Below are 115,343 nucleotides of genomic sequence, written 5' to 3'. Positions count from 1 at the left end.
ACTGGCTGGAGATCACCGGCAGCCTGCAACGCGAGGCCGATGGTCGGCCGCGCATGTTCGGCGTGATCCGCGACATCACTGCCCAGCAGGAGCGTGCCGAAGCCCTGCGCGCCTCCGAGGAACGCTTCGCCAGCCTGTTCCGCCTGAGCCCCGACATCATGATGCTGGTGCGCTACGACAACAGCGAGATCGTCGAGGTCAACCAGCACTTCACCCACGCCTTCGGCTGGAACGCCAGCGACATTCTTGGCCGCCCCACCCATGAGCTGAATCTCTGGGTTCACGCCAGCCAGCGCGATCAGTTGCGCCAGCAAGCGCCGCTGAGCCGCGAGCCAGTGATTCAGGAAGTACAACTGCGCACCCGTGGTGGCGATATTCTCGATGGCGTACTGTCGAGCCAGTACATCGAGCTACAGGGCGAGCGCCTGATGCTCTGCACCTTCCTCGATACCAGCGAACGCAAGCGCGCAGAAAACGCCCTGCGCGCCAGTGAGGAAAAGTTCGCCAAGGCCTTCATGCATACGCCAGACGCAGTGGCCATCACTGACCGGGCAACAGGCCGCTTCATCGAGGTCAACCCGAGTTTCGAGCAGCAATTTGGCTGGAGCAGCGCCGAAGCAGTGGGCCGCACCTCACTGGAGCTGGGCATCTGGGCTGACCCCAGCGACCGCCAGCGTATGCTCGACGCCGCGCAGACCGGATGCCTGAACAACCTCGAGGTACGGCTGTTCAGCCGCGACGGCAGCGTCACCAGCAACTTGCTGTTCGGTGGCGAAATCGAACTCAACGGCACCAACTGCCTGGTCCTCACCGTGCGCAACATCACCGAGCAGCGCGTGCAGGAGCAGGCACTCAACGAAAGCAGGCAGCGCCTGCGCCTGGCCCTGGAGTCGGCCGATCTGGGCACCTGGGACTGGCACATACCCAGTAGTCGGCTGTTTGCCAGCGCCCGGGCGTCCCAGTTGCAAGGCCTGGAGCCGTTACCGTTCGAAGGCGCCTTCCTCGACTTCTTCCGTCAGGTACCGATGGAGGATCGACACAGCCTGCGCCAGAGCTACCAGAGCCTGGTCGAAGAACGACGCAGCCACTATCAGGTCACCTATCGTGTGCAGCTGGAAAATGGCGGCCTGCGCTTTCTCGAAAGCACCGCCAAACTGCAGCTCGACGATACCGGCCAACCGCAGCGCATGGTCGGCACGCTGGTCGATATCAGCGAGCGGCTGCTGCGCGAGCAACGCCTGCAAGCCTCGGAAGAGAAATTCGCCAAAGCCTTCCACTCCAGTCCGGACGCCATCACCATCACCGAACGTGACAGCGGGCGCTATATCGAGGTCAACGAAGGCTTCACCCGCATCACCGGCTATCTGCCGGACGAAGTAGTCGGTCGCACGGCCTTCGAGCTGGACATCTGGGCCTACCCCGAAGAGCGCGTGCGCATGATCGAGCACCTGGCCCAGCAGGGCCAGGTGCTGCACATGGAAATGCACGGCCGGCATCGTGACGGCGAGGTGCGTCTGGTCGACGTTTCCGTGCAACCCATAGAGCTCAATGGCGTGCCCTGCCTGCTGCTCACCGCGCGCGACATCAGCGAACTGAAGCAGGCGCAGGCGCAGGTACAGCACCTGGCCTACCACGATGCGCTGACCAACCTGCCCAACCGCGCCCTGCTGATGGACCGCCTGACCCAGCAGATCGCCCTGCTCAAGCGCCATGATCTGCGCGGCGCCCTGCTGTTCCTCGACCTGGACCACTTCAAGCACATCAACGACTCACTCGGCCATCCTGTCGGCGACTCCGTGCTGCGCCTGGTCACTGCGCGCCTGGAAGCCAGCGTGCGTCTGGAGGACACCGTGGCCCGCCTCGGCGGCGACGAATTCGTGGTGCTGCTCTCCGGTCTGGAGGGCAAACGTTCGGAGGTCACCCGCCACGTCCGCCAGGTCGCCGACAAGCTGCGTCAGCTACTGGCCGAACCGATGCTGCTGGACGGTCACCGCCTGCAGGTGACGCCGAGCATCGGCGTCGCCCTGATTCCCGATCACGGCAACACCCCGGCGGATCTGCTCAAACGCGCCGATATCGCCCTCTACCGCGCCAAGGACTCCGGGCGTAACGCCATCCAGCTGTTTCGCACCACCATGCAGGACGCCGCCAGCGCACGCCTGCGCCTGGAGAACGATCTGCGCCTGGCCCTGGCACGTGGCGAGTTCGAACTGCACTTCCAGCCCCAGGTCGATGCCCGTGATGGCAAGGTGGTCGGTGCCGAGGCGCTGCTGCGCTGGCAGCATCCACAGCTGGGTCCACAGTCGCCCGCACAGTTCATTCAGGTGCTGGAAGAGAGCGGGCTGATCGTCGAGGTCGGTGGCTGGGTGTTGGCCGAGGCCTGCCATTTCTGCGCTCAACTGCTGGCTGACAGCCTGGTCGACAGCGAGCGTTTCAGCCTGTGCGTCAACATCAGCCCGCGGCAGTTCCGCCAGCACGACTTCGTTGAACGAGTCGCCAGTAGCCTGCGCGACAGCCAACTGCCCAACGCCATGCTCAAGCTGGAGATCACCGAAGGCATCGTCATTCAGAATATCGATGACACCGTCGGCAAGATGCTGCGCCTGAAAAAGCACGGTGTCAGCTTCGCCATGGACGACTTCGGCACGGGTTACAGCTCGCTGACCTATCTCAAGCGCCTGCCGGTGGACATGCTGAAGATCGATCAGTCCTTCGTGCGTGACGCCACCCACGATCCCAACGATGCCGAGATCATCCGCGCCATCGTCGCCATGGCGCGCAGCCTGGGCCTGGCGCTGATCGCCGAGGGGGTCGAGCAGCAGGACCAACTGGACTTCCTGCAGTCACAGGACTGCCATCTCTACCAGGGTTATCTGTTCAGCAAACCGCTGCCGCAGGAGGCCTTTCGTCAACTACTGGAAAGGCAGCGAGCGTAACCTGTCAGCACCCTCGGTGCGCACGGCGCACCTTGCCGAGGCAGACTGTCGCTTGAAACGAAGAAGGCGCCCCGTGGGGCGCCTTCTTTCATGCATCAGCGGCTCAGTTTTCCAGCGCAGGACGCTGGCTACCGATAGGAATGCGCTTGGCCTTGGCCTCTTCCGGCACAATGCGCTCCAGCTCGACATGCAGCAGACCATTGACCAGATTGGCACCCTTGACCTCGATATGGTCAGCCAGGCGGAAGGACAGCTTGAACGCGCGCTGGGCGATACCCTGATGCAGGTAGCTGATGCTTTCGGCGCTGCGATCACGCTTGTTGCCGACCACGGTCAGCACGTCACGCTCGACCTGCAACTCCAGGTCGTCTTCCTCGAAACCGGCAGCCGCGACCACGATGCGGTAGTGGTCCTCGCCGTGCTTCTCGACGTTGTAAGGCGGGTAGGAACTGCCAGCGTCATTGCTACGCAGGGCAGATTCGAAAAGATCATTGAAACGGTCGAAACCGACAGACTGGCGAAACAGTGGGGCCAGGGACAGTACGTTGCTCATGAGTATTCTCCTGAAAACTTCAGCAAGGTTCATATCGCGGAACCCGACTTCGGCATCCCGCAGTCACTTATCTGAGGTCAGGTGGAGAATTTTCAAGCATCTGAAAAACGCGTTTACACAACACGGCATTGCACGTCCATTGCGCAACGCCCCCAGGTAGACGGCACCACTCATGTAGGAGCCGCGCCCCGCGGCGAAGCGACATACCTTCAAAGCAAGCGCTTCGCCCCGAGACGGGGCTCCTACGGAGATGGCGCAAGCAGGCGATCGATACGCTCGCAATCCTGCTCGCGGCGCACGTCGGCGAACAGCACCACCGCCTCCGGGTAGGTACGCGTGAGCATCGCCAGCCACTGCTTCAGGCGCCCTGGCGCGTAGCGCGGCGCCAGCTTGCGCCGCGCCTGCTGCCAGAAATCGAGCAACAACGGCTGCAGCTCGACCCAGCTCATGTCCTCGGGCTCTTCGCCTGCTCTGACCGCCGCGATCTGCCGCGCCAACCCCGGACGGGACACCAGGCCACGGCCCAACATGATGTCATCCACGCCGCTGATCTCACGGCAGCGACGCCAATCGTCCAGTGTCCACACCTCGCCGTTGGCGAACACCGGTACGCCGACCACCTCCTGCACCCGCGCCACCCACTCCCAGTGCGCCGGCGGCTTGTAACCCTCGACCTTGGTCCGCGCATGCACGACGATCTGGCTCGCCCCGCCCTCGGCCAGTGCACGCGCACAATCCAACGCCCCCTCCTTGCCCTCGAAGCCCAGGCGCATCTTCGCCGTCACCGGAATCTCGGCCGGCACCGTGCGCCGCACTTCACGGACAATGGCGTGCAGCAGCTCCGGCTCCTTGAGCAGCACCGCGCCGCCGCGCGACTTGTTCACCGTCTTGGCCGGGCAACCGAAATTGAGATCGATCACCGGGGCGCCGAGCGTGCAGGCGAAGGCAGCGTTATCCGCCAGGCACAGCGGATCGGAGCCGAGAAACTGTACGCGCATCGGCGTACCGGCCCGGGTGCGTGAGCCGTTGAACAACTCGGGAGCCAGCTTGTGATAGGTGGCCGCGGGCAACAGCCGCTCGCTGACACGAATGAACTCGGTGACACACCAGTCGATACCACCGATGCGGGTCAGTACGTCGCGCAGAATCTCGTCGACCAGCCCCTCCATGGGCGCCAGGGCGATTTGCATGAGGTTGTCCGGAAAATGGGGCGCACAGTCTAACAGGCCGTTGAGAAACGTAGGCGACGACTGCATGGATGCAGGAGGTAGAGCGAAGCAGGAAGCCCGAGCCGAGGCAGCCAGTGCAATACCGGTGGCGGCCCCGCAAAAACAGGCGAAAAACGACCGGGGTCGCGCCCGACTTTACGTGTTGTAAATGAGCATTTTGGGCGGGGGCGCCTAGCCTGGGCTCGCACGCGAGGCTGTTTTTAACGCAGCAATGGCAATGCAGGTAGTTTTTCAATGGCCTGTTAAGGGGTCGCACGCGCCGCGCAAGATGGGCGACACTGCCGCTGACGCCAAACGGAGGCTTTACCATGCGCCTGATCGCACCCGTCGTGCTCGGCCTGTTCTGCATGGCTGCCCAAGCCAGCGAGAACCCGCCCACTGCGACCGAGCCGGCCCCCACCGCCCCAGTGGCCGATGCACCGGCCCGACTCATTTTCAGTCGCGACAACAACGCGCCGAATGCCTGCGATGTGGAGCTCTACGTCAACCAGCAGGTAGTGGCAAAACTCGGCCCCGGCGAGCAAACCAGTCTTGACCTGCCCAACGGCGAACTGAGCGTCGCCGTGGCCATGTCGCCAGATGGCTATTGCGCTGGCCGTGGGCCGGATGTGGCGCAGTCCGTCATCCTGCGCCCCGGTGAAACCCGCCAGTTCGCCGTCGTGGTCGAGCCGGAGCAGGTATTTCTCGCGCCGGTGATCGACTGAGCGGCCTTACAGCTCCAGCGGATAGGGCTGCATCAGCGCCTTGCCATACCCTTCGACGAATTCCGCCGGCATGCGCTTCGGGCGCCCGCTGGACAGTTCGATGCAGACAAAGGTGGTCTTGGCGCGCAACAAGGTGGCGCCATCTTCCGGGCGCACCAGCTGGAAGCGCCGATCCATCTTCAGACGCTGGTCGGACTCGACGATCCAGGTCGCCATCTGCAGATGCTGCCCTTCGTAGGCGCTGGCTAGATAGTCGATCTCGTGACGCACCACCGCCATGGCCCGATCTAGACGGCGATACTCGACCAGGTCCAGCCCCAGGAACTGCGAATGCCGCCAAGCGCAGCGCTCCAGCCAACTGACGTACACCGCGTTGTTGGCATGGCCAAGGCCGTCGATGTCCTCTGCGCTCACTTCGATATCGATGACGAAGGGGCTTGGTAGCTCCCAGTTCATGACTGTACCTCCAGGTGTGCAGCCAGCGCGCGGCAAGCTGATCGATCCGATTCAAGAACATGGCCGCCAGCATCCTCGACGACCGTTCGGCCAGGTGCCGCATGATACGCCGCGCAGCCTTTCCATGCAGTGCCGAGCTTTCATCGCGCCATCGCCGCGCGCCATAATGCGGCGCACTCGCCCGAGAGCCAGAGAACGAGCAATTGACTGCCATCCTGCGCCTATTGATGCTTCTGCTGCTGCCAGCGTTGAGCTGGGCAGAAAGCCTGCCACTGCCGATTGGTCAGGCGCAGACACTGCCCGGTCCCTATATGCATGTCTGGGAGGACCCGGAGGGCCAGGCCGATTTCGTCGATGTCCGCGCACTACCCGACTCTGCCTGGCGGGCCGTCGCCCGGCGCGATGCCAGCTTCGGCTACAGCGGCAGCACCTATTGGCTGCGCCTGGATGTACACAATCCGCATAATCGCTCGCTTGGCTGGGTTCTACTGATCGGCAATCCCTTGCTGGATCAACTCGACGCCTACGGCCTGGACGGCAAGCGCATCTACCGCGCCGGTGACCAGCGCCCCTTTGACTGGCGCTGGGTCGAACACCGGCAACTGGTACTCCCCCTCGACCTGGAGTCCGGCGAGCAGCAGCGCATCTGGCTGCGTATGCAAACCGATGGCTCGGCGAACCTCAGCGCCAGCCTGATGACACGCGATGCCTTCGACCACCAGGAACAGCGCAGCCTGTTGCTACAGGGCCTGTTCTTCGGCGCCCTGATCGCGATGCTGATCTACAACCTGAGCATTTTCTGCATCACGCGCGACCGCAACTATCTCTGGTACAGCCTGTTCGTCGCCAGCTTCGGCCTCTATCAGTTCATCCAGCTCGGCTTCGCCCTGCAATGGCTATGGCCAAACGCCCTGACCTGGCATCAACTGAGCTTCCCGCTAAGCTCGGCGCTGGCGACATTGTTCGGCATTCACTTCACCTACGGTGTGCTGGAACTGGACAAGGCCGCGAAGCCTTACCGCTGGGTCGCCAACACACTCAAGGTCTGCGCCTGGCTGGTGCTGGGGATGGCGTTGTTTGGCCCCTACGCACCGGCCCTGATCGGCAGCTTCGTGCTGGTGGTCGCCTGTGCCATAGCCGCCTTCGTCATCACCCTGCTGCGCTGGCGGGGCGGTTACGCAGCCGCACGCCTGTTCGCCCTGGGCTGGTTCGTGCTGATTGCTGCCAGCCTTGCCAGCATCCTCACCGGTACTGGTCTGTTGCCCTACTCACTGCTGACCCTGCATGCCCAGCAGATCGGCGGCCTGATCGAGATGACGGTGTTCTCCATCGCCCTGGCCTCACGTATCCGCCACGTGCAGGAAGCCGAACGCCTGGCCCAGGCCAAACTGATCGATCAGGAGCGCCGCCTGCGCACCGAGCAGACCAAGCACCTGGAACTGCAGACGCAGATCAGCGAAAGCCTGGAACAGCGCGTACAGGAGCGTACCGCGACCCTGCAGGACACCCTGCAGCAACTGTCCAACGCCAACATGCGCCTGGCGGAATTGAATCGCCGTGACGGACTCACCGGCCTATTCAATCGCCAGACACTCAGCGAAGAACTGGCGCGCGCCTGTGTCCGCGCCGAGCGCAGCCGACAATCGCTGGCGGTATTGATGCTGGATCTGGATCACTTCAAGCAGGTCAATGATCGCTACGGTCACCTGGCGGGCGATGCCTGCCTGCGTCATGCAGCCCAGCGCATTCAACAACGCCTGCGCAGCAGCGATCTGCTGGCACGCTTCGGCGGCGAAGAGTTCGCCGCCCTGCTCGACAACACAGACCTGACCGGCGCACTCGACCTGGCCGAGCAATTGCGCGAAGACCTCGCGCAGCACCCCTGCCTCTACCAACAGCAGTCTATAGCGCTGAGCCTGAGCATCGGCCTACACGCCGGCGTACCGAGTGACCCCGGCTGCGGTGAGCAATGGCTGGAACTGGCAGACCGTGCCCTGTATCGCGCCAAGGCAAGCGGTCGCAACCGCGTGGTCAGTTACGAAGCCAACGCCTTCAACGACGCCTGAGGCATTTGCTCCAGCAGCTCGAGTACGGCCTGCAGAAGCAACGGATCGCTCAGCAAACGCTGATGCCCACCCGCTGGCAGACGCAGCAGCTGACTGTCGAACCAGGCCTTGTGGATCAGATCGGCTTCGCCCACCGGTACCACCGGATCGTCCTCGGCATGCACGATCAGGCCCGGCAGTTCCAGCTGATAACGCTGCACATCGAGATGCGCAGCCGGGATACCGGCAGTCTTTTCCACCTGCCGCACGAAATGCGCACGCGCTTCGGCAGGCAACCCCATGAACCGGGCAAAGCCACGCAACAGACCGAGAATCCGACTCGGCGCAGCGATGGTCACCAGGGTCTCGCTGCGCAAGCCCATTTGCGTGGCAAGCAGCGCGCTGGCGCCGCCCATCGAGTGGCCGATCACGGCGCGTAGCGGCGGCAGCTCACTGGCCGCCTCGAGCAACGCACGTGCGAACAGCACCACATTGGCCTCACGCCCCGGCGATCGACCATGGGCGGGCGCATCCAGTGCGACAACACCATAACCCGCATCGACCAGAGCGCGAATCAACAGCGCGAACTGGGTCGGGCGCCCCTCCCAGCCATGCATCAGCAGCACTGTAGGGCCGCTGCCCCAACGCAGCGCAGAGAGACCGAAACGCAGGGTAATGCGCTCTGAACTTGCCAGCAGCGGCAGTTCCCAATCCCGCGGCGACGTAGTGCGCGGCGTCATGAAACGTTCGCGTAAACGACTGGCGATCAGTTGCGGCGCCACTCTACCCAGCGTTGCATTGACACCACGGACCCAGGTCATCTGGTTCATCACCTTCTCCTTCACGCTTGATTTCACACAACTGCCGACTTGGCAGCACGCAACACCCGGTCGGACAACTCGCCTGGCCCCAAGGCCCGCGCCAGTGCCAGACCACCGATCATCAGCGCCAGGTCAGCCAGCGCCACATCGCCCTCTTCCGGCGTCCCGCTCATTTGCGCCGTGATCAGCTCAATGTGTTCAGCCAAGGTCTGGCGAAAGCCATCCGGTAACCGCGCAATTTCCGCCAGCGAACTCGGCAGCGGGCAGCGCTCGTCAGCATCGTCACGGTGCCTGCGCGAAAGGTAGAAAGCGGCCAAGAGCACTCGGCGCTCTCTGCCTGTCAGGCTCTGGTCGACCTGCGCAAGGCGATCACGCCGCACCCGAAGCAACTGACGAAATGCCTCGAGCATCAGCGCATCCTTGCTGGCGAAGTGCGCGTAGAAGCCGCCGACCGTCAGCCCCGCTTCAGCCATGACCTCAGCTACCGCCGGGTCACCAGGCCCACGCTCTGCGAGTACACGCCCCGCCGCAGCGAGAATGCGCTTACGGGTTTCACTTTTGCGTCCACTCATGACTGCGCCCTTAATATGATGAATACAATATTACGATCATCATATTATTTTGCAAGTCACCGGATCGACCGCTGGTCAGCATTGCAAGACAGGTGCACCAGCATCAGAAAAAGAAGGGGAAAAACAAAAAGGGGCCACTTCCGAAGAAGTGACCCCTGGGTCCCGCAAATGCGGCAAGAAAAATGGCGTCCCCTAGGGGACTCGAACCCCTGTTACCGCCGTGAAAGGGCGGTGTCCTAGGCCACTAGACGAAGGGGACAAAACCTTCGAAGAACAAGGCCAGCACTAAGCTGGCCTTGTCAGTGTTTGGTGGAGCTAAACGGGATCGAACCGTTGACCTCTTGCATGCCATGCAAGCGCTCTCCCAGCTGAGCTATAGCCCCGAAACCTTTCGGTCTGGCTGCAGCGCCTGAGCGCTACGGCTGGAATAAATGGCGTCCCCTAGGGGACTCGAACCCCTGTTACCGCCGTGAAAGGGCGGTGTCCTAGGCCACTAGACGAAGGGGACGAAACCTTCGAACGACAAGGCCAGCACTAGGCTGGCCTTGAGTGTGATTGGTGGAGCTAAACGGGATCGAACCGTTGACCTCTTGCATGCCATGCAAGCGCTCTCCCAGCTGAGCTATAGCCCCATCTCGAGGACGGGGCGCATGTTAAGAGCGCCCCGATTGGCTGTCAACAACATTTTTCCTGCCAGCCCAAAGTTTTTGCCACTAGAACAATTACTTAGAGCCAACCCGACAATTAAACGCCGGCCTAACCGTAGGGTGCGCCACGCACACCGCCGCAACCGAGGATACCCCGGTGCGCGCGGCGCACCCTACATCAGGCGATGCTCGCCAGCAGCTTCTCCCACTCCTTGGTCTCTTTCTTCGAGGTGCCGCCGAGCAGCTCTAGCGCCTGGCGCAGGCGGAAGCGGGTCAGGTCCGGGCCGAGGATTTCCATGGCATCGAGTACCGATACCGAGCTGGCTTGGCCGGTGATGGCCGCGAACATCAGCGGCATGGCGTCACGCAGCTTCAGCTCCAGATGCTCGACCACCGCTTGGATGCAGCCGGTGATGCGCTCCTTTTCCCACTGACGCAGCGACTCGAGCTTCCACAGGATCAGCTGCATCAGCTGACGCACCTGGTCGGGCGACAGCTTCTTGTGCTCGAACAGCTTGGCGTCCAGATTCAGCCCACCAGAGAAGAAGAAGCCGGCCAGCGGTGCGATCTGGCTGAAGGTCTCCACCCTACCCTGCACGTGCGGTGCGATCTTCATCAGGTATTCGGGATTGAGCGCCCACTTCTGCACTTCGGCAGCGAAGGTTTCCACCGGCAGCTCGCGCAGCCATTGACCGTTGAGCCAGGACAGCTTCTCCAGATCGAAGATCGGCCCGCCCAGCGACACACGGTTGATGTCGAAGTGTTCGATCATCTCGCTCAGGGAGAATTTCTCGCGCTCGTCCGGCATCGACCAGCCCATGCGTCCCAGGTAGTTGAGCATGGCCTGCGGCAGGTAGCCCATGCGCTCGTAGAAAGTGATGCTGGTGGGGTTCTTGCGCTTGGACAGCTTGCTCTTGTCCGGGTTACGCAGCAGCGGCATGTAGCACAGCGCTGGCTGTTCCCAACCGAAGTACTCGTAGAGCTTGATCAGCTTGGGTGCCGACGGCAGCCATTCCTCGCCACGCAACACGTGGGTGATGCCCATCAGGTGGTCATCGACCACGTTGGCCAGGAAGTAGGTGGGCAGGCCATCGGCCTTCATCAGCACCTGCATGTCCATGCGATCCCATGGGATCTCGACATCGCCACGCAGCATGTCCGGCACCACGCAGACGCCTTCGCTCGGCACCTTCATGCGCACCACATGCGACTCGCCTGCGGCGATGCGGCGCTGCGCCTCGGCCGGCTCCAGATGCATGCAGTGACCGTCGTAGCGCGGCGTTTCCTTGTTGGCCATCTGCTGCGCACGCACTTCGTCGAGGCGCTCGGCGGAGCAGAAGCATGGGAAGGCATGGCCCTTGGCGACCAGTTCGTCCGAATACTTCTTGTAGATCTCGCCACGCTCGCTCTGCCGGTACGGGCCATGCGGGCCGCCGACATCCGGGCCTTCGTCCCACTCGATACCCAGCCAGCGCAGGGCATCGAAAATCTGCTGTTCGGACTCACGAGTCGAGCGAACCTGGTCGGTGTCTTCGATGCGCAGGATGAACTGGCCACCGTGCTGACGGGCGAAGCACAGGTTGAACAGCGCGATATAGGCAGTGCCGACGTGGGGGTCACCAGTGGGCGATGGCGCGATACGGGTACGGACGGTGGTCATGAATGCTCTCGGAAGGAAGACACGAGGTTTGAATCAAGCGGGCGATGTTAGCAGGCCGACGGCCCCTGGCTCCAGCAACCCGCCGCGGGTGATGGGCAAGCTGGCGATGAGAAAGTCGAGAAAGGTCTTGACCTTCATCGCCTGGAAGCGCCGCGACGGGTAGATGGCGTACACCTCCCCCACCGGCAGGCGCGCCTCGGGCAGCAGCTCGATCAGACGCCCGCTGCGCACCGCCTCCTCGCTGATCATCACCGGCAGCCCGCAAATCCCGGCGCCTGCCAGCGTCGCCTCACGGGCGAAGGTGATGTTGTTGCAGGTCATCACCCGCTGGCACGGCAGATGTTCGCCCAATAGCGGCCAGTAACGCGGGGCGTCATGCTGCAGCAGGATCGCCCGATGCCCCTCCAGCCCGGCAACGCTGCGCGGCGTGCCGTGCGCCGCCAGGTAAGCAGGGCTGGCGCACAGACGTCGGCCACTTTCGAACAACTTGCGCGCGATCAGCGTGGAATCCTGCGGCTGGCCGACCTGGATGGCGATGTCCACGCCCTCTTCCAGCGGGTCCACGGATCGCGAGGTCAGCTCCACCTCGGCGTCGATCTGCGGGTACTGACGCATGAACTCGCCCAGCACGCGCCCGAGAAACAACTGGCCGAATTCGATCGGTGAAGTGATGCGTAACAGTCCGGACGGCTCGCGCTGCAGCTGCATCACTGCCTGCTCGGCCTCGGCGAAGTCGAGCATGATCTGCCGGCAACGCTCGTAGTAAGCCTGCCCCACCTCGGTCAGGCGCAACTTACGCGTGGTGCGGTTGAGCAGACGCACACCAAGGCGCTCTTCGAGCAACGCGATGCGCCGGCTCACCGTCGATTTCTGCATGCCCAGGCTGGTCGCAGCCTGGGTGAAGCTGTGGCATTCCACCACTCGGGTAAAGATCAGTGCGTCATCCAGCCCCATGATTGTTCCTCATACGCAACAAAGCATGCCAAGCCGAGAGTCTACTAGCGAAAAGGGAACGCTGTTAAATTTACTTACACTTCTCCGCCGCCCCCCCCCGAGCCTCAAGCATGCCCGCCAAACTGCAACGTCGCCTTCTCGTATTCGTGATCCTGCTGGTGTTGATCGCCGGCGCCCTGCTCGCCCAGTGGCTGCTGATCGGTCGCTACCACGAGAGCACCGACAATGCTTACGTGCAGGGCGAGATCACTCGCGTCTCCAGCCAGTTGAATGCACGTATCGAAAAGGTCCTGGTGCGCGACAACCAACACGTGGAGGCCGGCCAACTCCTGGCCGTGCTGGAAGACGCCGATTTCCGCCTGGCTCGCCAGCGCGCCCTCGCCGCCCTGGAAACTCACCAGGCCGAGCGCGCCCAGGCGCAGAGCAAGCTCGACCAGCAGGCCAGCCTGATTGCCGCCAGCCAGGCCGACGTCGCCGCCAGCCAGGCGACCCTCGATCGCGCCAAGCTCGATCTCGGCCGCGCACAGACCCTGCGCAAGCCGGGTTACGTCTCCGAAGAACGCGTCACCACCCTGGCCGCCGACAACCGCGTGGCCCGCTCGCAAGTGGCCAAGGCCCAGGCCGATCTGCAGGCTCAGCGTCAGCAGGTCGCCAGCCTGGAAGCCGAGCTCAAACGCCTGGACGCGCTGATTCTCTCGGCGCAGGCCGACCTGGAACAGGCCGACCTCAATCTCTCGCGTACGCAAATTCACGCGCCGATCAGCGGCATGGTCGGCCAGCGCTCGGCCCGCGAAGGCCAGGTGGTGCAAAGCGGCGCCTACCTGCTGTCGCTGGTACCGGATCAGGACATCTGGATCCAGGCCAACTTCAAGGAAACCCAGATCGGCCACATGCGCCCGGGGCAGAAAGCCGAACTGCTGTTCGACAGCTATCCCGACACCCCCATCGAAGGCCGCATCGACAGCCTGTTCGCCGCCTCCGGCGCGCAATTCAGCCTGCTGCCGCCAGACAACGCCACCGGCAACTTCACCAAGGTGGTGCAGCGCATCCCGGTCAAGCTGACCTTCGCCGCCGACAACCCGCTGCATGGACTGATCCGCCCCGGCATGTCGGTGGAAGTCACGGTCGATCTGCGCAGCGACGAAAGCCATGGCGGGTGATGCGCTGATCCGCCCCACGGCGGAGCCCAGCCGCCGCGACTGGATTGCGGTGATGAGTGCCATGCTCGGCGCCTTCATGGCGGTGCTGGATATCCAGATCACCAACTCATCGCTCAAGGACATCCAGGGTGCGCTGTCCGCCACCCTGGAGGAAGGTTCGTGGATTTCCACGTCCTACCTGGTGGCCGAGATCATCATGATCCCGCTGACCGCCTGGCTGGTGCAGTTGCTCTCGGCGCGCCGCCTGGCGGTATGGGTGTCGGTGGGCTTTCTGATCGCCTCGCTGCTGTGCTCCCTGGCCTGGAGCCTGGAGAGCATGATCGTGTTCCGCGCCCTGCAGGGCTTCACCGGCGGCGCGCTGATTCCGCTGGCGTTCACCATGACGCTGATCAAGCTACCCGAGCACCACCGCGCCAAGGGCATGGCCCTGTTCGCCATCACCGCCACCTTCGCCCCCTCCATCGGCCCGACCCTCGGCGGCTGGCTGACGGAGAACTGGGGCTGGGAATACATCTTCTACATCAACGTGCCGCCCGGCCTGATCATGATCGCCGGGCTGCTCTATGGCCTGGAGAAGAAGGCGCCACACTGGGAGCTGCTGAAGACCACCGACTACGCTGGCATCATCACCCTCGGCCTGGGCCTGGGCTGCCTGCAGGTATTTCTCGAGGAAGGCCACCGCAAGGACTGGCTGGAGTCGCAACTGATCGTCGGCCTCGGCAGCGTGGCATTGGTTAGCCTTATCCTGTTCGTCATCCTGCAGATCTCCCGCCCCAACCCGCTGATCAACCTGGGCGTGCTACGCGAGCGCAACTTCGGCCTGGCCAGTATTTCCAGCCTGGGGCTCGGCGTGGGGCTGTACGGCTCGATCTACGTGCTGCCGCTGTATCTGGCGCAGATCCAGGGCTACAACGCCATGCAGATCGGCGAAGTGATCATGTGGATGGGCGTGCCGCAGTTGTTCCTGATTCCGCTGGTGCCCAAGCTGATGAAGATCATTTCGCCGAAATGGCTGTGCGCCCTGGGCTTTGCCCTGTTCGGCGCGGCGAGCTTCTTCTCCGGCGTGCTCAACCTGGACTTCGCCGGCGAACAGTTCCAGCACATCCAGATCATCCGCGCGCTTGGCCAGCCGCTGGTGATGGTCACCGTGTCGCTGATTGCCACCGCCTACATCCTGCCGCAGGACGCCGGCTCGGCCTCCAGCCTGTTCAACATCCTGCGCAACCTCGGCGGCGCCATCGGCATCGCCCTGCTCGCCACCCTGCTCGATGCCCGCGCCAAGGTCTATTTCGACTACCTGCGCGAATCCATCGTGCCGACCAATCCGCAGGTGGAGGAGCGTCTGCAGCTGCTGACGCAGACATTGGGCAGCGAGCAGGCGGCCTTGGCCAGGCTCAGCCAGATCGTCCATGAACAGGCGATCATCATGGCCTACAACGATGCCTTCCATTTCATCGGCATCGCCCTGGGCGTGAGCATGCTGGCGATCCTGTTGACACGGAAATTGCCGCAGAACATGGCAGGCGGTGGCGCCGCGCATTAACGCCAACACCGCCCGATCCGTAGGAGCGGCGCCCCGCCGCGAATCGTTCGCCAAAGCACCGCAAAGCCAACAGCTTCGCCCCGGGGCGGGGCTCCTACACAGATTCCGCAGACACCGCCAGCCCCGTGGGAGGGGCTTCAGCCGCGACCATCGCCGCTACGACTGCATGGATGCAGGAGGTAGAACGAAGCAGGATGCCAGAGTCGAAGCGCCTCCCACACTCACTGACACATCACACCTGCAACAACCGATCCCGCAGCTTCTGAATCTCGTCGCGCATCTGCGCTGCGGCCTCGAACTCCAGGTCGCGCGCCAGGGCATACATCTTCTCTTCCAGCTGACGAATACGCTTGGTGATCTCGCTCGGCGAACGCAGCTCGTTCTCGTAACGCGCACTCTCCTCCGCCGCCTTGGCCATGCCCTTGCGCTTGTTACTGCGCGCCCCCGGCACCACGGCGCCTTCGAGGATGTCCTTGACCTCCTTCTGCACGCCCTTGGGCACGATGCCGTTGGCTTCGTTGAAGGCGATCTGCTTGGCGCGGCGCCGCTCGGTCTCGCCAATGGCGCGCTGCATCGAGCCGGTCATGTTGTCGGCGTACAGAATCGCTCGGCCGTTGAGGTTACGTGCGGCGCGACCAATGGTCTGGATCAGCGAGCGCTCGCTACGCAGGAAGCCTTCCTTGTCCGCATCGAGAATCGCCACCAGCGACACCTCTGGCATATCCAGGCCCTCACGCAGCAGGTTGATGCCCACCAGCACGTCGAAGGCGCCCAGGCGCAGGTCGCGAATGATCTCCACCCGTTCAACGGTATCGATGTCCGAGTGCAGGTAACGCACCTTGACGTCATGGTCGCCCAGGTAGTCGGTCAAATCCTCGGCCATACGCTTGGTCAGGGTGGTGACCAACACGCGGTCACCCGCTGCCACACGCAAACGGATCTCCGAGAGCAGATCATCGACCTGAGTGCGCGCCGGACGCACCTCGATCTGCGGGTCGACCAGGCCGGTCGGCCGCACCAACTGCTCCACCACGCGCCCGGCATGCTCGCCCTCGTAAGGCCCAGGCGTAGCGGAAACGAAAATGGTCTGCGGGCTGGCCGCCTCCCACTCCTCGAAACGCATCGGTCGGTTATCCAGCGCAGAAGGCAGACGGAAGCCGTATTCCACCAGGGTTTCCTTGCGCGACCGGTCGCCCTTGTACATAGCGCCAACCTGCGGCACCGAGACGTGGGACTCGTCGATCACCAGCAGCGCTTCGTCCGGCAGGTAGTCATAGAGAGTGGGGGGCGGCGCGCCGGACGGGCGGCCCGACAGGTAGCGCGAGTAGTTCTCGATGCCGTTGCAATAGCCCAGCTCGAGGATCATCTCCAGATCGAAGCGCGTGCGCTGCTCCAGGCGCTGCGCCTCCACCAGCTTGTTCGCCCCACGCAGGTACTCCAGACGCTGCTGCAGCTCGACCTTGATCTGCTCAACCGCCTCCAGCAAGGTTTCACGCGGGGTGACGTAGTGGCTCTTGGGGTAGAAGGTGAAGCGCGGCAGCTTCTGGATCACTTCGCCGGTCAGCGGATCGAAGGCGCTGATGCTCTCCACCTCGTCATCGAACAGCTCGACGCGAATGGCTTCGAGATCCGATTCCGCCGGGAAGATATCGATCACGTCGCCGCGCACGCGGAAGGTGGCGCGGGCGAAATCCATGTCGTTGCGCGTGTACTGCAGCTCGGCCAGGCGGCGCAGTAGCGCACGTTGGTCCATTTTGTCGCCACGGTCGAGGTGCAGCACCATTTTCAGGTACTCCTCGGGACTGCCCAGGCCATAGATCGACGACACGGTGCAGACCACGATGACGTCCTTGCGCTCGATCAGCGCCTTGGTCGCCGACAGACGCATCTGCTCGATATGGTCGTTGATCGAGGCATCCTTCTCGATGAAGGTGTCCGACGATGGCACATAGGCTTCCGGCTGGTAGTAGTCGTAGTAGGAGACGAAGTACTCCACCGCGTTGTTCGGGAAGAACGCCTTGAACTCACCATAGAGCTGCGCCGCCAGGGTCTTGTTCGGCGCCAGCACCAGGGTCGGGCGCTGCACCTGAGCGATCACGTTGGCGATGGAGAAGGTCTTGCCCGAGCCGGTCACACCCAGCAGGGTCTGGTGCGAAAGACCGGCCTCCAGCCCCTCGACCATCTGCCGGATCGCCTCAGGCTGATCGCCGGCAGGTTTGAAGCGGGTCACCAACTGAAACTCGGACATGCAGTACCTCGACAAATGGCTGTGACGCATCCTGTCGGACCGCGTCAAACGCCATGAATTGCGGGGCGATTCGGCGATAGGTCCAGGTAGAGTCGAATTACCTGGCAAAAGGCCTTAATTCAGGGCTTTGCGCTGTCGCCCCCTGGATTCAGGGTCGTTATACTAACGCCCCGTTTACGCGCCCCCTAGCGCTTTTGTCGGGGACGCCTGGCCACCCACCCCTCACTCGAGTTGCCGCACCCATCATGAGTCTCTTCTCTGCCGTCGAAATGGCTCCGCGCGATCCCATCCTGGGCCTCAACGAAGCATTCAACGCCGACACCCGCACCACCAAGGTCAACCTTGGCGTGGGCGTCTACTACAACGAGGAGGGGCGAATTCCGCTGCTGCGCGCCGTCGCAGAAGCTGAAAAGGCACGTATCGAGGCCCACGCACCTCGTGGCTACCTGCCGATCGAAGGCATTGCCGCTTACGACAAAGCCGTGCAGGAACTGCTGTTCGGCAAGGGCGCAGCGCTGATCGAAGCCGGCCGTGTGATCACCACCCAGGCCTTGGGCGGCACCGGCGCACTGAAGATCGGCGCCGACTTCCTCAAGCGCCTGCTGCCGGACGCCACCGTGGCCATCAGCGACCCGAGCTGGGAAAACCACCGCGCCCTGTTCGAATCCGCCGGCTTCCCGGTGCACAACTACCGCTACTACGATCCGTTCAGCAACGGCGTGAACCGCGGTGGCATGCTCGAAGACCTGCGTAACCTGCCGGCCCGCTCCATCGTCGTGCTGCACGCCTGCTGCCACAACCCGACAGGCGTCGACCTGCAGCTGGAAGACTGGAAAGCCGTACTGGACGTGCTGCGCGAGCGCGAGCACGTGCCCTTCCTCGACATCGCCTATCAGGGCTTCGGTGACGGCATCGAGCAAGACGCCGAAGCCGTACGCCTGTTCGCCGAGTCGGGCCTGGAATTCTTCGTCTCCAGCTCCTTCTCCAAGTCGTTCTCACTGTACGGCGAACGCGTCGGCGCCCTGTCGCTGGTCACCAGCAGCCGTGAAGAGTCGACTCGCGTCCTGTCGCAGCTCAAACGCGTGATCCGCACCAACTACTCCAACCCGCCGACCCACGGCGCCACCGTGGTCGCCAGCGTGCTCAACAGCCCCGAACTGCGCGCCATGTGGGAAGCCGAACTGGGCGAAATGCGTGACCGCATCCGCAGCATGCGCTTGGCCATGGTCGAACAGTTGGCCGCACTGGGCGCCAAGCGTGACTTCGGCTTCGTCGCCGAGCAACGCGGCATGTTCTCCTACTCCGGCCTCACCGTGGAGCAAGTGGAACGCCTGAAGGAAGAGTTCGGCATCTACGCCGTCGGCACCGGCCGCATCTGCGTCGCCGCGCTGAACAAGGGCAACCTGGACAGCGTCACCCGTGCGATCCACGCCGTGCTATAAGCCCTAGTGATAAACAAAAACGCCGGCCCATAAGCCGGCGTTTTTGTATGCGCCAACAGTCACTGTAGGAGCGGCCTCAGCCGCGAATCGTTCGACAGAGCACCGCAAAAGCCAAAGCTTCGACCCGGGGCGGGGCTCCTACACAGACCCCGCAGGTACCGCCCAACCTGTAGGAGCGGCGCCCCGCCGCGAACCTCGCCGGACTGGCAGCCATCGCGGCTAAAGCCCCTCCCACAACACCATCGCTGAAAACCCGAATTCTAACCACATAGATATCGCGGTGAAGTGTTGACTTCTCTTTTTTAATCAGTAACATACGCGCCGTTGTTCCGCGATAGCTCAGTCGGTAGAGCAAATGACTGTTAATCATTGGGTCCCTGGTTCGAGTCCAGGTCGCGGAGCCAAATTTAAAGCCTCGGTTCATACCGGGGCTTTTTCGTTTTCGGCAGACTCTCACCAGAAACTAAGTCTCAGGTTACTCATCTCCCTGAAGGAACCCGCTGCACCTGTAGGAGCCGCGCCCCGCGGCGAATCGAAAGAACACCGCAACGCCAAGAGCTTGGCCCCGAGGCGGGGCGCCTACAAAACACAAATCGCGTAACCCAGCACCCTCGCCCTATAAAAACGAAAAAGGCCGGTCAAAGACCGACCCAGACAACAGCGCTGCTGTAGTGGTTAAATCACAGCCTCAACGCTCCCGGTTTCTGAGATGAATCCAGTCAACGATCTCACCTTCCGGCACATAACCATGCACCGTTTCGCGCAGCAGCACGCGTACGCGAGCGTAATCATCCTCACTCACTGCAACCAGCAGCGCCTGCAAGCGAGCCTTGAGATCGTCCCAGGGCAGCATGTCCTCTTCCGCGCGCATGATCATCGGATGCTCCGTAGGCTTCACATCCTCGCCGATCAGCAACTCCTCGTAGAGTTTCTCACCCGGGCGCAACCCGGTGAACTCGATACCGATATCGCCATGCGGAGTGCGCTCATCGCGCACAGTCAAGCCGGACAAACGAATCATCTTTTCGGCAAGATCGGCGATCTTCACTGGCTCACCCATATCCAGCACGAACACATCACCGCCCTGCCCCAACGAACCTGCCTGAATGACGAGCTGCGCCGCCTCGGGGATCGTCATGAAATAGCGTGTGATGTTCGGATGCGTCACCGTCACCGGCCCACCCTGCTTGATCTGCTCCCTGAACAACGGAATCACCGACCCGGAAGAGCCCAGCACATTGCCAAAACGTACCATGGTGAACCGGGTCTTGTTGACGTGATGAACACCTGAGTCATCACCGAACAGCAACGGCGCAGACTCACGACTCAGCGCCTGCAGCACCATCTCGGCCAGGCGCTTGGTGCTGCCCATGACATTAGTGGGTCGCACCGCCTTGTCGGTTGAGATCAGCACAAAATTGGCAACACCCGCCTTGATCGACGCCTGCGCGGCATTGAGCGTACCGACCAGGTTGTTCAGCACACCCTCAGCGACGTTATGCTCGACCATCGGCACATGCTTGTACGCAGCGGCGTGATAGACAGTGTTGACGCGCCAGGTCTGCAGAATGTCGAACAACCGCTCGAAGTTACGGATAGACCCGAGAATCGGCACCAGCTTGATCGGCAGCGACTCCCGCTCGATTCGCTGCTGCAATTCGCCATGGATACTGTAGAGATTGAACTCGCTGTGCTCGAAAAGCAGCAAGGTCCGCGCGCCGCTAGCGAGAATCTGCCGGCATAACTCCGAACCGATAGAGCCACCAGCGCCGGTCACCAGAACCACCTGACTCTTGATACAGCGCTCAAATAAGTCTTGCCGAGGTGGCACCGCATCACGCCCGAGAAGGTCAGCGATATCCACTTCCTGGATGTCCTCGACCTTCACCCTTCCACTGGCCAGGTCGGTGAACCCTGGCACGCTGCGAACATGCAATGCATAAGGCTCTAACGCATCGAGGATCTCGCGACGTCGCGCTCGAGAAATAGACGGCATCGCAAGAAGGATCTCGTCAGCCCCCGTCTCGTCGATCATCTGCTGAATATGCTTGGGTGTATAAACTCGCAATCCGGCAATAACACGATTGGCGACTCCAGCATCGTCGTCCACGAATGCTACCGCCCGCATCGCACGCCCTAAACGCAAAGCCGCAACCAACTGATTACCAGCCGTTCCCGCGCCGTAAATAGCAACCCGGGATGTGCCTGCTACAGCGTCACGTTGCCGGGCAACAGGCTCGAGCCAATCACCGATGAAGAATTGGCGCATCCCAAGACGCAGACCGCCCAATAGCAACAGACTGAGCCACCAGTAGTTGAAAACCATAGAGCGCGGCACAACCGCCGTGGGGCCCCTGTACCAATAAACGGCAAGCGCCAACACCAGCGCCGAGAGAGATACGGCCTTTGCGATGGTAATGAGCGCATCACTACCCACATAACGCATCACTGCCCGATACATGCCCAACCGGATGAAAATAGGCAGCGCAATCAACGGAGCGACAATGAACAACCAGCCATGCCCAGAAAAGGGCTTGGCTGCATCGATTTCCCCCAAACGAACGGCAAACGACAGCCAAAGCGCAACCCAGACGAGGATGGTATCGGCCAATAACTGCAACAAACGCTTCTGGCGCCTGGGCAAACTCACCAGAAACTGGCGCAAACCGTTCATCTTCATCCCTCTGGCTGCCTCGTTACCATTCAAATGGAGCTGCCTGCTCCAGACACGTCAAACATCAACCCTCCTGCCGCAATAGACACGCCAGGTTCAATGCACCACTCGGTCGCCAGCACCTTTTCCCAAGGCTGTTTGCAGAATCAGGCTGAAATAGAGAGAGATCGACATCGACCGGATCATCTGCTGGTCAGTCTCGGCAAGCAAAGCCGGCGTAGACATATCGATCCCCTGCACTTGGGCCAGACCCGTAATGCCAGGGCGAACATCATACACTGCACGTAATTCCCGCTCGGCGATCAGCTCTTCCTGATTGAACAGATTAGGCCGAGGCCCAACCAGACTCATTTCCCCCCTGAGCACATTCCATAACTGCGGTAGCTCGTCCAGCTTGGTCTTGCGCAGAAAAGCGCCCAAGCGCGTGATCGAGGCGCTGGAGGCCAAGTGGCTCGCCACAGATGCGGTATCAACCGCCATCGTCCGAAACTTGACTAACGTAAACGGCTGCTTACCACGCCCCACACGCGTCTGACGAAACAGGGGCGCGCCTGTATCCAACAAGCCAAGAACATAGATCAAGATCAATACTGGAAAGCCGAAGAGCAACCCCAGCAAGGACAGAACAACATCAAAAACACGTATCACAGACCCAACCTCTGAAAGCCAGTCAATCCGAAGACAGGAAACAACGCCTTAACCCCTCTTCAACCGTGAAAGGTGGCTGCCAATCCAGTGTCTCGCAAGTCTGCGAGATATCTACCTGCAAAGACCCCAGCAAGCGCTGCGCCATAGCCTTTCGCCCCAACAATGCCGCGCTAAGCTTCAGAACGCCAGCAGGCACAGGAATCAGCCGTGCAGGCCGCCCCATTGCATCTCCCACTAAACGCAACAGCTCCGTAGTCGATAGATCGCGACCATCACCCGCCAGAAAGACTTGGTTGGCAGCGGCAGGATGATCGATGCAGCGAACGATCAAATCGACAAGATTGTCGATGCCAACCAGCGAACGGCGATTGTGGATAGCCCCGAGCGGTAGTGGAATCCCTTTACCAATCCAGCGAACCAGACTCCCAAAGTTACCCGGAGCCTCTGGGCCATACACCAAGGGAGGACGAATGATCACCAGCTCCATCCCTGTCTCCTGCTGGATGCGCCAAAGCCCCTGCTCAGCTTCCCATTTGGACTGGGCATAGGGCTCCATGGGGTGCGGGATATCAAGGGCAGTAAACGGGCGAACATTGACATTCCCGTTAACGCCGATAGAACTGATGAAAACGAAACGTTTCACCCCCGCTGCAGCGGCTTGGCGGGCAAGTTCCAGCGTACCGTCAACATTAACGCGGCGATATTCGGTAAGCGGATCGCCTACTCCAACATTGGTAACATGGGCCCGAGCAGCTGCATGAATAACTATTTGCTGACCAGTAACAGCCTTTCTCCAGTCGGTAGTACCAGATAGATCACCAACGACATAAGAAGGCACCTCAATTGGCGCATTCTGCGAGCGTGTGGTTACGGTCAAGTGCCCTCCCTTTTGAAGGACCAAGCGCTTGGCCAGACTTCGCCCGAGAAAACCGGATGCCCCCGTCAGCAAAAAATTCAAAAGAAAACCTGTCTGAAAAATTTAATAGGTAGCCGAAGCAAAAGCATAGGCGTACACGAGAAGATTCCGTTTTCACGGAGAGAACGCAACATCTCGCGAGTAGATATCAGATTACTCTGCCAACCGGCAGTACTCGCCCCTCCCGTACGCATCCTTACCCAATACTTATTAATGATCCGATACTTAGCGCCGTCAATAAGCAGCAAACGCACCAGGAAATCAAAGTCTGCCGCAATTTTATAACCTAGCTTGTAAAAGCCTACACGTTCGTAGGCTGAACGCCTTATAAAAACGGCGGGGTGTGGAGGCATTAAACCAAAGCGCAGCATCCAAGGCCTGAAGCCTCCAGCACGATACTGTCTAACAGGCTTACCCAAGTCGCGGTCAGAGACAAAATCCACATCGCCCAATACAACATCCAACGCTGGATCAGCAGAAAATATAGCCTCTACCTCGCTGAGGACATTTGGGTGCAGATAGAAATCGTCCGAATTAAGGATACCCACGATCTCACCTGTTGCCCGCAGCAGTCCCTTATTCATGGCATCATAGATACCTTCATCCGACTCCGAGATAGCCTCACTCACTAAATCAGGAAAACTAGCGACATGGCTCATGGTGGCATCGGTAGAACCACCATCTACGATAATATATTCAAGCTCTGAAAACCGCTGAGCAGCAACGGAATCGAGAGTTGCCAGGATAGTTCGGCCACTATTAAAAGAAACCGTAATGAGAGTAACCTTCAAAGCAGAGCCTCTATCAAACCCATTTTTTAAACAGTCAAACACCTTTACGTTCGTAAAGCATCCCAAACTTCCTTATAAAAATCTGTAGTTTCTTTAAAGCATTTATCCCAGGAAAATTTACTAGCCTGAACGTATCCCTTTTGCCGAAGAGCCTCATATAGTTCGGTACTCATAAGCGCATTGAGTTGATCAACAAAAGCATCTACTGACACAGAATCCACCAAAAGTGCAGCCTCACCAGCCACTTCAGGTATCGATGAGCATCGCGTCGAGATGACCGGGCATCCGGCCTTCATTGCCTCAAGAACAGGAATACCAAACCCCTCATAAGAGGATGGATAAATCAAGCAAAAAGCAGAGCCGTACAGAATATTGAGACTTTCTGAGGATAACCCTCGAAAATGTTTAACTCGCGAAGAAATAGAGGAGAGCTTGTTTTTTTCCTCCGTGCTGAAGGCTTGCCCACCAACCACAACCAGATCAAACTCTAGAAAAATCTTACCTAACTGTAGAAAAATGTCAAAATTCTTATATAAACTTCGATCTCCAACAAACAACAGAAAAGGCCTTTTTGAAAAATAACCTAATTCAGACGTCAGTAACGCCTTCGCATCGTTTAGAGGAAAGAAATTACGCCCCACTCCATTATAAATAACACGTACGCGCCTCTCATCCACCCAAGGGTAAAAATTCAATAAATCAGCCTTAGTATTCTCAGAAACACAAATAACTCCAGCAGACTGCTTAACCGCAAGCCGTTTCTGCAAACCATGAACGAAGCCTTTCAACCCGTGAATATAGCGCTCATAAGTAAAATCATGAACCGTACTAACATTTAACGCTGCCGAGTCGCTAGAAAATCTCAAATAGCTGCTATGAAAGATATGCGATTTACCCACCCCTCCCTTCATCCAAAACGGAAGGTAACGCCTAGGCAAAAATGATGGATATGATTCTTCCACAAACGCGATATTAGGGGAAAAAATATTATCATTAGGCTTACCACAAAAAATCGAGGACAAAGGGTCTGCCCTGGATATTAACTCAGACCAATAGAGCGATATCCCTCCAGCACGCTGCAACTCGTAAATAATACTATCAAAGACAACTCGCATGAATGCCTCGATTCAGCAGTAAAAATCACAAGAAAGAGGAAAGCGCACCAGAAAAATTTTTAATCATAGACGCCTCACTATGCAATGACACGACATCAACTCCTTTACCCTTAGAATCAAAAAGACCAGCCTTTAGTCTATCCGCCAAAGCCTCAACAGATCCAACCGAAAAAAGTGAACACTTATCAAGATACATATCAGCACCAGGTAACGCACTCATTAAAACTGGCTTATTCATATACAACGCCTCCAGCAGGACCATCGGCGTCCCCTCTCCCGCCTCAAAACGAGAGGGAATAACAACAACATCGGCTCGACGATAAAACATAGCGATATTGTCCACATGCTCATAGAAAAATATATTACTCTTAAACTCTATGAGTCGTTTGAATAGATCAGCATCCTTACCACTACCACAAAAAACGAAATCCGCCTCCCTAAAAGCGTCCGGATATCGTGACAGACACTCCAGGATCAAATCCTGGCCTTTATTATAAATCTCCATCCTGCCAACGATCAAATACACGCGCCGCCCATTGCGACCAAATGGAACCTCTAGCTCAAGACCAGAACTCTCATCTAATCGCTTGAAATCTATCCCGTTATTTACCACTACAATTCTAGCCGTGGCCGAGCGACGCCGAATCAGATCCCTGTTATATCCATTGATTGTTATATAATTTCCACAAAGCCTATAATTTAAAATATTTATAAAATCTTTAACCCGCCCCCAGAATCGACTCTTTGAAACATCCACAAGAAAGTGAGCAGACGGAATATATGAAATGCATTTAACTTTTGCCAGACGAGCCGCTATAACAGCAACCCCTCCCTTCTCCACATTCCCTTGAGCAACTAACAAAGCCTCTGGACGCCACACTTTCAGAAATAAAAAAACACGCAACACCTTCAAAAACCGGAAAAATCTCAAAAAAAATTCAAATCGACCCACCGAGCAGGAGCAAGGGCTCACCGAAAGTCCTAGTTCGCGCACCCTAGATATAAACGCCTTATTCTCCTTGTTGATCAAGAGCACTATCTCATACTGATTCTTTATCCCCTTGAGAGCACTCAGCAACTGAATTTCATGACCACCCAAATGCTCGGCATCACTGTACACAGCTAAACGCCTCAACCTCGCCTCCTAATTTTTTTAATCAGTACGACCAAGAGATATAGGGCATAAGGCAAAACCTCTTTCCTCACGGATCGCTCCTCTTGCTTAGTCAGTTGTTCATGCTTAATACTCAGACCGCCATCCCTCATTACAGCAAGGCAAGCAGACACATTACAAAACCGAACCTTCGAAACAAAAGCCGTTAGGAAAAACTTATAATCAGCAGCAATCCTCAACGAAGAATCGTAGGAGGCCACACTCCTATAAACAGCAGATCTAACAAAACTAGCAGGATGATTAACATACATACCAAAAGGGAGCTTCAAATAATTAGCGGATCGACGAGCAATAAACGCCCCCTCCTGCCGACTCACAATATCCAGATCGCCGCACACAATATCAGCAGCACCATCCTTCGCGACACCCGCAACTATCTCTATCGCATCCTTCGTATAGCGGTCATCCGAATTAATGAGCCCGATCCAACTGCCGCTCGCAAGACTTATACCTTTATTCATAGCAGCATAAACGCCACCATCTGGCTCACTCACCCAGTAATCGATAGCGTGTTCGTATTTTCTTATGATCGACAACGTTGCATCGGTAGAACCGCCATCAATAACAATGTATTCCACATTCGAGTATTTTTGCCCAAGCACACTATTTATTGTGTCCTCAAGAAACTCAGCCCCATTATATACTGCCGTAATAACACTTACTAAAGGCTGACCTTCTGCATCAACTTTATACTTACCCTGAAGACGAATACCCCCCTCAGCTATTTTCCCAACACTGTTAGGCGTTTTCATACAAACCGCACGACCGCCCTCTTGCCTTACAAAGCAGTCAGGCATTTCAGGCACGATTCGACGAAGGGTAGAATGATTTACACAAGACATTTAACTACTCGAAATACGCCAAAGTATAATGATGGACGTTAAGCGCGCGCATGTCCTGCGGCTTTACCCATAGCATATTTTTATGCTGACGAGAATCCAGAGCAATGGGGTATTGCTCTGCCAGCTTTAATCGATAAGCCAAAACTATATAGTGTGTTGAAATGTGCTCACCAGCTATAGAGTTCTCATAAAAGTGCTCATATACACCCCTGAAATCTTCTTTATGACGTTCATACTCTCGCCCTAATTCTATGTACGTAAGTCTCCTAAACGCCTCATCCAGAGCTTCTCCTTTGAGTACTCGCCCACCGGGAACAAACCACCAATCTTGGGCTGGAGCATTTTTTCGCAGCCCTAGAAGATACTCACCACAATCGTTTTCCACCAAAAGGTCTATTGCTATCAAGGGTGCTGCAGCAAGCACCGTGGCAAAATTACGCGCGTCAAGCCAACCAGGTACTGACTTATCCACGCAGCAAACCATAATTTTGAAGAAACCACTGATATGTCCGCTGTAAACCGTTATCAAGCGAGATTGTTGCCTTCCAGCCTAAAGATTCAAGACGAGAAACGTCCATCAGTTTGCGAGGTGCACCGTCGGGTTTGTTAGCGTCAAAAACCAACTCCCCCTCAAAGCCAACAACGCGCTTCATGGTTTCTGCCAACTCACGGATGGTGCAATCCACTCCGGTACCCACGTTTACATGAGAAAGCATTGGTTGAGTGTTTTTCCTGTAGACCATGTCTTCCAGTTCCATCACGTGCACACTGGCAGCAGCCATGTCATCGACATGGAGAAATTCGCGCATCGGTTTACCACTACCCCAAACGACAACCTCGGAGAGATTCGCAAGCTTGGCCTCATGAAAACGCCGCATCATCGCAGGGATAACATGACTGTTTTCTGGATGAAAATTATCATTCTGCCCATAGAGATTGGTAGGCATCACGCTCCGATAATCTCGGCCATGTTGTCGATTATAACTTTCGCACAGCTTGATACCTGCAATCTTGGCGATAGCATAAGGCTCATTGGTCGGCTCCAATGGCCCAGTCAATAGCGCCTCCTCCTTCATCGGCTGTTCGGCATGCTTGGGATATATACAGGAAGACCCCAAGAACAATAGCTTCTGCACACCAGCGGCATGCGACGCCTGAATGATATTGGCCTCAACCATCAGGTTCTCGTAAATGAAATCAGCCGGATAAGTGTTATTGGCATGTATGCCACCGACCCGGGCAGCCGCCAGATACACCTGATCGATACGATTGGCTAAAAAATAGCGCCGTACGGCGTTCTGATCGAGCAAATCCAACTCTTCACGAGAAGCAGTCAGAAGATTCTGATGTCCCAAGGCCTTGAGGCAACGGACAATAGCAGAACCGACCATACCTCGATGGCCGGCAACGAAAATCGCCTGGCTCAGATCCTGTGTCACACTCAATTCTCCACAGAAACAGGCACATCATGACCATGCTGTTTGAGCAAAGCATGCCGCTGAGCAACCTTCAAATCTTCACGAACCATCTCGGCACACATATCCTGCACCGTAATTTCAGGTACCCAGCCCAGCTTTTGCTTGGCTTTTGCAGGATCACCTAACAAAGTTTCCACTTCGGCTGGGCGGAAATAGCGAGGGTCAACACGCACCACGACATCGCCTATGCTGAGAGCCGGTGCCTTATCGCCTTCTCTAGACTCGATAATTGCTACCTCATCCACGCCTTGCCCCTCAAAGCGCAATGTAATACCGAGTTCAGCCGCAGACCACTGAATGAACTGACGCACGGAATACTGCACGCCTGTGGCAATAACAAAATCCTCCGGCTGCTCCTGCTGAAGCATCATCCACTGCATACGGACGTAGTCCTTCGCATGCCCCCAGTCACGCAGTGCATCCATATTGCCCATGTATAGACACTTCTCTAGCCCTTGAGCGATATTCGCCAAACCTCGGGTGATCTTGCGTGTCACAAAGGTCTCACCACGACGTGGCGATTCGTGGTTGAACAGAATTCCGTTGCAGGCATACATGCCGTATGCCTCACGATAGTTCACGGTAATCCAGTAAGCATAAAGCTTGGCCACGGCATAGGGTGAACGCGGGTAGAAAGGCGTCGTTTCCTTTTGAGGAATCTCTTGCACCAAGCCATATAGCTCAGAGGTGGAAGCCTGATAGAAACGAGTTTTTTTCTCCAGCCCCAATAAACGAATAGCCTCGAGAATACGCAAGGTACCCATAGCATCTACATCGGCAGTGTACTCAGGCGACTCGAAGCTGACGGCTACGTGCGACTGCGCGCCTAAGTTGTAGACTTCATCTGGTTGAACCTCTTGCAGTATTCGGGTGAGGTTAGATGAATCGGTTAAATCACCGTAGTGTAAAACGAAATTCTGATGTTCAACGTGTGGATCTTGATAGATATGATCTACTCGCTGAGTATTGAATGATGAAGCACGGCGTTTGATACCATGAACTTGATAACCTTTATCCAGCAATAGCTCAGCGAGGTAAGAACCGTCCTGACCAGTAATACCAGTAATAAGGGCTTTCTTTTGCATTATACCTTTCCCCAGCAAGCTTTTCGGCAGTTAAATATTTCAAGCACTTCTAAGAGCTTATTCTCGGAATCTATGCGCATAGAATCAAACTCCTTGAGCCGTCTCTTTCCAGCCAAAACTAGTTCCGCCACAAGATCATCATCACTATAAATACGCTCAACTGCAGTAGCAAGTTCAACTGCAGAATCCGGATCAATACATAAAGCGGCACAGCCCACCTGGGCTTTTAAAGGCTCAGAGTACACAACAGGTTTTTCCGCTAACCATGCCTCTAGAGGAGGAAGATTAGTAGGACCAAAATAAGTTGGCATCACCAATACCTTGGAAAGAGCATAGAGCCCAGACATGTCGCGCTCACTTACGAAGCCTGTAAACACTATCTGTCGTGAAAGCCCCAAACTCTCCGCAAGAACTTGTATAGTCTTTTTGTTCTCTTGGTCACCGCCACAAAAAACAGCCGAATAGCACTTACCTTTACTACGAAGAATCGCAAGCGCCTGCAAAATGCGCACGTGATTTTTATGAGGCCAAAATTGAGCGGGGTAGAAAATATAATCAGCAGGCAAGTTGAATTTTGACTCAATCTCTTTGAGATCGTGACAGTTAAATAGATTAGAAAAAGGAGCAGGCTGAAATGGCATTGAAAGTAATCGCTGCTCATCCGCACCATAAATATTACAAAGCTTACGCTTCAATTCTTCAGAGTCCGTCAATGTCAAATATGAGCGATTTATCGCGTTACGATAGAGCGCTTCACGGCGAAAAAACTCACCTTTACTAGAGACCTCGGGAAACTCTGGATGATCGCGATGACACACATCCCATACTGTAAATATATATGGAAGATAACGAAGTGATAGCGCATAGTTAGATGGACCAACAAAATAAACAATCTCCACACCCTGAGCGAGCATCTTGCTCTCGAGCCGTGTAGTTAAGTTCATTTTCGCTGTAAGCGGGGCGGAAGCTAAAAACTCATTTGCTAGCAGGAGGCTCGTTATACGCTCCAAGAAGCCAGAACGCACATATTGAACTGAAACATTACGCAAAGAATCATGCTTAACATTTTCAGCTACAGTTGTATAAATATTTATCGAAACCCATGAAGGGCAAATTTTAATAAATTGAATTATTGCATTAAGCGCCTGCTGAAAACCACCGCCACTGTGCAGTCGTTGCTCCAATACGATACCGACCTTCATTTTTTCCTCAAAATCGAAAAGCTCGCCCACGACTCAATCGAAGGTTCCGAATCGCTAAGCCATGCACGATGAGCAACAGGTTCAAAGCCATGCAACTCCGCCAACAATTCAATCTCCGGCAAAAACAAATAGCGCATACAGTGCTTTTCTCGAATCAAGTCGGCAGCGTCAGCAGTTCTGATATATGTTTCATAATTAACCTCAACAACATTCCGTTGCTCATACACTAAAGACTCAGCGATCCGCAAAACAGATAACTCTCCGTCATCCAGCCGCTTAACCCTTGTTTCAGGACGCTGAGCAAGTACAGCAGGGCCATACCAGTAGTCAAAAATGAATATACCGCCAGCATCTAAATGCGTCGCAGCAGTGGAGAAAGCAGCTTGTAGATCAGCATTCTCATTTTGATAACTGAATACGTGAAAGAGCGACAGCACCACATCAAACTTGCGCCCGGAACGATAGCTACGCACATCACCAGGAGAAAACGCCAAACGTTCACGCATATCTGGCACAAGCGCTTCACGGCGAAGTATTGCAGCCTTCAACATTGTGTCGCTTAAATCGATACCATGAACACTATGGCCTGCCTCGACAAACATTTTGGCATGAATACCTGTCCCACATCCCATCTCAAAGATTGCCTTACTGCCAGGAGCATATCTGCGCAGTAAGGAAAGTATAAAATCAGCCTCGCCATGATAATCTTTATCTCGATACAACAGATCATAATAACGGGCATATTGATCAAAAACCTTCATCACATCAGCTATCCATAATTGTACGTACAGCGTCGATAACAGTTTCCTGTTGTTCTTGAGTCAATCCCAGTCCACTAGGAACATAAAATCCACGTCGGGACATATTCTCCGAAACAGGGTGGCGCTCACCACAAAACAATCCCATTTTCTGAAAGACAGGCTGCTCATGCATTGACCAAAAAAATGGTCGAGTTCCAATCCCCATCTTACCAAGGCGCCTCATTGCTTCTTCTGCATCAAACGGAACACTAGCATCCAATATCACGCCAAAGACCCAGTAAATATTTTCAGCGTAGGAGGTGCTCGCCAGTGGTAACTGCAAACCAGATACGCCAGCTAAACCAGATTGATAAAGAGCTCCCATCTGACGCTTACGCTGTACAAACTCGGGTAACCGTTCTAGCTGGGCAACACCTAACGCAGCTTGCAAATTTGTCATGCGTAGATTCCACCCCAATCGCTCATGAACAAAGCGTTTATGGGGTTGGAAACAAAGATTACGCAAACTCCGACATTCGCTAGCCAGATGGTCATCATTCGTGACAATCATCCCGCCTTCGCCGGTAGTAATATGCTTATTCGGATAAAAACTAAATATACTAATATCACCGAAACTACCACAGGGGCGACCATGATAGGTCTGCCCGTGCATTTCGGCTGCATCTTCAATAACTTTCAGTCCATAACGACGAGCAATATCTAGCAGTGGAGCCATGTCGATAGGCAAGCCATATATATGGACAGCCATAATTGCCTTCGTGCGAGGGGAAATTTTTGCCTCGACTTGGGTCACATCCATATTCCAGGTTACTGGATCACTATCTACTAATACTGGCACTAACCCTGCACGAACAATCTGACTGATACAGGAGATAATAGTAAACGTCGGTAGGATAACCTCGTCGCCAGGCGCCAATCCAAGCGCCTCCACCGCTGCATCCAAAGCTGCAGTACCATTAGAGACGGCAATGGCGTATTTACGCCCCACGCTCTCAGCAAATTCCTTCTCAAAACGCTGAATGAAAGGGCCTTCAGAGGAGATCCAGCCAGTATCAATACACTCGGCTAAGTATTTCTTCTCGTTACCGTTTAAGAGTGGTTCGTTAACAGGAATAAAGCTCATAGTTATTTCAATCTCACCTGTTCGGTCGCAAGGGGCTCAAACCTTGTTTTATCTGCCTCTCCAGCGTAGGGGCCTTGTTTGACCTCAATGATCTCACTCGCCTCCAGCATTTTAAAACCATGCCCCCCAAAAGCCAGCAGGATTACATCGCCTTCACTGAGCGCCCGGCTCTCCAAGTAATTTTGATTTTCATCATAAAAATCAACTCTTACCTTGCCTGACTTTATGAACAGCACCTCTTTCGTATACTGAACTTCTCGCGGCACTGGATTGTGTACATGCGGAGGAATCACATAACCCTCAGGGCGGTTCATATAGCCCAGCTGCTGCGAAAAATCATCTGGGGTAAAAAATTGTATGCCATCTTCGTGATAGTTTGCTCGCAATATCAATGCAAGCATCTTTCCGTCCCAGACAATTTTCTCAATCATGGGAAATCCTCCTCAATAATAAACCGAGCGATGAACCCACTCACGAACTTCCAGATCATCACGATAGACCTGTTGGTGATAGTCAAAACCGTCCTTATGACCTTTACGCAAAGCCTCTAAGGCCAGTCTCAATTCTCTTCCCTCAAAAAAACGGGCTACTTTACCAACAGCTGAAACGATAATACCTCGCAAGCGATTATTCTCTATCGTTTCTTTAGTATTTTGCGCTTCCCGCAGAGAGGTATAGGAGTCAGAGATCCCTTGATTGAACCCTCGCTGGTAGAAATACCTCATCGTCATTCGCTCTGGCGTGACCTTATGATAAACCGACGCCCCTGGGTGAAATACGCATTTCATCTTAGAGCCCTCGACAAATCGTGAAACATGAGTTTCACCATCACCACGAAAGCGAATAAGTTCCTGCGGCATTCCGTCAGGGTGAAATCCTCCAGCCTGGAGCAAAACATCTTTACGAATTGAAAAATTACAGCCCCATACTAAATAAGGCGAAATATTCCTGGGTGAATGGGTGAACTCAATAACACTTAACGACGGAATAAAATGATAGCCTTGAGTATCAGAGCGCTTCCAAAGTTTTCTTAGCCAATGAGGTGGTTCTTCGAGAAATTTCGGGTAATTATTCCCTCCAACCATTGCCACATCGGAATCTTGAAAAGCCTCAGCAATACTTTCCAGCCAAGTAGGCAGCGCCTCGATATCATCATCAGCGAAGACGAGTATCTCTCCCTTGGCAGCCATCATGCCAGCATGACGGCCATTGTGCAGGCCTGGATCTGGCGCATAGATACCAATCAAATTAGGAATACTGCCGCGGTACTCCTCAATTACATCTGACGTAGTATCTGTTGACCCATTATCAACTACAACAACCTCGAACGCTGAACTGTCCATGCATTGAGAGGCGATAGAGTCCAGCGCTTGAGCCAACAGGTCAGCGCGATTTCGCGTAGGGATGATAACGGAGATCATAGTGACTTAAGCCTAGCCTTAACAAAAATACGCTGGCATCGTTTCTCATCACATTCAAATAAATATTTTTTCTGTATCTTATATATAAAACCAGACAGCCTTCGATTGTTCAGCACAAAGAACCTATTACACAGAATCACTTCTAAAAATTTCCGAATCAACCCCGAGCGCTCAAAAGGCCTTACCTCAATGACATCAAAATGCTTAGAAAAAATCTCAGAAATACAATCACATGAAAAGTGCCTGTAATGCTTATACTCAACTGGCTTGTTCGAATGAGGAACCGTAAGTAATAAAATCCCATCAGGAGTTAACAATGAACACAACCCTTCTAGAAATCTTGCAGAGTCTTCAGGGGGAATATGTTCGAAAACCTCCATCAATACGGCAACATCATACTTACGCTCATGAGACTCGCTAGTTATATCCAGCGAATGAAATACCACTCCCTTTAGATCTTGATTCATGGCCCTAGCAAGAGCAATTGCACGCGAAGAATAATCGATACCAGCTATGTACTTATCTGGAAAATTAAGCGCCATCTCTCTTGCAAGACGCCCGTCACCACAACCGACATCAACTATCGATGATGAGTCAACCTCTTGCAAGCGCTCCAACACATACTCAATAGTTGATATGTAGTTCATACCCCACGTATCGACAAAATGTTGAACAAACCCGCCTTTCCTAGGCATTTCACTTACGTAGTGATAGGGGAAGCAATATTCTTCATCTTGAAAATCTTGTACCTTATCACTCATTTTTTCTTCCCCATAACCGAGATCGAACAAATAATCAATAAAAATTCTTTCTTATTTAACATCATCAGGCCCGCGACGAAAACCAATAAAACAGAAACCTCTATTATAAAAAGCTTAATCATCCCATCCTCGATATAGTCATTAAGGATGACTCCAACCAAAAAACCGAAAAAAGCAACAATACTTGTGATTAAAAAATTTCTTCCGAGCCGAGAAAAATCCACCGAAAGAACCTTTGATATAAATAATAAATGAACCAATATACCGATAAACACCAAAAAGAATCTTGCATACAAAAACTCTTGCAGACCGATAGCTGCAAAATATACATAACAAGCCAGATACAATGGCATGGAAACGACTAACGCAAGCGTTTCTAGATGAGGCATTCCCGCAGCGCGATAATACTCTCCATTGAACCCGACAATCCACGCAAAACCATGGATTAATCCAAACATAGCAGCAATAACACCAACACCTTTCCAGCTATCGCCCAAAATAAATTCCGCCCCCCCTAGAAAAGCAACGCAAACAAGAACACCAAGGACAATACCAACTTGAACCAGCTTATTAATTAAATCATTATAAGCGATGCCATAGTTATTTTTATCAAATCCAGAAGAAGCCAATACACTATAAATCACAGGAAGTATTGGCACGATCAGCAAAGCGAACACGAAGCCTACCAACTGATTGCCCATTCGATACAATCCTAGCTCATGCCCTCCCAAATAAAACCCCACAACAAATGCGTCAGCCCATTGATAAAACCACACTAGAAGCCCTGTTATACCTACCCAAGCGCCAAATCGGGACAACTCTATAGCGACTTTCCCGTCAAAACCAAAGCATGGTTTCCATTTGCTCATCCGCCAAAGCATAAATACTTGAACTAACTGACCAAACAAGGTTCCAACGACTAGAGCCCAATATCCTAAGCCATGCCATGCCAGAGGAACAGAAGCAAGCCCAGGTAAACTAACTGTTGAAAAGCGAATCCAAAATAGCTTTTTGAATCCCATATCTTTTTGTAGCAGGGCACTCTGTACAGATCCTAACGCACCTAGTATTACCTGAAGAGTCATAACTTTCAGCACAGCGGTGACACGCTCATCTTGGAAAAGATTTCTAGCTACAGATGAGGCTGACATATAGAGAAGCGCTACAATGAATACTGCAAGAGTAATATTAATCCAAAAAGCGGCATTAGCTGCCGCATCAAGCTCTGTCTGACGTTGAATTAAAGCCTTTCCCATCCCCGCTTCCCAGAATATCTGGGAAAAAGCGATAACCATGAGAGCGGCTGTCATTACCCCAAAATCCTCTGGAGTAAGAAACCAAGCCAAAATTAAAAAAACAAATGGCTGAATTAACTTAGTAGAAAGCTCGGCTAAAAAAGACCATTTAAGCGCACTAGTAAAACTCATGATGCTATATGAGCCTTATACCACTTTACCCAAGCCCATATGCCATCGGACAAATTGGTTCGAGGCTCAAACCCTACTGCCGAACTAATAGCATCTATATCTGCATAGGTAGCGGGTACATCTCCGTTTTGCATCGGCAGGTAATTTTTTACTGCCTCAATACCAAGCGCATTCTCAAGGCATTTTATAAACTCCATAAGCTCAACTGGCATATGGTTTCCGATATTATAAATACGATAAGGTGCATGACTTACCGATGGATCCACTCCATCAGCAAGATACTGAGGGTTAGACAGTGGAATCTGATCAAGCACACGCACGGTGCCGTCGACTATATCATCGATATAAGTAAAATCTCGAAGCATCTTGCCATGATTAAACACATCAATAGAGCGCCCCTCAAGGATGGCCGAGGTAAATAACCAAGGAGCCATATCTGGTCTTCCCCAAGGGCCATATACTGTAAAATAGCGCAAGCCTGTCGTTGGCAATTTATATAAATGACTATAGCTATGCGCCATCAACTCGTTCGACTTCTTGGTTGCTGCGTATAGGGATACCGGATGATCCACATTATCGAGTACCGAGAAAGGCATTTTCGTATTAGCGCCGTATACACTTGAAGAGCTCGCGTACACCAAATGCTCAACCTCATTCCGCCGGCAACCTTCCAATATATTGGCAAAGCCTACTAGATTACTTTGAATATATGCACCCGGATTTTGCAGCGAATAACGGACACCGGCCTGCGCTGCCAAATTAACCACACGCTCCGGCCTTACTTCAGAGAAAATATTCGCAATGGCAGCACTATCAGAAATATCTTCTCGAAAGAACCTAAAGTTAGTATAGGGGCTTAATTGCTCCAGGCGCTTTAATTTTAGGGACGGATCATAATAGTCATTTAAACTATCAATACCAAAGACCTCGTCGCCGCGCTCAAGCAGTCGCTTGGCGACATGCATACCTATAAATCCAGCAACCCCAGTCACCAGGACTTTCATTAATCACCCCCAAAAAGATCACGTGTATATACCTTATCAGTGACATCTGCCAAGGTTTCACTCAAGCGGTTTGCGACGATGATATCCGCCTCCTTCTTGAATGACGCCAAGTCTCTGACTACACGCGAGCGATAGAACTGCGATTCTGAAAGTGCCGGTTCAAAAACAATTACATCTAATCCCTTCGCTTTTAATCGTTTCATGATGCCCTGAACTGCTGAAGCGCGGAAATTGTCGCTGCCAGCCTTCATAACCAATCTATATATCCCTACTGTTTTAGGGTTTCTCCGTAAAATATCTTCTGCGATAAAGTCCTTGCGTGTGGTATTGGCCTCGACAATCGCATGAATAATATTTTGAGGTACATTTTGGTAATTTGCCAGAAGTTGCTTGGTGTCCTTTGGCAGGCAATAGCCGCCATAACCAAAACTGGGATTGTTATAATGCGACCCGATACGATCATCCAGGCATACGCCTTCGATAATTTGACGAGTATCCAAATCATGTGTAAGCGCGTAAGTATCTAGCTCGTTAAAGAATGCGACACGCATTGCAAGGTAGGTGTTGGCAAACAGCTTGATGGCCTCAGCCTCGGTGCTATCAGTGAATAGCACCGGCACGTCCTGCTTAACCGCCCCTTGCTGCAGAAGCCCTGCAAACACTTCAGCCCTGGCCGATCGCTCGCCCACAACGATTCGGCTTGGATAGAGGTTGTCGTAGAGCGCCTTCCCCTCACGCAGAAACTCGGGAGAGAAGATGAGGTTTTCCGTGTTGAACTCCTGTCGAGTCCTTGCTGTATACCCCACCGGCACTGTCGACTTGATGACCATCAGCGCATCGGGATTGATGTCAACGACATCTCGGATGACCGCCTCAATGGACTGCGTATTGAAGTAATTAGTCTCAGGGTCATAGTCTGTCGGCGTCGCTATGATGACGAAGTCAGCGCCTTCATAGGCTTCGTTCTTATTAAGCGTCGCTCGGAAGTTGAGTGATTTGTTATCCAGAAACTCCTGGATCTCCGGGTCTTGGATGGGCGCTTGGCGGCGGTTCAGTAGATCAACCTTTTCAGGGACAAGATCCACAGCCACGACCTCGTTGTGCTGCGCCAGCAGAACGGCATTGGCCAGGCCGACGTAACCAAGGCCAGCGATGGCGATTTTCAATGGCTTCTCCCGTACTGATCATCAAAACGTACGATGTCGTCCTCGCCCAGGTAGCTGCCAGACTGCACTTCAATGATCTCCAACGGGATGCTGCCAGGATTCGCCAGACGATGAACCTCACCAAGGGGGATATAGGTACTCTGGTTCTCGCTGAGCAACAGTGTTTCACTACCTCTCGTAATTTCTGCTGTCCCCTGCACTACGATCCAGTGTTCGGCTCGATGGTGGTGTTTCTGAAGGCTCAGGCTCGCTTTGGGGTTGACCTGTATACGCTTGACCTTGAAGCGTCCACCCTCATCGATACTGTCATACCAGCCCCACGGACGGTGTACCTTGCGGTGAAGGGTGTGCTCCTCGCGAGACTGCTGGTTAAGCAGGCTGACAATCTGCTTAACGTCCTGGCAGCGGCTTCTGTCTGCAACCAGAACAGCATCTGCTGTTTCAATCACCACAAGGTTCTCAACGCCGGCCAGTGCTACAAGGCGGCTGCTGGCATGTACAAGCGAATTACTGCTTTCGGTTATCAGCACATCTCCGTGAAGGGCATTACCCTTGTCATCCTTGGGCGACACGCTCCATACGGCATCCCAGGCACCCAGGTCACTCCAGCCAGCATCCAGCGGTAGCATCTTGATGGGTAAGGCACTTCCTGGGCACTTCTCCATGACGGCGTAATCGATCGATTCGCTAGGAATCGCCGTAAAAGCCTCTTTATCGGGTCGAATAAAAACACCATCAATTCGCTTGCCCGCCCAGCTCTTAACGCTAGCCTGAAGAATATCGGGTCTAAAGCTCTCCAGAGCCGCTAGCCATACCGAGGCCTTGAGTACGAATAAGCCCGCATTCCAGTAGTAGCCGCCCTCATCCAGATAGGCTTGAGCGGTGTCCCGATCGGGCTTCTCGACAAAACGCTCAACGGTAGCAACTACCTCTTTGTCAGAAGTCACCTTGATATAGCCATAGCCCGTTTCAGGCCTGTCAGGCGTAATGCCGAGGATGACAATGTTGCCTTCAACCGCAGATTCAACCGCCCGATACATCGCAACGCGGAAAGCCTCGTCGTCAGTGATGGCCTGATCCGCAGGGGTAACTACAAGGACTGGATCTGCTCCCGATTCGCGCGCAGCGAGGGCAGCCAGAGTCAGCGCTGGTGCGGTATTACGCCCTACCGGCTCTAGCAGGAATGTTGCATTGTCGACCCCAAGCTCCCTGAGTTGCTCTTGTGCCAAAAAGCGGTGTTCTTCATTGCATACGATGTAGGGCGAAGAAGGCGCATCATTTGACTCACTACCACCCAGAAGACGCTTGATGGACTGCTGGAACAAACTGTCGTTGCCTACCAGGCAAAGGAACTGCTTTGGAAAGCCTGACCGCGATAGCGGCCACAGTCGCGTACCTGATCCGCCGCACAGTACTACTGGTTGAATAGGGTTAGTTGACGTCATGAAACATTGAACCTGTGTGGTGGGTACTGATCAAGGTAATGGCAGGCCGGTTTTCCGGCCCAACCAAACTCTAGATAGAGCGACAAAGCCGCAGATTTACTGGGCGTGTCCGCAAAGGAATGGCAACGGCTCACCCCATCCCTGTCTCCTCATCAATGCCCGGTAACAGGATGTCCACATCACTGCTCTGGTCAACATAGCGTTCTCGCAATGCATCAGCCAAAGCACGTCTAGCCGGCTTGTCGCCGTGCACCAGACGAATTTCATTTGGCCACGCGCTCATGCGGGTGACAAACCTTACCAGCCCTAACTGATCGGCATGAGCTGAATAACCGCCTATGGTATGCACCTGAGCACGAATGTCATAGCGCTGCCCGTCAAATTCCACATAGCCACTACGCGGGCCAAAGCGCTGGATTTGCCTTCCTGGCGTGCCATCCGCCTGGTAGCCGACGAAGAGCACGTCATGCCGTGCATCTCCGAGCATGGCTTTCAGGTAGTTGACGATGCGCCCACTGGAGCACATACCGTTGCCTGCGATGACGATAGCCGGCTGAGCGGTTTGCGTCAGGCGGTTGACCATCGCCAGGTGGGCCTGGTGGCTATCGACCGTTAGCAGGTTGCGGAAAGCCAGTGGGTTACGGCCTTTGGCCAATCGCGCCCTCGCCTCTGCATCCCAAAACTGATCAAGCTCGCGATAAACCGAAGTGAAGCGGCTGGCCAACGGAGAGTCGAGGATGATGGGCAAACTTGCCCACTCGAGGGCTGGCGCTTTACTGGTGTTCGGCCCGGAAGCACTCGACTGAGCCTTCGCTGACTCTTTCAGCGCTCTGCGATGGATGATGTCCTCAAGTTCGTAGAGCAGCTCTTGAGTGCGACCAATACTGAAGGCAGGGATCAGAACCGTGCCCTGGTTGCTCAGCGCATGTTCGAGCACTTTTTCCAGTCGCGCGCGACGACTGCGACGATCCTCATGCAGGCGGTCGCCGTAGGTGCTTTCGATGACCAGAATATCGGCTTTGTATGGGGCTTTAGGCGCCGGGAGGATTGGCGCATGAGGTGCGCCCAGGTCGCCAGAGAACACGATGCGTTTCTTCTCGCCCGTCTCGGGGTAGTGCAGATCAACCTCGACGTAGGCCGAGCCGAGGATGTGGCCAGCACGCTGCAAACGAATGCGAGCGTTGAGCTGCGGCGTGTCGATTAAGCTGAACCACTGCTTGTAGGGCAAGGCGGCGATGCGCTGCTCGATCAGTTTGAGGTAGCGCTCGACTTGTTTCTGGTCGCGGCTGAAACCGAGCTTGAAGGCATCCTCGAGGACGATGGGTAACAACTTGGCCGACGGTTCGCTGCAGAGAATCGGTCCTTTGAAGCCAGCCGCTAACAAATAGGGTATGCGGCCCACGTGGTCGATATGAACATGAGTCGCGACCAGAGCCTTGATGCCGTCCAGAGAGAAGTCGATTGCGAGCCTGCCCGCGCCTGCCCGACCTTCAGGGGAAGTTTCAGCGCCTTGAAAGAGGCCGCAGTCAATCAGCAGTGCGTGCTCATCATCCATCTGTAGCTGATGGCATGAGCCAGTCACACCTGTTACGGCGCCGTGATGAACAATCGAGGGGTGCCGCACGAGTCAATCCCTTAACGCTGGCAAAATTTAAAGGGACTCGGCCCAGTAGTGCGGATGACCGCTCAGAGAATGGTAATTAACTGAACCAGCTGGAAATTTGGCAACAGCGTGCCCTGTGAAAGCCCGCTCATTTTGCCGGTTTTCCATGATTTCGCAAGCATGACAAAGCGCAGTCACTCGTCCTCGTTGACCCGGTCGCGCAACTCCTTGCCTGGCTTGAAATGCGGCACGAACTTGCCGTCCAGACGTACCGACTGACCGGTTTTCGGGTTACGTCCCACACGCGGTGCGCGGTAGTGCAGCGAGAAGCTGCCAAAGCCGCGAATTTCGATGCGATCCCCCGTGGCCAATGCCTGGGACATTTGCTCCAGCATGGTCTTGATGGCCAACTCAACATCCTTGGAGGACAGCTGACCCTGATGAGTGACAATTCTTTCGATCAACTCCGACTTGGTCATGGTTTTCCCTTCTTTTTCAAGCGGCTAGAAGACTCGACGGTTCGGTTGTAGCACGCGGGTCAGCTTTTGAACAGCCCAAAAAACAAGGTGTTAGCGAGTTTTGCGGTTAGTTGTGAAAACGAGGGCTTTACGTAGGCGATCTACCTCGAGGTGAAGCTTTTGGGTATGGGCTCGATATTGCGGGATCGCCGCCATTCGCCGCGGGGCGCGGCTCCTACAGGGGGGAGCGTTGTTTTGCGGTTTGGTGTGGGAGCCCCGTCTCGGGGCGAAGCTTTCTCTGGCCCCTGGCTCGGTAAGCTAAGCTGAACTGGCGAACGCTAACGGAAGGGAATCCGATGACTGAGAAACGCTACGCCGCGCATAAGCTTCGTGATGGACGCTGGTCCAGTAGCGGGCAAATCTATCTTGTCACTACCGTAACCAATGGTCGCATCCCTGTCTTTGCTGATTTCTCAGCGGCGCGCACGCTCATACAAATCATTCGCCAGGATGAGCTGCTTGGATCGCACCAAACGCTCTGCTTTGTCGTGATGCCTGATCATCTGCATTGGCTGTTGCAACTGCAGAGTGAGGACCTGACCCGCTTGGTGGGCAGGGTCAAATCCATTTCCGCCAAGCGCCTGGGTAGGCCGATATGGCAAAAGGGATTCCATGATCATGCGTTGCGCCGGGAGGAGGATGTTCGGAGTGTGGCGAGATATGTGGTGGCAAATCCTTTAAGAGCTGGACTTGTGGAGCGAGCGGGTGATTATCCGCATTGGGATGCGGTGTGGATATGAGGGCGGTTGGGCGACGTTTTTGGGCATAGGCTTGGCATTGCTGGATGGCTACCATTCGCCGCGAGGCGCGACTCCTACAGGGCAGCGTCGTTTGGTGGATTAGCGTAGGAGCCCCGCCTCGGGGCGAAGCTTTTTTTGGGCCGGGCGAAGATTGCGGGGCTGATGTTCGCGGCGGGGCGCCGCTCCTACAAGGGCGGTGTCACTGAGGATGCAGAAATGAAAAAGGCGACCCGAGGGCCGCCTTTTTCTTGGATGAATTACCCGAACTTAGTTCTGGTTTTCCATCTGGGCACGGATCAGATCACCAATGGTGGTCGGGCCGGTGCTTTCAACGTCTTGCTTGTTACGCAGTTCCTTCATCGCGTCCTTCTCGTCTTCAACGTCTTTCGACTTGACGGACAGGCTGATGACGCGGGACTTGCGGTCGACGCTGATGATCTTGGCTTCTACTTCGTCGCCTTCTTTCAGGACGTTGCGCGCGTCTTCAACGCGGTCACGGCTGATTTCGGAGGCTTTCAGAGTAGCTTCGATCTCGTTGCCCAGGTCGATGATGGCGCCCTTGGCGTCTACTTCTTTCACAACGCCACGGACGATGGTGCCCTTGTCGTTGATCGAGACGTAGTTGCTGAACGGATCGTCTTCCAGCTGCTTGATGCCCAGGGAGATGCGCTCGCGCTCCGGGTCAACCGACAGGATGACGGTTTCCAGCTCGTCGCCCTTCTTGAAGCGACGCACGGCTTCTTCGCCGGCTTCGTTCCAGGAGATGTCGGACAGGTGAACCAGGCCGTCGATGCCGCCGTCCAGACCAATGAAGATACCGAAATCGGTGATCGACTTGATGGTGCCGGAGATCTTGTCACCCTTGTTGAACTGACCGGAGAAGTCTTCCCACGGGTTGGTCTTGCACTGCTTGATACCCAGGGAGATACGACGACGCTCTTCGTCGATGTCCAGAACCATGACTTCCACTTCGTCGCCGACGTTGACGACTTTCGACGGGTGGATGTTCTTGTTGGTCCAGTCCATTTCGGAAACGTGTACCAGGCCTTCCACGCCCTCTTCCAGCTCGGCGAAGCAGCCGTAGTCGGTGAGGTTGGTGACGCGGGCAACAACGCGGGTGTTTTCCGGGTAACGAGCCTTGATGGCAACCCATGGGTCTTCGCCCAGTTGCTTCAGGCCCAGGGATACGCGGTTACGCTCGCGATCATACTTCAGAACCTTGACGTCGATCTCGTCGCCAACGTTGACGATCTCGGACGGGTGCTTGATGCGCTTCCAAGCCATGTCGGTGATGTGCAGCAGACCATCTACGCCGCCCAGGTCAACGAACGCACCGTAGTCGGTGAGGTTCTTGACGATACCTTTGACTTGCTGGCCTTCCTGCAGGGATTCCAGCAGAGCTTCGCGCTCGGCGCTGTTCTCGGCTTCCAGGACGCTGCGACGGGAAACGACAACGTTGTTGCGCTTCTGGTCCAGCTTGATGACCTTGAATTCCAGCTCTTTGCCTTCCAGGTGAGTGGTATCACGCACCGGACGGACGTCAACCAGGGAACCCGGCAGGAACGCGCGGATGCCGTTGACGTCAACAGTGAAGCCGCCTTTGACCTTACCGTTGATAACGCCCTTGACCACTTCTTCAGCGTTGAACGCAGCTTCCAGAACCAGCCAGGACTCAGCGCGCTTGGCTTTCTCGCGGGACAGCTTGGTTTCACCGAAGCCATCTTCAACCGCGTCCAGCGCAACGTGGACTTCGTCACCGACCTTGATGGTCAGCTCGCCTTGTTCGTTGAAGAACTGGTCGAGCGGGATGACGCCCTCGGACTTCAGGCCGGCGTGAACGGTAACCCAGTCACCGTCGATGTCGACCACGATACCGGTGATGATGGCGCCCGGCTGCATGTCGAGGGATTTCAGGCTTTCTTCAAATAGTTCTGCAAAGCTTTCGCTCATGTTGATTCCTGTTGATCAAGGGCGGGGATTCGCCCAAACCACACTCCAGACAATGTGGGTTCGTTCATGTGAAAAGAGGCCTGCAGGACTAGGACTGGTCTCCCGCATGCCTCCTGGCGGATTCAGCGATTTAAGGCAATCGAGAATCCTTAACCGGCGAGATCGCGATCAGCGACCTCGCGCAGAATTCGTTCAAGCACCTGCTCGATGGAAAGTTCGGTGGAATCCAGCACGATTGCGTCGGCTGCCGGCTTGAGCGGAGCCACCGCGCGCTGGGTATCGCGCTCGTCGCGCGCCCGTATCTCGTCGAGAAGACTCGCGAGATTAACATCATCGCCCTTGGCCTTCAACTGCAAGTAGCGGCGACGGGCACGTTCCTCGGCGCTGGCGGTGAGGAAAATCTTCAGCGGCGCGTCGGCGAACACCACGGTGCCCATGTCGCGACCGTCTGCCACCAGGCCTGGCATCTCCTGAAACGCGCGCTGACGCTGCAGCAGCGCTTCGCGTACGGCAGGCAGCGAGGCAACCATGGAAGCGCCCGCCCCTATCTGCTCGTTACGGATGGCGTCGGTCACCTCCTCGCCTTCGAGGATGATGCGCTTGTCGATGAACTGCACATCCAGATGCGCGGCCAGCTGCTTGAGCGACTCTTCGTTGGTCAGGTCGATGCCGTGGTTGCCAGCGGCGAAGGCCAGCAGGCGATAGAGCGCACCGGAGTCGAGCAGATTCCAGCCCAGTTGCTTGGCCAGCAGAGCGCAAAGCGTGCCCTTGCCCGACCCGCTCGGCCCGTCGACGGTGATTACCGGGGCGTTCATGCGTTGCCCTCTACGGCCACGTTGATACCGACTTCAGCTGCCAGGGCAAGGAAGTTGGGGAAGGAGGTGGCGACGTTGGCGCAGTCGTGAATACGGATTGGCGCACTGGCGCGCAGCGAGGCGACGCTGAAGGACATGGCGATACGGTGATCGCCATGCGCCCAGACTTCGCCACCGCCAATGGCGCCGCCTTCGATGATGATGCCGTCCGGGGTCGGCTCGGCCTTCACGCCCAGCGCGATCAGGCCGTCGGCCATGACCTGGATACGGTCGGACTCTTTCACGCGCAGCTCTTCGGCGCCGCGCAACACGGTGCGACCTTCGGCACAGGCAGCGGCGACGAACAGTACCGGGAATTCATCGATGGCCAGCGGCACCAGGTCTTCCGGGATATCGATGCCTTTCAGCTTGGCCGCACGCACGCGAATGTCGGCCACGGGCTCGCCGCCGACTTCACGCTGGTTTTCCAGGGTGATGTCGCCGCCCATCAGCTTGAGAATGTCGATCACGCCAGTGCGGGTCGGGTTGATGCCGACGTGCTCCAGCACCAGTTCGGAGCCTTCAGCGATGCTGGCAGCGACCAGGAAGAAAGCAGCCGAGGAAATATCCGCCGGCACTTCGATGCGCGTGGCGGTCAGCTTGTGGCCGGACTCGACGCTGGCAGTGCTGCCCTCGACGCTGACCGGGTAGCCGAAGCCGCGCAGCATGCGCTCGGTGTGATCACGGGTCGGCGCCGGCTCGGTCACCGAGGTGTTGCCAGCGGCGTACAAGCCGGCCAGCAGCAGGCAGGATTTGACCTGGGCGCTGGCCATGGGCATTTCGTAGGCCATGCCGGTCAGGCGCTGACCGCCCTTGATGGTGAGCGGCGGACGGCCTTCCGGGCCAGTCTCGATCACCGCACCCATTTCACGCAGCGGCTTGGCCACGCGATTCATCGGGCGCTTGGACAGCGAAGCATCACCGGTCAAGGTGGTGTCGAACGGCTGCGCGGCCAACAAGCCGGAGAGCAAGCGCATGGAGGTGCCGGAGTTACCCATGTACAGCGGGCCGGCCGGTGCTTTCAGGCCATGCAGACCAACGCCATGAATGGTCACGCGGCCGTGGTGCGGGCCTTCGATGACCACGCCCATATCGCGGAATGCCTGCAGCGTGGCCAGGGCGTCTTCACCCTCGAGGAAGCCTTCGACCTCGGTGGTGCCTTCGGCCAGCGAACCCAGCATGATCGAGCGGTGCGAAATGGATTTGTCACCGGGTACGCGGATACGTCCAGCCAGCGAGCTACCAGGTTTTGCCAGGAAAATCAGATCGGTCGAGTGCATAGCGTCCACATAGGCCCTGCGGGCCAGAATTTTGCTGAAATGTTCGCGGGCCACGCGGGCGCGGGTGAACACGCCCAGCAGTTGATGCCCATCCCCGGCGTCGACCGCATCGCGCAAGGCGTCGAGGTCGTCGCGAAAAGCATCCAATGTGCGCAGCACGGCCTCGCGGTTGGCGAGGAAGATATCGTGCCACATCACCGGATCACTGCCGGCGATCCGCGTGAAGTCGCGGAAACCGCCAGCGGCATAGCGGAAAATTTCCAGGTTCTCGCTGCGCTTGGCCAGCGAGTCGACCAGGGTAAAGGCCAGCAGGTGCGGCAGATGGCTGGTGGCGGCGAGCACCTGGTCGTGATGTTCGACCTCCATCGCCTCGACATCCGCCCCCAGCTCGCGCCACAGCCCTTCGACCAGCGCCAGAGCCGCCTCGTCGCTGTGCTCGCAGGGCGTCAGGATGACCTTGTGGCGCCGGAACAACTCGGCGTTGGCCGCCTCCACCCCGCTCTGCTCGGACCCCGCAATGGGATGACCAGGAACCAGACGCACAGCCTTGCCGGAAAATGCCAGACGCGCCGCGCGCACGACATTACCCTTGGCGCTACCGACGTCGGTCAGCACGGCATTGCCGAGGTCCAGCGCGGCCAGTTGAGCGAGCACCTTCTCCATGGCCAGGATAGGCACTGCCAGCTGGATGACATCAGCCCCCTGACAGGCGGCAGCAAGGTCGCTCTCGCAACGATCGACAACGCCCAACTGCACCGCCAGACGACGCGATTCGGCATCCAGATCGACCCCCACCACCTCCCGGCACAGACCACGCTCACGCAGGCCCTTGGCGAAGGAGCCACCGATCAGGCCGAGGCCGACCACCACCAGGCGGCCGATCTTAGGAGCATTGGATTGCACTGCAGTGACAGTCACGCCGACAGCACCTTGGCCAGCGCCTCGAGGAAGCGTGCGTTCTCTCTCGGCAGGCCGATGGAGACGCGCAGGAAATTCGGCATGCGATAACCGGCCATTGGCCGCACGATCACCCCTTCACGCAGCAGCGCCTGGTTGATCGCGGCGGTGTCGCGCCCAAAATCGATGGCGATGAAATTGCCTTTGGAGGGAATCCAGCTTAGCCCCAGCTCACGCAGACCGTCCTGCAACTGCTGCATGCCGGCGTCGTTGAGGCGGCGCCCCTCAGCCAGGTAATCGGCATCGGCCAGCGCGGCGCAGGCGGCGGCCAACGCGAGGCTGTTGACGTTGAACGGCTGGCGCACGCGGTTGAGCACATCGGCGATGGCCGGCGAGCTGATGGCGTAGCCGACACGCAACGAAGCAAGGCCGTAGGCCTTGGAGAAGGTGCGCGAGACCAGCAGGTTCGGATAGCGCGCCAGGTAATCGAGACCGTCTGGCAGCTCGTCGCCTTCGGCGTACTCGATATAGGCTTCGTCCAACACCACCAGCACCGATTCCGGCACTTGGGCCAGGAAGACTTCCAGCGCATCCGGCCCGAACCAGGTACCGGTCGGGTTGTTGGGGTTGGCAATGAAGACGACGCGGGTGTTGTCATCGATGGCGGCAAGCATCGCCTGCAGGTCGTGAGCGTAATCCTTGGCCGGCACGATCTTGCCCTGCGCGCCGACCGCCTGGGTGGCGATGGGGTAAACCGCGAAGGCGTAGTCGCTGAACACGGCGTTGAGACCAGGTGCCAGATAGGCACGGGCAACCAGTTCGAGGATGTCGTTGGAGCCATTGCCCAACGTCACCTGCGCGGCGTCGACACTGTAACGGGCAGCCAGCGCAGTCTTTAGGGTGAAGCCATTGCCATCCGGGTAGCGGGTCAGTTCGTCCAGCTCGGCACGAATCGCTGCCAGCACCTTGTCGCTCGGGCCGAGCGGGTTCTCATTGCTGGCCAGCTTGACGATACCGGCCGGATCGAGCCCCAGCTCACGGGCCAACTCGTCGACTGGCTTGCCTGGTACGTAGGGGGACAGCTTTTGCACGCCTGGCTGGGCCAGGGCTAGGAAATCGCAACTCATTACACAACCTCATTGTCTCGACCGAGCACCACAGGCTTTGCAGGAGCGACCTCAGTCACGAATATCGCGGCTAAAGCCGCTCCTACAAGAGCTCGGGCTTACAGCACCGCTTTCGGATAGGAACCCAGCACCTTCAGCGCCACGGCTTCCTGAGCGAGTTTCTCCAGCGCATCCTTGATCAGCGGATCGCGGTGATGACCAACGAAATCGATGAAGAACACGTAGGTCCACTTGCCACTGCGCGAAGGACGAGTCTCGATGCGAGTCAGGTCGATGCCGTTATTGTGGAACGGCACCAGGAGCTCGTGCAGCGCACCCGGCTTGTTGCGCATGGAGACGATGATCGAGGTCTTGTCGTCGCCGGTCGGCGGCACTTCCTGGCTGCCGATGATGAGAAAACGCGTGGAGTTGTCCGGGCGATCCTCGATCTTCTCCGCCAGCTTGGTCAGGCCATACAGATTGGCCGCCATGTCGCCGGCGATGGCCGCGCTGTTCCACTCGCTCTTGACCCGCTTGGCCGCATCGGCGTTGCTGGAAACCGCCACGCGCTCGACGTTCGGGTAGTGCGCATCCAGCCACTTGCGGCACTGCGCCAGCGACTGGGCATGGGAGTAAATGCGGGTGATCTTGTCGGTCTTGGTGGTTTCACCGACCAGCAGGTGATGGTGAATGCGCAGCTCGACTTCGCCGCAGATGACCATGTCGTGCTCGAGGAAGCTGTCGAGGGTGTGGTTGATCGCGCCTTCGGTGGAGTTCTCCACGGGCACCACGCCGAAGTTGACCGCACCGGCAGCCACTTCACGGAACACCTCGTCGATGGCCGCCATTGGCACGCTGATCACCGCATGACCGAAGTGCTTCATCGCCGCTGCCTGGCTGAAGGTGCCTTCAGGGCCGAGATAAGCGACTTTCAACGGGTTTTCCAGGGCCAGGCAGGAAGACATGATTTCGCGGAACAACCGCGCCATTTCCTCATTGCCTAGCGGGCCCCGGTTGCGCTCCATCACGCGTTTAAGCACCTGAGCTTCGCGCTCGGGGCGATAGAAGACGGGCGACTCGCCCTCCTTCAATTCCTTCATCTTCACACGGGCGACTTCTTCGGCGCAGCGCGCACGGTCGCTGATCAGCTCGAGGATGCGCTCATCGAGGTTGTCGATGCGTACCCGCAGCGCTTGCAGTTCCTGCTCCGACATATCAGGCGCGCTCCTTCTCGAACTCGGCCATATAGGCCACCAGCGCCTCGACCGCATCCATGCCAACGGCGTTGTAGATGGAGGCACGCATGCCACCGACCGAGCGATGCCCTTTCAAGTTGAGCAGGCCGCGCTCATCAGCGCCGGCGAGGAAGGCCTTGTCCAGCTTCTCGTCAGCCAGACGGAACGGTACGTTCATCCAGGAACGCGCGTTGTGGGCGATGGGGTTGCTGTAGAAATCGCTGTCGTCGATGGCCTTGTACAGCAGGTCCTTCTTGGCGCGGTTGATGCGCTCCATGGCCTCGACGCCGCCCTGCTCCTTCAGCCACTGGAAGACCAGGCCGGAGAGGTACCAGGAATAGGTCGCCGGGGTGTTGTACATAGAGCCGTTATCGGCGGAAATCTTGTAGTCGAGCATGGTCGGGCAGCTGGAACGGGCGCGACCGAGCAGGTCTTCACGGACGATCACCACCACCAGGCCGCTCGGGCCGATATTCTTCTGCGCGCCGGCGTAGATCAGGCCGAACTGCGACACGTCCAGCGAGCGCGAGAGGATGTCCGAAGACATGTCGGCGACCAGCGGGGTATCACCGACCTGCGGCACCCAGTCGAACTGCAGGCCGCCGATGGTCTCGTTGCTGCAGTAATGCACATAGGCAGCGTCTTTCGAAAGCTGCCAGTCGTTCTGTCCGGGGATAGCGAAGTAGTCGTGCGCCTTGGCGCTGGCAGCCACGTTGATGGCGCCATAGCGACGCGCCTCTTCGATGGCTTTCTTCGACCAGATGCCGGTTTCGACGTAGTCGGCCACGCCGTCTTCCGGCAGCAGGTTCAGCGGAATCTCGGCGAACTGCTGGCTGGCACCGCCCTGCAGGAACAGCACCTTGTAGTCGTTGGGCACAGCGAGCAGATCACGCAGGTCCTGCTCGGCCTGGCTGGCGATAGCCACGTACTCGTCGCTGCGATGGCTCATCTCCATCACCGAGAGGCCCTTGCCTTGCCAGTCGAGCATCTCGGCCTGGGCGCGTTGCAGTACAGCGGTCGGCAGCGCGGCCGGGCCGGCGCAGAAGTTAAAAGCTCGCTTGCTCACGTCTGTCTCTCTCAGATTCACAGAACGCCACCACCAGGCGATGGCATGTCCACACTGTCACCGTGTCTATGGGAGGGGCTTTTAAAGCCCCTCCCACAGAGCCCGACTTCACTCTTCGCTGCCTTCCTCGGCGTCGGCGACTGGTGCGTCGGCGCTTTCGGCGACTTGAGCGCCCTCTTCACCTTCGACCAGTTCGTCCTCTTCCACCGCAGTCGGCTCCTGCACACGCTCCAGGCCGACCAGGGTCTCGTCCTTGGCCAGCTTGATCAGAGTCACACCCTGAGTGTTACGGCCGGAGCTGGAGACTTCGTCGACACGGGTGCGCACCAGGGTGCCCTGGTCGGAAATCAGCATGATTTCCTCGCCGTCCTGTACCTGGATGGCACCGACCAGCTTGCCGTTACGCTCGCTGGTGACCATGGCGATCACGCCCTGGCCGCCACGACCGCGACGCGGGAACTTGCCCAGGCCGGTGCGTTTGCCAAAGCCACGCTCGGAGGCGGTGAGAATCTGCGCACCGGACTCCGGAATCAGCATGGAGATCAGTTGCTGATCCTTGCCCAGGCGCATGCCGCGTACACCACGGGCGGTACGGCCCATGGTACGCACCTTGCTCTCGGCGAAACGCAGCACCTTGCCGGCATCGGAGAACAGCATGACTTCCTTGGCGCCGTCGGTGATGGCGGCAGCAATCAGGGTATCGCCCTCTTCCAGCTTCAGCGCGATCAGACCGGCGCTGCGCGGGCGGCTGAACTGCACCAGCGGGGTCTTCTTCACGGTACCGAATGCGGTGGCCATGAAGATGAAGGCGCCGGTCGGTTCGGCGACCAGTTCAGGGGTTTCACCCTCGACTTCTTCGACTTCCTCGGCCTCGACCACTTCGGTGGCTTCGCCTTCGATCACCACGCCTTCGTCGTCCAGGTCTTCGTCAGCACCGGCGCTCTGCTGCAATGCTTCGAGGTCGATCTGCAGCATCGCGGTGATGCGCTCGCCCTCATCCAGCGGCAACAGGTTCACCAGCGGGCGACCGCGCGCGGCGCGCGAAGCTTCGGGAATCTCGAAAGTACGCAACCAGTACACCTTGCCCTTGCTGGAGAACAGCAGCAGGGTCGCGTGACTGTTGGCAACCAGCAGGTGCTCGACGTAGTCCTCGTCCTTCACCCCGGTGGCCGACTTGCCCTTGCCGCCGCGACGCTGCGCCTCGTAGGCGGCCAGCGGCTGGCTCTTGGCATAGCCACCATGGGAGATGGTAACGACGCGCTCTTCTTCGGTGATCAGGTCGGCAATGGTCAGATCCAGACGCGAGGCGACGATCTCGGTGCGACGGGCATCACCGAACTCGGCCTTGACCTTCTCCAGCTCCTCGCGGATGACTTCCATCAAGCGCTCGGGGCTGGTAAGGATGCGGATCAGCTCGCCGATCAGACTGAGGATTTCCTGGTACTCGGCCAGCAGCTTCTCGTGCTCCAGACCGGTCAGGCGGTGCAGACGCAACTCGAGGATGGCCTGAGCCTGCTCCGGCGACAGGTAGTACTTGCCATCACGCAGACCGTATTGCGGATCGAGCCCTTCCGGACGGCAGGAGTCGGCACCGGCGCGCTCGACCATGGCCTCCACGGCGGACGACTCCCAGGCAGTGGCGATCAGGCGTTCCTTGGCCTCGGCCGGCGTCGGCGAGGCCTTGATCAGCTCGATCACCGGGTCGATGTTCGACAGTGCAACGGCCTGACCTTCGAGGATGTGGCCACGCTCCCGTGCCTTGCGCAGCTCGTAGACGGTACGGCGGGTCACCACTTCGCGGCGGTGACGGACGAACACCTCGAGCATGTCCTTGAGGTTCATGATCTTCGGCTGACCGTCGACCAGCGCCACGACGTTGATGCCGAACACGCTCTGCATCTGGGTCTGGGCGTACAGGTTGTTCAGCACCACGTCCGGCACTTCGCCACGACGCAGTTCGATCACCACGCGCATACCGTCCTTGTCGGACTCGTCACGCAGCTCGGTGATGCCTTCGATCTTCTTCTCTTTGACCAGCTCGGCGATCTTCTCGATCAGACGCGCCTTGTTCAGCTGGTAGGGCAGCTCGGTGACCACCAGTTGCTGGCGACCGCCGACCTTGTCGATGTCTTCGACCTCGACGCGGGCGCGGATATAGATGCGCCCACGACCGGTACGATAGGCCTCGATGATGCCGGCACGGCCGTTGATGATGCCCGCAGTGGGGAAATCCGGGCCGGGGATGTACTGCATCAGGTCATCGACGGTAAGGTCGGCATTGTCGATCAACGCCAGACAGCCATCGATCACCTCGGAGAGGTTGTGCGGCGGGATGTTGGTGGCCATGCCCACGGCGATACCGCTGGAGCCGTTGACCAACAGGTTCGGCACCTTGGTCGGCATGACCGCCGGGATCTGCTCGGTACCGTCGTAGTTGGGCACCCAGTCGACGGTTTCCTTGTCCAGGTCGGCCAGCAGCTCGTGGGCCAGCTTGGTCATGCGCACTTCGGTGTATCGCATGGCCGCGGCGTTGTCGCCGTCCACCGAACCGAAGTTGCCCTGGCCATCAACCAGCAGGTAGCGCAGGGAGAAGTCCTGCGCCATACGTACGATGGTGTCGTACACCGCGGTGTCGCCGTGCGGGTGGTATTTACCGATCACGTCACCGACCACACGGGCGGATTTCTTGTAGGGCTTGTTCCAGTCGTTGCCCAGTTCGCTCATGGCGTAGAGCACACGGCGGTGTACTGGCTTCAAGCCATCGCGCGCATCCGGCAGCGCACGCCCGACGATCACGCTCATCGCGTAGTCGAGGTAGGACTGTTTCAGCTCGTCTTCGATATTGACCGGGAGGATTTCTTTGGCCAGTTCGCCCATGAGAAGCCTGGTTCCTTTTTCTGGTGAAACTCCGCGTCATTCTTCCTGAACGCCATGGAGCTCGTCGCGATAGCCTCAAGCCATCAGCGACTCACGACAAATCAACGAGTTATGTCACGATTCGATGCAGTGAATGTGGCTGTAGTCAGCCCCCTTGAAAACTGCCGGAGATTACCACAAAGCGCGCTACACACCTACCCCGAGCACCCTCACTAAGAAGCGGAGCAAACGAGACGAAAAGACGCGAAACCACCAACCTGCAGCAGCTGCCGCACGGCCAGTGAACGCAAAGGCGTCGCCCCAGGGCGGGGCTCCTACAGAAAGTAAGCCGTGCTCGATCAGCTCAGTGCAGGCGCTTGCGACACATCAGCTGCGCCAGCTTGGCACTGTCGGGGCGCTCGATCACGCCTTTCTCGGTCACGATGTAGTCGACCAAATCAGCCGGCGTCACATCGAACACCGGATTGACGGCGTGCACATCCGCCACGACGCGATGCCCCGCCACCTCCAGCAGCTCACGACCATCACGCTCTTCGAGCACGATGTCTTCGCCGCTTTCCAGACTCATGTCGATGGTCGAACTGGGCGCCACCACCATGAGGCGCACGCCGTGATGCATGGCGTTGACTGCCAACTGATAGGTGCCGATCTTGTTCGCCACATCACCATTGGCGGTGATGCGGTCAGCCCCGACTATGACCCAGGTAATGCCCTTGGTTTTCATCAGGTGAGCAGCAGCCGCATCGGCATTGAGGCTGACCGGCACGCCGTCGCCAGCCAATTCCCAGGCAGTCAGCCGCGCGCCCTGCAGCCAGGGACGGGTTTCATCGACATAGACCTGCTCGACCAGACCCTCCAGGTACGCCGCGCGAATCACCCCGAGCGCCGTGCCAAAGCCGCCGGTCGCCAGCGCACCGGCATTGCAGTGAGTCAGCAGCACCTGCGGGTTGCCCTGATGCTTGCGAATCAGCTCCATGCCCAGTTGCGCCATGGTCAGGTTGGCCTCACGGTCGCTGAGATGAATCCCCACCGCCTCGGCCTCCAGCAGAGCCAGGATATCGTCGCCATCCTTGAGTCGCGCCAGGCGCTCACGCATGCGCTGCAGGGCCCAGAACAGGTTTACCGCGGTAGGACGCGAGCGCTCGAGACTGGCAAAGTCCGCCTCCAGCGCCTCGCGCCAGTCACCACCTGCCTGCAGCCGAGCCCGGACGCCCAGCACCAGGCCATAGGCAGCAGCGATGCCGATAGCCGGCGCACCACGCACCACCATGTCGCGAATCGCGTCAGCCACCTCGGCGGCAGAATCGAAGCGCAACCAGGTCTGCCGATGCGGCAGCAGGCGCTGGTCGAGCAGGTACAACGCACCATCGCGCCACTCGATTGCCTGAACCTTCTCCACCGCCAGCAATTGCTCGCGCATCGCGCACTCCATCTGTCACCGCCAAAAAATCGCGGATTATACGCAGACCGACCAAGACCAGCCGAACAATCCAGCACGCCCTCACGACTTCAAGCCAGGTGCGTTCATCTATACACTGGCGATCTTCCTTGCACCGATCAAGCCAGACGGACAATCCCCCATGCCCGAAGCCCCTCTCGACCTGCTGCTCCTGCCCACCTGGCTGGTGCCCGTTGAGCCGGCCGGGGTGGTGCTACGCGACCATGGCCTAGGCATCCGCGACGGACGCATCGCACTGATCGCGCCGCGCAGCGAAGCCCTGCGCTACACGGCAACCGAGGTGCGCGAGCTGCCGCATTGCCTGCTCGCCCCCGGGCTGATCAACGCCCACGGCCACGCCGCAATGACGCTTTTGCGCGGCATCGCCGACGACCTGCCACTGATGACCTGGCTGCACGAACATATCTGGCCCGCCGAGGGTAAGTGGGTCGACGAGGATTTCGTCCGCGATGGCACCGATCTGGCCATCGCCGAACAGATCAAGGGCGGCATCAGCTGCTTCTCCGACATGTACTTCTACCCGCAGACCGCCGCCGAACGCGTGCACAACGCCGGCGTGCGTGCGCAGATCACCGTCCCTGTCCTGGACTTCCCGGTACCCGGCGCACTCAACGCTGCCGAAGCGCTGCGTACGGGCCTGCAGCTGTTCGACGACCTCAAGCAACACCCGCGTATTCGCATCGCTTTCGGCCCCCACGCGCCTTACACGGTCAGCGACGACAAGCTGGAACAGATTCGCGTACTGGCTGACGAGCTGGATGCCGGCATTCATATGCATGTGCACGAAACCGCGCAGGAAGTGGCCGAAGCCATGGCCAAGCACGGCGAACGCCCACTGGCGCGCCTGGCTCGCCTCGGCCTGCTCGGCCCGCGCTTCCAGGCGGTACACATGACGCAGATCGATGACGAGGACCTGGCGCTGCTGGTGGAGTACAACTGCAGTATCGTGCATTGCCCCGAGTCCAACCTCAAACTGGCCAGCGGCTTCTGCCCGGTCGAACGCTTGTGGCAGGCCGGCGTCAATGTCGCCATCGGCACCGATGGCGCCGCCAGCAACAACGATCTCGACCTGCTTGGCGAAACCCGCACCGCCGCCCTGCTGGCCAAGGCCGTGGCCGGCTCCGCCACTGCCCTGAACGCTCACAGCGCGTTGCGCATGGCCACCTTGAACGGCGCCCGCGCACTGGGACTGGGAACACAGACCGGCTCGCTGGAACTGGGCAAGCTGGCCGATGTGGTCGCCTTCGATCTTTCCGGCCTGGCCCAGCAACCGATCTACGACCCGGTATCGCAGCTGATCTATGCCAGCGGCCGCGACTGCGTGAAGCATTTGTGGGTTGGCGGCAAGCAACTGCTGGATGACGGCCGCCTGACGCGCATGGACGAAAGCGAGCTGATTGCCAAGGCCAGGGAATGGGGAGCCAGGATTGCCAGCAAGTAACACTGCTTATCCTCCCCTCTCCCGCTTGAGGGAGAGGGGCCGGAGGAGAGGTCTGCCAGGTAACACCGAGCTACTCGCCTGACCCTCTCCCCAACCCTCCCCCATAAATGGGAGAGAGGGCAGGCCACGCATGAACGAAATAAATGAGCAGCCGATAAACCTTGGGCGCGACAACATTCCCAAACCACTGCGACAAACTGACATACATTGAACGAATCCGCGCCGCCCCACGCCCGTTCTTAAACTGGCAACATAGCGGCGATACGCTTTCCATGCTTTGAATAGAGATGCTTATGAGCAACGTCGACCGCGCCGAAATCGCCAAATTCGAGGCCCTGGCACATCGCTGGTGGGACCGCGAAAGCGAGTTCAAACCTCTGCACGATATCAACCCGCTGCGTGTCAACTGGATCGACGAGCGCGTCGGCCTGGCCGGCAAACGCGTACTGGACGTCGGCTGTGGCGGCGGCATCCTCAGTGAAGCCATGGCCCAGCGCGGCGCAACGGTGATGGGCATCGACATGGGCGAAGCACCGCTGTCAGTCGCCCAGCTGCACCAGCTGGAGTCCGGCGTCGAAGTCGACTACCGACAGATCACCGCCGAAGCACTGGCAGAAGAAATGCCGGAGCAGTTCGACGTCGTCACCTGCCTGGAAATGCTCGAGCACGTACCCGATCCCTCCTCGGTCATCCGCGCCTGCCACAGGCTGGTCAAACCGGGCGGCCAGGTATTCTTCTCCACCATCAACCGCAACCCCAAGGCGTACCTGTTCGCCGTGATCGGCGCCGAGTACATCCTGCGCCTGCTGCCGCGTGGCACCCACGATTTCAAGAAATTCATCCGTCCGTCCGAGCTCGGCGCCTGGAGCCGCGCGGCCGGGCTGGAGGTCAAGGACATCATCGGCCTGACCTACAACCCGCTGACCAAGCACTACAAGCTGGAGGCGGATGTCGACGTCAACTACATGATCCAGACGCTGAGGAAAGACTGATGCGTTTGCGCGCTGTACTGTTCGACATGGACGGCACCCTGCTCGACTCGGCGCCGGACTTCATCGCCATCACCCAGGCCATGCGCGCCACTCGCGGCCTGCCGCCATTGGCAGACAAGGCCATACGTGACCAGGTATCCGGCGGCGCTCGCGCCATGGTCGCCTGCGCTTTCGATGAAGACCCCGACTCGGCCGCATTCGAAGCCCTGCGCCAGGAGTTCCTGGAGCGCTACCAGGAACACTGCGCAGTCCTCACCCGCCCGTTCGATGGCATCGAAGCCCTGCTCGACGACATCGAAGAGGCGCGCCTGTTGTGGGGCGTCGCGACCAACAAACCGGTGCGTTACGCCCAGCCGATCATGCAGGGTCTGAATCTGGCCGAGCGCTCGGCAGTGCTGGTCTGCCCTGACCATGTCGAGCAAAGCAAACCCGCGCCGGACATGCTGCTGCTCGCCTGCCGGCAGATGGGCGTCAAACCCGAGGAAGTGCTGTTCATCGGCGACGACGCGCGCGACATCGAATCCGGCCGCGCCGCCGGCTGCCGCACGGCAGCGGTGACCTATGGCTATATCCACCCCGAGGACAACCCACGCAACTGGGGCGCCGACGTGGTCGTGGACCACCCCCAGGAACTGCGTGCGATGCTCGATCGCGCCCTGTGCACTTGCTGATCGCGCAAGGCGGGTGAACCCGCCACTCTGCCATTTGGCGGGCCTAGCCCACCCTACCAATCAATGCTCCCCCGAAGGACCCTGAACATGTTCGACTACACCGCCCGCCCAGACCTGCTCAAGGATCGCGTCATCCTGATCACCGGTGCCGGCCGCGGTATTGGCGCGGCCGCCGCCAAGAGCTTCGCCGCCCATGGCGCGACGGTGCTGCTGCTGGGCAAGACCGAGGCCAACCTGAGCCAGGTTTATGACGAGATCGAGGCGGCCGGCCACCCGCAACCGGTGGTGATCCCCTTCAATCTGGAAACCGCCCTGCCGCACCAGTACGACGAACTGGCGGTGATGATCGAGAACGAATTCGGCCGCCTCGATGGCCTGCTGCACAATGCCTCGATCCTCGGCCCGCGCACGCCACTGGAACAACTGTCCGGTGACAACTTCATGCGCGTGATGCACGTGAACGTCAACGCCATGTTCATGCTCAGCAGCACCCTGCTGCCGCTGCTCAAACTGTCGGAAGACGCCTCCGTGGCCTTCACCTCCAGCAGCGTCGGTCGCAAGGGCCGCGCCTACTGGGGCGCCTACGCGGTATCGAAATTCGCCACCGAGGGCCTGATGCAGGTCATGGCTGATGAGCTGGACGGCATCGCCAACGTGCGTGCCAACAGCATCAACCCGGGCGCCACCCGCACCGCCATGCGCGCCCAGGCCTATCCGGGGGAAAACCCGGCGACCCGCCCACTGCCGGAAGAGATCATGCCGCTCTACCTCTACCTGATGGGCCCGGACAGCAAGGGCATCAACGGCCAGGCGTTCGACGCCCAGTGATTACCGGCCATGGCCCGCTGCCAGTCAGCGAGCCATGGCACGACAAAAATCCGCCGCCGCCCTTGCCAAGCGGCAGCACATTGCCAGCATCGCCGCCAGGCAACCGGCAACCCCTTGCCGATCAGTGCTTTTAAAAACACCTAAGTGACTGACTTCACAAGACTTTAAGCTCACCTGAACCACCTGGCACGAAATTCGCTCTAACCCTCTCGTCGCACCATCAGCGCCAGAGGTTCAGCTCCATGGTTCCCCCCAGCCAATCCAACACCATCGATTTCGATGCCGCCAAGCTGCAGCGTCTCGGCTTTACCGGCAGTCGTAATCTGCCGCTCAAACCCGCGAACCTGATAGAGCTGCGCCACCAACTCAGCCTGCAACTGCAGACCAGCCTGGACGTGGAACGAATCCTCACGTTGTTCTTTCGCGAAGTGCAGCGCCTGGTGGCGCTCGATGCGCTGGCTTTTCAGCATCCGTCGCATGACCTGCGCCTCGAGCTGGGCGAGCGCGCCCCGCACTCGGCCGGCTATCGCCTGAGCCATGAGGGGGAATACCTGGGCGAACTGATTTTCCGTCGTAAACAGCGCTTTGCCGAAGACGAGCTAATCCAGCTGGAGTCGCTGCTGGCCAGCCTGCTATTCCCGCTGCGCAACGCCCTGCTCTACCGCACCGCGCTGCAAAGTGCGCTGCGCGACCCGCTGACCGACACCGGCAACCGCATCGCCATGGACCAGGTGCTGCAGCGCGAGGTGGATCTGGCCCGCCGCAACCTGCAACCGCTGTCACTGCTGATGCTCGATATCGACCACTTCAAGAGCATCAACGACAACCATGGCCACACGCTTGGCGACGAAGTGCTGAAAGCGGTCGCCCAGACCCTGAAGAACCAGTTGCGCAATATCGATATGGTCTTTCGCTACGGTGGCGAGGAGTTTCTGGTGATTCTCTCCGGCACCAACCGTGAGGGCGCTGCGCTGGTAGGCGAGCGCCTGCGCTTTGCGGTGATGGAACTGCAATGCCTGGATGCCGGCCGCGCCATCGACGTGTCCATCAGCCTGGGCTGCTCCAGCCTGCTGCCGGGCGAGTCTGCCGAAAGCCTGCTGCGCCGCGCCGATAACGCACTCTATGTGGCCAAACGCGAAGGCCGTAACCGCCTGTCCATGGCCGGCTGAGAGGCCGCTCTGCGTAGCCCGGATGAAATCCGGGAATGCTCTGAAGGCAATGGTTTAGGCTGAATTCGGGACACAGAATGAAAAAGGGACTCCGCGGAGTCCCTTTTCAATTATCAGCGCTTGCGGCCGAAACCGGGGCGCTGACCATCGCCGGCGGGCGGACGCTTGCCGGGTGTTGCCGGGCGTGGCTTGCGTGCCGGACGCTCGGATAACTCGACGGCCGGGCGCGGCTGACGCTTCTTCACATCGCTCGGGCGCTCCGCTACCGGCGTGCCGCGACCATTTTCACGACGTTCACCACTGTCTTTTCGCGGGCCACGCGGCGCGCGCTGCTCGCCATCCTCACGGCGCGGCGCACGGCTCGGGCGGGCATTTTCGGCACCTGTCTCATCCTTGGCCGGACGCAGCACACGCTTGCCACGCACCTCGACCGGCTTGGCCGACTTGCGCTGCAGGCGGTCGAGCTTCTCGCGGGTCTTTTCCTTCATCGCTGGCAGCGCCTGCGGGGTCAGGCCGACTTCGGCGCTGAGAATGTCCACTTCACGCTGGTCCATTTCGCGCCAGCGGCCCATGGTCAACTCGGAAGTGAGGAACACCGGGCCGAAGCGCACGCGCTTCAGGCGGCTGACCACCAGGCCCTGGGACTCCCACAGGCGACGCACTTCGCGGTTACGCCCTTCCATCACCACGCAGTGATACCAGTGGTTGAAGCCTTCGCCGCCGGGCGCTTCCTTGATGTCGGTGAACTTGGCCGGACCATCCTCGAGCATCACGCCATTCTTGAGGTTCTCCAGCATTTCCTCGGTGACTTCACCACGCACACGCACCGCGTATTCGCGGTCCATCTGATAGGACGGGTGCATCAGGCGGTTGGCCAGCTCACCGTCAGTGGTGAACAGCAACAGGCCGGTGGTGTTGATATCGAGGCGACCGATATTGATCCAGCGGCCCTCTTTCGGACGCGGCAGGCGATCGAATACGGTGGGGCGACCTTCCGGGTCGTCACGGGTGCAGATCTCGCCGTCCGGCTTGTTGTAGATCAGCACGCGGCGAACCGAACCGGTGATTTCTTCGCGCTTGAGCAAGCGGCCATCAAGAGCGATGGCATCGTTGGCATCGACGCGCTGGCCCAGGGTCGCCGCAGCGCCGTTGACCTTGACCCGACCTTCGGCGATCCAGGTCTCGATCTCGCGGCGCGAGGCCAGCCCGAGGCGGGCCAGGACTTTCTGCAGTTTCTCGCCTGCAGGACGCGGTTGTTCGTGCTCAGTCATCTTGGGCACCTCCCGGTGTAGTAGTTGATGATCGAAGGGCGCGCATCATACGCGCTGTAGAGCCCATAGGGTAGACGATACTGCGGCATTCGCCTGGCAAAAGCAGGAACAGAGTACGGATCGTAGGAGCCCCGCCCCAGGGCGAAGCTTTTGCGTATGCCCCTGTATTATCGTCGCCCCGCCATTCGCCGCGAGGCGCGGCTCCTACAACGGATGGGCGGTCAATACTTGCGCCTTCCGGTGGCCTCCAGCGCCAGCAAGCGCATATCGGCCTCGGCCAGCAGCGCCAGACGCTCACCCTTGTCCAGGCGTTTCCAGCCTTTGATTTCCTCACGGCTGCGGCCACAGCCCAGGCAGATGTCCTTTTCGAATTCACAGACCTTGATGCACGGACTCTTGCTCATTGGAACGCCTAAACCAGAAAGGATCGGATGGGCGCAAGAATAAAGGCCGAGGGACAAACAGCGAGATTGAAGTATTCGATAAAGGGCTTAAGCGATATCAATGCAACGGCTGATCGCCGTCCAGGTCGGCCAGATCATCTTCGACCGCATCATCCTCTTCGTCCTCTCCCAGAAGCAGGTCATCGAAATCAGTCTTGAGCCCCTGCTCCATGTCGTCCAGCTCGGCCAGCAGGCTACGGAAGCTGGTTTCCTCGCGAGGCTCGGCGGTTTCGCCGTCTTCCTGCAAGGCCAGATCGGCACGCGCCTGCAACCCGGCCGGCACCTCGGCATCGTCGTCCAGCGCCAGCTCGGGCTCCGGTTCCAGCTCGCGCAAAGCGGCGAGTGGCGGCAGTTCGTCGAGGCTCTTCAGGTTGAAGTGATCGAGAAAGCCCTTGGTGGTGGCGAACATCGCCGGACGCCCCGGTACGTCGCGATAGCCCACCACGCGAATCCACTCACGCTCGAGCAGGGTCTTGGTGATGTTGCTGTTGACCGCCACGCCCCGCACGTCCTCGATCTCGCCACGGGTAATGGGCTGGCGATAGGCGATCAGCGCCAGGGTTTCCAGCAGCGCACGGGAGTAGCGCTGTGGGCGCTCCTCCCAAAGCCGGCCAACCCATGGCGCGAAACGCTCGCGCACTTGCAGACGGTAACCCGAAGCCACTTCTTTCAACTCGAACGCTCGCCCTTCGCAGGACTGTCGGAGGATCTCCAACGCCGCCTTGAACTGCTCGGGTTCGGGCCGCTCGCCCTCTTCGAACAGTTCGAAGAGGCGATCGAGCGACTGCGCCTTGCCGGAAGCCAGCAGAAAAGCTTCGAGCAATTGCGCCAGGTCTTTGGGGTCGTTCAGGTTCATTCGGCACGGGCTCGGACATGGATGACAGCGAAAGGCTCATTCTGCACCAGCTCGACCAGGGATTCCTTGATCAATTCGAGCACCGCCATGAAGGTTACCACCACGCCGAGACGCCCTTCCTCGGCGGCGAACAGCTCGACGAAAGGTACGAAGGCTCCGCCCTTGAGGCGCTCCAGCACTTCACTCATGCGCTCGCGGGTAGACAGCGCCTCGCGGGTAACCTGGTGGCTTTCGAACATGTCGGCGCGGCGCAGCACCTCAGCCATCGACAGCAACACCTCCTCCAGGCTGACGTCCGGCAGCAGCTTGCGCGCGCGGGCTTCGGGTGCATCCAGCTTCGGCACGGTCACGTCGCGGCCGACACGCGGCAGTTCGTCGATACCTTCGGCGGCGGCCTTGAAGCGTTCGTACTCCTGCAGGCGGCGGATCAGCTCGGCACGCGGGTCGTCTTCCTCCTCCTCGGTTTCGTTCGAGCGCGGCAGCAGCATGCGCGACTTGATCTCGGCGAGCATGGCGGCCATCACCAGGTATTCGGCAGCCAGCTCCAGACGTACCGAATGCATGAGTTCAACGTAGCCCATGTACTGCTTGGTGATCTCGGCAACGGGGATATCGAGAATGTCGATGTTCTGCTTGCGGATCAGATACAGCAGCAGGTCCAGCGGCCCTTCGAAGGCTTCGAGGAAAACCTCCAGGGCATCCGGGGGAATGTACAGGTCCAGCGGCAATTCGGTGACCGCCTCACCATAAACCAGGGCGAACGGCAGCTCCTGTTGGGCGCCGGCCTGACTGTCCGGGGTTGGCGTGGCGGGCTCACTCATCGACTGGCGCTCCTTCAGCGGTAATTCAGGCCCATGGCCATGCGCACTTCGGCCAGGGTTTCGCGCGCTTCGTCACGCGCGCGCTCGGCACCTTCGGCGAGGATGCTGCGCACCAGATCCGGGCTTTCCTCGTAGTCGATGGCGCGCTGCTGCAGGGGTATCAGCTCGGCCTGCAAAGAGGAGCACAGCGCGCTCTTGCAGTCGAGGCAACCAATCGAGGCGCTACGACAGCCCTCGATCACCCAGTGCAATTGTTCGTCACCGGAGTACAGCTGATGCAGCGACCAGACCGGGCAACGCTGCGGCTCACCCGGATCGTCACGGTGTACCCGTGCCGGATCGGTGGGCATGCGCCGCAGTTTTTCCTCGAGCTCGGCATCGCTATCACGCAGGAATATCGCGTTACCGCTGGACTTGGCCATCTTCTGTCCATCCAGGCCAGGCACCCGCGAAAACTCGGCAAGAATCGGCTGCGGCTCGCTCAGAATCACCTTGCCGCCACCTTCCAGATAGCCGTACAGGCGCTCCTGGTCGCCAAGGGTGATGCTGGTTTGTTCCTTGAGCAGGGCCCGCGCCGTCTCCAGCGCCTGTGCGTCACCCTGCTCCTGATAGGCCTTGCGCAGGTTGCTGTAGAGCTTGCCGAGCTTCTTGCCCAGCTTGCCGATGGCCGCTTCGGCCTTCAGCTCGAAATCCGGCTCGCTGCCGTACAGGTGGTTGAAGCGGCGCGCCACTTCACGGGCAAATTCGATGTGGGGGAGCTGATCGGCCCCCACCGGCACCTGTCCGGCTCGGTACAGCAGGATATCCGCAGCCTGCAGCAGCGGGTAACCGAGAAACCCGTAGGTGGAGAGATCCTTGCTGCCCTGGTGCTCCTGCTGCTCCTTGTAGGACGGCACGCGCTCAAGCCAGCTTAGTGGGCAGATCATCGACAACAACAGGTGCAGCTCGGCGTGTTCCGGCACCTGCGACTGCACGAACAGCGTCGCGGAGCTGGGGCTGACGCCAGCAGCCAGCCAGTCCACCGCCATATCCATGACGTGCTGGGAGAGCTGGCCGGCATCGGCGTATTCGGTGGTCAGGGCGTGCCAGTCGACGATACAGAAGAAGCAGTCGTACTCGTGCTGCAACTTGACCCAGTTCTTCAGCACGCCGTGATAGTGCCCGAGGTGAAGACGTCCGCTCGGACGCATCCCTGACAGCACCCGACGCTCGGAGTCGTTAAGGCTCAAACCGTTCTATCCAAAATCCAAACAAGACCAGGGAGTATAGGGCAGCTGCATCCACAACGGAAAAGGCGGTGTCAGAGATCATTGAACGGCGTCGGATCACCGCAGCCGACGCGCAGGACTTCCGGACTGTCGTCAGCAAGATTGACCACCGTGGACGCTTCCAGCCCACCAAAACCACCGTCGATGATCAGGTCGACATGGTGTTCGAGAACCTGGCGCATTTCGTAGGGGTCGGACATGGGCAAGTCATCGCCCGGCATGATCAGGCTGACGCTCATGAGCGGCTCGCCCAATTGCTCCAGCAACGCCAGGGCGATCGGGTGGCTGGGTACGCGAATGCCGATGGTACGTCGCTTGGGGTGCAGCAACATGCGCGGCACTTCGCGAGTGGCGTTGAGGATGAAGGTGTAAGGACCCGGTGTGTGATTCTTCAGCAAGCGGAAGGCTGCAGTGTCGACCTTGGCGAACAGGCCAATCTGCGAAAGGTCTCGACAGACCAGGGTGAAATTGTGCTTGTCGTCGAGTTGACGCAGGCGACGAATGCGCTCTACGGCATTCTTGTCACCGATCATGCAGCCCAGCGCATAGGAGGAGTCGGTCGGATAGACCACCACACCGCCGCCACGAATGATTTCCACGGCCTGTTTTATCAGGCGTGCCTGTGGGTTTTCCGGGTGAACCTGGAAAAATTGACTCACACTTGCTCCCAGCTCATGAGATGACAGCGGATGGCTGTGCATGTTCGAAGCGCTCCCAGAGCGCAGTCAGGTCATCAGGCAACGGGCGATACATGCCCAACTCGGACCAGTCGCCAGGCGCATGGAAATCACTGCCGACACTGGCCATCAAGCCGAACTCGCGCGCCAGAATCGCCAGGCCACCGACTTGTTCAGCGGGCTGCATGCCATTGACCACTTCCAGGGCATGACCGCCAGCCGCCGCGAAATCGGCCACCAGGCGTCGACGCTTACTGCGAGTAAAGTCGTACTGCCACGGATGCGCCAGGCTGATCCAGGCTCTGGCCGAACGCAGCGTGGCGACGGTTTCTTCCAGCATAGGCCAATGTTGCTTGACGTCGCCCAGCTTGCCCGAGCCCAGCCACTTGCGAAACGCCTCGGCGCGATCACGCACATGGCCGGCGCGCACGAGAAATTCGGCGAAATGTGGCCGGGCCGGCGCATTGCCGCTATCGCCCAGCTCCTGCTGAACGGCCCGCGCGCCCTCCAGAGCGCCTGGCATACCTTTGGCGGCGAGGCGTCGGTCGATCTCTTGCGCACGCTGCCAGCGCCCATGGTGCAAGGCATCGATGGCAGCACACAGCGCCGGCGCCTCGCGCTCGAAGGCATAGCCCAATACGTGGATGGTCGCTCCACCCCAGGTGCAGGACAGCTCGATGCCGTTGATCAGTTGCATGTCCAGAGCCGTCGCTGCGCGGCGTGCCTCATCCAGCCCTTCCAGGGTGTCGTGATCGGTCAGTGCCAGCAGCCTCACACCACGCTCATGCGCCCGGGCCACCAGTACGGCGGGGGCCAGGGCGCCATCGGAGGCGGTGCTGTGGCAGTGCAGATCGACAATCATGGCGGCGCTTTCGTTGAGATTGATGTTTGTTATTATGCCCCACATCCGCGCCAAGGCTGTTGCCGTGTGGCGAAAATGCTTCATCCCTCCCCGCTTCGACCCCAAATAAGGATTGAGATGCTCTACGCCATCATCGCCACCGACGTCGAAAACTCCCTGGAAAATCGTCTGGCCACCCGCCCTGCTCACCTCGCTCGTCTGGAGCAGTTGAAGCAGGAAGGTCGCCTGCTGCTGGCCGGCCCGCACCCGGCCATCGACAGCAATGATCCAGGCCCGGCGGGCTTCAGCGGCAGCCTGGTGGTTGCCGAGTTCGACTCCCTTGAAGCTGCCCAGCAATGGGCCGACGCCGACCCATACCGCACAGCCGGCGTGTATGCCAACGTTTTGGTCAAACCCTTCAAGAAAGTATTGCCCTGACGAAGTGCCACCCACGCTGCTTTCGCACACAAGGAATCGCGATGCGCTCGATCCCGCTGTCCCTGCTGGTCACCGTGATGCTGACCTGTGCTTCAGTACAGGCAGAAGAACAACCCGCTCAGCCTTCCGCCCCAGCAGCTGCGGTCGACAGCCAGGTGCTGGAACAGCGCCTGGCGCAGAGTGAGCAACTGCGCAATGAGCAGGAAGCGAGTAGCGCCGTGCAACTGCAGCGCCTGCGCCAGGAAAATCAGCGCCTGCGCCTGCAACTCAAGGAAAGCCAGGCGCAGGCTCAACCCCGGCTGCTCAGCGAGGAACAGACCTGGTTCGCCCTGGGCGCAGCCCTGAGCCTGATCTCGATGCTGTTCGGCGTCCTGTTGCGTGGCTCTCGCAAGACCCGTCGCGAGTGGATCAACTGAGCCATGAACCGACTGCTGCTGATCGATGATGATCAGGAACTCTGCGAGCTGCTTAACCGTTGGCTGACCCAGGAAGGCTTTCAGGTCACCGCCTGCCACGAAGCCGCTGGCGCCCGTCAGGCACTTGCCGCACAAGCCCCCGAGGCTGTGGTGCTGGACGTGATGCTGCCGGACGGCAGCGGCCTGGAGTTGCTCAAGCAGCTACGGAGCGAGCATCCGGACCTGCCAGTGCTGATGCTCTCCGCCCGCGGCGAACCGCTGGATCGCATCCTTGGCCTGGAGTTGGGCGCCGATGACTACCTGGCCAAGCCCTGTGACCCTCGCGAGCTGACCGCGCGCCTGCGCGCCGTGCTGCGCCGCACCGTGCCCGCGCCGGCCAGCAGCCAGCTGGAGCTGGGCGATCTCAGCTTCAGCCCCAATCGCGGGGTGGTCAGCATTGGCGAGCATGACGTTCCCCTGACGCTTTCCGAAAGCCGCCTGCTGGAGGCTCTGCTGCGCCAACCAGGTGAGCCGGTGGACAAACAGGCATTGGCGCAACTGGCCCTGGGACGCAAATTGACCCTGTATGACCGCAGCCTGGACATGCACGTCAGCAACCTGCGCAAGAAGCTCGGCCCGCACCCGGACGGCCGCCCACGCATTCTCGCCCTGCGCAGCCGCGGCTATTACTACGCACAGTGAGTACGCCCTGACGCAGCGTAAATAACCCGCAACATCGCCTTTACCCAAGCTTTACCCACAGCTGACTGCCCTTGACCTTGACCGCCGCATACTGAGCCCATCCGGTCGTTACCGGTTTCGAGACAAGGAGAATCACCATGCGCAAGACCCTCACCGCCCTGCTGCTCGCTGCCACCCTGCCGACCCTGGCCTTCGCCATACCCATGCAAGACGGCGGCCCTCGCCACCATGACCGCGGCCACGGCATGTTCAAGGAGCTGAACCTGAGCAAGGAACAGCGCCAGGAGTTTCGCAAACTGATGGACGAGCAGATGAAAACCCATCGCGACATCACCAAGCGCTACCTGGACAAACTGCCAGAAGCCGAAAAGCAGGCCATGAAGAAGGAACTGGACAAGGCTCGCGCCGACCAGCACAAGGCCCTGCGTGACCTGCTCAACCCCGAACAGCAGAAAGCCTTCGACGAGCACCAGAAGAAAATGGAAGCTCGCCGCGCAGAAATGGCCGAATTCAAGGCCTGGAAGGCCGAGAAGGACAGCAAGACCAACTGATCCGTCACCCTAGGGTCTGTTCCCGCTTCATCGCGAGACGCGTTGCTGCGAGAAATGGCCCCTGGTTAGGCGCAGGACGCAGGTAATGGTTGTTCCCTTGCCAAGTCCTGCAACGACAGCGGGGGGCCATTTCCCGCGCAACCCGAAGGGCCGGGCCTGTTTTAACGCGATGCAGCGTTACTCGATGGCTCATTTGGGCGACCAAACTTCGCATCTCGTGCCTTGCCTCGCGTTAAAACAGGCTCCGGCGCGGCCGCGAATGAAACGGGAACAGACCCTAAACCCGCCGCCGCGCTCCCTGAGCCCGGCGGCTTTTGCATGAGGAATCACCGTGCGTTCACTGTTCTGGCGCATTCTGGCGACCTTCTGGCTGGGCATCGCTCTGGTGGCCGCTCTGTCGCTGCTGCTTGGCCGCGCCCTGAATCAGGACGCCTGGATTCTGAGCCTGCACCCAGGCCTTGACGATCTCGATAGCAAGTGGGTCAAGCGCTATGAACAGCAAGGACCAGCAGCAGCCCAGGATTTTCTCGAACAGCGCAAGCGCAAGTACCGTATCGACACGCAGGTGCTTGGCGAGAGCGGCCAGCAACTGGTCAAAGGCACCTTTCCGTCCCGTGCTGCCGCCTTCGAGGCGCGCCACGGCGACGACCGTCGCTTGCCATGGCGGCGCCTGACCGCCGAATACACCAGCCCGGAAAGCGGTGAAAGTTACCTGTTCATCTACCGTATTCCGCACCCGGAACTGGCAGCCTGGCACCGCGGCAGCCTGTTCTGGCCACTCAGTGCCATCGCCATTGCCCTGGTGGTGCTGACGCTGTTCAGCCTGATGCTGACGCTGTCGATCACCCGCCCGCTGGATCGCCTGCGCGGCGCCGTGCATGACCTCGGCCAGACCGCCTACCAACAGAACAGCCTGGCTCGTCTGGCCACGCGCCGCGACGAGCTGGGCCTACTGGCCAAGGACTTCAACCGCATGGGCGAGCGCCTGCAAGGCTTGATCGGCAGCCAGCGCCAGTTGCTGCGCGATGTTTCCCACGAACTGCGCTCGCCCCTGGCGCGCCTGCGTATTGCACTGGCACTGGCGGAGCGCGCCGATACCGCGGAGCGAGAACGGCTCTGGCCCCGCCTGAGTCAGGAGTGTGATCGACTGGAGGCGCTGATCAGCGAAATTCTTGCCCTGGCCCGCCTGGACGCTGATCCGGGCGCCGCACAGCCCGTCGATCTGGCCGCTCTGCTCGGCAACCTGCAGGAAGACGCGCGCCTGACCGCTCCGCAACAACAGCTGCAGATCGATCTAGACCCACGCGCACGCCTGGAAGGCTGGCCAGACATGCTGGAGCGCGCGCTGGACAATCTGCTACGCAATGCCTTGCGTTTCAGCCCAGCGGATCAACCTGTCCTCATCAGCGTGCAAAGCCAGGGGCAAAACGTAACGCTGAGCGTGCGCGACCATGGCCCAGGGGTCGCCAGCGAACACCTGGAGCAATTGGGTAAACCGTTCTTCCGTGCACCGGGCCAGAGCGGCTCCGGCCACGGCCTCGGCTTGGCTATCGCGCGGCGGGCAGCGCAGCGTCATGGCGGTGAACTGCTGTTGAGCAACCATCCGCAAGGTGGCTTCATCGCGACGCTCAGCCTGCCGGCCAGGCAGCAGGCAGGCTGAGTGCGTTTCGCTCAGCCCTCCCAGGCGCTGACGAAATCCTCGACGCGGACCTCCGGGGCGCGGCGCAGCTCACGCTCCGGTGTACCAAGGTAGAGGTAGGCGATGATCTGCTCGTCCGCCGCCAGGCCCAGCCCCTTGGCCACATGGGCGTTATAGGCCATGTCGCCGGTACGCCAGACCGCACCGATACCCTGAGCATGGGCGGCCAGCAGCATGCCATGCGCGGCGCAGCCGGCTGCTATCACCTGCTCGGAAGCAGGCACCTTGGGGTGAGCCTGCACCCGGGCGATCACCACCACCAGCAATGGCGCGCGCAGCGGCATGCCACACGCCTTGTTCAGCGCCTCCGGCGTAGCCTGCGCATCGGCGACCTGCAGGGCTTCGGCGAACAGTTCCCCCATACGCTCACGCGCTGCCCCTTCAACCGTCAGAAAACGCCACGGACGTAGCTGGCCATGATCCGGTGCGCGCAGGGCTGCGCGAAACAGCATCTCGCGCTGCGCGGCATCCGGGGCCGGTTCGACCAGGCGAGGAACGGAAACACGGTTGAGCAGAGCGTCGAGGGCATCCATCGGCCACCTCCGAAAGACTAAAGAGGGCGCATTCTCAATGCTGCAAGCTGCAAGCTGCAAGCTGACCAGCGCACGGAGCTGATGTCAGAAGCCTGTCGAGCCGTAGCCCGGATGCAATCCGGAGATCGCTGGCCCCGGATTGCATCCGGGCTACCCGCTAACCTGCAGCCGCCGTCAGGCTACCCGGTCGGGCGATATCACCGGTTGCACCGGCGGAGTGAGCGGCGGCAGACCGTAAGCCTTGCGCGCATCGTCGCAACGCGGGTTGTGCTCACCGTTCGCCCATGACGCTTCGAACTCGCGACAGCTACTCGAGCGCTGTTCGTACATGGTGCAACGCACACCACAACCGACGTCGCCTAACAGTTGCGTGCAACGTGCCGGTTTGCTCTCCGTGCCACGCATGGCGACGTAATGGGGGCTGATCTGGATGACCTGCTCGTCCGGAACGCTACCGCCCGCGGATTGGCACTCGCCCCAGAAGAAGGACACACGAAAAAACGCGCAGCAGGCGCCGCACGTAAGGCAGGGATTAGCTTCGGACATTTGAGGAGAACTCGGAAACCGACGGACGTCGGCAACTGGCGGCTATTCTATGCTCGGCAATGCGCTTGTAAAGCCCCCACCGTTGCGGTTTACAGCCGCCCGTGCGCAGGTAGAATGGCGCATTTTCCAACCCGCCAGAGCCCTCTACATGGCCTTGCCGACGCTGCGCATCATCGGTTTCATCATCGGCATATTCCTGATTACCCTGGCGATCAGCATGGCCATCCCGATGCTGACCCTGCTGATCTTCGAGCAGCCTGAAGATCTCAATGCCTTTCTCTGGTCCAGCCTGATCACCCTGATCACGGGTCTCGCCCTGGTGATTCCCGGCCGGCCGCAGAACGCTCAGTTACGCCCGCGTGACATGTACCTGCTGACGACCGGGAGCTGGACCTTGGTTTGCAGCTTTGCCGCGCTGCCCATGATGCTGATCGCCCATATCAGCTACACCGACGCCATCTTCGAAACCATGTCCGGCATTACCACGACAGGTTCAACCGTGCTGACCGGGCTGGATGACATGTCGCCCGGCATTCTGATCTGGCGCTCGATGCTGCATTGGCTCGGCGGCATTGGCTTCATCGGCATGGCCGTCGCCATTTTGCCGCTGCTGCGCGTGGGTGGCATGCGCCTGTTCCAGACCGAATCCTCGGACTGGGGCGAAAAGGTCATGCCACGCTCGCACATGGCCGCCAAGTATTTGTTGCTGATTTATCTGGCCCTGACCCTGCTCGGTTTTCTGGCCTTCTGGGCTGCGGGCATGAGCCCTTTCGACGCCATCAACCACTCCATGGCATCGATTTCCACGGGCGGTTTCTCCACCTCCGATGCGTCCCTGGCACACTGGCCAGAACCGGCCGTGCATTGGACGGCAGTCGTGCTGATGCTGCTCGGGGGCATGCCATTCATGCTCTATGTCGCCTTCGTTCGCGGCAATCGCCAGGCGCTGTTCAAGGACCATCAGGTTCGCGGCTTCATCGGCTTTCTGCTGCTGACCTGGCTGGTATTCGGCACCTGGTTGTGGATCAACTCGGACTACGCCTGGCTCGACGCCTTTCGCATTGTCGCGGTGAACGTCACCTCGGTGGTCACCACCACCGGCTTCGCCCTCGGCGACTACACCACCTGGGGCAGTTTCGCCGTGCTGCTGTTCTTCTACCTGACCTTCGTCGGCGGCTGTTCCGGCTCGACATCGGGCGGTTTGAAAATCTTCCGTTTCCAGGTCGCCTACGTGCTGCTCAAGGCCAACCTCATGCAACTGGTGCACCCGCGCGCAGTGATCAAACAGCAGTACAACAATCACAACCTGGATGAAGAGATCGTCCGCTCGCTGATCACCTTCTCCTTCTTCTTCACCATCACCATCGGTGTCCTGGCTCTGGCCCTGACCCTGGTCGGCCTGGACTGGGTCACGGCGCTGACCGGCGCCGCCACCGCCGTGTGCAACGTCGGCCCGGGCCTTGGACCGATCATCGGCCCGGCCGGCAACTTCGCCAGCCTGCCGGACTCGGCCAAATGGCTGCTCAGTGCCGGCATGCTGCTCGGCCGCCTGGAAATTCTGACCGTACTGGTGCTGGTCACCCGTAGTTTCTGGAAACACTGACCGATGCCACTAGCCAGCCTGCGCATCCTCGCCTTCATCAACGGCATCTTCCTCGTCACCCTGGCGCTGAGCATGCTGGTACCGGTGATCACCCTGTTGATCTTCGAGCAGCCGCAGGGCATCAATGCCTTTCTCTGGTCAAGCCTGATCACCGCGCTCACCGGCATCGCCATGATCGCTCAGGGCAGGCCCCAACAAACGCAACTGCGCCCCCGCGACATGTACATGCTGACGGTGTCGAGCTGGGTGATGGTATCGATCTTCGCCGCCTTGCCATTCATTTTCGCCGAACGGGCGAGCATCACCGATGCATACTTCGAGAGCATGTCCGGCATCACCGCTACCGGCGCTACCGTATTCAGCGGCCTCGACGACATGTCTCCGGGTACGCTGATCTGGCGTTCACTGCTGCACTGGCTGGGCGGCATCGGCTTCATCGGCATGGCCGTGGCGATCCTGCCGATCCTGCGCATCGGGGGCATGCGCCTGTTCCAGACCGAGTCGTCGGACCGCTCGGAAAAGGTCATGCCGCGCTCGCACATGGTCGCCAAGTACATGGTGCTGGCCTATGTCGGCCTGAGCACACTCGCGGTGCTGGCGTTCTGGTGGGCTGGTATGGGCCTGTTCGATGCGATCAACCACGCCATGTCGGCGATCGCCACCGGTGGTTTCTCCACGTCCGACTCTTCACTGGGCAAATGGCAGGAACCGGCCATTCACTGGGTCGCCATCGTGGTGATGGTGCTTGGCAGTCTGCCGTTCGTGCTCTATGTCAGCGCCCTGCGCGGCAACTACCGCGCACTGTTTCGCGACGCGCAGGTGCGTGGATTCCTGCTGCTGCTGGTGGGCAGCTGGTTCGTGCTGGCGGGCTGGAAATGGCTCACCACCGACCTGTACTGGCTCGATGCGCTGCGTCTGGTGGCGGTGAACATCACCTCTATCATGACCACCACCGGCTTTGCCGTGGGCGACTACCACCTGTGGGGCCCGTTCGCCAGCATGATGTTCTTCTACCTGGGCTTCGTCGGCGGCTGCTCCGGCTCCACCGCCGGCGGCCTGAAGATCTTCCGCTTCCAGGTCGCCTACATCCTGCTCAAGGCCAACCTCAGGCAGCTCATTCACCCCCGTGCGGTGATCAAGCAGCAATACAATCGCCACCGCCTGGATGAAGACATCGTCCGTTCGATCCTCGCCTTCGCCTTCTTCTACACCATCACCATCGCCACCCTGGCGCTGGCGGTGGCGATGTGCGGGGTGGACTGGATCACGGCCCTGACCGGCGCTGCAGCGATGGTCTCAGGCGTTGGCCCTGGCATGGGCGAGATGGTCGGTCCGGCTGGCAACTACGCCACCATCCCCGACCTGGCCAAGTGGCTGCTGAGCTTCGGCATGCTGCTCGGGCGCCTGGAAATCCTCACCGTGTTGGTGCTGCTGTTCCCGGCCTTCTGGCGTCACTGAGCAGGCGCGCTACGCGAGCCCGCGACGACTGCGATACTCACCAGGCGTTTCACCGAACCAACGGCGAAACGCCCTGAAGAAGTTGCTCGGATCGGCAAAGCCCAACAGATAGGCCACCTCCAGCAGGGTCAGGTCGACCTGACCGAGGTACTGTTCGGCCAGCTCACGACGGGTGTCATCGAGCAGTTGCTGGTAGCTGGTGCCCTCCTCCTGTAGGCGCCGCTGCAGAGTACGCTGTGACAGGTGCAGCGTTTGCGCCACCACTTCACGCCGCGGCTCGCCCTGAGGCAAAAGGCGACACAGCACCTGACGTGCCTGATGGGTGACGCGACTGCTGCAGAAACGCGCCAGGTATTCGCCAGCAAAACGGTCATGCAGTTGCGCCAGCGCCTCATTGGCACTGGGCAAGGGCGCTTCCAGATCGGCACGCTCGAAGATCAACCCGTAATGCTCGGCATTGAACTTCAGCGGAGCCTGGAACACCTGCTGATAAGGCGCCGGGTCGGCAGGTGGCGGGCCTTGCAGGCGAATCTCGCGCGGGCGCATGGGCTTGCCGGTCATCCAGCGGCAAAAGGCCAGGCAGTATGCCAGCGACGCCTCGGCGCTCTGCCGGGCCGGCGGCAGGCGGTCGCCATGAATGGCCAGGGTCAGCGCATAGCCGTCGGGTTGCGGCAAGAAATTCAGGTCCGCGCCTTCACCGATGATGCGCTGGTAGCGCACCAGACGGGTGAAGCCATCACGCAGGTTGCGACTGGACATCAGTGCATAACCCACCACATGGAAGGACGCCGGGCGTACCACTTGCGCCATGTTCAGGCCGATCGCCGGGTTGCCCGACAGCGCCACGGCGCGCTGCCACAGACGGGTCATGCCGTCCTGCGGGAAGCGCGCATCGGGGTCGCTCAGCGCGGCGTAATCCATGCCCAGTTCGGCGAACAGGCTGGTGCAGTCTACGCCGCCCAGCTCCAGCGCCTGCACGATGGCCAAGGCCCAGTTGGAAGAGGTGGTTCTTTCGCTCATCGTCTTGTTCTTGTGATCAATCAGCAAGGCCATGGTTGGCGGCGCAAGGATACTAGACTGGCACCTTAAGTCAGTGGCCCACGGAGACAGCAGGTCTAGACTCGTAGGTGACAATAACAGGAGGTGCGCCATGACCGCCCAGACCACCGAACGCTACCAGAGCTTCGCCGAGTTCTACCCCTATTACCTGCAGGAACACAGCAATCCCGTGTGCCGCCGCCTGCACTACGCCGGCAGCCTGCTGGTGCTGGCGATCCTCGCCTACGCCCTGCTCAGCCAACAATGGCTGTGGCTGCTGGCCATGCCGCTGGCCGGCTATGGCTTCGCCTGGGTCGGCCATTTCGTCTTCGAGAAGAACCGACCGGCGACCTTCGACTATCCGCTGTACAGCCTGATGGGCGATTGGGTGATGCTCAAGGATGCCTTCACCGGCCGCATCCGTTTCTAAGAATCTGGCTGCTCACACTAGGGCCTGTACGAAAAGTCGTCGAGCAAAGGTCAGGCAAGGCAAAAACATGCGAAGAAGCGGAGTTTACGTGTTGTAAATGAGCATTCTGAGCCTGTTTTTAACGCAGCATCACCGATGCGCAGGCACTTTTCGTACAGAGCCTAACAACAAGAACGAGAAAAACCATGAATAGCCGCGCCCGCTTCACCCATATGCAAGACGGCCAGGCCGAGGACTGGGCCATCATCGCCCAGGACTTCGCCGCCTACGCAGCTCAGTTGCCAGCCCGCATCCTCGACCACCTGCGTCTGCTCGACGGCGATTTCGGTGGCTTTCCGGTGGACCGCCTGACCCACTCGCTGCAAACCGCCACCCGCGCCCATCACGACGGCCGCGACGAGGAGTACGTGATCTGCGCGCTGCTGCATGACATCGGCGATACCCTCGGCAGCTACAACCACCCGGACATTGCTGCAGCGATCCTCAAGCCCTTCGTCAGTGCCGAGAACCACTGGATGGTGGAGAAGCACGGCATTTTCCAGGGCTATTACTTCTTCCATCACCTGGGCATGGATCGCCACCTGCGTGAGCAGTTCAAGGATCACCCGCAATACCAGGCGACCATAGAGTTCTGCGCCAAGTACGATGCGGCCGCCTTCGACCCGGACTATGAAAGCCTGCCATTGAGCTTCTTCGAGCCCATGCTGCAGCGCGTGTTCGCCCGGCCGAAGAACTCCATCTATCTGGCTGCAATGGACAACACCAGCGCCTGACCGCTGGCCACTGTTGCGCCACCGTTCGGCGGCCATGCTTGGCTGGCCGCCACCCCCTTGGTTATGATCCCCGCCCAGCGAGCCTCTGGCTCAGGTCTTGCAGACCAGCCAGGCGTCCAGCAGAGACGCCAGAAATCCAGCAGGGACAGTTCCAGCAGATGAAGCCAGCAACCACCAGCCGTGCCAACGGGCTACCGACGCCGCCGTTGCGCGAATACTATTCGCGCGTACTGGCCTATATCGCCACGGCCGCCAGCATCGCCGCCGGCACCTATGTCGGGCACTTCGCCTACGACATCCTGTGGATGGTGCCCTACGCCCTGCTCTACCCTCATCTGGCGCACAATCTCAGCCGCCGTTTCAAGCGCGACTATCCGCAGCAGACCGACCTCGCCCTGCTGTTCTTCGATGCCCTGCACGCTGGCGCATCCTGCGTATTGCTGGGGTTCTCCGCCGTGCCCAGCCTGATGTTCCTGCTGATTCTCTGTTTCAGTGCCCTGGTGGTCGGTGGCATGCGCTATCTCGGCCTGGGGCTGCTGGTGGCCGCCAGCGGCATGGCGCTGTGCGCCGCGCTGGTTGGGGTTCATCCCAATACCGATACGCCGACGCTGGTGGCGCTGGTCAGCATCCTCTTCGCCACCCTGTACATCTGCATCACCGCCTACTTCGTCAACCAGCAGGGCCTGCGCCTGGCTCAGGTACGCAGCGAGATCAAGCGTGAACAGGAAAAGGCCGCACGCCTGGCGCGCAACCTGGCCAAGTACCTGTCACCACAGGTCTGGGAATCGATCTTCACCGGCAAGAAGAGCGTGCGCCTGGAGACTCAGCGCAAGAAGCTCACGGTGTTCTTCTCCGATATCAAGGGTTTCACCGAGCTGTCGGAAGAGCTGGAAGCCGAAGCGCTGACCGACCTGCTCAACACCTACCTCAACGAAATGTCGAAGATCACCCTGAAATACGGCGGCACCATCGACAAGTTCATCGGTGACTGCGTCATGGTGTTCTTCGGCGACCCGAGCAGCAACGGCGCCAAGAAGGATGCGGTCGCGGCGGTTTCCATGGCCATCGCCATGCGCAAGCACATGAAGGTGCTGCGCCAGCAGTGGCGCGCCCAGGGCATCACCAAGCCACTGGAAATTCGTATGGGCCTCAACACCGGCTACTGCACGGTGGGCAACTTCGGCGCCGATACGCGCATGGACTACACCATCATCGGCCGCGACGTGAACCTTGCCAGCCGCCTGGAAAGCGCCGCCGAATCCGGCGAAATCCTGATCTCCCACGAGACTTATTCGCTGGTCAAGGACGTGATCATGTGCCGCGACAAGGGCCAGATCGCCGTCAAGGGCTTCACCCGCCCGGTGCAGATCTACCAGGTGGTGGATTTCCGCCGCGACCTGGGCGCCACCTCCAGCTACGTCGAGCACGAACTGCCGGGCTTCTCCATGTACCTGGATACCAATGGCATTCAGAACTTCGACAAGGAACGGGTGATCCAGGCGCTCAACCAAGCCGCCGAGAAGCTGCGCGACAAGGTCATTCTCTAAGGGCACCGAGGTGTAGAGCGAATCGGAACTCCGGCCGCTCGTAGCCCGTAGGGCGGACTCAGGTGCGAAGCGAACAGTCCGCCGTTTTCCGGAGCTCCACACGTACGGCGGCGTACTGCTTCCGAGCGGCCGGCGTCCCGGTACGCCCTACGCCTCCAGCGCCTCAACCAGCGCCGGCTCACCATCGATCAGCGGCTGCAATGCCAGAAACTCCAGCGCCGACGCGCGCCAGGACTGCGCTGCCGCCAATTCCGCGCAAGTCTCCCGATCCAGCTCCAGCGCGCCCATGCAGGCAGCGTGTAAATCCTCGGCCATCACCCCACTGAGCCCCTGCTGCAGCACATCCAGTGGCCCGGCCACGGGAAACGCAGCCACCGGCGTACCGCAAGCCAGCGCTTCCAGCATCACCAGGCCATAGGTATCGGTACGCGAGGGGAAGACCAGCACCGAGGCATCCTGATAAGCCTCGGCCAACGCCTGGCCATGGCGATAGCCGAGAAAGCGCACCAACGGATACTGCTGCTGCAACGCCTCACGTTGCGGGCCGTCGCCGACCACGCGCTTCTCACCCGGTAATTCCAGATCGAGAAACGCCTGCAGGTTCTTTTCCGGAGCGATGCGTCCGACGTAGAGAAATACTGGTCGCACTGGCCGGGGGCGCGTCTCGTCCGGCCGAAACAGCCGGGTATCCACCCCTTTGCGCCACAGTTGCAGCCGTTGCAGGGCCCAGCCGGCGAACTCTTCACGCAGCCGCTCGGTGGTCACCAGCACGGCCTGGCTGGGGCGATGGAAAGCGCGTAGAAAGGCATAGCCCCAACGTGGCGCAATCCACGGCCAGCGCGTGCTGACGTACTCCGGGAATCGCGTATGGATTGCCGTGGAAAACGCCAACCCACGCTTGACCAGCCAACGCCGCGCTGCCCAACCCAGCGGCCCCTCTGTAGCGAGATGCACGCAGTCAGGACGAAAGTCGCGAATCGCCGCACCGACGCGCCACAGATCCCACACCAACGGAATCTCAGGGTAGGTCGGACAGGGTACGGCGCGGAAATCGGCGGGCGACAGCAGCTTGACCTGATGACCCAGCCCACGCAGTTCGCCGACCAGCGCGGCCAGGCTGGTGACCACACCATTGACCTGAGGCGTCCAGGCGTCGGAGACGATCAGTATCCTCATGCGCTGGTCTCGAGGGCGACGACCCGCTCCTCGCTGGCCAGTTGCGCCTCGGCCAGACGATAGAGCTCGATCTGCCCATCCCAGTGCTCGATCAGCGCCGTGCAGGATTCCACCCAGTCGCCGCAGTTCATGTATTCCACGCCACTCACCTGGCGAATCTCGGCATGGTGAATATGGCCGCAGACCACGCCCTGCAAGCCGCGCTTGACGCACTCGTGAGCGATGGCCTCCTCGAAGTCGCTGATGAAGTTCACCGCGGTCTTGACCTTGTGCTTGAGGTAAGCCGAGAGCGACCAGTAACCGTAGCCCCAGCGGCTGCGCCAGTGATTGAGCCAGCGATTGAGGGTCAGGGTGAATTCGTAGGCCGAGTCGCCGAGAAAGGCCAGCCAGCGGTGATAACGGGTGATCACATCGAACTGATCACCATGGATCACCAGCAGTTGCCGGCCATCGGCCGTGACGTGCACCGCCTCGTCGACCAACTGGATATTGCCCAGCAGCAGGCTGGAGTAACGCCGCAAGAACTCGTCATGGTTGCCGGTAACGTAGATCACTTCGGTGCCGCGCTTGCTCATGGTCAGCAGACGGCGGATGACGTTGGTGTGCGCCTGTGGCCAGTAGATGCCACCACGCAGTTTCCAGCCGTCGATGATGTCGCCCACCAGATAGATGCGATCAGCGTGATAACGCTTGAGAAAGGCCGCCAGGTGTTCGGCCTGACAATCACGCGTGCCGAGATGTACGTCGGAAATCCACAGGGTGCGGACTCGTTGCTTGCGGCTGGGCTTGGCGAGCTGGGCGCTGGTCATGGGCGACCTCCGGCTGGGTTTAGACGAGCTTGAGGGGTCGCGGTGAAAGGCATATGACAGGAAAAAGACCATTCGATGACGCAGCAGCGCCCCGGCCCAGGCGTTACACTCCGGCGGTTGCCAAGGAAACTGCCATGCTCCCGATCCTGTCCCTGCGTCATTACAGCCACGAAGTACTCAGCCATAGCCACGACCACGCGCAACTGGTGTTCGGCCTGGCGGGCGAGCTGCAATTCGAAGTGGACGGCCAGGGCAGCCAGGTGCTGCGCCATCACCTGGCCGTAGTGCCGGCCGAAGCACGCCATACCTGCGGCAGCCCACGCGGCAGCCAGTGCCTGGTACTGGATCTGCCGGCCAACGACTGGCTGGAACGCCAGCTGGGCCACCATGCGAGCGATATCCAGCGTTTGCTGGACAAGCCCAACGCCCTGCAACTCGATCCCTCGCAGGGGCAGCTGCTCAACTGGTTGGCCAGCAGCCCGATCAATGACCCGGTCATCGCCGGCCAGGGTGCGGCCCTGCTGCTCGGCAGCCTGGCCTGCAGCCGCCAGCATGCCGAGACGCCAGGTTTGCCGCTAGCAGCCTTGGATCGTTATATCGAGCAGCACGCGGCGCATCCGCTGCAGGTGGCGGACCTGGCGCGCCTTGCCGGTCTGTCGGTGGCGCGCTTCCATGCCCGCTTCCTCGCCGAGACCGGGAGCACGCCCATGGAGCATATCCGCCAACGCCGCCTGCACCTGGCCGAGCAACTGCTGCGTGGCAGCGACCTGGCCGTTGGCGAAATCGCCGCACGGGTCGGCTACAACTCGCAAAGCGCCTTCACCGCTGCCCTCTCCCGCCACCTGGGCATGACCCCAAGGCAATTGCGCCGCACGCGCTAGCCAGTACACGAGCCGTAGGGTGCGCCGTGCGCACCGGCCGTTAGCGATGCCCGCACGTAGCCTCGATAGCCTGGCGACAAAACTCATCACTCCCGCGACAGACGGCTATCGTCTGCGCCGCCTAGACTGCGCCGCATTATCGAGGAGTACCCCATGCAAACCATCGAATGGCAGGATTTCGAGAAAGTGGAGCTGCGCGTCGGCACCATTCGCAGCGCTCGTCCCAATGACAAGGCAGTGAAGCCGGCCTACGTGCTGGATGTGGATCTCGGCGAACGGGGCATCAAGACCTCCAGCGCGCAGATCACCGCGCACTACAGCTGTGGCGAGCTGATTGGTCGCCAGGTGCTGTGCGTGTGTAATTTCGCCCCCAAGCGCATCGCCGGGGTGCGCTCGGAAGTGCTGGTCACCGGTGTCTATGACAGCGACAACCGCGTCGTCCTCGCCGGTTTCGACCAGCCATTGCCCAACGGTGCGCGCCTGGCATGACGGAACGTAACGCCCTGCTGGCGATTCACCTGGGTGCCCTGCTGTTCGGCCTGTCAGGCATCTTCGGCAAACTCGCGGCGACCACGCCGAACATGATTGCAGGCGGCCGCGCGTTCTTCGCCGTGCTCGCCCTGGGCCTGGCTGCGGTGCTCTGGCGCAGCCGCAATGCAGTTCGTCCGAGCCTGCGGCAGATGGCTCTGCTGGCACTCGGCGGCCTGCTACTGGGCACGCACTGGGTCACCTTCTTCGAGGCGGTGAAGGTCTCCGGCGTGGCCATCGCCACCCTCGGCTTCGCCAGCTTCCCAGCCTTCACCGTACTGCTGGAGGGCCTGCTGTTTCGCGAGCGCACCCGCCCCGGCGAGTTCGCCATGGTCGGCGTGGTATGCGTGGGGCTGATCCTGGTCACGCCCGAGTTCAGCCTGAACAGTGACGCCACAGTCGGATTGCTGTGGGCGGTGTTGTCGGGCTTTCTCTTCGCCCTGCTGTCGCTGCTCAATCGCGCCAGCACCCGTGGCCTCGACCCGGTAAAGGCCGCGCTGTACCAGAACATCACGGTACTGCTGTGCTTCCTGCCGCTGGCCTGGCCGCTGCTGCCCAGTGTGCACGCGGTGGACTGGCTGTGGCTGGCCATGCTCGGCATCTTCTGCACAGGCCTGGCGCACAGCCTGTTCGTCGCCAGCCTGCGCGTGCTCAAGGCGCGCACTACGGCAGTGATCTTCGCTCTGGAGCCGGTCTACGGGATTCTGTTCGCCTGGTGGCTGTTCAGCGAGCAGCCGACGCTGCGCATGCTGGCCGGAGGCGTGCTGATCGTCAGCGCGATCTTCGTTTCGGCGCGGATGGCGCGCTGACGCCCGGAACGCCTTGCTGCAGCGCAGCCCTGCTGATCAGTTGACGCTGTAACCACGCCCCGTCAGACAGGCGCTCAACGCCCGGCGATAACGCTCGGTGGAGTCGGCACCTACTGGACGGGTTGTGGTGGCAGGGTCGAAACCGCTCTGTCCCACGGCCCAGCCGTGGCACTCATATCGATCACGCCCCTGTTGCTCGACACTCTGTCCGCTGGCTGGATAGGCGATCACTTCATAGCTGGCGATACTATTGCCCTGTATGACTGGCGGCGGTGTGACGACCTCATAGCGCTGGGCATTGACGTTCCACTGGTAGTAGGTGCCTGCTGCGACAAAGTACAGCGCACTGCCGATCCATAGCTCACGAGCGCCCTCCGGCAAACCATGGCGATGACCGCCGGGACCGGGGCCCCACTTACCCCAACCAGGGCCACCCGGAGCAGACCCACCAGGACCAGGCGGGCCTGCCAGCGCCTGGGCAGAAAGCACCAGACTCATCAATGCCAGGATCACGGAGCGTTGCAGCGACATACTTCACCTCTCACAGAATGGCCATAGCGGCTCAAGGCAAATTATTCGTGCGCACTCGCAGGAGCGGGGTAAGCCCTGTGTAAAGAGGGGGTAAAGCTTCTGATACGTATCCGATCAAGGGCGGTCGTTATGGCCCAGGTCGCGGGTCGGGGCGATCAGATCGCGCACTCGCTGCTTGAGCACCTTGGCCTCTGGGAAACCACCATCGGCCTTGCGTTCCCAGATCTGCTTGCCATCGCAGAGGATGCGGAACACGCCGCCGGTGCCCGGCTCCAGGCTGACCCGGCCGAGCTCGTCGGCAAAGGTACTCAGCAGTTCCTGAGCCAGCCACGCGGCGCGCAGCAGCCACTGACACTGGGTGCAATAGGTGATGACGATTTCGGGCTTCTGATCGGGCATGGCAGCGGCTCTACTGTGGGGCTTGATGCCTATAATAACGGCCTTTGTCTCTGCTCCTGCCGGAATCCACCATGCGCCGCCTGCTCTTTTCGCTGCTCTGCCTGTTCGCCCTGTCCAGCCTGCCCGTCGTCGCTGCCGAACGTGTCGGTCTGGTGCTGTCGGGCGGCGCCGCTCGCGGCCTGGCACACATTGGTGTGCTCAAGGCCCTGGAGGAACAAGGTATTCGCATCGACGCCATCGCCGGCACCAGCATGGGCGCCATCGTCGGCGGGCTCTATGCCGCCGGCTATTCGGTGGCGGAGCTTGAGCGCCTGGCGCTGGAACTGGACTGGCAACAGGCGCTGTCCGACTCACCGCCACGCGAGGACATCCCCTTTCGCCGCAAGCAGGACGACCGTGATTTTCTGATCAAACAGAAACTCAGTTTTCGCGACGACGGCAGCCTTGGCCTGCCGCTGGGCGTGATCCAGGGCCAGAACCTGGCGCTGCTGCTGGAAAGCCTGCTGGTGCATCGCAGCGCCACCCGCGATTTCGATCATCTGCCGATCCCCTATCGCGCCGTGGCCACCGATGTGGTCACGGGTGAACAGGTGATCATGAGCAGCGGCCACCTGCCGCAGGTGATGCGCGCCAGTATGTCGATCCCGGCGGTGTTCGCCCCGGTGGAAGTAGATGGCCGCCTGCTGGTCGACGGCGGCATGGTCAACAACGTGCCAATCGACGTCGCACGGCAGATGGGTGTCGATCACGTCATCGTCGTCGACCTGGGTATGCCACTGAAACCGGCCAAAGAGCTGCTCACCGTGGTCGACGTGATGAACCAGTCGATCAACCTGATGATGCGCAAGAACTCCGAGGCTCAACTCGAAACGCTGGAGGCGGACGACGTATTGATCCAGCCGCCACTGGCCGGCTTCGGCGTCGCCGACTTCAATCGTGGCGAACAGATGATCGACGCCGGTTATCGCGCCACGCAGATTCAGGCCGAGCGCCTGGCTCGTTTGCGTACCAGCAGCGCCGGCAATCCGGCACTGGCCATGGCGCGCTCGCGCGAACAGCGCACACCGGTGATCCGCGAGATCCAGGTGGAAAACGACTCGAAAGTCGGCGATGCGGTGATTCGCCGGCATATTCGCCAACCGCTTGGCGAGCCACTGGACATGGATCGCCTGCAGAAAGACATGGGCACCCTTTACGGCTTGGACTACTTCGAGCGCGTGCAATACCGGGTAGAGCCACTGGACGAGCGCGGCAGTGCACTGGTGATCGATGCCCGCGGCAAACGCACCGGCACCGACTACCTGCGTCTGGGGTTGAACCTGTCCGATGACATGCGTGGCGACAGCGCTTTCAACATCGGCGCCAGTTACCGCGTCAACGGCATCAACGAGCTCGGCGCCGAATGGCTGACACGCCTGCAGCTGGGTGACCGTCAGGAGCTCTATAGCGAGTTCTATCAACCGCTGGACGCCGGCTCGCGCTACTTCGTCGCGCCCTACCTGTTCGGCGAGGCACAGAACGTCGAAGCGATCCTGGACAACGATCCCATCGCCGAATACCGCCTGGAGCGTTACGGCTATGGCCTCAATCTGGGCCGGCAGATTGCCAACAACGGCGAGATTCGTTTCGGCATCGCTCAGGCCTGGGGCGAGGCGGATGTCCGCGTAGGCGAGCGCGATCTGCCCAGCTTCAGTTTCAGCGAGGGGTATTACGAGCTGCTGTACTCCTTCGACACCCTGGACAACCTCGACTTCCCGCGTACCGGCGAGGACATCGGCCTGATGCTGCGCAAGTATGACCGCGGGCTGGGTTCGGACGAGGCATATCGGCAATGGCAGCTGAAGCTGGACAAGGCCTACAGCCACGGCCCCAACACCTGGCTGTTCGGTGGGCGCTACGGACGCACCCTGGATGAGGCGGAAGTGGTCACCTCGGGCTTCATTCTCGGTGGCGCCCAGGAGCTGTCGGGCTTTCGCCAGGACTCGCTGAGCGGCCAGAACATGGCGCTGGCGCGGATGATCTACTACCGGCGCATGACGCAAACCTCGATGCTGCCGCTGAACTTCCCGCTATACCTGGGCCTGTCGCTGGAGCGCGGCCGCGCCTGGAACAACGACAATGCCTTCGACAGCGGCTACATCAACGCAGCCAGCATCTTCCTTGGTCTGGATACGCCGCTGGGCCCGCTGAACTTCAGCTACGGCTTCAACGACGAGCGGGAAAAGGCGCTGTACCTGAACCTGGGCAAGAGCTTCTGAAACGACGAGGCCGCGCATATGCGCGGCCTCGTCAGATGCAGCAGCAGAGGCGGTCAGGCGATTTCCGCCAGTAACTGGCGCGCGGCCTTCCTCTGCTCGTCATCCCCGTGGTCGATCACCTCGTTGAGGATGTCGCAGGCGGTGGCGATATCGCCCTGTTTGATATAGGCCAGCGCCTGGTTGAGTTGGGCCATGTGCTCCGGATTGCCCGCCAGGTGGTCGATGTCGCCCTGCAGAGCAGCGGTGGCATCGGCATCACCGGCGAAAGCGTCGAGGAAGTTGTCATCCAGCGCCGGCACCTCATCACTAAGCACCATTTCCATCTCACCGAAGGCGCTCAACTGCTCGTCTTCATGATGCAGTTCGAACACCTCAGGCAGCTCCTGCAGATTGCTGGCGAACGACGCATCGAACTCCGGCTCAGCAGCGGCCTTGGGTTTGGCCTTGGCCTTGGCAGTTGCAGGGAACGGGCTGACCAGATCCCAGTCGGCATCCAGCGACAGGTCGTCGAGGTTGAGCTGAAAATCAGGCTCGGTCGCAGGTGCTGCCGCAGGCTGCGGCGCAGCGACAGCCTCGGTCGGTACCTGCTGAGTCACCCGCAGATCAGGATGACGCGCCTTCAAGGCATCGATGCGTGCGGCGTCGAACGCCTCGGCGCGCAGCACGGCCTCCTCACGCGCGAAGCCCGCCCCGTCACCCAACAGCGCCAGAACTTCCAATAGACGGAAGCGCAGATCGTTGCGCTGCGGGTCCTGAGCCAGCGCCTTGCTCAACTCACCACGCGCCTCGCTGACGCGACCGTAGGCAATGTAGACATTGGCAGCCTCGAGCGGGTCGACCGGCCCTTGCGCACGCACTGGAGCCGGCGCTGGTACTGCCTTGGCCACCGGAGCGGCGCCAACGGCAGCGGCAACCGCCGCGAGTTGGGGACGAGGCGGTTGCTGAGGTGGCTGCGCCTTAGGTTGTACCTGCACCACCGGCCTGGCTTTCTCGCCACGCCGCCGCCCGGCCCAGAAAAGCGCACCGAGCAACAGCAGAAGCCCAATACCACCGGCAAACAGTGTCGACCACCAGCCGCGCTCTGCTGCCGCGGGCTCCTCGACACTGACCGGCGCGGCGGTAATGGGCTGGGCGACCGGCTCGGCGGGCGTACGCGTAGTCAGCTCAGCCAACTGAGCATCCTTCTGCGCCAATTGCTCCTGCAACTGCTGCAGTTGCAATTGCAGTTGCGCCAAGCCTTGTTGCAGCTGCAGATTTTCCGCAGCCTGGTTGGCCAGCTCCAGATCGACCTGGCGCTGCCTCTCGGCCAGCAGCTCCAGGCTTTCGGTTGGCTGCGGTGCTGGCTCCAGGGCAGCCAGAGGCGCGCTCACGGGCCCTTCGGCAGTATTTTCAGCGAGCGCAGGTGCGGCCTCGGCAGCGACCGGAGCAGCGGTCGGCTGGACAGCCTCCGCACGGGCGGCATCCGGCAGCAGCAGGTCGGCGCCAGCCTGTAGACGACCTGGATCACCGCCAGCAAAGGCATTCGGGTTGAGGGCAAGAATGCCCTCCATCAGCGCCTGCTGAGATAGCGTACTGCCCTGCTCACGCAGGCGCGCGGCGATGGACCAGAGGCTGTCGCCACGGCTGACCTGATGACGGTGCCCAGCCGATGCCCTCGGTGGCGTGACCGTGCTGACCGGCGAGAGCGATGCCGCGGCGCGAGTAGAGGGTTGCGAAGGCGCCGTAGCGCTTGGCGCAGCCACGGCGGAATAAGCCGAAGAGCCGGGAGGATCCAGCAGCACGGTGTACTCACGCAGAAGTTGGCCATTGGGACGCGCCACTTCGACGATGAAGTTCAGGTATGGCTCACGCACCGGACGGTTCGACACCACGCGGATCACGCTACGTGAACCCTGCAGAAGCGGGGTGAAACGCAGATCGTTGAGAAAGTAGAAGCGCTCGACGCCCGAACGACTGAACACCTCGGCGGGCGCCAGACCGACACGCAGATCCTGCGCGCCCAGATCACCCACCTCCAGCAGCTCGATCTCGGCCTCGAAAGGCTGATTCAGCGCCGAATGTAGCGTGATCTCACCTAAACCAAGCGCCGGTGCCATTCCCGAATAGAGGGCAGACCCCGACGCCAGACCCAACATTAATTGACGCACCCGAGCCATGTGACCTCCAGGGTTATCCGGCTCGAACGCCACCTCCTCGACTTCCTGTCTGAGCTTCCCTTGGCCGGGAGGCTGGCGCCCTTGATAGTTCCGAGAACAGGTGACAAGGTCCTTGTCGAGGCCGTCTCGAATTGCATTATGGCTACTAATTCACAAAGTAGCGGCTTGGACGCCAGTTTGCCGACGAAAGCACAGTGCCATCAAGCTGAATCAGTCAAAAATTAGGCACAGAAAAAATCCGATCAAAAAATGATCGGATTTTTGACAGTTCAGGCGGTTCACTTCATCAGGTTGCCGAGCACTCGAGCGTGCACCTGCTGACAGCGACGCAGATCATCCTCGTCGATGCCGGCGAAGACTTCATGGCGCAGTTGGGTGGAAATCGCTTCGATCTTCTCGATCAGAGGCTGCGCATCCGGCTGCAGCGCAATCTTCTTGGCACGGCGGTCTTCGGGTACCGCCACGCGAGTAACCAGCCCCTGGCTTTCGAGACTGTCGAGTAGACGCGCCAGCGTCGGCCCTTCTACGCCGATGCTTTGCGCCAATTCACGCTGGGTCGGCATTTCGCTGAAGCGCGCCAGGTGCAGCAGCACCAGCCAGCGAGCCTGGGACAGGCCCAGCCCTACCAGGCGTCTATCGAGTTCGGAACGCCAGGCACGGGATAGCTGGGCAACCTGCATGGCAAAGCGATGTTGATCGGGGTAAGACATGGGCAAGCGGACTCATACAAAGGTCAAAAACTAATTATTAGCCAGCTAGCCATAACCCGATGCGCAGGGCAAGCGCAGATTGCGCCATGAGCGTTGCAGAATGCGACCGACTCGTTGCGCACCGACTGCAACTCAGGCTGCCACCCTGTTACGTCCGAAAGCCTTGGCCTCGTATAGCGCTCTGTCAGCCTGCTCGTAGAGCTGGCTCAATTCAGGCTGACTATCCGGACTCAGGCAGGCGACGCCGATGGACATCGTCAGCACATCGGCACTATCGGAGCCGCGGTGGGCGATGCCCGCCTCCTCCAGCGAATGGCGCAGGGCCTCGGCGCGTTGCCTGGCTTCATCGGCACTGATGTCGAACAACAGCAACGCGAACTCCTCACCGCCAAGCCGTACGCCCATATCCAGTGGTCGCCGCGCCGCCTGCTCGATCAGTGCGCCGACACGCTGCAAAGCCGCGTCGCCAGCCTGGTGACCGTAGCAGTCGTTGTAGGCCTTGAAATGGTCGATGTCACAGAGCAGCAACGCAATCGATATGCCGTCACGCTGCGCCTGGCGCCACAGGCGCTCGAACTGCCGATTGAAGCTACGACGGTTATGCAGCCCGGTCAGGCTGTCGTGGTAGGCAAGCAGCTGCATCAGGTGGCTGATCAGAAAATGCTCGCGTGATTTGTATTCCAGAAGGTAGCAACCAACAGCGCCGATAAGATTGCCGAAGACCAGGAACAACAGGTTGTTGATCAACCTCGGAGCAGGCAGCCCTGCGGCCAATTCCGCCAGCACATAGGCGAGCAAAATCACCAGGGAACAGGCAAGGGCCTCGCTCAAGCGCAGGCCGACCAGAAAGTACGCCGCCATGCTCACCAGCAACAGACCTTCGTAGGGGTAGCCGGGATCGGCGCGATGGGCGATACCGACAATCATCGCTGCCCCCACACCGAGCGCGAGGATGCAGGTCATGCTCAGCGGTAACAGCAGATGGCTGTGGCGACGCCGCAGGATCAGGGTCGCGCAAACCAGCAGGATGACCAGCACCACCAGGCGCACGGCGATCACCCAGCCCAGGTGTGATGCAGGCACCACCAACATGTCGAGCGCAGTCAGGGCCAGCCAGATGACCGTGGCCACGCAGAGCGCGATACGTTTGAGCTCGAAGCCGTCCTCGAGCATGTGCGCACGATATTCACGCTCGAGAGCGCGGGAAAAACGCAATCGCCGAAAGCCCAGGCTCAACTGGTCGGCATAGGGGCTCGAACGAACTTCGTCTGGCCAGGCGTGATAGTTAGGCACCCTCACCTCGTTATCTGGCGGCCTGCCCACACCTTAGCAGACCGGTGAAAAACTACCTGCGTTGCCATTGCTGCGTTAAAAACAGGCTCAAAATGCTCATTTACAACTCGTAAACTCCGCTTTTTCGCCTGCTTTTTGCCTTGCACTGGCTACCTCGCCTACGTTTTTCAACGGCCTGTTAGCCCTGTGCGCGAAATGCCGCCAGAATCAGGCGACCGAGTTTCACCGAGGGCGCTTAGATCTCGAACTCGGCCTGCAGCGCCGCACGCACGCAGTAGAGCACGGCCTCGTCGACGCGACCGGCGAACAGTGGCGCCACCTCACTCACGGCCGGCAGCTCGCCCTCGCCGTCGAGGAAGGTTTCCTGAATCTCGCCCAGCAGTTCCTCAGGAAGATCCAGCGCCTGTTCCAGGGTCAGTTGCTGCTGGGCGATGGCCTCGGCCAGCAGGCTGTAAACGTTCTTTTCGCTGCAGTTAAGCTGGCCGGCGATCTGTGCGGGCGTCATGCCGGCGCGGGCCAGGCTGACCAACTCGTGACGCAGATCGGCCACCGGAGCCGGCGTGTCATCCGCGCCGCTGCCATTGAGCACTTCCAGAAAAGCCTGGCCATAGCGCTCCAGCTTGCGCGCGCCAACGCCGCTGACCTCGGCCATCTCGCTCAGCGAGCTGGGCTGGCTACGCAGCATCTCCAGCAGCGTGGCATCGGGGAAGATCACATAAGGCGGTACGCTGTGTTCCTCGGCCAGCTTACGGCGTAGGCTGCGCAGCGCCTCCCACATTTCCCGTTCATGGCCACGCACCAACTGGCTGGCGGCGCTGCTGGAGGCCTTGGCCGCCTGCGCCGGCTTGGGTTCACGGCGCAATTGCAGGCTGACCTCACCACGCAGCAGCGGCCTGCAGGTCTCACTCAGACGCAGACCGCCGAAGCCATCCAGATCGACATCGGCCAGGCCGCGCGCGACCAACTGGCGGAACAGGGTGCGCCACTCGACCTCGGAAAAACCCTTGCCCACACCGAACACCGCCAGATGCTGATGACCAGCGGCGCGAATCTTCTCGTTGTCACGGCCCAGCAGAATATCCACCAGATGGCCGACGCCATAGCGCTGGCCACTGCGATAGACAGCCGACAACGCCTGGCGCGCCGGCTCGGTGGCATCCCAGGTCTCGACACCATCGATGCAGTTGTCGCAGTGCCCACAAGGGTTGGGCAGTTCTTCATCGAAGTAGGCCAGCAGCGCCTGACGGCGGCAGCGTGTCTCCTCGCACAGGGCGAGCATGGCGTCGAGCTTGTGCTGCTCGATGCGCTTGTGGCGCTCGTCACCTTCGGAATTGTTGAGCATCTGCTTGAGGAAGATCACATCCTGCAGGCCGTAAGCCATCCAGGCATCGGCCGGCAGTCCGTCACGACCGGCGCGACCGGTCTCCTGGTAGTAGGCCTCCAGCGACTTGGGCAGATCCAGGTGACAGACGAAACGCACGTTGGGCTTGTCGATACCCATGCCGAAGGCGATGGTCGCCACCATGATCAGGCCTTCCTCATTGAGAAAGCGCTTCTGATTGAAGGCACGCAACTCGTTGGGCAAGCCGGCGTGATAAGGCAGAGCCGGGAAGCCCTGGCTGCTGAGAAACTCGGCGACCTCCTCGACCTTCTTGCGCGACAGGCAGTAGACGATACCGGCATCACCCTTGCGCGCGGCGAGAAAACCCAGCAGCTGCTTGCGCGGCTGATCCTTGGGCTGGATGCGATAGAAGATGTTCGGCCGGTCGAAGCTCGACAGAAAGCGCTCGGCGTTGTCCAGGTGCAGACGCTGGACGATTTCCTCACGGGTACGTTTATCCGCGGTGGCGGTCAGGGCGATGCGCGGCACATTGGGAAAGAGCTCAGCAAGCTGGCCGAGTTGCAGGTACTCAGGCCTGAAATCATGGCCCCATTGCGAGACGCAGTGCGCTTCGTCGATGGCAAACAGGGCAATGTCCAGGCCCTGCAGGAAGCTCAGCATGCGCGGCTGCACCAGACGCTCGGGCGCCAGGTAGAGCATCTTGATCTGCCCGCGACGGATACGATCGGCAATCTCGCGCTGCTCGTCAGGGCTCAAGGTGGAGTTCAGCGCCACGGCTGCCACACCCAACTCGTCGAGGGTGGCCACCTGATCGTCCATCAGCGCGATCAACGGTGAAACCACCACTGCCAGGCCCTCGCGCATCAGTGCCGGCACCTGAAAGCACAGCGACTTGCCGCCGCCGGTAGGCATCAACACCAGGGCATCGCCGCCGCCGGCCACGCGCTCGATGATCGCGGCCTGGTTGCCGCGAAAGGCGTCGTAGCCGAAAACGTCTTTGAGAATGCGCATGGCGTGGTCGAGCATGAAGGCCTCCAAATCTAGCCGCGCATTATGCCGCAGGATCGCAGGCAACAGGGCGCCTACCCGTCCGAAGCCGCTCAATCGCCGTTAGTAGAGCGCTCGTGCTGGTCGCAGAGGCGACGGTGAACTAGAATCCATCCTCGTTTATCCCCTAAGCCTCAAGGTAACTCCACGATGTCCTTCGCTGAGCAACTGTCCCGCCTGCAAGCCTTTCTCGATGCCGATGAGCTGCACGAAGAGGCGTTGGACTACGTGGCCGCCCATGGCTACCTGACCGCCCTGGCCATCTGCCCGGATCAGGTACCGGAGCGTGAGTGGATCGATGCGCTGTTCGCCGAGCCGCCGCACTACCGCAGCGACGCCGAACGCGAAGAGATCGAAAGCACGCTGATCCATCTCAAGGCCCACATCGCGCGTCAGTTGGCCGGCGAGGAAGAGCCCGAGTTGCCGTGCGATCTGGATCTCGGTGACGAACCGGATGACTCCGACCTGCGCGGCTGGTGCATCGGCTTCATGGAAGGCGTGTTCCTGCGTGAAGCGGTTTGGTTCGAAGATGCCGAAGACGAAGTCAGCGAGTTGCTGCTGCCGATCATGGTCGGCTCGGGTCTGTTCGACGAACAGGCCGAGTTCGCCGAGATCGCCCGCGACCGCGACCTGGTGGACAGCATGATCGACCAGATTCCCGAGCTGCTGACCGCCCTCTTCCTGCTGTGCCAGGCTCCGGAAGAAAAACCCGCACTGCTCAAGCCTCGCCACTGACCCCATGAGCCGGGGTACGCCCCCGGCTGCCGCCAAGACCCGCCCATGCCGCGTGACATCCAGCCAAGCCGCCATCGCAGTGTCCGTTACCTGCTGCTGACCATCGGCTGGTTGAGCGTGGCACTCGGGGTCATCGGTATCTTCCTGCCCGTACTGCCGACCACGCCATTCCTGCTCCTGGCGGCGGCCTGTTTCGTGCGCAGCTCACGGCGTTTCTACCTCTGGCTGGTCACCCACCCGCGCCTGGGACCGTGGATTCGCGACTACCTTGAAGGCCAGGGCATCCCGCTCAAGGGTAAGGTCTACGCCCTGGTGCTGATGTGGGCCAGCATCAGCTTCTCCTGCTATCTGGTGCCCATGCCCTGGGCGCGCGTGTTCATGCTCAGCAGTGCGGTGCTGGTCAGCCTATATATTCTCAAACAGAAGACCCTGCCCAATCCCTGAGCGCTCTGCGCAGCCCGGATGCTATCCGACAGCTCAGCGGTACTCCCCCGGATTGCATCCGGGCTACGTGAGACAGTCACTTCCTCGACAAGCTTTTGACGCTGACTTCTTGCCCTGACGAAGCGGCCGGCAAAAAGCCGACACCTCACCTAGACTCTGCCAATCGAGCCTGGAGACCACGACCCCATGCGACGGCTGCGCGTTCAGGGATGGCGGTGGCGGCTGCTGATCCTGTGGATTGGCGGCGGGCTGCTGGCCGCGCTGGCAGTAGCCGATTGGGACTTCGCCGTGATCGTGAAGAATGCGGAAAACCGCTACGGCAACCTCGGCCCTGCACGCAAACGCATTCTCGACTGGGAGGAGTTGATCAAGAGCAGCACCAGCCTGAACGAGGCGGACAAGCTCAACGAGGTCAATCGCTTCTTCAACCGCACAATCCGCTTCGTCGACGACATTCAGCTCTGGCGCGAGAACGACTACTGGGCCACCCCCGTGGAAATGCTGATCAAGGGCGCCGGCGATTGCGAGGACTACTCCATCGCCAAGTACTTCACCCTGCGCCGCCTCGGCATCCCCAGCGAGAAGCTGCGCATCACCTACGTCAAGGCGCTGAACTACAACCAAGCGCACATGGTGCTGACCTACTACGCCAGCCCCACCGCCGAGCCGCTGGTGCTGGACAACCTGATCAACGACATCCGCCCTGCCTCGCAACGCAAGGACCTGCTGCCGGTGTACGCCTTCAATGCCGAAGGCCTCTACCTCGCAGGCTCCAACACGCGCAAGAGCGACACCAAGAAGCTCTCTCGCTGGCAGGACATCCTGAAAAAAATGCGCGCGGAGGGCTTCGCCATCGGCGAAGGCTAGGAGGAAAAAGCCATGTCGTTACTAAAGCAGCTGTTTCTCGCCATCTGCCTGTTTCTGGTGGTGGCCTTCACCGGCAGTTTCATCGCCGGGGTGGAGAGCTCACGCGAACAGTTGATCAGCCAGCTGCGCTCGCACGCCCAGGACGCCGCCACGGCGCTGGGGCTGTCGATGACGCCGCATGTGGACGACCCGGCGATGATCGAGCTGATGGTCAGCTCGATCTTCGACAGTGGCTACTTCGCCAGCATCCGCGTGGTGCGCATCGCCGACGACAGCGTGATCGTCGAGCGCAGCACCGAGATCAGGCCCGAGAACGTGCCCGGCTGGTTCGTCGACCTGGTTGATCTGCAGCCCCAGGGTGGCGATGCGCTGATCATGCGCGGCTGGGAGCAGGCCGCAAGGGTCGAGGTGCTCAGCCATCCGCAGTTCGCCCTGGCCAAACTATGGGACAGCGCCCTCGGCAGCCTTTTCTGGCTACTGCTGTGCGGCCTGGTCAGTGCCGTGCTCGGTGGCTGGCTGCTGCGTACCCAGCTGCGGCCGCTGGACAACATGGTGCAGCAGGCGCAAGCCATCAGCCGCCGCGAATTTCTCACCCTGCCCCGTGTGCCACGCACGCCAGAGCTCAAGCGGGTGGTGCTGGCAATGAACCAGATGGTCGACAAGCTCAAGACCCTGTTCGCCGAAGAGGCCGCGCGCAGCGAGAAACTGCGCGAGGAGGCCTATCAGGACAGCCTCACCGGCCTGGCCAACCGCCGCCAGTTCGACATACGCCTGAGCAATCAGTTGGTGATCAACGAGCAGCATCCGGATGGCTACCTGCTGCTGCTGCGTCTGAACGACCTGGGCGGTCTCAACCAGCGTCTCGGCGGCCAGCGTACCGACGCGCTGATCGCCGCGTTGGGCGATCAGCTCAAACAACTGCTGGCGTTACCAGGGCGCAGCCAATGGCTGGCATCGCGCAACCGCGGCGGCGAGTTCACGCTGCTTGCGCCCGGCCTCAATGGCGAAGACGCAGAGCGCCTGGCCAGCGAGCTCAGCGAAGCCCTGAACAGCCTGAAGCAGACCGGTGCCAGTGACTGCGATCCCGTTGCCCATATCGGTATTGCCGCCTTTCGTCCCGGCGAACAGAGCGCGGCAGTGCTGAGTCGCGCCGATCAGGCACTGGCTCAGGCACAGAGCAATACCGACAGGTGCTGGGAACGCCTCGACGACTTCACCACCCAGACCACTCAGGGCCTGCACGACTGGCGCGGCTGGATCGACGATGCGCTGAGCCAGGGCAAATTGCAGTTGTATTTCCAGCCTGTAGCCGAATGCGCGACGGGCAGGTTCATGCAGCACAAGGTCCTCGCGCGCCTGCTCGATCCAGCCGGTGAAGCCATCACGGCCGGGCGCTTCCTACCCTGGATCGAGCGCCTGGGCTGGGCCGCGCGCTTCGATCTGGCGATGCTCGAACACAGCCTCGCCCACCTGGCGCAACACCCTCGCCCCCTGGCGCTGAGCCTGTCTGCCGCGACCCTGCGCAATGACCAGGATAAAGCGCGCCTGCTCGATGCGCTCAACAGTCATAAGGAGGTAGCGCACCTGCTGACGCTGGAAATCGACGAACGCCACCTGCCGCCACCCGCCGACCTGGAAGCGCTGAGCCAGGCGATTCGTGAGGCTGGTTTCAACCTGGGCCTGCAGCATTTTGGTGGTCGCTTCAGCCTGATTGGCAATCTCACCCACCTGGGCCTGGCCTACCTGAAGATCGATGGCACCTACATCCGCGCCATCGACCAGGAGAGCGACAAGCGGCTGTTCATCGAAGCGATCTTCCGCGCCACCAACAGCATCGACCTGCCGCTGATCGCCGAGATGGTGGAAACCGAAGAGGAGCTCGCCGTGCTGACCGAACTGGGTATCCACGGCGCCATGGGCCGTCTGATCGGCGCACCAGCGCCTTGGGGCAACCAATAACTGCGGGAGCCCCGCCGGGCTAGTTTCTGAAGGTTACGGGTTGTCGTACCGACCGCTTCGCCGCGGGGTACGGCTCCTACAACGGCGTGGTTCTAGACCAGATCGTGCTCGTCGTCGCCAAGCAGGCCGCTGAGCCCCTCGATTTCGGCACGGGCGATGGCACGCTGATCGAGCTTCTGCCGAGCGGCCTCGGGCAGGTCGGTGTAGCGGATAACACCTCGTTCCACCAGTACGCTGACCACGTCTTCCAGCACGCGCACCAGCTCCAGGTCAGACTGCTTCAGGCTGTCCAGGCGCGCCTTGACCTCTTCCCTGGCCTCAAGCCAGCTGTGTAGCTCCTCGCTCTCGACAGCCAGGTTTTCCGTCATACCCTCAAAGGGTTCATGTTCGACTCGCAACAAACGCCCGGCCGCGTCGCGCTGTACGTAAACCATCGCTGCCTCCAGCAAACGCCATAAAAAAGCCCGCTACTCGGAACGGGTAGCGGGCTTACTCTAGTTGAGTGCTCCAACTAAGGAAACTCTGATAAGCATTTCCCTTTGCCTGAGAGGCCGCCAGCGCAGCGCTGACGGCCTCCCCTCACATCTCAGGCGACCAACTGATTCTGGTCCAGCATGCCCTGGATGATATCTGCAGTATTGCCACCGGAGAGGATGGTGTTCTCCAGGGTGATGGTCTGATCCACCGGCGCGCCACCTCCGGCGCTGGCGATGTTGATCACCGTACTACCCGGATCGCTGACGAAGTCGAAGCTCAGGTATTGGGTCAATACGTCGGCACTGGCAGGATCGCTGACACCCACCAAAAGCTGCGATAGATCCAGCTTGTCCGCGCCATTGCCGAAGTCCTTGACGATATCGTGGTAGTTGCCGCCGCGATCATCGGCGTTCCACACGAAGGTGTCGTTGCCGGCACCGCCAATGAGGATGTCGTTGCCCTTGCCGCCGATCAGGGTGTCATTACCATCACCGCCCTCCAAACGATCATTGCCACCCAGCCCATGGAGCGTATCGTTGCCACCCAACCCCAGCAGCACATCACTGCCTTCGCTACCCAGCAAGGTGTCGTTGAGCGCCTCATGCCCCATCACCACATTGGGCTGCACTGCAGCGCCGGAGCCGATACCGACCACCAAACGCGCCGTGCTGACGTCGCCATCAGGCTGGGTCAACTGGTAGGTGAAGACATCTTCCTTGCCCAGGTTGGCGTAGTCGGGATCCGGTGTGTAGGTGTAGGAGCCGTCGCTGTGCAACAGCAGGCTACCCCACTGCCCGTCGATGGTTTTCGAGGTGCCCACGGCGACGAAGCTGCCGTTGTCCAGCACGCTGAGCGTCGCCCCCTCGCTACCCTTGCTATCCACCGCACCCCATGGATGGTCGCTGTAGAGGTAGTTGTTGGCATCGGTCAGCACGTTGCCCGCCACCGCCGTGGCCGTGTCGACCAGCATGGCAGCAGCCACGGTGATCAGGGTGATGTTGTCTACCCGGACCTCCGCAGGCCTGGACCAAAAACCACCAGTTTTGTCAGTTAGGGTATAGCGAATACGGTAAGTACCTGCAGCAACGTCATCTATCGTCGTACTGCCACTACTTGTTGTAGCGCCGGATTTTAAGACCGCCCCGCTAACATCATTGACCAAACTCCATGTAAAAGTGTCGCCATCCTGGAACTGGTTGCCCAGCCATTCGTTCACCAACGTAACGGTGAACGTTATTTTGGCACTGCTACCAGAGGCAACACTGAAGGTAGGCGTCAACGCGCTGCTGACTCCGCCCCCATCCGAATCTTTAAAGCTCAGCGTACCGGAAGAACTGCTGCGGTTTACGTCACCCGCTATGTGCCATTGGTTAGCTTCAGGCGACCTATCGCCACTCACCACATTGGCACTGCCGCCACTAACTGATCCAGTGTTATCAAAGACCCACTGGCTGCCTTGTGAGTTATTCATATTGCCACTACTGAAATTAGCGAGTGTCGTCGTAGTTGGATCCGCATCGACCCACTGCTGCCCGACGATCGCCTGGTTGTAATTGTCGTAGGCATAGACGTCACTGCTGTCGGTAATGGTCAGCTTCAGGTCGGCAGACACCGCATCGCCATCGCGATCGATCAGGGTGTAGCGGATGGTATCCGTCACATCCTCGGCGACATCGTCATTGAAGATGTAGGTGTAAGCCCCGCTGACCAGGTTGACGCTGAACGAGCCACCGCCTGCCGTGTTGAAAGTCAGCGTATGGCTCGCCTCATCGTAGGCAGCCGACTCACTGGTGTAAGTCACACCGTTATGGCTGATCGCGGCAATCGGCTGGAGACCCGGACCATCGGCACCGAAGCCATTGCTGCCTTCGCTGATCAGGTTGCCGGAGATCACCGTCCCCGTCACCGTACCCTGCAGGGTGTCGTTGAGCTGGTTGAGGTTGGAGACCAGGATGCCATCGGTGTTGACGCCCGCCTTGCCGTCATAAGCGATGGGGTTGAGCAAGGTCTTGTCGAGGTCACTGCCCAGCCCCATACCCAAGGCATAGGACTTGATGTCCTTGGCCGTGAGGAAGGCGATCCAGTCCGCCTCTTCGCCGGCACCGATGCCATCGCCCAGTTCCGGGTTGTACTGGCTGCCACTGTTGTTGCTGCCCGGGTTGGCGTTGGACAGGGTTGGTTGACCATCGGAGAGGAAGTAGGAGACGTTCTGCACCTCGCTGCCGGTCAGCTTGCCGGACGAGCCATAGGCATCCATCGCCTCGATCAGCGCATCGTCATAGTTGGTCGAACCGTTGCCGGCGTTGTTGGCCAGGTCGGTGAGCCAGGCCTTGGCATCGACGGCACTCATCCAGACATTGCCCACAGCACTCGCGTTGCTGGCGAAGGTTACGATGCGCACCATCACGTCACCGAGGTTGTCGTAGCTGTCGATCAGACGCTGCACGGCATCCTTGGCCAGCGCCAGCTTGCTGCTGAAACCGCTGACACCCGACGGCGCTTCGTCCATGCTGCCGGACAGATCCAGCACTACCATCAGGTTGGTCTGGATGCCTTGCGGCTCGCTGGCAGACTTGGCGATGTCGTCGGGCGCGGCCGGCGAGTCGTCATCCACCGTGATCATCAGGCTACCCGTGGCCGGAGCCGAAGGCGCAGCGGAGTCCCAGACCTTGTAGGAGAAGGCCAGGTTCAGGTCGTTCTCGTCTGCCGTTCCATCGACGTCTGGTGCCGGATGGTCGAGCGGCTTGAACAGCTTGAAGCTGTATTGCCCGGTATCCGAGTTGGTCAGGCTGAGGGTGAAGACCGGATTGCCACCGGCATCGAACGCGCTCAACGTCTTGCCGTCTGCACTGAGCTGATAGTTGAGATCCGAGCCGCCTGAAGACAGGCTGCCAAGACCACTGGCATCCCAGGCGAAACCACCGAAGCTGTCCACCTGATAACCGAGCGCCCCACTGGCCGTGGTGGCTTCGCCAGCCAGATCGTTGGGGCCTCCGGCCAAGCCATTGGTCAAGCCATCCTCGTCGACGCTGCCGGAAGCCTGACCACCGACCGGGTCATTGCCACCGAGCGTGAGGGTCACGGTGGCCGTGGAAACATCGCCATCGCCGTCGGTGATCTGATAGGTGAACACCTCCGTACCGGCGCTGGCCCCACTGCCAGCGCTGTAGACCAGATTGCCGCTGGTATCGATGACCAGCGTACCGCCCTGGCTGCCCTGGCCGATGATCTGCACCGGCGAAACACTTGCCTTGCCATCGTTGCCAAAGCCGTCGTTACCGGTGAGGTCGTCGATGTGGCCGACGACCTGATCGACTGCCGTGCGTGAGACCTCACCGGCAATTTCATCATTGACCGCCATCGGTGCGTCGTCACGGAAGCCCAGCACCTGACCCAGGTCGATACTGGCCGAATCCTGATCGCCGTCAGCATCGGTGATGGTGGCCTGCAGTACGATCTTGTCACTGCCCAGCAGATGCAGTTCATCCGGCTGGGCGGTGGGATGAACCACGGCCCTCAACTGCGTCAGAGTCACCAGTCCTGCGGTGTCGACGCTCAGGGTGAAGACCAGCTCGTTACCGGTTTCGGTACGGCCTTCGAGCACCGAGCCGTTGAACACCAGCTTGACCGCTTCATCGCTCTCGGTATCGACCAGCCCGGAATTCGGCGACTTGATCACCAGTTCGTAGACCAGAGAACCAGGACCGTCGGCACCATATTCGGCGTTGAAGGCCGAGCTGAAGTTGCGACTGACCGTTGCATCCGGCGTGCCCAGATAGGTCTCGTCCACCTGCAGCGGCATGCCCCAGGTAACGTTGGTGTTGACGTCGTTATAGTCATAGTCGGGAGCGTCGGTGAGATCCTCCCAGTTCTGATTGCCCGGTTCGGCGTTGTCTTGCAGATGCGAGCCGCCCGGGTTGAACTCGGCACGGTCGAACAGCACGTTGGCACCACCAGCGCCAGTCAGTGGTACCCCGCCCAGCAGGGCCTGCCAGTTGCCATCAACATCCTGCTCGAAGGTCAGCTCGGCACCATTGCTCAGCGCAGCATTGGCTGCACCATTGGGGATGATGAAGAAGCCGATCTCACTCGGATCGAGCCCATCCAGATCGAAGGTGGCGCCTGCCACCTGCGCCTTCACATCAGCCCAGATCACCTTGCCCACGGATGGATTGCCGTCGGCATCTCGCGAGTAATAGCCATAGCTGTTTTGATAACCGGCATCGCTGCCGAGGAAAGTGGCCTGCGATTCGAAGCCCGGCTGCATGGCCTGGATGGTCGGGGTGTCGTCGTCGATGTTGACCACGAGCTTGCCCTCGGCGGTATCACCATCACCGTCGGTCACGGTGTAGCCGATCTGCAGCTTGATGTCGTTTTCATCCTGGCCAGCCGAATGCATCAGAGGTTTATGCAGCTCCAGCTCGTACTTGCCGAGCGCCGGATCGGTCAACACCACGGTCACCAGCGTGCCGCGCGCGGCACTGCTGATGGTCAGCGTTTTGGTGTCGCCGTTCCAGGTCGAGGTGACGTTTTCGGTGCCCAATACGTTCGGCCCGGACAGGGAGATGCCGCGCAGACCATCGGAGCCGGCGTCGAATACTAGCGTGCCAGAGACCGTGGTGTTCGTCCCGGTCACATCGCCCTCACCACCGTTGATGCCATTGGGCAAACCTTCATCGTCCAGCGCGTAGGCGGCATTGGTGATGCCCGCGGAGGGGCCATCGTCCTCGAAGCCGACTACCTTGCCCAGATCCAGACTGGCACTGTGAGAGTCGCCATCCTTGTCATAGACGGTCACGCCGAGCTTCAGCACACCAGCGCGAATCAGCGCCAGCTCGTCATGATTGCTGGTATTGCCATGGGCGATGGCCTCGTATTGCACGAGAGTCACACTGCCACTGCCGGCATTGACGCTGACCTTGAATACCGTGACGCCGTTGGCCACACCCAGCACGTTGCCGTCGGCATCCTTGTACAGGCGAATATCACCACCGGCTGTAGCATCCAGCCCAGAGTCGACGCCGTCCTGGCTCAGATTCAACTCGAAACGAGTACGCGACGTGTCCTGGCCATCCGAACCGGCATCCACCGTGAGCCTGAACAGATCCTTGCCGTCGATGCTGGCATAGCCGAGCACATCACCATGGCCTTGCTCATCGTTCGGCGCGACATGACCATTCTCGTTCTGGCTGGAACCGGTGGTGCCCATCGATTCATCGACGTACAGCTTGGTGCCATGCCGCAGCTCGAACTTGGTGATTTTCGGGCCGTCGTCTTCGAAACCGACAATCTTGCCCAGATCCAGGCTGGCGCTCTGCGAGTCGCCGTCCTTGTCATAGACGGTCACGTTCAGTTTCAGCACGCCATCCCTGAGCAGCGCCAGCTCGTCATGGTTGCCGGTATCACCATGCGCGATGGCCTTGTATTGCACCAGGGTCACGCTGCCGTCAGCGGCATTGACGCTGATCTTGAACACAGTAACGCCATTGGCCTTACCCAGAATGCTGCCATCGGACTCCTTGTACAGCAGAATGTCACCACCGGCCGTGGCATTCAGCCCGGAGTCCACGCCATTGCTGGCAAGGCTCAGGGAGAAGCGGGTACGACCGCTGTCCAGGCCATCCGAACCACCATCGGCGATCAGCTTGAACAGCTTGTCGCCGTCGATCCGGGCGTAACCCAGCACATTGCTGTGGCCCTGCTCGTCATTCGGCGCAGCCTGACCGGGCTCGTTCTGGCTGGAACCACCTTTGCCAACTGACTCGTCGACGTATAGCTTGACGCTGTGGCCCAGCTCGAATTTGACGATTTTCGGGCCATCGTCCTGGAAGGAGAAGTAGGACGAATTGCCGCCGGCAAGCTCGACCTTCGCGGTACGGGTCACCGCGTCACCATCACCGTCGACACGGGTGACCTGATACTGCAGTTGCAACGAGCCCTGGTGTTTGATCAGCAGATCGACCGCCTCGTCGAAACGCTGATCGTTGTCTGGATGACGGATCGCTTCGAACAGCGTGGTCTGCAGTTGCGGCTGCCCATCGACAGTGACGATGGCGATGGTGAAGACCGTATCGCCAGAGGCATCGACACCCTTGATCAGTTGGCTGTTGGCCGGGTCAACGAATAGGCGGATGGCACCACCATTGGTAGCCAACAAGGTGGTGGCCAGCCCCTGGGGCGGCACTCCGGAGAAGCTCAGCGTACCGTTGAGCGAAGCCTCGCCATCAGCCCCGGCTGCCCCACCGACGGTGAACAGAGAGGTCAGGCCACCGGCAAGCTCAGTGGTGACCTTGGCCAACGCGCCATTGTCGTCGTTCACGTAGCCCTGGCTCTGGTTATCGTTGGCGGCGTAACGATCCTGGTTGCCACGGGTTTCGTCCAGTGCCACTTCCAGCTGAGCCAGTTCCTGAGTATTGACCCCGAGGCTCAGGGTCGGCACATCGTCCTCGATATTGATCACGAACAGGCCGCCAACACCTTCGGGGATGTTCAGCGGATCGCCGTCACCATCGGTGATGGCCAGCAGATGGGTGAAGTCGATGCCAATCTGGCCATCGCTCGACCACAGCTCACTGTCGTTGCCATCGGCCTGTGGATGGTCAATCGGCCCTTGCAGGGTAAAGGTGAAGCTGCCATCGACATTGATCACCAGGGTGAATACCGGATAGCTACCAACGTCCGCGGCCGCCGTAGCGGTCAGCGTGGTGCTGAGCAGATTACCGTCGCCATCGACGCTTTCGCTGACCGTGTAGACCAGTGGTTTTTCGCCGGAGGTCAGCCCCTGCTCGTTCAGTTGCGAAGTGACCGTGGCGTTTTCTACTAGGCCGAAGCTGCCAGGGCCATCGGCACCGAAGGCGACCAGCGAGGCCAGCGTGCCAGCACCGCCAGCAGTGCTGATGACCAGCGTCTGCCCGCCCTCCTGATTACCGACATTGGGTGCCGTCAGTTTGTCTTCATGCACCGTGCCACCGATAGCTGGCGGCGTCTTGGCCGTCCAGGTGGCCTGGATATTGACGTCGTTGTAGTCGTTGTCGCTGTTGCCGTCATTGACATCCTCCCAGTTCTGGTTGCCCGGCGCGGTATTGTCGTCAACATGGGACTTGCCGCCGGGATTCAGCGTCGGGTCACTGAACAGAACGTGAGCGCCACCGGCCCCATTGATTTCTGTATCGCCGATGAAGGCCTTCCACTGTCCCTCCACGATCTGGAAGGTTACCTCGGTGTTGCTGGCGGCGCCGTTCAAGCCCCCATTGGGAATGATGAAGAAACCAACCTGGCTCGGGTCGAGGCCATGAAGGGTGATCGAGTCTCCTTCAGCCAGGCCGCTGGTGTCGCCCCAGATGATCTGACCGCTAATCGGCTCACCATCGGGGCCTTTGATGTAATAGCCATAGCTGTTGAGGTATGACGCATCACCGCCCTGATACGTGATGGTCAGGCAGTGTTTGACTCCGTCCTCCACCAACACGGGCACATCGTCTTCCACGTCGATCACGAAGCTGCCAGGGTTGAAGCCGCCTGGCACCGCATCACCATCGTAGTCGGTGGCGATCAGCAGCTTGGAGAAGTCCAGCGCGAGATCCTTGTCGCCCAACAGCTCGCTGTCATCTCCATCCTTGCGTGGATGATCGATCGGCCCCGACAAGGTGAAGACATACCCACCATCGCTGGTCACCACCAGCGTGAATACCGGCACACCTCCCGCTGTCGCTGTCAGGGTGCTCGTGCTGCCGTCGTCCGAGACCTCGACCGAATAGACCAACGGCTCCTTACCCGACGTCAGGGCCAATGCCTGCAGATCGCTCAATGCCTCAGGGTTGGTACTCAGCTGGAAGCCACCGCGCCCGTCAGCCCCGAAGTTGACCAGCGCATCCAGAGCCCCCGGATCGCCAATCAGCTGATGGGTTTGCGCAGGCAGGTTGCCGGGCTCGGCATTGCCGATACCAACCAGAGCATCTTCATGCACGACGCCTCCGACGACTGGGCGCTGACCTTCACTACCGGCCAGTTCGGGACTGTCGTCGTCGATCACAATGCTCAAGCTGCCGGTCGCAGGTGTGCCGTTGCCGTCCGTAATGGTGTAGGTGAAGGTAAAGAAAAGATCGTTCTCATCGCTGCCTCCGGGCAGCGGCGGCTCGTGATCCAACGCGGCTAGCAGTTCAAATGTGTAGGTACCGGCCAGCAGGTCGGTTATCTCGAGTGTGAAGACCTCTTGATCACCAGCGAAAGCCATCAAAGTCAGTCCATCCAGACTTACCTCGTAGCTAAGCGGTACGCCCCCCGAAGTCATTCCCAACCCGGACAGCCCAGCCGTGCTCCAGGTGAAACCGCCCGGACCGTCGGGACCAAAGCTGTAGCCCAGAATACCGAATACCGAAGCAGCCTCACCGGGAAGATCATTTGGACCGCCGACAATGCCGCCTGGCAAACCCTCCTCATCGACTGCATTGATAGCCTCGCCCCCGGTAGGGGTGCCGTCGACCTCAAGTACCACTGCGTCATCCGGATCGACAATCGGCTCGCCATCGGGGAATTCGGGGCCGGTGCTGAGCCCCTCGGTAGGGAAACCTATCACTGGGTCGAGTGCGCCGCCGACCTCGCCGAGCAGCACGAAGGAGTGGCCACCACCGACGCCGCCCGCACCACCACCCGCACCCGGTCCGGCGGCGGTAGCTTCACCTTCGAGAGTCGGGTCGACGCCGGCCTCGATCGCCGCCTGCAGTCGCTCGACATCGGTCAGGTCGCTGTCGCTGGGAACGGGGGGCGGCGCATCGGCCGTCGGAGTCTGCGAGTCAGGACTGGTAGCAAGCATCTGCGCGTCGAGCGTCATGCTGCTGTCGCGCCCAAGCGTCAGTTGCTGGCCGTTGGTCATGGCAACGGCCACCGCGCCCGAGGCGCCGGTTACCAGTTGCTCGCCCGCGTAGACCCGGTCTCCTTCACTGATCGGCCGGCGCGATCCGTCGCTCGCTACCGCGAACACTTCGCCGACAACCTGACTGACGACACCAATAAGAGTAGCCATGATTCCATCCTCACTACGGCTGCCGACCACCGCCGACACGTACCTACCGAAAGGGTCAGAACACCTTTTCGAAGCCGAGGAGAAACCCAAGACAGCTGATTGAAATGGAACGGCGCAAAATCCCAAAAACGCTACTGACAAAAAAATGTCACTACAACCTGCGTCGAACTACTCCATCAGATGAATCCCCGCCCTGTGATGCCTGACAACCCATTTCAGCTGCGCAACCCACGGAAAATGAGGACTTGCGCAGCTCACAGGTTCAAACAATGTGCTGCTTTTCGCAGAGTTCATAAGATTTTTTCTGAATATGGGTTGTGAAAAAAACATCTTAGGTTCTCCAAAAGTTGTTCTTAGCTCTGATGTTACAAGCCTGAAACGGTTTTACAGGCAAAAACGCCATTTTTATGGCGACAGAATAAGAACATCAGTCAGGAGAAACGCCAATGCGCACCCTAACCCCGCTATGGAGCGCCATGCTTTTGGCGACTGTTTGCAGTCAGGCGCAAGCCATGAATCTCTCGGAAGCGATTCAGAGCACGTTGGACAATCACCCGGAAATCCACGCTGCCGCCAATAGCCGACTCTCATCGGATGAAGACGTGAAATTCGCCAAGGGCGGCTACCTGCCCACCGTCGACCTGCTGGTCGGTTATGGCCGGGAACGTACTGACAGCCCCAGCACACGGGCGCTTGGCGATCACAACAAGGAGACCCTGAACTACCGCGATGCCGAACTGCGGCTGCGGCAGATGCTGTTCGACGGTTTCAACACGCCCAACGAGGTGGCGCGCACCCAGGCAGTGGTCAACTCCCGTGCCTACCGTCTGCTCGGTACGTCCGAAAGCCTGGCCCTGCGCACCGTCGAGGTGTACCTCGATGTGCTGATGCGCCGCGAGATGGTCACCCTGGCGCGCAACAACCTGCAGGCACACCAGCGCATCAACGATCAGATCGGTTTGCGCAGTCGCCAGGGCGTGGGCAGCACTGCCGACCTGGACCAGTCCGAAGCTCGCTTGGCACTCGCGCAGAACAACCTCTACACCGAAGAAGTCAACCTGGCCGATGCCGAAGCCAACTTCTTCAGTGCCGTGGGCCGTCTGCCGGATCAGTTGGAAAGCCCGGCATCGATCAGAGGCGGCATGCCTGCCGATCTACTCGCTGCGCGGCAGACCGTGATGGACAACAATCCCTTCCTGAAATCAGCGCAGGCTGACGTCAACGCCGCCGAGAAGCAGTACGAGGTAGCCAAGTCGCCGTTCTACCCACGCTTCGATCTGGAGCTGGCGACCTCGGCCGATGACAACGTGCAGGGCGATGAGGGTCACTACAACACCTGGCGAGCTGCCGTGGTGATGAACTACAACCTGTTCAACGGCATGCGCGACAAGGCCCGGCTGCAGTCGGCTGCGCACCAGATCAACGAGTCGATGGACATCCGCAACAACGCGCTGCGCGTGCTCAACGAGAACCTCTCGCTGGCCTGGAACGCCATGGAGAACGCGCGCCTGCAAACCCCCAAGGCGCGTGATTACGCGGACTACACCTCACGGGTTCGCGAGGCCTACCAGCAGCAGTTCAGCCTGGGCCAACGCACCTTGCTCGACCTGCTCGACAGCGAAAACGAGCTGTTCACCGCCAACCGTCGTTACACCGAGGTGCGCTACGGCGAAGAGTTCTCGATGTACCGCGTCGTTGCGGCAATGGGTGATCTGTTGCGCCAGCAACAGGTCGTAGTCCCGGCAGAAGCTGTAGCCCTCACTGAAGTGAAGAGCGAGGCACGCTTGCCGGATATGAAGTAGTACCGGCGTGAGGAGTAGTAGAAATTGACCACCATGGAACGGCCAGGCCCGTCCAGTGATCCGCGGCTCAGTCACGACGATCCGCTGCTGGATGGTTTGTTGATCCTCTGCCGGCTACATGGCTGCTCGGCCAGCCGTGGCACCCTCAGTGCCGGCCTGCCCATGCCGGAGCAACGCATGAGCCCCGACCTGCTGCCGCGTGCTGCGGCACGGGCCGGGCTGCAGGGGCGCCTGCTACAGCGCGAGCTTGCCAGCATTTCCGCCCTCAACCTGCCAGTCCTGCTACTGCTCAAGGACGGTCGCTGTGCGGTCCTGCGCCAGTGGGGGCCGAAGCAGCAGGCGCAGATCCTGCCCTGCGAGACCGATGGCGGCGAACAATGGGTCAGCCGTGAACAACTGGCCGCCGAGTACAGTGGCCGGGCCTTTTTTGCCCGCCCTCGACATCAGCTGGAAGAAGCCCGCACGCCGCTGGTGCCACGCATCGAAGCCTGGTTTCGCGACACCCTCAAGCTGTCGCGCTGGCTCTACACCGATGCCGTCCTGGCCAGCCTACTGATCAACCTGCTGGGCCTGATGGTGCCGCTGTTCGTGATGCAGACCTACGACCGTGTAGTGCCCAACCAGGCGACCGCAACGCTCTGGGTGTTGGCCATCGGCCTGTTTATCGGCACCGGTTTTGAACTGCTGCTCAAGGTGCTACGCGCGCACCTGCTCGACACGGCAGGCAAGAAGACCGACGTGGTGCTGTCGGCCACCTTGTTCGAGCGCATCACCGGCATGTCGATGAAGGCGCGGCCGGCCAGCGTGGGCGGTTTCGCACAAAGCATTCACGACTTTCAGGGACTGCGCGATTTTCTCACCGCGGTCACCCTGACCAGCCTGATCGATCTGCCTTTCTCCCTGCTGATGCTGCTGGTGATCGGGCTGATCGGCGGCCCGCTGGTGTTCATCCCGCTGTTGGCCTTCCCCATCACCGCGCTGTTCGCCTACATCATTCAGGCACGCCTGCGCGACACTGTGCAAAGAAGCCTGCAGCTTGGCTCGCAACGCCAGGCGCTGCTGATCGAAACCCTCGGTGGCCTGGAAACGCTCAAGGCCTGTGGTGCCGAAAGCGAGCGTCAGCACCAATGGGAGCAAACCCATGGCGCCCTCACCCGCCTGGACGGCCATGCAAAATTCCTCGCCTCGCTGGCCACCAACGGCACCCTGTTCCTGCAGCAGTTCGCCGGCATGGCCACCATCGTCGCGGGGGTCTATCTGATCATCGCCGGCAATCTCAGCGTCGGTGCGCTGGTGGCCTGCTACATGCTCGGCAGCCGCATCCTCGCTCCGCTGGGACAGATCGCCGGGCTGATCACTCGCTATCAGCAGGCACGCCTGACCATGACCAGCACCGATGCCCTGATGGCCCTGCCGCAGGAGCGTCAGGACAAGCAGCGGCCGCTGGATCGCACCCAGCTCAAAGGGGCACTGGAAGTCCGGCAGATCAGCTTCACCTACCCCGGCCAGAGCGCACCGGCGCTGACCAATGTCAGTCTGCGCCTGGGCGCTGGCGAACGCCTTGGCATCATCGGTCGCAGCGGTTCGGGCAAGAGCACTCTGGCGCGATTGCTGATGGCCTTCTACAGCGCCGACGAAGGACAGATCCTGCTGGACAACCTCGACCTGCGCCAACTCGACGTCGCCGACCTGCGCCATCAGATCGGCTACGTCGCCCACGACCTGCCACTGCTGGCTGGCAGCCTGCGCGACAACCTGACCCTCGGCGCCCGTTACATCAGCGACGCGCGCATGCTCGAAGTCGCCGAGCTCACCGGCGTGGTGGACCTGGCCCGCCAGCATCCGCAAGGCTTCGACCGCCCGGTAGGCGAACGCGGCCAGCTGCTCTCCGGCGGCCAGCGCCAGGCCGTACTGCTGGCCCGCGCACTGCTGCTCGACCCGCCAATCCTGGTACTCGACGAACCCACCAGTGCCATGGACAACACCAGCGAAGACCTGCTGCGCCAACGCCTGCACAAGTGGGTGCAGGGCAAGACGCTGATCCTCATCACCCATCGTGCCTCCATGCTCAGCCTGGTGGATCGCCTGGCTGTGCTGGACAACGGCCATGTGGTGGCGGACGGGCCGAAGGAAGCGGTGATCGAAGCCTTGCGCAAGGGCCGCGTCGGCCCGGCCAGTCTGTAGGAGCGACGTGCGATGCAAGCTACCCAGAGCCTCGGCAACTACTTCGGCAGCCTGCGCGAAAAACGCCAGGACACCGAGTTCATGCCGGAAGTCGAAGGTGCCATTCTGGAGGACTCGCCCTGGCTAAGCCGCGCCACGATCTGGGTGGTCAGCGCCTGCCTGCTGGCAGCGCTGGTCTGGGCAAATTTCGCCGTGCTGGAAGAGGTCACCACCGGCGAAGGCAAGGCCATCCCGTCGAGCAAGGTACAGGTGATCCAGAATCTGGAAGGCGGCATCGTCAGTGAGATCTTCGTGCGCGAAGGCCAGGTGGTAGACAAGGGCGACACCCTGCTGAGACTGGATGACACGCGTTTTCTATCCAATCGCGGGGAAACCGAAGCGGATCGGCTGGCGCTCATCGCCCGTCTCGAACGACTGAGCGCAGAAGCCGAAGGCCGCGAACCGCAACTGCCCGAAGAAATCACCCGCGACGCGCCACAGCTGGCCGAAGACCAATTGGCCCTGTATCGCTCGCGCCAGCAACGGCTGCGCAGCGAGCAGCGCACATTGGGCGAACAACTGCGGCAAAAGGAGCAAGAGCTCGCCGAATTTCGCTCCAAGTCCCAGCAGTACCGTTCCAGTCTCGGCCTGTTGCAGCAGGAACTGAACATGTCGCAACCCCTGGTGGCCTCGGGCGCCATTTCCGAGGTCGAGGTGTTGCGTCTGCGCCGCAGCGTGGTGGAAGTACGTGGCTCGCTGGAGGCCACAAACCTGGCGATCCCGCGTGCTGAAGCGGCGATGAGCGAGATCAGGAGCAAGATGGAGGAATCCGAGCTGGCCTTCCGCGCCGAGGCCTTCAAGGAGCTCAACGAATTACGCACAGAACTGCAGAAGATCACCGCCACCAGCGTCGCCATTCAGGACAAGGTGACCCGGACCACCGTGACCTCGCCGGTGCGTGGGGTGATCAAACAGCTCAAGGTCAACACCATCGGTGGCGTGGTACAGCCGGGCAGCGACATGCTGGAAATCGTGCCGCTGGATGACAGCCTGCTGATCGAAGCCAAGGTGCGCCCGCAGGACGTGGCCTTCCTGCATCCCGGGCAGAAAGCCATGGTCAAGTTCACCGCCTATGACTACACCATCTACGGCGGGCTCAAGGCCAACCTCGAGCTGATCAGCGCCGACACCATCACCGACGAGGAAGGCAACAGCTTCTACCTGATCCATGTGCGCACCGACAAAAGCCACCTCGGTGGCGAGGAACACCCGCTGCTGATCATCCCCGGCATGGTCGCCACGGTGGACATCATCACCGGCGAGAAGAGCGTACTGGCCTACCTGCTCAAGCCCGTGCTCAAGGCGCGCTCGGAAGCCATGCGCGAACGTTGATTACCAGCCGTGCACGCTGCGTAGCCCGAATCGATACCGTAGGGTGCGCCGTGCGCACCGGGCCCGACATCGTCAAAGCTGGTGCGCGCGGCGCACCCTACATGCGCCTGCCTCGCGCTTGACCGCCGGGCATTCATTAGAGTTTCCCGGATTGCATCCGGGCTACGTGACCGAAGTGCTACCCTAGGGTGCGTCGTGCGCACCTCCTTAGCGCTGGTGATTGCGGATAAAGACCTCTTCTCCCATCGCCGCGATCTGCCCTTCGATCAACGCGTCGAAGGGCCGCAGCAGCGCAGCGAAACCCTGCGGGGCCTCCAACACATCCAGCGCGGCAACGATCGCCTCGATAGTCGATAGCGCCCCCTCTTCCGGCGCCTTGCGCAGGCGGTAGCGCGACGGGGCCACGGCTCCCAGACTCACGCGCGGCAACGCCGCCAGTAGCGGGTTGAGATGCAGCAGCTTGCGCGCCTTGCGCCAGGTGCCGTCGGGCACCACCAGCAGCAGCGGTTTCTCCTTGGGCGCGTAGCCCGTCAGGGCCACAGCCTCATCGCCGGGAAACAGCAGGCAGGCGCGATAATCAGGCTGCGCGAGCAATTGCGGCAGATCATCGAATCTCTCACCGACGCGCAGTTCCGCGTTGCGTAGCCCAAGCGCAGCCAGGCGAGCGGTATTGAGGGCATGGCCGACCTCGCTCGGGTGCTGCAGGATGAGCACACGAGTACGACTCTCGAGGTTGGGAATCAGCGGGCAGAGGCAGTGGCCAAGCGGGCGCTGGCAGCGGGAGCAGGTCGGACGAGGCATGCCGCGCAGTGTGCCAGAACACCTCGAACTCGCGAAGCCCGGATGCAATCCGGGAATCCCCAGACTGCATCCGGCTTCAGAGTCAGCGGTTGAAGCGCTCCGCCAGGCTGTGCAGGTAATCGGCCATTTGCTCCAGCTCACGGCTGATGGCTGCGCCCTGATGCGCCTGCCCGGCGCTGTGGTCGGAAAGCTGGGCGATACGAGTGATCTGCCGGCTGATGTCCTCGGCTACATGGCTCTGCTCTTCGGAAGCCGCCGCCATCTGCTGGCTCATGCTGGTGATGCGCGTCACTGCCGAGCTGATGCCCTCCAGCGCATCGCGTACCGACTCCACGCTCTGCACACTGCCGCGGGAAATGTCCTCGCCCTTGCCCGCCGTGACCACCGCACGCTCGGCTCCTGCTCGCAGGTCGGCGATGATCTGGTGAATCTGCTCGGTGGACTGGCGCGTACGCGAAGCCAGCGAACGCACTTCATCGGCCACCACCGCAAAACCGCGGCCCTGCTCCCCTGCCCGCGCGGCCTCGATGGCAGCGTTGAGCGCCAGCAGGTTGGTCTGCTCGGCAATCGAGGTGATCACATCAGCCACACTGCCGATGGACTGCGTGGAGTTGGCCAGTTCGTTGACCGCCTGGCCAATATCGTTGACCGCCTTGGCCATCTGGCGCATGGAATCGAGGCTGCCTACAGCCAGATCACGCCCCTCACGGGCCAGACGATCAGCCTCTTCGGCAGCATGCGAGGTGTTCTGCACGTTGTGCGCGACTTCCTGAATGGTCGCCGCCATCTGGTTGATGGCCGTGGCCGATTGATCGGTCTCGGCACGCTGTTGATCGAGCATCTGCGCGCTGGAGTGCGACAGTTCGGCGGACTGCGTGGCGCGCTTCTTGACGTTCTCGCCAGCATCTTCCAGCCGCGTCAACGCCGTCTGCAAGCGCGCCTCCTCACTGATCATCGCCATGTCCAGCAGGGCCTGGACACCACGGTTGTCGCTGTAGGTCAGCGCCACCAGGCCGCTGGTAAAGGCTTTCGGATGATCCGCCAGGGTACGGCGAATCAGCTGCCGGATCCGATAAAGCTGGTAGGACCCCAGCGCGAACAGTGTCAGCACGATAAAAGCCATCAGCGGCCAACCAGAAACCACCCAGTGCGCCGCAACGATCAGCAGTGACGCGACGATCAGTGGCCAGGAGCGCAGCAAATCGTAGGTCCAGTACTCCAGCTTCGGCACCGGTGGTTTGCCGGCCCGCAGACGGGCATAGAGCGCTTCGGCACGACGTTTCTGGGCCTCGGTTGGTAATGAGCGTACCGACTCGTAGCCGGAAATTCGGCCGTTCTCGTAGACGGGCGTGACGTAGGCACTGACCCAGTAGAAATCGCCATTCTTCGAGCGGTTCTTGACGATGCCCATCCAGGGTTTGCCCTGCTTGATGGTATCCCACATATGGCCGAACACCGCTGGCGGCATATCCGGGTGGCGCACGAGGTTGTGCGGCTGGCCGATCAGTTCCTCGCGGGTGAAGCCGCTGATCTCGACGAAGGCGTCATTGCAGTAGGTGATCTTGCTGTTGAGGTCGGTGGTGGAAATCAGGCGTTCATCAGCGGGGAAGGTTCTTTCCCGCTGAGTCACGGGCAGGTTCTGGCGCATCGAGGCTTCCCTGTTCGAATTGAAGTTGGTACAGACGTATGAATAAGTACTAGCACAGCCTAATAACCGCGCCAGTTGTAGGCTCTAAGCCTTTCGGAGGAGAAAGACGACCCTGTTTCAGATCTGATTCAGTTGCGTTTTGAGCAAATCGCGAAAGGTTTGAATCAGCGGTTCGCGAGTACGCCCTCGGCGCAGGATCAGCGAGAACGGTGCCTGATAGCCAAATACCGCTGGCAGCAATACCCGCAGCTTGCCCTGATCCACCCAGGGCTGGGCATAGTGCTCCGGCAGATAGCCGATGTAGGCGCCGGAGAGCACCAGAATCAGCTGCGCCTCCATCGACTCCACCGTGGCCGCACTGTGCTTGAAACCATGGCGAGCCAGTTCGGCCTGGCTCCAGTAGCCGCGGCCCACCATGCGTTGCTGGGTAATCAGTTCTTCGGGAATCCGCCTCTGCTCGAACAGAGCATGCCGCTCGCTGCAATACAGCCAGTGTTGCTCGCGATACAACGGTTGGTAGACCAGGCCGTTCATGCGCGTGGAGAAAGCACCGATGGCCAGGTCCAGACGATTGTCCAGCACCGCCAGCTGCAGCTCATAAGGGCTCATCACCGACAGGTGCAGGTGCACGCCAGGGTGCTCCTGGCTGTAGGCGCCGATCACCTCGGCCAATGGCAGGGCCGGATCGCTGACCGTGGAGTCCAGCACACCGAGGTTGAGGGTGCCGCGCAACTCGCCCTTGAGCGCCGCCGAGTAACGCTCGAAACCTTCCAGTTCGCCGAGCAGGCGCAAGGTTTCCTGATGGAACAGTTCGCCCTTGCTGGTCAGGCTGAAACCGCCACGGCCGCGATGGCAAAGCACGATGCCGAGCTGACTTTCCAGCTGGCTCATGTAGGTACTGATGGCCGACGTGGAAAGATTGAGTTCCTGCTGCGCAGCGGCGAAGCCCTGATGACGCACCACGGCGACGAAGATCTTCAGCAGTTTCAGATCGGGTAAAGCGAGGGACATGGCGGCGTACGGCAGATGAACGGAGTGCCAGTGTAGCGCCCTGCCCCTGCCTGGCACATCCAGCAAACGTAGCCCGGATGAAATCCGGGACAACACCCAGCCTATTTCCCCGGATTGCATCCGGGCTACAAAACTAGACCGCCCTGCTCTAGGCACAGACTGGCGAAACAACTGGTGCGCGCGGCGCACCCTACGGAGCGGCGCTAGCTTGGTGCCCGGATGAAATCCGGGGCAGCGCAACACGCATCAATAGTTCAGCAATCACTGAACTAAGTATTTGTTCGATGCGATTTAACCCGTTCGCAGGCTGAGCCAACAATGCCGCCATAACCAGGCGCCGACTCGAATCGGCTGCCACCGGGCGCCACACCACGCCCCTTGCCAATCTGCCGCTGACCTTCGCCCTCTTCAGGAGACGGCCATGCGACTGGAAATCTTCCGCACCCTCTGGGGTTACCGCGGCAGTTGGCAGCAAGCGCTCGACGAAGCGCTCGGTGCCGGCTT

The 115,343-nt window shown here is 59.8% G+C and carries 95 protein-coding genes and 5 tRNA genes (2 of these 100 only partly in view); 35 read left to right on the top strand and 65 right to left on the bottom strand.

Annotation, left to right across the window (positions count from 1 at the left end):
* Positions 1 to 2,936, top strand: partial view of a sensor domain-containing protein gene (locus BM186_RS08345; RefSeq protein ID WP_074914538.1) — the 3' portion only. 352 nt of this gene lie to the left of the window's left edge; only the last 2,936 of its 3,288 coding nucleotides appear in the window; the start codon falls outside the window, past its left edge; the stop codon is at positions 2,934 to 2,936.
* Between the two features lie 103 nt (positions 2,937 to 3,039).
* Here BM186_RS08345 and BM186_RS08340 read toward each other — a convergent pair whose 3' ends face one another.
* A complete protein-coding gene (locus tag BM186_RS08340; protein ID WP_021489943.1) occupies positions 3,040 to 3,489 on the bottom strand; it encodes an Hsp20 family protein in 450 nt (149 codons plus the stop codon).
* Between the two features lie 242 nt (positions 3,490 to 3,731).
* Positions 3,732 to 4,679, bottom strand: coding sequence for a tRNA dihydrouridine synthase (locus tag BM186_RS08335; protein ID WP_074914536.1), 948 nt, complete (start codon positions 4,677 to 4,679; stop codon positions 3,732 to 3,734).
* Positions 4,680 to 5,026: 347 nt separating this feature from the next.
* Between BM186_RS08335 and BM186_RS08330 the strand changes: the two genes are divergently transcribed.
* The gene (locus BM186_RS08330; protein WP_074914535.1) at positions 5,027 to 5,422 is read left to right on the top strand and encodes a hypothetical protein; all 396 of its coding nucleotides are present in this window, start codon (positions 5,027 to 5,029) and stop codon (positions 5,420 to 5,422) included.
* 6 nt (positions 5,423 to 5,428) lie between these two features.
* On the opposite strand, the gene BM186_RS08325 is transcribed toward BM186_RS08330, so the two are convergent.
* Complete coding sequence (locus tag BM186_RS08325; RefSeq protein ID WP_017677327.1) at positions 5,429 to 5,878, bottom strand: acyl-CoA thioesterase; 450 nt, start codon at positions 5,876 to 5,878, stop codon at positions 5,429 to 5,431.
* A gap of 203 nt (positions 5,879 to 6,081) precedes the next feature.
* Here BM186_RS08325 and BM186_RS08320 point away from each other — a divergent pair, with 203 nt between their 5' ends.
* Positions 6,082 to 7,944 (top strand): sensor domain-containing diguanylate cyclase, encoded by a 1,863-nt coding sequence (locus BM186_RS08320; RefSeq protein ID WP_241519848.1) that lies wholly within the window; start codon positions 6,082 to 6,084, stop codon positions 7,942 to 7,944.
* On the opposite strand, the gene BM186_RS08315 is transcribed toward BM186_RS08320, so the two are convergent.
* The 8 genes from BM186_RS08315 to BM186_RS08280 all read right to left on the bottom strand — a co-directional run bounded on the left by BM186_RS08315 (position 7,914) and on the right by BM186_RS08280 (position 12,577).
* A complete protein-coding gene (locus tag BM186_RS08315; RefSeq protein WP_074914530.1) occupies positions 7,914 to 8,753 on the bottom strand; it encodes an alpha/beta hydrolase in 840 nt (279 codons plus the stop codon). The genes BM186_RS08320 and BM186_RS08315 overlap by 31 nt on opposite strands.
* Positions 8,754 to 8,776: 23 nt before the next feature.
* Positions 8,777 to 9,316 (bottom strand): TetR/AcrR family transcriptional regulator, encoded by a 540-nt coding sequence (locus tag BM186_RS08310; RefSeq protein WP_059391722.1) that lies wholly within the window; start codon positions 9,314 to 9,316, stop codon positions 8,777 to 8,779.
* 183 nt (positions 9,317 to 9,499) lie between these two features.
* Positions 9,500 to 9,575 (bottom strand) — tRNA-Glu (locus BM186_RS08305).
* A gap of 48 nt (positions 9,576 to 9,623) precedes the next feature.
* Positions 9,624 to 9,699, bottom strand: a tRNA-Ala gene (locus tag BM186_RS08300).
* 49 nt (positions 9,700 to 9,748) lie between these two features.
* A tRNA-Glu gene (locus BM186_RS08295) sits at positions 9,749 to 9,824 on the bottom strand.
* 48 nt (positions 9,825 to 9,872) lie between these two features.
* A tRNA-Ala gene (locus BM186_RS08290) sits at positions 9,873 to 9,948 on the bottom strand.
* A 193-nt stretch (positions 9,949 to 10,141) separates the two neighbouring features.
* Positions 10,142 to 11,623, bottom strand: coding sequence for a glutamate--tRNA ligase (gene gltX / locus BM186_RS08285; RefSeq protein ID WP_074914527.1), 1,482 nt, complete (start codon positions 11,621 to 11,623; stop codon positions 10,142 to 10,144).
* Between the two features lie 33 nt (positions 11,624 to 11,656).
* A complete protein-coding gene (locus BM186_RS08280) occupies positions 11,657 to 12,577 on the bottom strand; it encodes a LysR family transcriptional regulator (RefSeq protein WP_017677332.1) in 921 nt (306 codons plus the stop codon).
* Positions 12,578 to 12,687: 110 nt separating this feature from the next.
* On the opposite strand from BM186_RS08280, the gene BM186_RS08275 reads away from it, so the two are divergent.
* Positions 12,688 to 13,737 (top strand): HlyD family secretion protein, encoded by a 1,050-nt coding sequence (locus BM186_RS08275; protein WP_074914525.1) that lies wholly within the window; start codon positions 12,688 to 12,690, stop codon positions 13,735 to 13,737.
* Complete coding sequence (locus BM186_RS08270; RefSeq protein WP_074914523.1) at positions 13,727 to 15,280, top strand: MDR family MFS transporter; 1,554 nt, start codon at positions 13,727 to 13,729, stop codon at positions 15,278 to 15,280. The genes BM186_RS08275 and BM186_RS08270 overlap by 11 nt, the downstream gene beginning before the upstream one ends.
* Positions 15,281 to 15,512: 232 nt before the next feature.
* Here BM186_RS08270 and uvrB read toward each other — a convergent pair whose 3' ends face one another.
* Positions 15,513 to 17,528 carry an excinuclease ABC subunit UvrB gene (gene uvrB, locus BM186_RS08265; protein ID WP_074914520.1) on the bottom strand — a complete coding sequence of 672 codons (2,016 nt, stop codon included), beginning with the start codon at positions 17,526 to 17,528 and terminating at the stop codon, positions 15,513 to 15,515.
* A 245-nt stretch (positions 17,529 to 17,773) separates the two neighbouring features.
* Between uvrB and BM186_RS08260 the strand changes: the two genes are divergently transcribed.
* On the top strand, positions 17,774 to 18,970 hold the full coding sequence (locus BM186_RS08260; protein ID WP_059391717.1) for an amino acid aminotransferase: 1,197 nt from the start codon (positions 17,774 to 17,776) through the stop codon (positions 18,968 to 18,970).
* Positions 18,971 to 19,298: 328 nt separating this feature from the next.
* Positions 19,299 to 19,374 (top strand) — tRNA-Asn (locus BM186_RS08255).
* 284 nt (positions 19,375 to 19,658) lie between these two features.
* Here the strand turns inward: BM186_RS08255 and BM186_RS08250 are convergent.
* The 22 genes from BM186_RS08250 to ihfB form a co-directional block, all read right to left on the bottom strand.
* Positions 19,659 to 21,644 (bottom strand): polysaccharide biosynthesis protein, encoded by a 1,986-nt coding sequence (locus BM186_RS08250; protein WP_074914736.1) that lies wholly within the window; start codon positions 21,642 to 21,644, stop codon positions 19,659 to 19,661.
* Positions 21,645 to 21,740: 96 nt separating this feature from the next.
* On the bottom strand, positions 21,741 to 22,292 hold the full coding sequence (locus BM186_RS08245; RefSeq protein WP_074914518.1) for a sugar transferase: 552 nt from the start codon (positions 22,290 to 22,292) through the stop codon (positions 21,741 to 21,743).
* A 22-nt stretch (positions 22,293 to 22,314) separates the two neighbouring features.
* Positions 22,315 to 23,241, bottom strand: coding sequence for a UDP-glucose 4-epimerase family protein (locus BM186_RS08240; RefSeq protein WP_394327886.1), 927 nt, complete (start codon positions 23,239 to 23,241; stop codon positions 22,315 to 22,317).
* Positions 23,242 to 23,246: 5 nt separating this feature from the next.
* A complete protein-coding gene (locus tag BM186_RS08235) occupies positions 23,247 to 23,999 on the bottom strand; it encodes a glycosyltransferase family 2 protein (protein WP_074914512.1) in 753 nt (250 codons plus the stop codon).
* Positions 24,000 to 24,043: 44 nt separating this feature from the next.
* Positions 24,044 to 25,114 carry a glycosyltransferase family 4 protein gene (locus BM186_RS08230; protein WP_074914511.1) on the bottom strand — a complete coding sequence of 357 codons (1,071 nt, stop codon included), beginning with the start codon at positions 25,112 to 25,114 and terminating at the stop codon, positions 24,044 to 24,046.
* Positions 25,115 to 25,139: 25 nt separating this feature from the next.
* Positions 25,140 to 26,234, bottom strand: coding sequence for a glycosyltransferase family 4 protein (locus BM186_RS26265; RefSeq protein ID WP_129591725.1), 1,095 nt, complete (start codon positions 26,232 to 26,234; stop codon positions 25,140 to 25,142).
* 11 nt (positions 26,235 to 26,245) lie between these two features.
* Complete coding sequence (locus tag BM186_RS08220) at positions 26,246 to 27,040, bottom strand: glycosyltransferase family 2 protein (RefSeq protein ID WP_074914507.1); 795 nt, start codon at positions 27,038 to 27,040, stop codon at positions 26,246 to 26,248.
* Positions 27,041 to 27,134: 94 nt separating this feature from the next.
* On the bottom strand, positions 27,135 to 27,602 hold the full coding sequence (locus tag BM186_RS08215; protein ID WP_241519847.1) for a GDP-mannose mannosyl hydrolase: 468 nt from the start codon (positions 27,600 to 27,602) through the stop codon (positions 27,135 to 27,137).
* Positions 27,595 to 28,569: a GDP-L-fucose synthase gene (gene fcl / locus BM186_RS08210; RefSeq protein WP_074914503.1), complete on the bottom strand. Its 975-nt coding sequence runs from the start codon at positions 28,567 to 28,569 to the stop codon at positions 27,595 to 27,597. Before fcl ends, BM186_RS08215 begins: the two co-directional genes overlap by 8 nt.
* 2 nt (positions 28,570 to 28,571) lie before the next feature.
* The gene (gene gmd, locus BM186_RS08205) at positions 28,572 to 29,693 is read right to left on the bottom strand and encodes a GDP-mannose 4,6-dehydratase (protein WP_074914501.1); all 1,122 of its coding nucleotides are present in this window, start codon (positions 29,691 to 29,693) and stop codon (positions 28,572 to 28,574) included.
* On the bottom strand, positions 29,693 to 30,925 hold the full coding sequence (locus tag BM186_RS08200) for a glycosyltransferase family 4 protein (protein WP_134331496.1): 1,233 nt from the start codon (positions 30,923 to 30,925) through the stop codon (positions 29,693 to 29,695). Before BM186_RS08200 ends, gmd begins: the two co-directional genes overlap by 1 nt.
* Positions 30,892 to 31,656, bottom strand: coding sequence for a class I SAM-dependent DNA methyltransferase (locus BM186_RS08195; RefSeq protein WP_074914734.1), 765 nt, complete (start codon positions 31,654 to 31,656; stop codon positions 30,892 to 30,894). The genes BM186_RS08200 and BM186_RS08195 overlap by 34 nt, the downstream gene beginning before the upstream one ends.
* Before the next feature lie 4 nt (positions 31,657 to 31,660).
* Positions 31,661 to 32,779: a DegT/DnrJ/EryC1/StrS family aminotransferase gene (locus tag BM186_RS08190; protein ID WP_074914495.1), complete on the bottom strand. Its 1,119-nt coding sequence runs from the start codon at positions 32,777 to 32,779 to the stop codon at positions 31,661 to 31,663.
* A gap of 2 nt (positions 32,780 to 32,781) precedes the next feature.
* Positions 32,782 to 33,210 carry a cupin domain-containing protein gene (locus tag BM186_RS08185; RefSeq protein WP_074914493.1) on the bottom strand — a complete coding sequence of 143 codons (429 nt, stop codon included), beginning with the start codon at positions 33,208 to 33,210 and terminating at the stop codon, positions 32,782 to 32,784.
* Between the two features lie 12 nt (positions 33,211 to 33,222).
* Positions 33,223 to 34,200 carry a glycosyltransferase family 2 protein gene (locus BM186_RS08180; RefSeq protein ID WP_074914490.1) on the bottom strand — a complete coding sequence of 326 codons (978 nt, stop codon included), beginning with the start codon at positions 34,198 to 34,200 and terminating at the stop codon, positions 33,223 to 33,225.
* Positions 34,197 to 34,961 carry a class I SAM-dependent methyltransferase gene (locus BM186_RS08175; RefSeq protein WP_074914489.1) on the bottom strand — a complete coding sequence of 255 codons (765 nt, stop codon included), beginning with the start codon at positions 34,959 to 34,961 and terminating at the stop codon, positions 34,197 to 34,199. Before BM186_RS08175 ends, BM186_RS08180 begins: the two co-directional genes overlap by 4 nt.
* Positions 34,958 to 36,388 carry an oligosaccharide flippase family protein gene (locus tag BM186_RS08170; RefSeq protein WP_074914486.1) on the bottom strand — a complete coding sequence of 477 codons (1,431 nt, stop codon included), beginning with the start codon at positions 36,386 to 36,388 and terminating at the stop codon, positions 34,958 to 34,960. Before BM186_RS08170 ends, BM186_RS08175 begins: the two co-directional genes overlap by 4 nt.
* Positions 36,385 to 37,392 carry an NAD-dependent epimerase gene (locus tag BM186_RS08165; RefSeq protein WP_074914484.1) on the bottom strand — a complete coding sequence of 336 codons (1,008 nt, stop codon included), beginning with the start codon at positions 37,390 to 37,392 and terminating at the stop codon, positions 36,385 to 36,387. Before BM186_RS08165 ends, BM186_RS08170 begins: the two co-directional genes overlap by 4 nt.
* Positions 37,392 to 38,558 carry a nucleotide sugar dehydrogenase gene (locus BM186_RS08160; protein ID WP_074914481.1) on the bottom strand — a complete coding sequence of 389 codons (1,167 nt, stop codon included), beginning with the start codon at positions 38,556 to 38,558 and terminating at the stop codon, positions 37,392 to 37,394. The genes BM186_RS08165 and BM186_RS08160 overlap by 1 nt, the downstream gene beginning before the upstream one ends.
* Complete coding sequence (locus BM186_RS08155; protein ID WP_074914477.1) at positions 38,555 to 40,003, bottom strand: mannose-1-phosphate guanylyltransferase/mannose-6-phosphate isomerase; 1,449 nt, start codon at positions 40,001 to 40,003, stop codon at positions 38,555 to 38,557. Before BM186_RS08155 ends, BM186_RS08160 begins: the two co-directional genes overlap by 4 nt.
* A 130-nt stretch (positions 40,004 to 40,133) precedes the next feature.
* Positions 40,134 to 41,627: an MBL fold metallo-hydrolase RNA specificity domain-containing protein gene (locus tag BM186_RS08150; RefSeq protein ID WP_074914474.1), complete on the bottom strand. Its 1,494-nt coding sequence runs from the start codon at positions 41,625 to 41,627 to the stop codon at positions 40,134 to 40,136.
* A gap of 173 nt (positions 41,628 to 41,800) precedes the next feature.
* Complete coding sequence (ihfB, locus tag BM186_RS08145; protein ID WP_003243558.1) at positions 41,801 to 42,085, bottom strand: integration host factor subunit beta; 285 nt, start codon at positions 42,083 to 42,085, stop codon at positions 41,801 to 41,803.
* 335 nt (positions 42,086 to 42,420) lie between these two features.
* On the opposite strand from ihfB, the gene BM186_RS08140 reads away from it, so the two are divergent.
* Positions 42,421 to 42,864, top strand: a complete 444-nt coding sequence (locus BM186_RS08140; protein ID WP_074914472.1) for an REP-associated tyrosine transposase — start codon at positions 42,421 to 42,423, stop codon at positions 42,862 to 42,864.
* A 267-nt stretch (positions 42,865 to 43,131) separates the two neighbouring features.
* Here the strand turns inward: BM186_RS08140 and rpsA are convergent, their stop codons facing one another.
* From rpsA to mtnA, 8 genes are all read right to left on the bottom strand, one after another.
* Entirely contained in the window at positions 43,132 to 44,814 is a 1,683-nt protein-coding gene (gene rpsA / locus BM186_RS08135) for a 30S ribosomal protein S1 (protein ID WP_061239651.1), read from the bottom strand.
* Between the two features lie 149 nt (positions 44,815 to 44,963).
* The gene (gene cmk, locus BM186_RS08130) at positions 44,964 to 45,629 is read right to left on the bottom strand and encodes a (d)CMP kinase (RefSeq protein WP_017677359.1); all 666 of its coding nucleotides are present in this window, start codon (positions 45,627 to 45,629) and stop codon (positions 44,964 to 44,966) included.
* Positions 45,626 to 47,866 carry a bifunctional prephenate dehydrogenase/3-phosphoshikimate 1-carboxyvinyltransferase gene (locus tag BM186_RS08125; RefSeq protein ID WP_074914470.1) on the bottom strand — a complete coding sequence of 747 codons (2,241 nt, stop codon included), beginning with the start codon at positions 47,864 to 47,866 and terminating at the stop codon, positions 45,626 to 45,628. Before BM186_RS08125 ends, cmk begins: the two co-directional genes overlap by 4 nt.
* Complete coding sequence (gene hisC / locus BM186_RS08120) at positions 47,863 to 48,972, bottom strand: histidinol-phosphate transaminase (protein ID WP_074914467.1); 1,110 nt, start codon at positions 48,970 to 48,972, stop codon at positions 47,863 to 47,865. The genes BM186_RS08125 and hisC overlap by 4 nt, the downstream gene beginning before the upstream one ends.
* Positions 48,973 to 49,070: 98 nt before the next feature.
* A complete protein-coding gene (gene pheA / locus BM186_RS08115; protein ID WP_074914464.1) occupies positions 49,071 to 50,165 on the bottom strand; it encodes a prephenate dehydratase in 1,095 nt (364 codons plus the stop codon).
* A 1-nt stretch (position 50,166) separates the two neighbouring features.
* The gene (serC, locus tag BM186_RS08110) at positions 50,167 to 51,252 is read right to left on the bottom strand and encodes a 3-phosphoserine/phosphohydroxythreonine transaminase (protein ID WP_074914462.1); all 1,086 of its coding nucleotides are present in this window, start codon (positions 51,250 to 51,252) and stop codon (positions 50,167 to 50,169) included.
* Between the two features lie 108 nt (positions 51,253 to 51,360).
* On the bottom strand, positions 51,361 to 54,129 hold the full coding sequence (gene gyrA / locus BM186_RS08105; RefSeq protein ID WP_074914460.1) for a DNA gyrase subunit A: 2,769 nt from the start codon (positions 54,127 to 54,129) through the stop codon (positions 51,361 to 51,363).
* A 343-nt stretch (positions 54,130 to 54,472) separates the two neighbouring features.
* The gene (gene mtnA / locus BM186_RS08100; protein ID WP_072424702.1) at positions 54,473 to 55,549 is read right to left on the bottom strand and encodes an S-methyl-5-thioribose-1-phosphate isomerase; all 1,077 of its coding nucleotides are present in this window, start codon (positions 55,547 to 55,549) and stop codon (positions 54,473 to 54,475) included.
* A 160-nt stretch (positions 55,550 to 55,709) separates the two neighbouring features.
* On the opposite strand from mtnA, the gene BM186_RS08095 reads away from it, so the two are divergent.
* The 5 genes from BM186_RS08095 to BM186_RS08075 all read left to right on the top strand — a co-directional run bounded on the left by BM186_RS08095 (position 55,710) and on the right by BM186_RS08075 (position 60,689).
* The gene (locus BM186_RS08095) at positions 55,710 to 57,029 is read left to right on the top strand and encodes a TRZ/ATZ family hydrolase (RefSeq protein WP_074914458.1); all 1,320 of its coding nucleotides are present in this window, start codon (positions 55,710 to 55,712) and stop codon (positions 57,027 to 57,029) included.
* Positions 57,030 to 57,322: 293 nt separating this feature from the next.
* The gene (gene ubiG, locus BM186_RS08090) at positions 57,323 to 58,021 is read left to right on the top strand and encodes a bifunctional 2-polyprenyl-6-hydroxyphenol methylase/3-demethylubiquinol 3-O-methyltransferase UbiG (protein ID WP_017677368.1); all 699 of its coding nucleotides are present in this window, start codon (positions 57,323 to 57,325) and stop codon (positions 58,019 to 58,021) included.
* A complete protein-coding gene (mupP, locus tag BM186_RS08085) occupies positions 58,021 to 58,692 on the top strand; it encodes an N-acetylmuramic acid 6-phosphate phosphatase MupP (protein WP_074914456.1) in 672 nt (223 codons plus the stop codon). The genes ubiG and mupP overlap by 1 nt, the downstream gene beginning before the upstream one ends.
* Before the next feature lie 87 nt (positions 58,693 to 58,779).
* The gene (locus tag BM186_RS08080; RefSeq protein ID WP_045733046.1) at positions 58,780 to 59,520 is read left to right on the top strand and encodes a YciK family oxidoreductase; all 741 of its coding nucleotides are present in this window, start codon (positions 58,780 to 58,782) and stop codon (positions 59,518 to 59,520) included.
* Positions 59,521 to 59,762: 242 nt separating this feature from the next.
* Complete coding sequence (locus BM186_RS08075; RefSeq protein WP_021489980.1) at positions 59,763 to 60,689, top strand: GGDEF domain-containing protein; 927 nt, start codon at positions 59,763 to 59,765, stop codon at positions 60,687 to 60,689.
* 113 nt (positions 60,690 to 60,802) lie between these two features.
* On the opposite strand, the gene rluB is transcribed toward BM186_RS08075, so the two are convergent.
* The 7 genes from rluB to BM186_RS08040 all read right to left on the bottom strand — a co-directional run bounded on the left by rluB (position 60,803) and on the right by BM186_RS08040 (position 66,887).
* Positions 60,803 to 61,960, bottom strand: a complete 1,158-nt coding sequence (gene rluB, locus BM186_RS08070) for a 23S rRNA pseudouridine(2605) synthase RluB (protein WP_074914454.1) — start codon at positions 61,958 to 61,960, stop codon at positions 60,803 to 60,805.
* A gap of 221 nt (positions 61,961 to 62,181) precedes the next feature.
* Positions 62,182 to 62,364, bottom strand: a complete 183-nt coding sequence (locus tag BM186_RS08065) for a DUF1289 domain-containing protein (protein WP_017677373.1) — start codon at positions 62,362 to 62,364, stop codon at positions 62,182 to 62,184.
* A 97-nt stretch (positions 62,365 to 62,461) separates the two neighbouring features.
* Positions 62,462 to 63,259 (bottom strand): SMC-Scp complex subunit ScpB, encoded by a 798-nt coding sequence (gene scpB, locus BM186_RS08060; RefSeq protein ID WP_074914451.1) that lies wholly within the window; start codon positions 63,257 to 63,259, stop codon positions 62,462 to 62,464.
* Positions 63,256 to 64,080, bottom strand: coding sequence for a segregation and condensation protein A (locus BM186_RS08055; RefSeq protein WP_074914449.1), 825 nt, complete (start codon positions 64,078 to 64,080; stop codon positions 63,256 to 63,258). The genes scpB and BM186_RS08055 overlap by 4 nt, the downstream gene beginning before the upstream one ends.
* Positions 64,081 to 64,094: 14 nt before the next feature.
* On the bottom strand, positions 64,095 to 65,309 hold the full coding sequence (locus BM186_RS08050; RefSeq protein ID WP_072424697.1) for a tryptophan--tRNA ligase: 1,215 nt from the start codon (positions 65,307 to 65,309) through the stop codon (positions 64,095 to 64,097).
* 71 nt (positions 65,310 to 65,380) lie between these two features.
* Positions 65,381 to 66,007, bottom strand: coding sequence for an L-threonylcarbamoyladenylate synthase (locus BM186_RS08045; RefSeq protein ID WP_093049705.1), 627 nt, complete (start codon positions 66,005 to 66,007; stop codon positions 65,381 to 65,383).
* A 13-nt stretch (positions 66,008 to 66,020) separates the two neighbouring features.
* Positions 66,021 to 66,887 (bottom strand): PHP domain-containing protein, encoded by an 867-nt coding sequence (locus BM186_RS08040; RefSeq protein WP_074914446.1) that lies wholly within the window; start codon positions 66,885 to 66,887, stop codon positions 66,021 to 66,023.
* A 117-nt stretch (positions 66,888 to 67,004) separates the two neighbouring features.
* Between BM186_RS08040 and BM186_RS08035 the strand changes: the two genes are divergently transcribed.
* The 5 genes from BM186_RS08035 (at position 67,005) to BM186_RS08015 (ending at position 70,612) form a co-directional block, all read left to right on the top strand.
* On the top strand, positions 67,005 to 67,304 hold the full coding sequence (locus BM186_RS08035) for a YciI family protein (RefSeq protein ID WP_003460961.1): 300 nt from the start codon (positions 67,005 to 67,007) through the stop codon (positions 67,302 to 67,304).
* Positions 67,305 to 67,345: 41 nt separating this feature from the next.
* Positions 67,346 to 67,720, top strand: a complete 375-nt coding sequence (locus BM186_RS08030; protein WP_074914443.1) for a translation initiation factor 2 (IF-2, GTPase) — start codon at positions 67,346 to 67,348, stop codon at positions 67,718 to 67,720.
* A gap of 3 nt (positions 67,721 to 67,723) precedes the next feature.
* Positions 67,724 to 68,401: a response regulator transcription factor gene (locus tag BM186_RS08025; protein WP_074914441.1), complete on the top strand. Its 678-nt coding sequence runs from the start codon at positions 67,724 to 67,726 to the stop codon at positions 68,399 to 68,401.
* Positions 68,402 to 68,538: 137 nt separating this feature from the next.
* The gene (locus BM186_RS08020) at positions 68,539 to 68,952 is read left to right on the top strand and encodes a Spy/CpxP family protein refolding chaperone (protein WP_074914438.1); all 414 of its coding nucleotides are present in this window, start codon (positions 68,539 to 68,541) and stop codon (positions 68,950 to 68,952) included.
* A 331-nt stretch (positions 68,953 to 69,283) separates the two neighbouring features.
* The gene (locus BM186_RS08015) at positions 69,284 to 70,612 is read left to right on the top strand and encodes a sensor histidine kinase (protein WP_074914436.1); all 1,329 of its coding nucleotides are present in this window, start codon (positions 69,284 to 69,286) and stop codon (positions 70,610 to 70,612) included.
* An 11-nt stretch (positions 70,613 to 70,623) separates the two neighbouring features.
* On the opposite strand, the gene BM186_RS08010 is transcribed toward BM186_RS08015, so the two are convergent.
* Together BM186_RS08010 and BM186_RS08005 are read right to left on the bottom strand one after the other, a co-directional pair.
* A complete protein-coding gene (locus tag BM186_RS08010; protein WP_072424692.1) occupies positions 70,624 to 71,184 on the bottom strand; it encodes a nitroreductase family protein in 561 nt (186 codons plus the stop codon).
* 174 nt (positions 71,185 to 71,358) lie between these two features.
* Entirely contained in the window at positions 71,359 to 71,730 is a 372-nt protein-coding gene (locus BM186_RS08005) for a YkgJ family cysteine cluster protein (protein ID WP_037002400.1), read from the bottom strand.
* Between the two features lie 148 nt (positions 71,731 to 71,878).
* On the opposite strand from BM186_RS08005, the gene BM186_RS08000 reads away from it, so the two are divergent.
* Both BM186_RS08000 and BM186_RS07995 read left to right on the top strand, forming a co-directional pair.
* Positions 71,879 to 73,333 (top strand): TrkH family potassium uptake protein, encoded by a 1,455-nt coding sequence (locus BM186_RS08000; RefSeq protein WP_074914433.1) that lies wholly within the window; start codon positions 71,879 to 71,881, stop codon positions 73,331 to 73,333.
* Positions 73,334 to 73,336: 3 nt separating this feature from the next.
* Positions 73,337 to 74,791, top strand: a complete 1,455-nt coding sequence (locus tag BM186_RS07995) for a TrkH family potassium uptake protein (protein ID WP_074914431.1) — start codon at positions 73,337 to 73,339, stop codon at positions 74,789 to 74,791.
* 9 nt (positions 74,792 to 74,800) lie between these two features.
* Here the strand turns inward: BM186_RS07995 and BM186_RS07990 are convergent, their stop codons facing one another.
* Positions 74,801 to 75,811 (bottom strand): AraC family transcriptional regulator, encoded by a 1,011-nt coding sequence (locus BM186_RS07990; RefSeq protein WP_074914732.1) that lies wholly within the window; start codon positions 75,809 to 75,811, stop codon positions 74,801 to 74,803.
* Between the two features lie 130 nt (positions 75,812 to 75,941).
* Between BM186_RS07990 and BM186_RS07985 the strand changes: the two genes are divergently transcribed.
* The 3 genes from BM186_RS07985 (at position 75,942) to BM186_RS07975 (ending at position 78,579) form a co-directional block, all read left to right on the top strand.
* Positions 75,942 to 76,259 carry an Mpo1-like protein gene (locus BM186_RS07985; RefSeq protein WP_017677387.1) on the top strand — a complete coding sequence of 106 codons (318 nt, stop codon included), beginning with the start codon at positions 75,942 to 75,944 and terminating at the stop codon, positions 76,257 to 76,259.
* A 185-nt stretch (positions 76,260 to 76,444) separates the two neighbouring features.
* Positions 76,445 to 77,032, top strand: coding sequence for an HD domain-containing protein (locus BM186_RS07980; RefSeq protein ID WP_074914429.1), 588 nt, complete (start codon positions 76,445 to 76,447; stop codon positions 77,030 to 77,032).
* Between the two features lie 158 nt (positions 77,033 to 77,190).
* Positions 77,191 to 78,579, top strand: coding sequence for an adenylate/guanylate cyclase domain-containing protein (locus BM186_RS07975; protein ID WP_074914427.1), 1,389 nt, complete (start codon positions 77,191 to 77,193; stop codon positions 78,577 to 78,579).
* 147 nt (positions 78,580 to 78,726) lie between these two features.
* Here the strand turns inward: BM186_RS07975 and BM186_RS07970 are convergent, their stop codons facing one another.
* Together BM186_RS07970 and BM186_RS07965 are read right to left on the bottom strand one after the other, a co-directional pair.
* On the bottom strand, positions 78,727 to 79,755 hold the full coding sequence (locus BM186_RS07970; RefSeq protein ID WP_074914424.1) for a glycosyltransferase family 4 protein: 1,029 nt from the start codon (positions 79,753 to 79,755) through the stop codon (positions 78,727 to 78,729).
* Complete coding sequence (locus BM186_RS07965) at positions 79,752 to 80,564, bottom strand: UDP-2,3-diacylglucosamine diphosphatase (protein ID WP_072424686.1); 813 nt, start codon at positions 80,562 to 80,564, stop codon at positions 79,752 to 79,754. The genes BM186_RS07970 and BM186_RS07965 overlap by 4 nt, the downstream gene beginning before the upstream one ends.
* A 134-nt stretch (positions 80,565 to 80,698) precedes the next feature.
* Between BM186_RS07965 and BM186_RS07960 the strand changes: the two genes are divergently transcribed.
* The 3 genes from BM186_RS07960 (at position 80,699) to BM186_RS07950 (ending at position 82,782) form a co-directional block, all read left to right on the top strand.
* On the top strand, positions 80,699 to 81,445 hold the full coding sequence (locus BM186_RS07960) for a helix-turn-helix transcriptional regulator (RefSeq protein WP_074914422.1): 747 nt from the start codon (positions 80,699 to 80,701) through the stop codon (positions 81,443 to 81,445).
* Between the two features lie 153 nt (positions 81,446 to 81,598).
* The gene (locus BM186_RS07955) at positions 81,599 to 81,934 is read left to right on the top strand and encodes a tRNA-binding protein (RefSeq protein WP_074914419.1); all 336 of its coding nucleotides are present in this window, start codon (positions 81,599 to 81,601) and stop codon (positions 81,932 to 81,934) included.
* Positions 81,931 to 82,782: a DMT family transporter gene (locus tag BM186_RS07950; protein ID WP_074914417.1), complete on the top strand. Its 852-nt coding sequence runs from the start codon at positions 81,931 to 81,933 to the stop codon at positions 82,780 to 82,782. Before BM186_RS07955 ends, BM186_RS07950 begins: the two co-directional genes overlap by 4 nt.
* Before the next feature lie 36 nt (positions 82,783 to 82,818).
* Here BM186_RS07950 and BM186_RS07945 read toward each other — a convergent pair whose 3' ends face one another.
* Together BM186_RS07945 and BM186_RS07940 are read right to left on the bottom strand one after the other, a co-directional pair.
* A complete protein-coding gene (locus tag BM186_RS07945; protein WP_074914413.1) occupies positions 82,819 to 83,313 on the bottom strand; it encodes a hypothetical protein in 495 nt (164 codons plus the stop codon).
* A gap of 114 nt (positions 83,314 to 83,427) precedes the next feature.
* Positions 83,428 to 83,712: an Rdx family protein gene (locus BM186_RS07940; RefSeq protein ID WP_074914411.1), complete on the bottom strand. Its 285-nt coding sequence runs from the start codon at positions 83,710 to 83,712 to the stop codon at positions 83,428 to 83,430.
* 71 nt (positions 83,713 to 83,783) lie between these two features.
* Between BM186_RS07940 and BM186_RS07935 the strand changes: the two genes are divergently transcribed.
* Entirely contained in the window at positions 83,784 to 85,970 is a 2,187-nt protein-coding gene (locus BM186_RS07935) for a patatin-like phospholipase family protein (RefSeq protein ID WP_074914408.1), read from the top strand.
* 53 nt (positions 85,971 to 86,023) lie between these two features.
* Here BM186_RS07935 and BM186_RS07930 read toward each other — a convergent pair whose 3' ends face one another.
* The 4 genes from BM186_RS07930 to recQ all read right to left on the bottom strand — a co-directional run bounded on the left by BM186_RS07930 (position 86,024) and on the right by recQ (position 92,497).
* Positions 86,024 to 88,126: a FimV/HubP family polar landmark protein gene (locus BM186_RS07930; RefSeq protein ID WP_455550111.1), complete on the bottom strand. Its 2,103-nt coding sequence runs from the start codon at positions 88,124 to 88,126 to the stop codon at positions 86,024 to 86,026.
* A gap of 278 nt (positions 88,127 to 88,404) precedes the next feature.
* Positions 88,405 to 88,836: a MarR family transcriptional regulator gene (locus tag BM186_RS07925; RefSeq protein ID WP_074914403.1), complete on the bottom strand. Its 432-nt coding sequence runs from the start codon at positions 88,834 to 88,836 to the stop codon at positions 88,405 to 88,407.
* Positions 88,837 to 88,968: 132 nt separating this feature from the next.
* The gene (locus tag BM186_RS07920; RefSeq protein WP_074914401.1) at positions 88,969 to 90,129 is read right to left on the bottom strand and encodes a GGDEF domain-containing protein; all 1,161 of its coding nucleotides are present in this window, start codon (positions 90,127 to 90,129) and stop codon (positions 88,969 to 88,971) included.
* 235 nt (positions 90,130 to 90,364) lie between these two features.
* Positions 90,365 to 92,497, bottom strand: coding sequence for a DNA helicase RecQ (gene recQ, locus BM186_RS07915; RefSeq protein WP_074914399.1), 2,133 nt, complete (start codon positions 92,495 to 92,497; stop codon positions 90,365 to 90,367).
* A 171-nt stretch (positions 92,498 to 92,668) separates the two neighbouring features.
* On the opposite strand from recQ, the gene BM186_RS07910 reads away from it, so the two are divergent.
* The 4 genes from BM186_RS07910 to lapD all read left to right on the top strand — a co-directional run bounded on the left by BM186_RS07910 (position 92,669) and on the right by lapD (position 96,523).
* Entirely contained in the window at positions 92,669 to 93,253 is a 585-nt protein-coding gene (locus BM186_RS07910) for a UPF0149 family protein (protein WP_072424677.1), read from the top strand.
* Positions 93,254 to 93,298: 45 nt separating this feature from the next.
* Positions 93,299 to 93,697 carry a YbaN family protein gene (locus BM186_RS07905; RefSeq protein WP_072424676.1) on the top strand — a complete coding sequence of 133 codons (399 nt, stop codon included), beginning with the start codon at positions 93,299 to 93,301 and terminating at the stop codon, positions 93,695 to 93,697.
* A gap of 186 nt (positions 93,698 to 93,883) precedes the next feature.
* Positions 93,884 to 94,564 (top strand): cysteine protease LapG, encoded by a 681-nt coding sequence (gene lapG / locus BM186_RS07900; RefSeq protein WP_074914396.1) that lies wholly within the window; start codon positions 93,884 to 93,886, stop codon positions 94,562 to 94,564.
* A gap of 12 nt (positions 94,565 to 94,576) precedes the next feature.
* Complete coding sequence (lapD, locus tag BM186_RS07895; RefSeq protein ID WP_074914395.1) at positions 94,577 to 96,523, top strand: cyclic di-GMP receptor LapD; 1,947 nt, start codon at positions 94,577 to 94,579, stop codon at positions 96,521 to 96,523.
* 92 nt (positions 96,524 to 96,615) lie between these two features.
* Here the strand turns inward: lapD and BM186_RS07890 are convergent, their stop codons facing one another.
* Positions 96,616 to 96,957, bottom strand: coding sequence for a tryptophan synthase subunit beta (locus tag BM186_RS07890; RefSeq protein ID WP_074675029.1), 342 nt, complete (start codon positions 96,955 to 96,957; stop codon positions 96,616 to 96,618).
* A 152-nt stretch (positions 96,958 to 97,109) separates the two neighbouring features.
* The gene (locus BM186_RS07885; protein WP_074914393.1) at positions 97,110 to 106,022 is read right to left on the bottom strand and encodes a retention module-containing protein; all 8,913 of its coding nucleotides are present in this window, start codon (positions 106,020 to 106,022) and stop codon (positions 97,110 to 97,112) included.
* Positions 106,023 to 106,468: 446 nt separating this feature from the next.
* On the opposite strand from BM186_RS07885, the gene BM186_RS07880 reads away from it, so the two are divergent.
* Genes BM186_RS07880 through BM186_RS07870 form a run of 3 tightly spaced genes read left to right on the top strand, consistent with a single transcriptional unit; the run spans position 106,469 to position 111,379 of the window.
* Positions 106,469 to 107,824 (top strand): TolC family outer membrane protein, encoded by a 1,356-nt coding sequence (locus BM186_RS07880; RefSeq protein ID WP_072424672.1) that lies wholly within the window; start codon positions 106,469 to 106,471, stop codon positions 107,822 to 107,824.
* A gap of 33 nt (positions 107,825 to 107,857) precedes the next feature.
* Positions 107,858 to 110,008 (top strand): type I secretion system permease/ATPase, encoded by a 2,151-nt coding sequence (locus BM186_RS07875; protein ID WP_099481807.1) that lies wholly within the window; start codon positions 107,858 to 107,860, stop codon positions 110,006 to 110,008.
* 12 nt (positions 110,009 to 110,020) lie between these two features.
* Positions 110,021 to 111,379 carry an HlyD family type I secretion periplasmic adaptor subunit gene (locus tag BM186_RS07870; protein ID WP_074914388.1) on the top strand — a complete coding sequence of 453 codons (1,359 nt, stop codon included), beginning with the start codon at positions 110,021 to 110,023 and terminating at the stop codon, positions 111,377 to 111,379.
* A gap of 207 nt (positions 111,380 to 111,586) precedes the next feature.
* Here BM186_RS07870 and BM186_RS07865 read toward each other — a convergent pair whose 3' ends face one another.
* The 3 genes from BM186_RS07865 to BM186_RS07855 all read right to left on the bottom strand — a co-directional run bounded on the left by BM186_RS07865 (position 111,587) and on the right by BM186_RS07855 (position 114,839).
* Positions 111,587 to 112,180 (bottom strand): tRNA-uridine aminocarboxypropyltransferase, encoded by a 594-nt coding sequence (locus BM186_RS07865; RefSeq protein ID WP_074914385.1) that lies wholly within the window; start codon positions 112,178 to 112,180, stop codon positions 111,587 to 111,589.
* Positions 112,181 to 112,262: 82 nt separating this feature from the next.
* Positions 112,263 to 113,828 (bottom strand): methyl-accepting chemotaxis protein, encoded by a 1,566-nt coding sequence (locus tag BM186_RS07860; RefSeq protein ID WP_074914383.1) that lies wholly within the window; start codon positions 113,826 to 113,828, stop codon positions 112,263 to 112,265.
* A gap of 117 nt (positions 113,829 to 113,945) precedes the next feature.
* Positions 113,946 to 114,839: a LysR family transcriptional regulator gene (locus BM186_RS07855; RefSeq protein WP_017677412.1), complete on the bottom strand. Its 894-nt coding sequence runs from the start codon at positions 114,837 to 114,839 to the stop codon at positions 113,946 to 113,948.
* Positions 114,840 to 115,260: 421 nt separating this feature from the next.
* On the opposite strand from BM186_RS07855, the gene BM186_RS07850 reads away from it, so the two are divergent.
* Positions 115,261 to 115,343: the start of a sugar phosphate isomerase/epimerase family protein gene (locus tag BM186_RS07850; RefSeq protein WP_074914380.1), read on the top strand. Its footprint extends 760 nt past the window's final position; the window shows 83 of its 843 coding nt (coding positions 1-83); its start codon is at positions 115,261 to 115,263; its stop codon lies beyond the right edge, outside the window.

Origin of the sequence: Ectopseudomonas toyotomiensis, from assembly GCF_900115695.1 — a bacterium.
Taxonomy (GTDB): Bacteria; Pseudomonadota; Gammaproteobacteria; order Pseudomonadales; family Pseudomonadaceae; genus Aquipseudomonas; species Aquipseudomonas toyotomiensis.
The sequence above is the reverse complement of the archived record's forward strand: the minus strand, read 5'-3'. Positions and strand labels throughout refer to the sequence as shown.

Bases quoted from the DNA above. Each gene is read 5' to 3' on its own strand.
- BM186_RS08340 (WP_021489943.1), bottom strand. From the start codon at position 3,489: ATGAGCAACGTACTGTCCCTGGCCCCACTGTTTCGCCAGTCTGTCGGT.
- BM186_RS08335 (WP_074914536.1), bottom strand. From the start codon at position 4,679: ATGCAAATCGCCCTGGCGCCCATGGAGGGGCTGGTCGACGAGATTCTG.
- BM186_RS08330 (WP_074914535.1), top strand. From the start codon at position 5,027: ATGCGCCTGATCGCACCCGTCGTGCTCGGCCTGTTCTGCATGGCTGCC.
- BM186_RS08325 (WP_017677327.1), bottom strand. From the start codon at position 5,878: ATGAACTGGGAGCTACCAAGCCCCTTCGTCATCGATATCGAAGTGAGC.
- BM186_RS08315 (WP_074914530.1), bottom strand. From the start codon at position 8,753: ATGAACCAGATGACCTGGGTCCGTGGTGTCAATGCAACGCTGGGTAGA.
- BM186_RS08310 (WP_059391722.1), bottom strand. From the start codon at position 9,316: ATGAGTGGACGCAAAAGTGAAACCCGTAAGCGCATTCTCGCTGCGGCG.
- gltX (WP_074914527.1), bottom strand. From the start codon at position 11,623: ATGACCACCGTCCGTACCCGTATCGCGCCATCGCCCACTGGTGACCCC.
- BM186_RS08280 (WP_017677332.1), bottom strand. From the start codon at position 12,577: ATGGGGCTGGATGACGCACTGATCTTTACCCGAGTGGTGGAATGCCAC.
- BM186_RS08275 (WP_074914525.1), top strand. From the start codon at position 12,688: ATGCCCGCCAAACTGCAACGTCGCCTTCTCGTATTCGTGATCCTGCTG.
- BM186_RS08270 (WP_074914523.1), top strand. From the start codon at position 13,727: ATGGCGGGTGATGCGCTGATCCGCCCCACGGCGGAGCCCAGCCGCCGC.
- uvrB (WP_074914520.1), bottom strand. From the start codon at position 17,528: ATGTCCGAGTTTCAGTTGGTGACCCGCTTCAAACCTGCCGGCGATCAG.
- BM186_RS08260 (WP_059391717.1), top strand. From the start codon at position 17,774: ATGAGTCTCTTCTCTGCCGTCGAAATGGCTCCGCGCGATCCCATCCTG.
- BM186_RS08250 (WP_074914736.1), bottom strand. From the start codon at position 21,644: ATGAACGGTTTGCGCCAGTTTCTGGTGAGTTTGCCCAGGCGCCAGAAG.
- BM186_RS08230 (WP_074914511.1), bottom strand. From the start codon at position 25,114: ATGCGAGTTGTCTTTGATAGTATTATTTACGAGTTGCAGCGTGCTGGA.
- BM186_RS08220 (WP_074914507.1), bottom strand. From the start codon at position 27,040: ATGAAAACGCCTAACAGTGTTGGGAAAATAGCTGAGGGGGGTATTCGT.
- gmd (WP_074914501.1), bottom strand. From the start codon at position 29,693: ATGCAAAAGAAAGCCCTTATTACTGGTATTACTGGTCAGGACGGTTCT.
- BM186_RS08195 (WP_074914734.1), bottom strand. From the start codon at position 31,656: ATGAAGGTTTTTGATCAATATGCCCGTTATTATGATCTGTTGTATCGA.
- BM186_RS08190 (WP_074914495.1), bottom strand. From the start codon at position 32,779: ATGAGCTTTATTCCTGTTAACGAACCACTCTTAAACGGTAACGAGAAG.
- BM186_RS08185 (WP_074914493.1), bottom strand. From the start codon at position 33,210: ATGATTGAGAAAATTGTCTGGGACGGAAAGATGCTTGCATTGATATTG.
- BM186_RS08180 (WP_074914490.1), bottom strand. From the start codon at position 34,200: ATGATCTCCGTTATCATCCCTACGCGAAATCGCGCTGACCTGTTGGCT.
- BM186_RS08175 (WP_074914489.1), bottom strand. From the start codon at position 34,961: ATGAGTGATAAGGTACAAGATTTTCAAGATGAAGAATATTGCTTCCCC.
- BM186_RS08170 (WP_074914486.1), bottom strand. From the start codon at position 36,388: ATGAGTTTTACTAGTGCGCTTAAATGGTCTTTTTTAGCCGAGCTTTCT.
- BM186_RS08165 (WP_074914484.1), bottom strand. From the start codon at position 37,392: ATGAAAGTCCTGGTGACTGGGGTTGCTGGATTTATAGGTATGCATGTC.
- BM186_RS08155 (WP_074914477.1), bottom strand. From the start codon at position 40,003: ATGACGTCAACTAACCCTATTCAACCAGTAGTACTGTGCGGCGGATCA.
- ihfB (WP_003243558.1), bottom strand. From the start codon at position 42,085: ATGACCAAGTCGGAGTTGATCGAAAGAATTGTCACTCATCAGGGTCAG.
- BM186_RS08140 (WP_074914472.1), top strand. From the start codon at position 42,421: ATGACTGAGAAACGCTACGCCGCGCATAAGCTTCGTGATGGACGCTGG.
- rpsA (WP_061239651.1), bottom strand. From the start codon at position 44,814: ATGAGCGAAAGCTTTGCAGAACTATTTGAAGAAAGCCTGAAATCCCTC.
- cmk (WP_017677359.1), bottom strand. From the start codon at position 45,629: ATGAACGCCCCGGTAATCACCGTCGACGGGCCGAGCGGGTCGGGCAAG.
- hisC (WP_074914467.1), bottom strand. From the start codon at position 48,972: ATGAGTTGCGATTTCCTAGCCCTGGCCCAGCCAGGCGTGCAAAAGCTG.
- pheA (WP_074914464.1), bottom strand. From the start codon at position 50,165: ATGTCGGAGCAGGAACTGCAAGCGCTGCGGGTACGCATCGACAACCTC.
- gyrA (WP_074914460.1), bottom strand. From the start codon at position 54,129: ATGGGCGAACTGGCCAAAGAAATCCTCCCGGTCAATATCGAAGACGAG.
- mtnA (WP_072424702.1), bottom strand. From the start codon at position 55,549: ATGCGCGAGCAATTGCTGGCGGTGGAGAAGGTTCAGGCAATCGAGTGG.
- BM186_RS08095 (WP_074914458.1), top strand. From the start codon at position 55,710: ATGCCCGAAGCCCCTCTCGACCTGCTGCTCCTGCCCACCTGGCTGGTG.
- ubiG (WP_017677368.1), top strand. From the start codon at position 57,323: ATGAGCAACGTCGACCGCGCCGAAATCGCCAAATTCGAGGCCCTGGCA.
- mupP (WP_074914456.1), top strand. From the start codon at position 58,021: ATGCGTTTGCGCGCTGTACTGTTCGACATGGACGGCACCCTGCTCGAC.
- BM186_RS08080 (WP_045733046.1), top strand. From the start codon at position 58,780: ATGTTCGACTACACCGCCCGCCCAGACCTGCTCAAGGATCGCGTCATC.
- BM186_RS08075 (WP_021489980.1), top strand. From the start codon at position 59,763: ATGGTTCCCCCCAGCCAATCCAACACCATCGATTTCGATGCCGCCAAG.
- rluB (WP_074914454.1), bottom strand. From the start codon at position 61,960: ATGACTGAGCACGAACAACCGCGTCCTGCAGGCGAGAAACTGCAGAAA.
- BM186_RS08065 (WP_017677373.1), bottom strand. From the start codon at position 62,364: ATGAGCAAGAGTCCGTGCATCAAGGTCTGTGAATTCGAAAAGGACATC.
- scpB (WP_074914451.1), bottom strand. From the start codon at position 63,259: ATGAACCTGAACGACCCCAAAGACCTGGCGCAATTGCTCGAAGCTTTT.
- BM186_RS08055 (WP_074914449.1), bottom strand. From the start codon at position 64,080: ATGAGTGAGCCCGCCACGCCAACCCCGGACAGTCAGGCCGGCGCCCAA.
- BM186_RS08040 (WP_074914446.1), bottom strand. From the start codon at position 66,887: ATGATTGTCGATCTGCACTGCCACAGCACCGCCTCCGATGGCGCCCTG.
- BM186_RS08035 (WP_003460961.1), top strand. From the start codon at position 67,005: ATGCTCTACGCCATCATCGCCACCGACGTCGAAAACTCCCTGGAAAAT.
- BM186_RS08030 (WP_074914443.1), top strand. From the start codon at position 67,346: ATGCGCTCGATCCCGCTGTCCCTGCTGGTCACCGTGATGCTGACCTGT.
- BM186_RS08025 (WP_074914441.1), top strand. From the start codon at position 67,724: ATGAACCGACTGCTGCTGATCGATGATGATCAGGAACTCTGCGAGCTG.
- BM186_RS08020 (WP_074914438.1), top strand. From the start codon at position 68,539: ATGCGCAAGACCCTCACCGCCCTGCTGCTCGCTGCCACCCTGCCGACC.
- BM186_RS08010 (WP_072424692.1), bottom strand. From the start codon at position 71,184: ATGGATGCCCTCGACGCTCTGCTCAACCGTGTTTCCGTTCCTCGCCTG.
- BM186_RS08005 (WP_037002400.1), bottom strand. From the start codon at position 71,730: ATGTCCGAAGCTAATCCCTGCCTTACGTGCGGCGCCTGCTGCGCGTTT.
- BM186_RS08000 (WP_074914433.1), top strand. From the start codon at position 71,879: ATGGCCTTGCCGACGCTGCGCATCATCGGTTTCATCATCGGCATATTC.
- BM186_RS07995 (WP_074914431.1), top strand. From the start codon at position 73,337: ATGCCACTAGCCAGCCTGCGCATCCTCGCCTTCATCAACGGCATCTTC.
- BM186_RS07990 (WP_074914732.1), bottom strand. From the start codon at position 75,811: ATGAGCGAAAGAACCACCTCTTCCAACTGGGCCTTGGCCATCGTGCAG.
- BM186_RS07985 (WP_017677387.1), top strand. From the start codon at position 75,942: ATGACCGCCCAGACCACCGAACGCTACCAGAGCTTCGCCGAGTTCTAC.
- BM186_RS07980 (WP_074914429.1), top strand. From the start codon at position 76,445: ATGAATAGCCGCGCCCGCTTCACCCATATGCAAGACGGCCAGGCCGAG.
- BM186_RS07975 (WP_074914427.1), top strand. From the start codon at position 77,191: ATGAAGCCAGCAACCACCAGCCGTGCCAACGGGCTACCGACGCCGCCG.
- BM186_RS07970 (WP_074914424.1), bottom strand. From the start codon at position 79,755: ATGAGGATACTGATCGTCTCCGACGCCTGGACGCCTCAGGTCAATGGT.
- BM186_RS07965 (WP_072424686.1), bottom strand. From the start codon at position 80,564: ATGACCAGCGCCCAGCTCGCCAAGCCCAGCCGCAAGCAACGAGTCCGC.
- BM186_RS07960 (WP_074914422.1), top strand. From the start codon at position 80,699: ATGCTCCCGATCCTGTCCCTGCGTCATTACAGCCACGAAGTACTCAGC.
- BM186_RS07955 (WP_074914419.1), top strand. From the start codon at position 81,599: ATGCAAACCATCGAATGGCAGGATTTCGAGAAAGTGGAGCTGCGCGTC.
- BM186_RS07950 (WP_074914417.1), top strand. From the start codon at position 81,931: ATGACGGAACGTAACGCCCTGCTGGCGATTCACCTGGGTGCCCTGCTG.
- BM186_RS07945 (WP_074914413.1), bottom strand. From the start codon at position 83,313: ATGTCGCTGCAACGCTCCGTGATCCTGGCATTGATGAGTCTGGTGCTT.
- BM186_RS07940 (WP_074914411.1), bottom strand. From the start codon at position 83,712: ATGCCCGATCAGAAGCCCGAAATCGTCATCACCTATTGCACCCAGTGT.
- BM186_RS07935 (WP_074914408.1), top strand. From the start codon at position 83,784: ATGCGCCGCCTGCTCTTTTCGCTGCTCTGCCTGTTCGCCCTGTCCAGC.
- BM186_RS07930 (WP_455550111.1), bottom strand. From the start codon at position 88,126: ATGGCTCGGGTGCGTCAATTAATGTTGGGTCTGGCGTCGGGGTCTGCC.
- BM186_RS07925 (WP_074914403.1), bottom strand. From the start codon at position 88,836: ATGTCTTACCCCGATCAACATCGCTTTGCCATGCAGGTTGCCCAGCTA.
- recQ (WP_074914399.1), bottom strand. From the start codon at position 92,497: ATGCTCGACCACGCCATGCGCATTCTCAAAGACGTTTTCGGCTACGAC.
- BM186_RS07910 (WP_072424677.1), top strand. From the start codon at position 92,669: ATGTCCTTCGCTGAGCAACTGTCCCGCCTGCAAGCCTTTCTCGATGCC.
- BM186_RS07905 (WP_072424676.1), top strand. From the start codon at position 93,299: ATGCCGCGTGACATCCAGCCAAGCCGCCATCGCAGTGTCCGTTACCTG.
- lapG (WP_074914396.1), top strand. From the start codon at position 93,884: ATGCGACGGCTGCGCGTTCAGGGATGGCGGTGGCGGCTGCTGATCCTG.
- lapD (WP_074914395.1), top strand. From the start codon at position 94,577: ATGTCGTTACTAAAGCAGCTGTTTCTCGCCATCTGCCTGTTTCTGGTG.
- BM186_RS07890 (WP_074675029.1), bottom strand. From the start codon at position 96,957: ATGGTTTACGTACAGCGCGACGCGGCCGGGCGTTTGTTGCGAGTCGAA.
- BM186_RS07885 (WP_074914393.1), bottom strand. From the start codon at position 106,022: ATGGCTACTCTTATTGGTGTCGTCAGTCAGGTTGTCGGCGAAGTGTTC.
- BM186_RS07880 (WP_072424672.1), top strand. From the start codon at position 106,469: ATGCGCACCCTAACCCCGCTATGGAGCGCCATGCTTTTGGCGACTGTT.
- BM186_RS07875 (WP_099481807.1), top strand. From the start codon at position 107,858: ATGGAACGGCCAGGCCCGTCCAGTGATCCGCGGCTCAGTCACGACGAT.
- BM186_RS07870 (WP_074914388.1), top strand. From the start codon at position 110,021: ATGCAAGCTACCCAGAGCCTCGGCAACTACTTCGGCAGCCTGCGCGAA.
- BM186_RS07865 (WP_074914385.1), bottom strand. From the start codon at position 112,180: ATGCCTCGTCCGACCTGCTCCCGCTGCCAGCGCCCGCTTGGCCACTGC.
- BM186_RS07860 (WP_074914383.1), bottom strand. From the start codon at position 113,828: ATGCGCCAGAACCTGCCCGTGACTCAGCGGGAAAGAACCTTCCCCGCT.
- BM186_RS07855 (WP_017677412.1), bottom strand. From the start codon at position 114,839: ATGTCCCTCGCTTTACCCGATCTGAAACTGCTGAAGATCTTCGTCGCC.